Origin of the sequence: Nocardia mangyaensis (genome assembly GCF_001886715.1) — a bacterium.
Taxonomy (GTDB): Bacteria; Actinomycetota; Actinomycetes; order Mycobacteriales; family Mycobacteriaceae; genus Nocardia; species Nocardia mangyaensis.
This window is the reverse complement of sequence record NZ_CP018082.1, coordinates 57,672-173,014: the sequence shown is the minus strand read 5'-3', so window position 1 is coordinate 173,014 and position 115,343 is coordinate 57,672. Positions and strand designations below refer to the sequence as shown.

Genomic DNA, 115,343 nt, shown 5'->3' with positions numbered 1-115,343 from the left:
CCTGCGGCAGCAGCGAACTCAGGTTCACGGCGTGGCCGTGCACGTAGAGCTGGGCGAGCGCGCCGATGACACCGGCGGACTCGTCTTCCTTGCGCTTGAGCGTCGGAATCAGCTGCGCGTCGTGCACGCCCGCCGCGAAGGTGGTGCCGAGAACCTGCATCAGCGCGACGGAATTGGGTGCCAGCTCGAGGAAGGTGGTGTGCCCGGAATCGACGGCGGCCTTCACCGCGTTGGTGAAGTACACGCTGTGGCGCATGTTCTTCACCCAGTAGGGCTCGTCGTGGATCGGGTCGGAGCCGGGCTTGAAGAACAGGCCCTCGTGCACGGTCGAGTACAGGCCCACCTTCAGCGAGGTCGGCTCGATGCCGGCCAGTTCGGCGGCGAGTTCGCCCAGCAGCGGGTCCATCTGCGAGGTGTGGCCCGCGCCGCGGGTGGGCAGGATGCGGGCGAACTTGCCCATGCCCTCGACCTCGGCGACGATCTGCTCGACCTGCTCGCGCGGGCCGCCGATCACGGTGTTGGTCGGCGCGGCGTACACCGCGACCTCCACATCCGGGAACTTCGGCAGCAGCTGCGCCACATCGTGGGCGCTGAGCTCGACGAGCGCCATGTTGCGCACATCGTCGTCGGTGATCATCTGCTCGCCCTCGCCCATCAGGCGCGAGCGGGCGCAGATCACGCGCACCGCGTCTTCGAGGCTCAGGCCACCGGCGATGTAGGCGCCCGCGACCTCGCCCATCGAATGACCCACCACCGCAGCGGGTTCGGCGCCGTGCGCGCGCAGCAGCGCGGCCAGGCCCAGCTGGGTGGTGAAGATGCCGACCTGGCAGGTGCCGACGTCGTAGTCCTGCTCGTCGTCGAGGAACATCTCGCGGATCGAGTAGCCCGCCTCGTCCTGCACCAGCTCGTCGACCTGGTCGACGGTCTTGCGGAAGATCGAGTTCTCGTTGTACAGCTGCTTGGACATCTTGCGGTGCTGCGCGCCGAAGCCACACATCACCCACACCGGCGCGGCGGCGGCCGGGGAATCGGCGGTGAACACGCCGGCGCCGGGCTTACCCTCGGCAATGGCGCGCAGACCGGCGACGGCCTCGGAGTGTGTCTTGGCCAGCACCACACCGCGCGAACGCTGGTGGCTGCGCTTGGCCAGCGCGCGGGCGACGTCGGTGAGCGGCACGTCCTTGCCGGGGCCCTCGAGCCAGTCGGCCAGCTCGGTGGCGGCGCGCTTGCGGCGCGAGGGCAGGTAGGCCGAGACCGGCAGGATCACCGGCAGCGGCTCGGCGCGCTCGCCGTCCCACTCGAGCACGGGCGCCGCGGCCACCTCGGTGATGGCGGTGGCCTCGGCGACCACGTCGGTGGTCTCCTCGCCGTCGAAGAGCTCGGCCTCGGCCACCTGCTCGGCGGTGACCTCGGGAACCTGGTCGGGCACGACACTGGGCACGTATTCCTGCAGGACCACGTGCGCGTTGGTGCCGCCGAAACCGAAGCCGGAGATGCCGACGGTGGCGACGCCGCTGTAGCGGGGGTACTCGGTGGGCTCGGCGACGACCTCGAGGTTGGCCTGCTCGAACGGGATGTAGGGGCTCGGGCCCGCGTAGTTGATGTTCGGCGGAATCACGTTGTGCTGGAACGACATCAGCACCTTGGCGAGGCTGGCGACACCCGCACCGGATTCGAGGTGGCCGAAGTTGGTCTTGGCGGAGCCGAGCAGGGCGGGCTTGTCGGCCTCGCGGCCGCGACCGACGACGCGGGCCAGCGCCTCGGCTTCGATCGGATCGCCGATCGGGGTGCCGGTGCCGTGGGCCTCGATGTAGTCGACCGTGGAGGGCCGGATGCCCGCGTCACGGTAGGCGGCACGCAGGACATCGGCCTGGGCCTCCGGGTTCGGCGCGAACAGGCCGTTGGAGCGGCCGTCGGAGTTCACCGCGGAACCCTTGATCACGCCGAGGATGTTGTCACCGTCGCGCTCGGCGTCGGTCAGGCGCTTGAGCACGACCAGTCCGGCGCCCTCCGAACGGACCATGCCGTCGGCATCGGCGGAGAACGCCTTGATGTGCCCGTCCTTGGCGACCGCGCCGTTCTGGTCGAAACCGAGAGTGATGACGGGCGCCAGGATCATGTTCACGCCACCGGCGAGCGCCACATCGGCCTCGCCCTGACGCAGCGCGCGCACCGCCTGGTGCACGGCGACGATGGTCGACGAGCAGGCGGTATCGACGGTGATCGACGGGCCACGGAAGTCGAAGAAGTAGGAGACGCGGTTGGCGATGACGCCGGTCGACGCGCCGAGCAGGGCGTATCCCTCCGCCGACACCGGCAGGCTCGGATCGCGATCGCCCAGCCCCAGGGAGGCGATCAGCTGGAAATCACTGGTGGACGAGCCGACGAACACGCCGACCTGCTCGCCCTTGAGCTCACTGGCCGGAATGCGCGCGTGCTCGAGCGCCTCCCAGGTGAGCTCCATCATCAGCCGCTGCTGCGGGTCGACCCGCTCGACCTCGATCGGGGACATGGCGAAGAACTCGGCGTCGAAGCCCTTGACGACGTCCTGGTCCAGGTAGCCGCCCAGGGTGTTGCCCGCCTCGATGGCCTGCGCCACCGACGGGTCGCCGCGGAACTCGTCCCAGCGGCCCTCGGGCAGCTCACGGATCGCGTCACCGCGACCGATGAGGAACTCCCAGGTCGACTCGGGCGTGGTGCCCGCACCCGGCAGCCGGGTCGACAGGCCGACCACGGCGATGTCGTGCGCCTCGCTCGGCGTGTACGCGGCGGTGTAGTCCTCGGACTCCTCCGACGGCAGCTCCGGCTCACCATGGACGATGATCTCCGCCAGCGACCCGATCGTCGGATGCTGATAGATCACCGTCGGCGCCAGCGTGACCCCCGCGTAGTCCTCGATGTCCCCACCGAGCGCGAGCGCATCGCGCGAGGCCAGCCCGAACTCCTCCATCGGCCGGTCGACGGTGATCGCCTCGATCGACTGCCCGGTCGCCTCGGCGACCCACTTACGCAGCCAGTCGCGCACCTCGGCGACCGAGAGCTCACCGCTCGGCGCGGGCGTGCCCTCGTTGTCATTCTGGGAGCCGTCGTTATTTGCCATCAATTCCTCAAGCTACCTGTCTGCGTACGGGGCGCGCCGTGGAATGACGCCCGGCATGCGTGTCATGCCGGGCGTCATCACCTACCTGGTCTGCCGATTACTCTTCTGGTGCATCGGGGAAAGCCTGCTGGGTGTAACCACCGCGCAGCGTTCCCTCGAGGTAGGCGGCCTTGCAGGCCCGCCGGGCGATCTTGCCGCTGGAGGTCCGCGGAATGGAACCCGCGGGCACCAGCAGGATGTCACGAGCGGTGACGCCGTGGCGCTGCGAGACCGCCGCACGCACGGCGTCGGCGATCGGGCCCGGGTCGGCCTTACCGGCACCGGGACCACGTTCGGCCACGATGACCAGCTGTTCGGACGCGTCGTCGGCGTCGAACTTCAGGCCGGAATGGCTGTCGGCGGCGAAGACCTCGGCGGGCAGCTGGTTGGCGGGCACCGCGAAGGCGGCGACGAAACCGGGCCGCAGCGCCTTGGACGCCTCCTGCGCGGAGTACTCCAGATCCTGCGGGTAATGGTTGCGGCCGTCGACGATCACCAGGTCCTTGACGCGACCGGTGATGTACAGCTCACCTTCGAAGTAGACGCCGAAGTCGCCGGTGCGCATCCAGTCCGCGTCGGCGTCGGTGCCCTCGGTGTGTCCACCCGGCTGCCGCTCGGCGACCCGGTTGCGGAAGGTCCTGGTCGACTCGTCGGGGCGACCCCAGTAACCGATGCCCATGTTGTTGCCGTGCAGCCAGATCTCGCCGACCTGACCGTCGGGCAGCTCGCGGCCGCCATCGGGGCCGTCCACCGACTCGGGGTCGATGATCGCGGCCCACTGCGACAGCCCCACGTAGCCACAGGAGACCTGGGCAATGGCGTTGTCGGCCGATTGCTCCACCCGGACCATCCGGCCCTTGTTGAGCTCGTCCCGGTCGACGTAGAGGTACTTGGCCTCGTCCTCGGACCGGGTCGCGGAGACGAACAGCGTGGCCTCGGCCATGCCGTAGCACGGCTTGATCGCCGTCTTGGGCAGGCCGTAGGGGGCGAACGCCTCGTTGAACTTCTTCATCGACGAGACCGTCACCGGCTCGGAACCGTTGATCAGACCGATCACGTTCGACAGATCCAGCGATTCGCCCGCCTTCGGCACACCGCGCGCGGCGGCATGCTCGAACGCGAAGTTCGGGGCGGCCGCGAAGGTGCCCGCGCCGTCGGAGACAGCGGCCAGCTCGTTGATCCAGCGCGAGGGGCGGCGTACGAACGCGCTCGGCGACATGATGGTGATGAACTTGCCGCCGACCGCGGGCAGGATCACCGTCAACAGGCCCATGTCGTGGAACAGCGGGAGCCAGGTGACACCGCGCGAGTTCTCGTTCATGTTCAGCGAGTTGATCATCTGCAGCAGGTTGGTGCCGACCGCGCGGTGGGTGATCTCCACACCGGCGGGCACCCGGGTCGAGCCCGAGGTGTACTGCAGGTAGGCGATGTCGTCGATCGCGGTGTCGGGGCGGATCCAGGACTCGCCGAGGGTGTCGGGGATCGCGTCGACGGCGATGATCCGGGGACGCTGCGCGGCGGGCAGCGAGCGGAAGAACTGGCGGACACCGGCGGCCGAGGAGGTCGCGGTGAGGATCGCCGAGGGCTCGCAGTCGCCGAGCACGGCGTGCAGGCGGTCGGTGTGGCCCGGCTCGTCCGGATCGAACAGCGGCACCGAGATGGTGCCCGCGTAGATCGCGGCGAAGAAGGAGATCACGTAGTCCAGGCCCTGCGGCGCGAGGATCGCGACCCGGTCGCCCGGGTTGGTCACCTGTTGCAGGCGAGCGGCCACCGCGCGCAGCCGAACTCCGAACTCCTGCCAGGTCAGCTCGTGTACCTCGCCATCGCGTTCCCGCGAGTAGTCGATGTAGCGGTACGCGAGCGTGTTCGCGTCGTTACGGGTGTGCTTCTCGACGTGATCGACCAGGGTCCGACCCTCGGGAATGATGATGTTCCCGGTCTCGTCCAGGTAGTCGTCGAAAGTCTCTTCCATTCCTTCTTCTCCTCCGAGGCCCGGACACCGGTGAATTTTCGCAACGCACTACGGCGCTGACACCTGTGAGGCCCCGACTCGCTATCGCCACCGGCCCGCAGGACCACACCGAGCGTGCGTCCTGACTACCTGGCGGATTTTCGAGCGGTCTGCGCGGTAGACCGCTATCGGCTAGATGTTCTCAAACCAGAGTCATGTTACAGAGAACCCCCGCTCAGTCCTCCCGCAGCAGCGGAATGACAGGCGCGAAAGCGTCCATCTGGGTGGGGAAGATGCCCACATACGACATCGACGTGAGTTCGCGCACACGCTTGATCTGTTCGGCGATCTCCTCGAACGTACCGATCGCGACGTAGGGCGAACTCAGAATCTGTTCGACGGTGAGCTCGACGTCGACCTCGAGATCCGGGTGCAGGCCGCGGGCGATCGCGTTCAACGCCATCTCCGCGGTCTTCTCCCGGTCGTCGGTGATGACGATGGCGGTGATGGCCCAGTTCAGCTCGATGTCGGCGAACCGGTCACCGGCAGCCTCCTTGACGATGTTGACCTTCTCGATCGTCTTCTCGAGCGTAATGCCCGAGAGCAGGCCCTTACCGTTCTGGGTGGTCTGCGGGACGATCGAGACGATGTCGGCGTGCTTGGCCGCCAGCGCCAGCATCTTCGGGCCGCCGCCACCGGAGCACAGTGGCGGACGCGGACCCTGGCGCGGCCGGGGGGTGCCCTTGATGCCGCGCACCTGGTAGTGCTTGCCCTCGAAATTGCACTCCTGGCCGCGCAGCAGCGTGTCCAGGATGGTCAGGGACTCGTCGAGCTTCTCCAGCCGGATACCGGGGCGTTCGAACGGGATTCCCGCGTTGTCGAACTCCTCCTTGATCCAGCCCGCGCCGACACCGACCTCGAGCCTGCCCTTGGACAGCACGTCGATGGTGGCCAGGTCCTTGGCCAGCACGACGGGGTGGCGCAGGCCGTTCGCCAGCACCGAGGTGCCGAGGCGAATCTTGTCGGTGGCCTGGGTGAGCGCGCCCAGCGCGGCGATCGGGCCGATCTGGTCGCCCAGGTGATCGGGGACGAAGAACGTGTCGTACCCGTATTCCTCGGCCTGCTGCGCGGTCTGCACGAACTTGCGAGCGCCGCCCTCCTGCTTGTTGCCCTCTCCGGCCGCTCCGAAGCGGAACGGACGCAGCGGCGTACCCAGCGCGGTCAATTCACCGACGGGTGCGGCAGCTTCGGTCATGAACTCTTCGCTCCTGGCTGTGCGGTGTATGCGGGCTCGAACACCAGCGCACTTTACAGCGTGCGAGCGGATCGGAGTGCGGATGTCACAGCGAGGCATGATCGGTGGCAATCACGCACCCGCTGTGACTGTGACAACTCCGCCAGGCTGTTCCGATCGGCGGTGTCCCCCGAGGGCGCTCCGCAACCGCCTCCGGGCCCGCCGGGAACACCGCGGCCTCAGGAATGCGGCGGGTGTGGCGCGCCCTCGATGAGCCCGGCCGCCCAGTTCACCGTCCACTGGGTGGCGGTAGTGCCGTTGCCGTCGATCGTGTTGGTCGCGTACAGCGCGTGTACCGGGTTCCCCGCCGAGCGGATCAGCGCGGCCAGACTGCCCAGCGCATTGGCCGGATTGAGTGCCTCGCGCGGCGCGTCGCAGATCATGTCGCCGGGCGCGCAAATCGAGTACACCCGCGGGGCCAGCGTGCCGAACCCGCCGGGGCGCGGGCCGGTCATACTGATGCCAGGGACATTGACGCCCTTGAGCGCCACCTCGGCGCCCTGACCGGTGGGCGGCGGATCACCGATCTCGGTGGGCTGGCCAGGACCGGTGTCGGCGGTGCGGCGGCCGTCGGCCAGGACCGCGACCCCGAGCACCTTGTCCTCGGGCACCGGGCCGTTGCCGGCACCGATCTGGGCGGCCACGTCACCGGCGATCACCGCGCCCTGGGAGAACCCGGCGATCACGTAGGTGGTCAGCGGGCATTGCTGGTGCCGCTGGGCCAGGATGTCGGTCGCCCGTGCAGTGCCCTCGGTGCGACTGTTGTTGTAGGAGGCCTGCCCGTCCGGCGGGATGGCGATCGGGTTCGAGAACTGGGCCACGTACGGGACCGTGTACACCTCGAGCCGGTCTTCGGGGAACTGCGCGCGCAGCGGCCCGCTCACGCTGAGCATCAGCGAGATCGGGTTCGCGGTCGGGTTGTAGGGATCGTCGTTGCTGGCCGACTCCCAGGTACCCGGGATCGAGAGCAGCATCACATCGGGACAGTCCGCCGACTGCGATGTCGGCGGCGGCGGGCCGGGCGGCGTTGGCCCCGGCTCGCGCAACCGGCCTGCCAGCAGGTACCACAGCAGCACGATGACGATCACGACCAGCACGAGCAGTGCCAGCACGGTCAGACAACCCGCAGGCCAGAACCTGCGGGCGCGTCGCGTCGGACGGGCGTTCACTAGCAGTAGGTCGCGGTCGCGGCGGCGATGTAGATCTCAGCTGCCTTGTTGACATCCATCTTCGACTCGTCGAAGGCGGGATCGGTGCCGGCCATCGCGGCGACGAAGGTGGCGATGTCGGCGTCGCTGGCGCCGGTGGCGCGGGTCTGGCAGATGTAGTTCGCCGCGGTCAGCGCGACCGACGGATCGGCCGGGTTGATCCCGTTCTTGCTCAGCTCGTCGAGGAATGCCTGATCGTTGCCCGTGACCGGCCCGGCGGGGGTCGGCTGGCCCTCCGGCGCGGTCTGCGGCTGCTCGGGAACCGAGGAGTCCGGCGACTCCGACGGCGTGGGGTCGGCCTCGGACGGCGGGGTGATGACCTCCGCCGAGGTCGTCGACGCGGCCGCGCTCGAGGAGAGAGTGGGCGTCTGCGACGCGGTCGAGTCGTTGCCACCACAGGCCGACAACAGGGCGACGGCAGCCAGGGCCGCGACCGATCCGGCTACCTTGCCAGGGATCCGATGCATGAAGATGTCTTTCCTCGATCATTCGTCAGGGAAGCGGTCGCTGACCAGGCTAGCCGGACTACCAACCACTTCGCGTTCCACGCGAGGATGCTCAGAGAGTTCTCAGTCCGAGCTCACACCCCGTGAACTTCGGATTTGCCGTCCCGCACCACGATGAACCCGGTTTGAAAATTCTGCTGGGTCCCGCCGGGGACGGTGAATTCGTCGCTCACCGGATAGCCGAGCCTGCCGTTCTCGAAGCCCTGCGCGCCCCAGGCGTCGGCGAGCGCGCCGTTGCGCACCGACCAGGCACCCGAGAGCGGGCTCCAGTAGATGTTGCCGCCCTCGAACCTCGCGTACCGGCCGAAGTCCTTCAACGGCTCCTCCTCGGCCACCGGGAAGCCCAGCGGACTGTTCTCGAAGCCGAGCTCGGCGTACTTGTCCAGGATGAAGCCCTCGAGCCGGTGCGCGCCGGTGGCGGCACTGTAGAAGATCGGACCGTGCTCGAAGGACTGCACCGAACCCTCGCGGCTCGGTGTCGGTGCCTCGGCGGCCACCGGGTAGCCGGCGGGTCCGCCCTCGAAGCCCTGCTCGCCCCAGGCGTCGAGGATCGCGCCGCGCACCACGTGCGCGCCGGTGGCGGGCGTCCAGTAGATCGAGCCGTGCTCGAAGGTCTGCATCCGGCCGCGGTTGTCGGGCAGGCCGTGCTCGCCGCCGGTCGGCAGGCCGAGCGGGGAGTCGGGACCGCCGACGCCGGCGTAGGTGCCGCCGATCCGCCCGGCCACCGCGTGCGCGCCGGTCGCGGCGGAATGGAACACCCGGCCGTTGCGGAAGTCCTGCACCACGCCACCGGCCGCGGGGTACTCCGCGGTCAGACAGCCGCCGAGCCAGTCGGCCGCGGTCGCCACCGCCTCGATCGCGCCGCCGAGCGTGCAGTCCGTCCCACCGGGATCGGTGCCTAGCGCCGCGGCCGCCTGGGGCCAGGACTGGCGCATCTCGAAATCCCAGTACGGCCAGGTGTGGGTACCTGCCGGACGGTAGTTCGCCTGCACCGGAATCGACAGCTTCTCCAGCTTGGTGACGAAGTTCTGGGTCGACATCCTGGCCAGGATCTCCAAGCCGGTGCCCGCCCAGTTCTCGCTGATCAGCGGCATCGTGCTGAGTTGGTCATGGGTACCGGCCAAGCCGCTGCCGCTGGAGACGTACATGCTCACGCCCGCCAGCTTCTCGGCCAGCAGGTACGGATCGTGCGCGGCCCACTCCGGGCCACCGGGCGGACCCCACATGGCGCCTGCGTCGAACCCGCCAGCGTCCTTGTTGGCGAACTGGATCGCCTGCGGCATACCGAGCGTCGTAGTGGTGAGCAGGCCCGAATAGGAGGCCGCGTACTTCATCAGGCCCGGATTGCGGCCGGCCAGATTCATCGCGGCCGTGCCGCCCATCGAAAGCCCCTGCACCCCACGCACCTGGGAGGTGCGCCAGTCGCGTTCGAGCACCGGAATCAGTTCCTTGGTGAGGAACGTCTCCCATTTGTAGGTGAAACCGTTGTCGGGTGAGATCCAGTCGGAGTACCAGCTCGCCTGGCCGCCGACCGGCAGCACCACGTTGACGTTCTTGTCGGCGTAGAAGACCTCGGCATCGGCGTCCTTGGTCCAGCCGTTCTCATCGTCCTGCGCGCGCAGACCGTCCAGCATCAGCAGCAGGGGGAATGTCGCGTCGGGATGAGAGTTCCAGTCCCTGGCCAACAGCATCTGCACCTGGATCGGGGTGTTCATGGCGGGCGAGAACACCCACATCGCCACCCGGCGATCGGAGAGCCATTCCACCCGCTGGACCGCCGCGGTGGCCGCGGACGCCTGGGCGGGAACGACGAGCGCCGGTGCGAGCAGGGCCGCGGTCATGGCCGCGATTCCGAGGATTCGCCGCATCGGCGCTCGGACACGATGTTTCAACACACGCGACCTCCTCATCCCCGCCCTGGGACCAGCCTCACCGTTGGTTGTACCGCAGCGCAGGACGATAACCGGGGAAGACACGCGAGGGCCACGCACAGCAAAAAGACCGGCCCACCCTGCGGGTGGACCGGTCTTCTCAGTGTTGCTGGGCGAAAACTGTCAGGCGCCCAGTGCGTTCAGGATGTGCGGACGCGCCTTCCACAGCTGGTCTTCCCAGTACTTCCACGAGTGGGTGCCGTTGGACGGGAAGTCGTAGACCGCGTTGATGCCGAGGGTGTTCAGCCGGGACTGGAAGGCCCTGGTGCTCACCATCGAGATGACCTCGATGCCCATCGCGTTGGCGGTGTTGTAGGCCCCGCCCAGACCGGCCGGACGGTCGTGCTGGCCGGGCAGGCCGCTGGCCGCGGAGATGTACATCGGCAGACCACGCAGCTCGGGCGCGAAGACCATCGGGTCCATCCGCAGCCACGCCGGGCTCCACGGCGCGGCCATGGAGTCGACGTTGAAACGACCGGCGTCGAGCATCATCACGCGGATGGCCTCGCGCATACCGGGGGCGTTCCAGTTCAGCGGGCCCGAGAGCGAGGACGCGTGCTTGAACTGATCGCGGTGCAGGGCGGCCAGCCGCAGCGCGGCCGGACCCGACATCGACAGGCCGAGCGCCGCGTTGTTGGTGCGGGAGACGCCGTAGCCCTCGAGGAAGGCCGGCAGCTCCTCGGTCAGGAAGGTCTCCCACTTGTAGGTGGTCTTCTGGCCGTTGGTGTTGCTCGCCGAGGTCCAGTCGGCGTACCAGCTGGACTGGCCACCGACCGGCATCACCAGGGTGACGTTGTCGTTGGCGAACTGCTCGAGCGCGTTGGTCTCGAACGACCAGGCGTTGCGGTCGTCGCGGGCCCGCAGGCCATCGAGCAGGTAGAGCGCGGCGGTGCCACCGTGGCGCGCCCACTGCACCTGGACCTTCACCGGGCCCATCTTCGACGGCACCATGAGCTCTTCGTACCCGCCCGCGGGCGCCCGCAGCACCGGTGCGGACACCGGGGCGGCGAACGCGGTCGGGGCCGCCCCCGCGGCGAGCGGCAGCACGAGGGCCGCTGCGCCGACAGCTAGAATTCGATTACGCCAACCACGAGGTGCTACTGCTCGGGACGTGCCCGAGTGGTCACCCTTCGGCGCGGTGGCCCTGCCGAAACGCATGTGAATTCCGCTCTCTTTCTGCTGTTGTGGCATGCCAGTCTCGTCTCGACGCGACGGGCGGACCCCGACAATCCGGCCGATCAGACAGGTGAAACAACGATCTGGTCACACTTACGCTCGCCGCAGAATATTCGAGACCTGAATCAACTGCAAGGCCAACAGAACTCGGCTCTCGAAATCGGTGCGCCGCTCGCGTCGATCGGCCGAGCTCAGCGGCCGTGAACCTCCGGTTCAGCCCGGCGAGCGCCGGAAAACAATCGCCCGGCGCGGGAATGCGCCGGGCGATTCCTGATCGGGACGGACTAGCCGATGTTGTTCGACATATCCGGAATCATCCGCAGCGCCTCGTCATTCCAGTTGCGCCAGGAGTGGATGCCGAACGGCGGGAACGAGTAGTGGACGTTGCGGGCGCCGAGGGTGGCCATGCGGACCTCGAAGGCGCGGGTGTTGGCCAGCGCGAGCGCCTCGAGCGCCATGCCGTTGACGGTGCCGATGTTCGGGCCGTCGGTATCGGTCGGCAGGCCTGAGGCGGCCGCTATCCACAACCGGGTGTTGTTGCCTACCAGGTTGGGGGCGAAGACGAACGGATCCATCCGCAGCCACTGTGGGCCCCACGGCGGTGCCATCGAGTCCACGTTGTAGCCGCCCGCGTCGAGCATGGCGATGCGGATGGCCTCGCGCATGCCGGGCGCGGAGATGTTGAGGTAACCGGAGAACGCACCGGCGAAGGAGAACTGGTCCGGGTGATAGGCCGCCAGGGTCAGCGCGGCCGAGCCGCCCATCGACAGGCCGAAGACGCCGTTGCGGTTCGGATTGAAGCCCAGCCGCTGGGCCAGCGCGTTGCGCAGATGGTTGGTGAGGAACGATTCCCAGGTGTAGCGGTAGCTCTTGCCGGGGCCGCCGGAGAACGCGTCGGCCGCGCCCGAACCGGAACCGCCGGGGCCGCCGGCCGGAATGCCGAAGAACTGGCTCGGCGCGTTCCAGTCGGCGTAGAAGCTGGACATGCCGCCGACCGGCATCACCACGTTGATGTTGGCCGCGGCGAGCGCGTTGGGGATGTCGGTCTCGATCTCCCAGCCGTTGAGCGTCTCCGGCGCGCGCTGGCCGTCGAGGACGTAGACGACGCGGTGGGTATTGCCGTCGGCCGCGCGCAGGACGCGGGACTTGATCGGGCCCATCTCGGGCGAGTCGACCCAGAAGTCGAACGCGGCGGGATTGAACGCCGCCGACGCGGGGGCGACGCCGCCACCGACCGCCGTGCCGATCGGCACCAGCAGTGCCATGGAGACGCCTACGGCCCAGCGCCGCACCCAGGAACCCGGTGCCGCGGTCTTCACGGGCCCACGCTTGCGGCGCAGTGTACGCATTCGATCAGACCTTTCTCGCAGACCGAATGCGCAAACCCCGAGCTACGCAGTCGGATCCCTCATCGGGCGCCGAGATGGATCAATCCAGGGCAAAACGGACGATTCAACCTCGACGCATGCTCACTGTGTATCAATCGGTGACGAACGCACTACATGTTGCTGGAAAGTGACCGTGAGCACAACTCACAGTCACTTCTCCGTCATGATTCGTCACCAGCTCTCGGTCGGATCGTGACGAAAACGAAGAAAACCCGCTCCGTGCGGTGGCACGGAGCGGGTTCTCGTTCGAACGGGTTTTCGGCCGCCTCGCCCCCGAAGGGCGAGACGGAACGCCGAAGGCGCAGTATCGCCCTTCGGGGGTGAGGCCCACAGGGCCGAAAACCCCGCGGCGCCAGCCGCCGAGAACTCAGCCGATGTTCGCCGAGAGGTCGGGGATCATGCGGTGGACCTCGGCCTCCCAGTTGCGCCAGTTGTGCACGCCGGTGATCGGGAAGTCGAAGTGCGCGTTGCCGCCACCGAGGGTGGCCATCCGGACCTGGAAGGCGCGGCTGTTGACCATCGCGAGCAGCTCCAGCGGCACGCCCTGGACGATCTCCATCGGGTTGGACACATCACCCGCGCCCGGGATACCGCTGGCGGCCGAGACCCACACGCGAGTGCCGTTGCCGACCAGCCGCGGCGCGAAGACGAACGGGTCCATCCGCAGCCACTGCGGGCCCCACGGCGGCGCCATCGCGTCGATGTTGAAGCCACCGGCCGAGACCATCGCGACACGCATGGCCTCGCGCATACCCGGCGCCGAGATGTTCAGGTAGCCGGAGAACGAACCGGCGAAGCTGAACTGGTCCGGGTGGTAGGCGGCCAGCGTCAGCGCCGCCGAACCGCCCATCGACAGACCGAACACGCCGTTGCGGTTGGGGCTGAAGCCCAGCCGCTGCGCCAGCGCGTTGCGCAGGTTGTTGGTCAGGAAGCTTTCCCACTTGTAGGTGTTCTTCTTGCCCGCCACCTGAGCGGGGGCGATCGACGAACCGGTCATCGCCGAACCGGTGGCCGCCGAACCGGTCGAGCTGCCACCCGAACCGGCATCGATGCCGAAGAAGTTGCTCGGCGCGTTCCAGTCCGCGTAGAAGCTGGACTGGCCGCCGACCGGCATCACGACATTGATGTTGTTCGCGGTCAGCGCACGGGCGACCTCGGTGTCGATCTCCCAGCCGCTGAGATCGTCACGGGCGCGCATACCGTCGAGCGCGTACACCACGCGACCGGTGTTGCCGTCCGCGGCGCGGAAGATCCGCGACTTGATCGGGCCCATCTCGGAGTCGACCCAGAAATCGAAACCATCCGGGTTGAAAGCCGCCGACGCGGTTCCGGCAGGACCGGCCACCGATGCTCCCAGCGGCAGCACAACCGCCAACGAAACCAATGCTGCCCGCTTGAGCCAGCTGGCTCCCCTGGTTCTCAGACGTCCGCCACGCATTCTGTTTTGGGCCTTTCCTCATGCGGTTCGCGCGGAACCGCGGTTGCAAATGCCGCCGACTGACATCCGGCACACCAGTGCGCCGACGGGCGAGGTTCTCGTTGACCATATCGCTACATCGATAGCCAGGCGTTACCGAAAAGTGATTTAGCGGCGTACGCCACTCGGAAACGCCTGGCCAAGGGGTGTAACCACTGGGTCCCCGGGTACTCGGTGGGTCCAGTGTGACGCAAGAAAACAGATTCAGCGCGGTGGCTCGGGGAACGGATCGACCAACCCACACCGCTGGATCTCATACTTCGGAACACGGTCGATCCGGTAGTTCGCGAAACTGAACGCATTGCGCAGGTTGTGCTTGAACCGATCGAAGGTCAGCGGGTCGCGGGTGGACAGCAGCAGCGCCTGCGTTTCCGGGCAACTCATCGCCGTGCGCGCCTGGGTGACCCATTCCTCGTCCATATACCAGGGCATCCACGGATGCAGGTCGACCATGCCCGAATCGACGACCACCCAGTCCGGGTACAAGCTCTTGTCGTGGCCGATGCGGCCGTCCTCGAGCCGGTCCGAGTGCGCGGCCAGCGGGTAGGCCAGGCCCATCGGGTCGATCACGCGAACATCCAGCGGCACGTTCATGCTCGTCATGCCCAGGTTGAGGAAGTAGACCGTGTGCCCTGCCCCACCCTCGGGGATGGGCTCCGGGGGCGGGTCGACGTACCAGAACGTGTAGGAGGGCGAGTTCAGCAGCAATCCACCGTCGGGATTGGCGGCGATGTCGGCGACCATCGCCCGCATGCGCGGGTAGTCGAGGTAGTCCTCGGCGCGGATCGGGTGGTCTACGCCGGTGTTGAGCACGTAGAACACGCGCTCGTCGACGATGCCCGACGAACGGATCTTGGTTCCGGTCGTGATCGCGGTGGTGCTCGCCGCGAACATCGACCAGCCCGCGGTCCCCAGCAGCGCGACCAGCAGCACGGCGAACGACCAGTTCGCCCTGGTGAACGCGCGCAACCCGCTGGGCCGATCGGCCTCGCCCGGGCGCCCCGCGTGGTTGCGCGTGCTGCCGCCTTCGGGCGCTGACCGGACGAGGCCGCGCGGCAGCCGGATCGGCACCACGGCCACCGGAAGCAGCAACAGGAACAGCTGGGTCAGCAGCATGCGACCGTGCATGAAGTCGCCACCCACGCGGATCGCGTACAGCGTGAGCAGGACCCCGCTGCCGAGCACCATCACCACGACCGCGCTCGGCGAGCGCAGCCAGCCCCGCAGCGCCGCCACCGACCACTGCGGTCGGACCAGGAACCCCCGGTTCACCGCGACGACGAGCCCGGCGACCAGCAGCACCAACAGCGGAATCCACAGGTGGTACGGCCCGACGAGGTCCCACAGGTAGGTGAAGCCCTGCCCCCACTTGGCCCCGCCCGCGTCCTTGGCGACCGCGGTGTTCGGGTAGGGCAGGCCGTAGTAGCCCATCCGCCAGATCTGGTAGGCGATCGGCACGATGCCGGCGACGGCCACGATCAGCGCGCGCAGCACGATCGGGCCGAACCGGAACTGTGGCATCGGGGCGAGGAACATCATCGCCAGAGCCGCGACACCGATCAGCGCGGCCTCCGGCCGGACCAGCGGGGCGAGACCGGCCAGGAAGGCGAGCCCGAGCAGGCTCGGCACCCGCACCACCGCGGCCTGGCTCCACCGGATCATCAGCCACCACAGCAGCCCGACCCAGCAGATCACCAGCCCGCTCTCCAGTCCGGAGGTGGCGTAATCGCGGGCGGGCGGCAGCGCGATGTAGACGAGCACGCCGGCCGGGATCAACAGCTGACCGGCGCTACCGCCCCACAGCCGCGCGGTGCCGAGCATCGCGAACACGACCGCCAGCACCGAGGCCGTCAGCGCGACGCCGAGCACCACGTACTCGAGCCGGACCTGGGTGAGCCAGCTGAAGAACCAGACCACATAGGTCCACGCCGTGCTGGTGTTGGCCTCGACCCGCTCCCCCATGTTGAACACCGGGCCGTTGCCCGCGAGCAGGTTGCGCACCGTGCGCAGCACGATCAGACCGTCGTCGGCGATCCAGCGCCGCTGCCACGCGCCGATCGTGAACAGCACGACGGTGAGCACGATCCCACCGACGAGGGTGGCGCGGGAGACAACGGTGAAACGCGCGGCCGGACCCGCCGACTCGTCGTCGCCGGGTAGCCGCTCGTATTCGGTTGACTTCTGCTCCGCTACCACGATCTCGTCAGGTGAGATAGACAGCGACACCTACCGCTCCGATCCAGGCAATAGCGAGGAACTGCAGGATGCGGTCCCCCAGCGCGATCTCTTCGGGTTCACCGGCCTCGCCACCGTCGACGTCGACCGCGTAACGCAGGACTGCGATGGTAAACGGGATCATCGAGATGGAGTACCACTGGGTGTCACGCAGCTCGGCCTGCTCGAAAGCCCAGAGGCCGTAGAAGATCACGACGGCGGTGGCCGCGAGCGTCCAGATGAAGCGCAAGTAGGTCGGTGTGTAGTACTCGAGGGACTTGCGGATCTTCGCGCCGGTCTCCAGCGCGATCTGCAGTTCGGCGTAGCGCTTGCCCGCCGCCATGAACAGCGAACCGAACGCCATGACCAGCAGGAACCACTGCGACAGGGCGATACCGGCGGCCGCGCCACCGGCGATGGCGCGGAGCAGGAACCCCGAGGAGACGATGCAGATGTCGAGCACCGCCTGGTGCTTGAGACCCAGGCAGTAGGCGAGCTGGATGGCGATGTAGATCGCCATCACCACGGCCAGCTGCCAGGAGGCGAGCAGCGACGCGGCGATCGAGCCGATCAGCAGGATCGAGGCGAGTCCGTAAGCCAGGTTGACCGGGACGACACCCGCCGCGATCGGCCGGAACCGCTTGGTCGGATGCGCCCGGTCGGCATCGACGTCGAGCGAGTCGTTGACCAGGTAGATGCCCGAGGCCGCCATGCAGAACACGACGAAGGCGATCGCGACGTGCACGAGCACGCCCACATCGCTGACCGCTTCCGGGCCCACGGCCAGCGGCGCCGCGAGCACGAGGACATTCTTGACCCACTGACGTGGGCGGATCGCCTTGACGACACCGCCGAGCAGCGTCTTCGGCGGGCCCTTCACAACAGCCTCGTCCAGGACGGCGGCGGACGGTTCTTCGCTCATCTCAGCCAAGGTTCTTTCGGTCGCGGTCAAGGTCGGAGTCTCTTTTCGGCGGCGAGCACGGCCGCTGCCGACGCAGCCCCCAGCGCGGAACCGGCGAGCACGTCGGAAGGGTAGTGCACCCCGAGCACGACCCGGGACAGCAGCATCGGCGGGACGAGCACCGCAGGCAAGGGTAGCCCGGTCAACCTACCGAGCAACACCGCCGCCGCCGTGGTGGACGTGGCGTGCGAGGACGGAAAACTCAGCTTGCTCGGCGTCGACACGTTGACCTGCACCGACGGGTCGTTCGGGCGCGGGCGCCGGACGATCCGCTTGATCACGATCGAGGCGGCGTGCGCGCCGACCGCGCCGACCGCGACCCCGGCCCACTGCCGCCTGCGCGGCTTGTCGACCAGCCAGCCCGCCGCCGCGATGCCGACCCAGCCCAGCGCGTGCTCGCCGAAATGCGACATGCCGCGCGCGGCCGAGACCACCGCCGGGTTGGTGCCGATGGTGCCCTGCACCGCGTTGAGGATCGCGACCTCGACCGGCACCTCTTCGTACTCGCCGCTGCAGGCGCAGGCGCCGCCGCAGCCCTCGTCGAGCACGTCCAGCTCGGGCAGTTCCGGATTGATCGCGTTCACTTCGCGGTTCCTGTCTTGCTGAAGACCTTCTCCCACGCCGCCGTGCTGGTCAGCTCGGCGTGCGCGGCCCGGTAGCGCTGTTGCATCTCCGGGAAGCGGGTCGTGAGTTCCTTGCGCAGGCGCAAGGCTTCTTTGAGCAGCTCGGCGGCCTTGCGCGGGTCACGCTTGCGGTAGACCACGCCGCGGCCGTCGGCGGTCGTCACGGTGACGCCGTCGACCTGCGAGAGCAGGAACCAGCGCGCGTCCAGCGTCGGCACGTTCAGCTGCGGGGTCTCGTGGGCGACCGGGTCGGCCTTGCGGAAGTTGTGCACCATGCCCTTGGCCAGGCGGGCGATCTTGGCGATCGGATTACCCGGCTCGCCCACCGCGCCCACGCCGTGGTGGCTGGCCAGCGGCAGTTCCGTCGAGGACGGCACGACCACCGCGTCCGGGTACTGCTTGCGCATCGCGTGAATCTTGCCCAGCGCGGTCGGCAGCAGGTCGAACAGTCCTTCCGGCCCGGCCAGGAAGTCGCGGATCGCCTCGTTCTGGATGGCCACGGTCGAGTACTCGAGGCACAGCAGGTGCTTGAGGGTGGCCTTGACCGTGTTCACGACCATCGGCTTACCGTCACCGGGCAGGTGCAGCGAGGCGACCACCAGGCGGTTGCGCAGGTGGAAGTAGGCCTGCCAGTCGATGGCGTCGTCCTTGTCGGACCAGGCCATGTGCCAGACGGCCGCACCGGGCAGGGTGACCGTGGGGTAGCCGGCGGCGCGGGCGCGCAGGCCGTATTCGACGTCGTCCCACTTGAGGAACAGCGGCAGCGGCTGGCCGATCTCCTCGGCCACCTGCCTCGGGATCACACACGTCCACCAGCCGTTGAAGTCGACGTCGATGCGCCGGTGCAGCAGCTTGGAGTTGTCGCGGTCGGAGAGCGGGTACCTGGCGAAGTCGTGGTCGTACTCGACGTTGGGCGCGGCACTCCACATGAAGATACTGCGGTCGACGACCTCGCCCATCACGTGCAGGTGCGAGCGTTCCTGCAGGTTGAGCATCTGCCCGCCGACCAGCAGCGGCGATTTCGCGAAGCGCGAGAAGGCCAGCGCGCGCAGGATCGAGTCGGGCTCGATCTCGATGTCGTCGTCCATGTAGGCGATGAACTCGGCACTCGTCGATTCGAGTGCCTCGTACATGACCCGGCTGTAGCCGCCGGAACCGCCGAGGTTGGGCTGGTCGTGGATGGCCAGCCGGTCACCGAGAACCGCCGCGGCCTCGGCGAATCCGGGCTCGTCGACGACCTTGCGGGTGCCCTGGTCAGGGATGATCACCGCGGCGATCTTCTCCAGCACCAGCGGGTCGGCGCCAAGGGCGCCAAGGGTCTTCACCGCGTCGGCGGGACGGTTGAACGTCGGCATCCCGACCGCGATGGTGCCGCTGCCCGGCGCTTCCCGCGGTGCGTAATAGCCGCCGGCCAGCAGCGTCACCGCCGTGTCGGTGGTGATGTCGAACCAGATCCAGCCGCCGTCCTCGAACGGGCCGAGATCGGTCTCGAACTCCACGACCACCGAGTCCTCGACCGTATCGAATTGGCCGAACTCGCTGTCCCCTCCGTGGTTACGCTCCGCTGCCTCCTCCGGGGCCTGAGCTCGTCCGGCGAGGGCGACGGCGAACTCCTTGCCCTGCACATGGATTCGCGATCCGTCGGCCTTGGAGCGGTAGACGTCGACCCGGCCATGACCGGCCAGTTCCAGCCGCAGCACCACCGAGTTCAGCACGCTCCAGCGTCGCCAGTAGCTGGCGGGCAGCGCGTTGAAGTAGGTGCAGAACGACACCTCGGACTCCGCGCCGATCGAGAGCGCGGTCCGGCTGGTGGCGTGCGCGCGGCGGGCGTTGGTGGTGGATTCCTCCAGGTAGAGGGTCCGCACGTCCAGCGGCTCGCCGGGGCGCGGCAGGATGACGCGCTGCAGCAGCGACTTGGCCCGGGTTTGCGTGGTCACCTCGGCGAGCATCGGCGCGCTCACGCTGTCTCCTGTCTGGCGTGCTCGGGCGCCCTGCGTGGCTACGCGGGCCGCCTCCTCCGGGCGCTGACCGCTCACGCCGGATCCACCAGAGCCGCGCCGGATTCCAGATGCGGACGCAGCACGTTCTCGAACATGGTCAGCGCCGAACCGATCGCCATGTGCATGTCCAGGTACTGGTAGGTGCCGAGGCGGCCGCCGAAGAGCACCTTCTGCTCGGCGGTCTCCCGCTTGGCGCGTTCGCGGTAGGCGAGCAGCTTGGCACGGTCCTCGGGGGTGTTGATCGGGTAGTACGGCTCGTCGCCGGTCTGCGCGAAGCGGGAGAACTCGCGCATGATGACGGTCTTGTCGGTCGGGTAGTCGCGCTCGGGGTGGAAGTGGCGCGGCTCGATGATGCGGGTGTACGGGGCGTCGGCGTCGTTGTAGTTCATCACCGAGGTGCCCTGGAAGTCACCGGTGTCGAGGACTTCGGTCTCGAAGTCGATGGTGCGCCAGCCCAGCTCGCCCTCGGCGTAGTCGAAGTAGTGGTCCAGCGGGCCGGTGTAGACGACGGGCGCGTCCGGGCTGGCGGCGCGGACCTCCGCACGCACGTCGAACCAGTCGGTGTTCAGGCGCACCTCGATGAGCTCGGAGGCGGCCATGTTCTCCAGCCACTTCGTGTACCCCTCCTTGGGCAGGCCCTCGTAGGTGTCGTTGAAGTAGCGGTTGTCGAAGGTGTAGCGCACCGGCAGGCGGGTGATGTTGCCCGCGGGCAGTTCACGCGGGTCGGTCTGCCACTGCTTGGCGGTGTAGTCGCGCACGAACGCCTCGTAGAGGGGACGGCCGATCAGCGAGATCGCCTTCTCCTCGAGGTTCTGCGCGTCACCGGTCTCGACCTCGGCGGCCTGCTCGGCGATGAGCGCCCTTGCCTCGTCGGGGGTGAAGTACCGGCCGAAGAACTGCGAGATCAGGCCGAGGCCCATCGGGAACTGGTACGCCTGGCCCTTGTGCAGGGCGAACACCCGGTGCTGGTAGCCGGTGAACTCGGTGAACTGGGTGACGTAGTCCCAGACCTTCTTGTTCGAGGTGTGGAACAGGTGCGCGCCGTACTTGTGGATCTCGATACCGGTTTCCGGTTCGGGCTCGGAGTAGGCGTTGCCACCCAGGTGGTAGCGGCGGTCGATCACCAGTACCCGCTTGCCAAGCAGGTTCGCGGCACGCTCGGCGACGGTCAGGCCGAAGAAACCGGAGCCGACCACGATCAGGTCGTACTGGTTGGCCGGGGCGGAAGAAGCTGCGTTGACGGAGTTACCCGAGGACGATGCGGCGGTCACGGGAGCCCAGCGTATCGGAAGACCGCGGATTGTCCCGGTGGAGTCACCTTCCGAGCGCTGACCTGGTCGGATCGGAGGGGCTCGAGGTAGCGAACCCCCAGCCCCCGGACGCTCCTGCGTGATTGCTGGCCTCAGCGATACGGGTAGGGGCGCCGGCGACCCGCTTCGATCCAGCGATCGGTGGACTTGGCCGCGGCCAGGCACAGCACCAGCAGGGAGATGCCGCCGCCGATGAGACCGGTGACGATGACCGGAGCCAGGTTCAGTTCGAGGTCGGACTCGGAGTTGTTCTCCATCGCAATGATGATGCCGATCACGGCGGAACACAGTCCGGACACCGACGCGACGATCACGAGCACGCGGCCCGCGGGCTTACGACAGAACAGCAGGATCGACCCGAGGAACAGTGCCGCACTGACCCCGCCGGACGCGAGCAGCTGCAGCTCGGTGTCGTTGGCCATCCGCCCGTCGAGGTGCTCCATGACGGAGGCGGTCCTCGCCGTGGACAGCGCGCCGAGCAGGGACAACACCAAGGCGATCACGGCCGCGGAGATCGCGGTACCGCCACTGACCTGCGGCTGCCCGTAACCGGGCACGCCGTAGCCGTGGGGTGGCGCCCCGTGGAAGGGCGCGCCGGGAGCCGGAGCGCTGTAGCCGGGCACGGCGTGAGCCGGTGCCCCGTAGCCGGGCGCGGCGTTGGTCTGCGCACCGTAGGCGGGCACCTCGCCGTAGGGAATGGGGCCGTAGCCCGGCTGCGCGTACCCCTGTCCCGCGTACGGGTCGTGGCCCTGTTGTGGGCCATACGGGTACCCCATCGGTCTCCCCCTCTATCGATCGTTGTGTCAGTAGTACGGGTAGGCGGGCTGGCGGCCTGCCTTGATCCAGCGGCCGGTCGACGGCGCGGCGGCGAGGAGCAGCAGGAGCAGGGGGATCGAGCCGGTGACGATGCCACCGATCAGCAGGAATCCCAGTCCATCGGAACCCTCGGTGCTCACAGTCGCCACGATCGAGATCGCGGTGAAGATCAGCGAGGCCGAGGACAGCAGGATGAGGATCACCCGGCCTGCGGTTTTGCGACGAAAGAGCAGGACCGAACCGAGGAACAGCAGCAGGGCGGGCACCGCGCCGAGGGCGATGGCCACCGTGACCTCCTCGCGGCCGGCGGCATCGGTCGCGCTCGTGGACTCGGTGCCGAGCAGGATGGCCGCCGCGATGCCGATCCCGGCCAAGCCGAGCAGCGACAGCAGCAGGGCGATCACCGCGGCGGTGATCGCCGTTCCGCCACCGGCTCGCGGCTGGCCGTAGCCCGGATGCGGCACTGCGCCATAGGCCGGGACGCCGTAAGCCGGAGCGCCATAGGGCTGGGCCCCATAAGGGTCGGCGTAGCCCGGTTGCGCGCCATAGGGGTCGACGTAGCCCGGTTGCGCGTAGCCCTGCCCCGCGTACGGGTCGTGGCCCTGCTGCGGGCCGTACGGATACCCCATCGGTGTCCCCCTCCTCGAGCCGTTGCGCCACCGGTCTTCCCGATGTCGCGGCGCCCGATTCAGGGCACCGACCTGCCAAAACTATACGGCCGTACCGACATCCGGGCGCGGGCGCGCGGCGGTGTACGAGGCCGTCCACGGCAGGGCAGCCGGCAGTAGAACCAGCGCGCCGAGCGCCACCGCCGAGAGTCCGGCCGCCCAGCTGTGGTTCACGATCGCCGTCACGGCACCGGGTACCCCGCCGAAGCCGACCACGATCGATCGAAGGACCGGCTCGGCGGCGAACCAGTGGATGCCGTACTCGGAGTCGAAGTTCACCAGCGTCGCGAGCAGGCCGAACAGCCCGAGCACGAGCTGGGTTCCCGCGGCGACGATCAACATCCAGCGACCGGTCTCGTCGCGACGGGCGAGCAGCACGGCGCCGTAGCCGAACGCGATCGCCGCCAGCAGCGCGGCAAGGGTGGTGAACAGCATCAGCGAGTCGTCGAGCAGGCCGGGATCGCGCAGGTGGGTACGCACGAGGACCAACGCCCCGATCAGATTGGCCACCGCGGCCACTCCCGCCAGGCACACGGCGGTGATCGCCGTCACCTCACCGACTGTCGACTTCGTCTCCCGCACGACCATGATCGCCAACGGTATCCCGAGTCCCGCTACCGCGTGGTGGTCCAACGGCGCGTCGGTTCGATCACACCGAGCGCCAGGATCACCACGTTCAGCGCCAGCCACCAGTCCAGCGGCCCGAACCGCACCCCGTGACTGGTGGCGTTGAGCGCCACGACCAGCAGCGTCGCCGCGCTCATCAACCCCGTCATCACCACGAGCACCCGCCGCCCCGCGATCCGCCTGCGCACCAACAGCACGCCGCCGGTGAGGTACACCGTCCCGAGCCCACCGACGATCCCCGCCGTCGTGTAGTCGAGTTCGATATTCCGCCCGCCCCACCGCATCGCGACCGTCGCCCCGGCCACGATCAGCCCCGCCAGCCCGACCAGCGCACCCAGCCAACCCGCGGTCAACGCACCGACCGCACCGAACCGTCCCTGCTCCACCACTGCCCCCGCCACTCGTCGCCCTCAGTTGTGCGGCGGACGGGCCGACCGAGGGTGGTCCGGCCCGATAACCGCGCGCGTCGGCCCGGTTTCGATCCATCGACGACCCCAGCATGGCCATGATCAGGATTCCCCACGCCACCACCCCGAAAACCACCCTGCTGTGGCCGCCCCGGACGCGGCCACAGTCGAGCAGACATGGTGAGCCGGAATACCCGACCGCGCCCCACCCGACCGCGATGTCGGCGAACACCTCGGGACGCCGCGAGGAAGCTTACCGATTCGCCCCTCTACCGCACCTCGACCATCAATGTCACTGGTCAGGCGGACTTTCCGGCCACATATGCCCGGAAGGCCTCGAGGATGTACTCGGCGGTGCCGTCGCCGTGCACGTCGTAGTTCCCACGGAATCGCGGGTCGGCGACGTACATCTCGCCGAGCCCGAGCAGGTATTCATCGGTCACCGGACGGCCCTGGGTGCCGTCGCCGAGCCAGGCGCGGTGGCGGGCGACGATCGCTTGGACGGTGTCGCCGTCGACGGGAAGTCCGGCGGCGTGGGCCTTCCCGAAGTCGGCGGCGATGTCGAGCTGGGTCTGCTGGAACGCCTTCTTGCTGTCCTCGGACAGCGAACGCCACCAGCGGTCGGCGCTGTCGTAAGCGTCCTTGCCCCAGCGATCGATCACCTCGTCCTTGTACTGGGTGTGGTCGAAGCCGTCGAAAACCTCTGCGGCCATGAGGGGTTCACCTCTTTCTGTCTTGTGCAACGTGGTCGACACCGATTCGATCTGCCGCGCGATCCGGTCCTGGTGTTGCCGAAGCAGTTCCAGGTGGGTGCGCAGCGCGTCGGCGGTGTCCTGTTCACCGGCGAGGACCTCGGCGATGACCGGCAGGCCGAGGCCGAGTTCGCGCAGCAGCAGGATGCGCTGCAGGCGGACGAGGGAGGTCTGGTCGTAGTAGCGATAGCCGTTGGCGCCGATCCGGCTCGGTGCCAGCAGACCGAGCTGGCCGTAGTGGCGCAGCGTGCGGCTGGTGGTACCCGCGGCTCTCGCGAGATCCTGGATGGACCATTCACTCGCCATGACCTCCCCCTTCTCGTCGGTGAGACCAGTCTGCAAGTTGACGCTACGTCAAGGTCAAGGCGCGCGACCGACTTCGACCTCCGCTGTGTCGCGTCAGCAACGCATCCCCGGCGGCCGGCGGCGACTTCGGCGGAATCTGACCGAGGACGGTGCCAGCGAGGGCGATGACCAGACCGAGGATCTGCAGCACGGTCAGTGCTTGGCCCAGGGCGATCCAGCCGATGACCGCCGCCGACACCGGGCTGAGCAGGCCGAGGAACGCGACCGAAGTAGCCGGCACACGGGAGATTCCACGGAACCACAGCCAGTAGGCGAGCGCGGTGCCGACGATGCCGAGGTAGAGGTAGCCGCCGATGGCGCGACCGTCCATGGCGGGTGGCGCGCCTTCGATGAGCACGGCGAGCGGGGCGATGAACAGGCCGCCCGCGGTGAGCTGCCAACCGGTCAACGCCAGTGGTCCGACCCCATCGGGACGTCCCCACTTCTTGGTGAGCACGGTGCCCGCCGCCATCGAGGCCGCACCGGTCAGCCCGGCCAGTACGCCGATCGCGTCCAGTTCGGCATTGCCGCGCAGGACGACCAGCGCCACCCCGACCACACCGATGACCCCGGCGAGCACCGTGCGCCGGGTCGGCGCCTCGGCCAGCAGCACTGCCGCGAACGCGAGCGCGAACATCGGCACGACGGCGCCGAGCACACCGGCGACACCACCGGGCAGCCGGTACGCGGCCAGGAACAGCAGCGGGAAGAACGCGCCGATGTTGAGCACGCCGAGCACGGCGGTGCGGCCGATCCAGTGACCGTGCGGTAGCGCTCTGGTCAGCGCCAACAGCACGAGGCCGGCGGGCAGGGCGCGCAGGAGGGCGGTGAACAGCGGACGATCCGGGGGCAGGAATTCGGTGGTGACGGCGTAGGTGGAGCCCCACACGATCGGGGTGATGGCGGTGAGCGCGAGGGTGCCCGCGTAGCCGGTGGAGCGGGTTGCGGTCGTCATGTTCACTCCTCATTGATAATCTCAACATTGAAATATCTACTCGCGGAGATGCCTCAGCGTCAAGTAGATGAATGTTGAGATACTCAACCGAGAGGAAATGGGATGCGGGACGCCGTCGACCTGATCACCGAGCACTGGACCATCGAGCGCCCCGATGTCGACGTGTCACCGATGGCGGTCATCGGCCGGATCACCCGGCTCTCGCGCGTCCTCGAACAGGACCTCAAACGCTTCTTCGCCGGTCACGGCCTGGAATTCTGGGAGTTCGATGTGCTGGCCACCCTGCGCCGCTCCGGCGGCAGCACCGGCCTCACCGCGGGCGCGCTCAACCGCGCCGCCATGGTCACCTCGGGCGCGATCACCAACCGGATCGATCGCCTGGAGACCAAGCAGCTCGTCCGCCGCTGCCCGTCACCCGGCGACCGCCGCTCGATCCTGGTCCAGCTCACCGACGAAGGCCGCGAGCTGGTCGATCGCCTGCTGCCCCTGCACATGGACAACGAACAGCGCCTGCTCGCCACCCTCGGCGCCACCGAGCGCACCCAGCTCGCCGACCTGCTGCGCACCCTCGCCGTCGCCTTGGACGACACCGCCCTCGACTGAGCCACGCCACCCGCCGCCGCGGTCAGCGCGGCGCATGCCTCCTGGGCGGCGGGCGCCATCATGCGCGCCGTCTGCGACCTCGACGGCCGCGCCCTCCCGCGAGCGGACAAGGGGCCGAAGTCGACGTGCCGGTGCGGGCCGTGCGACAGCCGAATACGCAGGCCGCCGCCATGGCCCACCGGAGGTGCCGCGATCCGGTGCGGTGCGAGCGCTCACCTACTCCACAGCGGATACACCTTGCACAGCTGGATTCGCTGGTCCGTACACCTCGTCAAGGGTGGGGAACGCAGCCCCGACGGGAGCTGGAGCGGCGAGGCCGGGATCGATTCCCTCCGGAGCGATGCCCTCCGGCGAGGTGACATCGGGCAGTGAACCTTCCGGCGTCGTCAACTGCGGACTCCCCGAGGCGGACGGTGGCAGTTGGTCGCCGAGGTCGGGGACGAGTTCGAGCAGGGTGGTGAAGTCGACCACCTGCGCGCCGAGCGCTTCCGTCGCCACGATGACGCCGTTCGTGTAAAGCCGGTAGGTGCCCACGCGCTGCGGGAGCAGCATTTCCGGGCCGATCGGTGCCCCGATCGCGCTCTCCGGGCCGCCGATCCGGCGGTACTCGGTGTCGATCACCGTCTCGCCCGCCAGCGCCTCGATGGTCAGGTCGGGATGGGTCGGGTCGATCGGCGCGGGCGGGATCGGCGCGGGGGGGACGAATTCGTGGGGTGCGGGGCCGACGGCGAAGGTCTCGATATCGGCCGGCCGCCCGCCGTCGGGTGCGGCGGAGTATTCCGAGCGCAGGATGAGTCCGTCGCGCAGGAGGACGGTGCCTGTGGTGGCGGCCACGGCCTCGGTGGTGCGCCCGTCTTCCTTCACGGTGCCGGGGTACACCTGGCAGTCGGTGGTGTCACAGGTCCGCGCGTAGCCGTAGCGATTCTCGGCGAGCGCGTAGGAGCGGGCGGCGATCGCCTGCGCGCGCAGCGCTTCGAAAGCGCCCTGATCGGCCCAGTTGGCCTGCATTTCCGATGGTAGGACGCCCGCCAGATAGTCGTCGAGGTCGACCTCGTTGACGGTCCGGTACGCACCGCCCTCCAGCGCGACACCGAGCGCGCCGCGATAGCCGGTGCCGCCGCAGAGGGTGAGATGCTCCTCGACCGGCCTTCCGGCACCGGGGTGCACCGGATACACGAACGGGTCGTCGGTGGCGGCCTGCCAGAGCACTTCGCCGTCGCAGCCCGAGGTCACCACGACATTCGCGCCGCCGTCGGGCAGCGGGGTGAGGTGGGCGGCTTCGCCGGGACCGATCATCCGGCCCGCGACCTGCGCGCCCGCGGCGGCGTAGGTGTCGAGGGTGGCGTCGTCCTGTGCTTGCAGGCGGACTCCGATCGTGGTTGGCCCGACCTGGCCGAGCGTCGCGCCGGGGTAGTAGTGCCCGAGGATGTCCTCGGCACTCCACCCCGCCCGCGCGTTGTCGAAAGCGCCGACCTGGCTCATCCCGCGACCATGCCCCGCGCCGACTGTCGGTGTGACCTGACCTGGCAGTATCTGCCACAGTCCGATCGCACCGGTCACCGCGAGCGCGGTACCGCCGACCAGTACCTGCAACGGTACGGTCGCGATGATCGGCATGGTGCGGCGATGGGTGCCGCGCCGGGTGGTGCGGTTGATCTTGGTGTCCGCTCTCATACTGCGCTCCCACGGTTTCGGGGTTCGACCGGCGAAGCTCGCGTCGGCATGTCGTCGTCGCCGAGCGGGATCCGAAGGCTACATTCGAGCAATCACATAAACCTCGAGTTGAGGTTTAGATGTGTGACGTATGTTAACTAGTGTGATGTGTGAGGCTAGAGGAAGCAAGCATCACTTGCCGGTAATTGCCCGTCGACACTGCGCGGCCCGCCGAAGACCATCGGCGCCACCCGCAGCAACACCGTTCTCGGCCCGCCTCGCTTCCGGACCGACCAGAGGGTGCGACGAAGGGGTGCCCGGTGGGAGAGGGAAGAAGCGAGGCCCGTCAGGGCCGAGAACGCGCGGCGCCAGCCGCAGAAGACACCGCTCGACCTGATTGGAGAGGCACGTGCGATACCGAAAGCCGAAGCGTTCCTACGTGCTCCCGGTGGTCACCACCCTCGTAGTCGCGGCACCGATCGGCGCGTTCGCCCTGAGCGATTCGACCGACTACCGCAGCGCCAACGATTCCCAGCTCGCGGCCGTGCCGACCCAGCTGGCCGAGGTGGCGCTGACCTCGGTTCCCGACATCACGGTCCCGCTGCGTGAGCTGACCGGTCTCGACCTGCCCGACCTGCATCTGTCGGACCTGCGCATGCTGCCGATACCGGCCTCGATCCCGGTCCCGCCGGGATTGCCGGTGCCGCCGGGCGTGGAGCTGCCGACCGAGATCCCCCTGCCGCGGATCCCGGGTGAGCCGGCCGCGGCACCGACGACGGAACCAGCGCCCGCCCAGGGTGCGGCGGTGCCGGGTCGAGCTCCGGCCCCGAGCACCGCGGTCCCGACCGGACCACCCATTCCCCCAGCACCCGCCGCGCCGGCTCCCCCCGCGGCCGCGCCCGCCGCGCCACCGGCGCCCGCCGCACCACCGGCCGACCCCGCCGACCCCGCCGCACCCGCGGCCCCCGACACACCCGCGACCGAGCCCGCACCGGGCGCGCCGCAGGCCGCCGATCCCGCACCGGCAGAACCGGGCGCCCAGGCACCCGGCGCACCGGACTCCACCGAACCCCCGGCCCAGACGCCCGACCCTGCTGCACCCGCGCCGGCCGAACCCGCCCCCGCGGCACCGGCACCCGGGGCACCCGCGCCGACGGCGACCGCCCCCGAAGGCGCACCGGTCGCCCAGAACCGCCCCGCGGGTATGCGTTTCATCGCCGACCCGGCGAACCTGGAACCCGGCACCACCCCGGAAACCCCCGCACTCGCCCCGGGCGCGGTCGGTGCCGATGTGATCGACCAGGTCGGCGCGCAGGTCAAGGAACTCACCCAGGAGACCCCGTTCAGCATGGTCGCCATCACCGCGCGCGATCTGGTGAACACCACGACCAAGCTGCGTGCTCGTCAGCAGGACGGCACCTGGGGTCCCTGGTACGACGCCGATCCGCTGGAGACCAGGGCCAACGATCAGGCCCCAGCCGACGCGCCGACCGGCACCGAGCCGATCTACGTCGGCGAGACCACCGCCGTGCAGATGCTGGTGACCCGCAAGCCGACCGCCGGACCCGAACACGATCCGGCCCATCTCACCGAGGCCGCGCTCACAGCCATCCTGATCAATCCGGGCCGGGCCGCGATCGATGCCGCGCTCAACGATGTCGCGGCGGCATTGCCCGGCGGTGGACCGAAGGTCATCACCCGCGCCCAGTGGGGTGCCGACGAGTCGATCCGCTGCCAGGAACCCACCTACGACGACGGCCTCGGCGGTATCACCGTGCACCACACGGCGGGCCGCAACGACTACAGCCGCGCGGAGTCGGCGGGCATCGTCCGGGCGATCTACGCCTATCACGCGCAGACCCTCGGCTGGTGCGACATGGGCTACAACGCCCTGGTCGACCAGTACGGCCAGATCTTCGAGGGCCGCTACGGCGGGCTCGACCGCGCGGTGCAGGGCGCGCACGCCGGTGGTTTCAACGAGAACACCGCCGGGGTGGCGCTGATGGGCAATTACCAGACCCAGCAGCCGAGTACCGAGGCGATCAACGCGATGGGCAAGTTCGTCGGCTGGCGGACCAAGGTCGGCGGGTTGAATCCCAAGGGCTACACGACCATGTACTCCGAGGGCACCGAGTTCACTCCCTACGCGCTGAACGAGGCGGTCGACCTGCCGGTGGTGTTCGCCCACCGCGATGTCGGCAACACCGACTGCCCCGGCGATGCCCTCTACTCGCTGATGGACCGCATTCGCGGGATCGCGGCGGGCAATTCCACCACCTACACCTCACCTGCCACACCCAACAATCGACCGCCCAGTCAGCAAGCCCGTGCACCCCAGGGCAACATGGCCGAGCTGGGCGCACTGGTCGACAAGCTGCTGGGCCTGTCCGGTTCCAACGCCATCGCCAAGCACTGGGTGAGCCGCGGTGGAGTCGACGGCCCGCTCGGCGCGCCGCAGTCGGATCTGCTGTCGGGCGCGCAGGGCCGTGAGTACGCGAAGTTCGCCAACGGGTTCGTGTTCTCGGGTGAGAACGGCCAGGTCTTCGAGGTGGTCGGGGCAATTCTCGACCGGTATCTGAGCCTGGGCGCCGACTCGGGCGTGCTCGGCCTGCCGACCGGCAGTTCCTACCTCGTCCCCGACGGTCTTCGCACCGATTTCCAGAACGGTTCGCTGGTGCTCAACGAGCTCACCGGCATCGTCACCACCTTCTGGAAGACCTACGACGAGACCTACAAGGCCGAGATGAACGGCGAGCCCGTGCCGTCGACCGGCCCGACCGCCCCGGGCGAGGGAGAAACCCCGCTCGACCCAGCGACACCGGCGGAGGAGGGCGCACCCGCCGGCCCCGCTCCGGACGAGCTCGCCGGCCCACAGGAGCCCGCCGAACCGGCCCCGGCAGACCCGCCGGTCGCCACGGAGCCCGCCCCGACTGGCTAACCCCCGGTCATGGCGAAGGAGCAGCCGGTGCCGCCGAGAGCGGCACCGGCTGCTTGTCATTTTCCCACCGCCACCGGAGCGTGGTGATCACCGGTCCAGGGCTATCGCCACCAGCGTTCCAGGACCACGGCGACACCGTGGTCGACGTTGCTCGCGGTCACCTCATCGGCGGCGTCGCGGGCCTCCTGGTGCGCATTGCCCATGGCGACGCCGTGCCCCGCCATCGTCAGCATCGGCACATCGTTGGGCATGTCACCGAACGCGACGATCGAGTTCTCCTCGACGCCGATCCGCCGCGCGACTTCGGCCAGCCCGGACGCCTTGGTCACCCCGGGCACCGCCACCTCGATCAGCCCGTTCTCGGTGGAGTAGGTGATCTCGGCGCGGTCGCCGACCAGCGGGGCGAGGGCCGCGCGCATGGCCGAGGAGCGGGCCGAGCGCAGTCGGATCAGCATCTTGATCGCGGGCGAGGCGATGACCTCGGCGTGCGAGACCACGGTGTCGTCGGGGTTGAGCCAGGCGTGCTCGTAGGTCGGCGAGCTGACGAACTGCGGCGTCGCCGCGTCGTGCGCGCTGGCGCCGACCCGCTCGGTGGCCAGCCCGCACCCGGGTAGCGCGTGTTCGGCGATCTCGGCCAGCCAGGCCAGCGTCTCCACGTCGAGGGCGTGGCTCGACAGCACCCGGTCGGTGGCGCTGTCGTAGATGACCGCACCGTTGCCGCAGACCGCCAGCGGGGCGTAGCCGAGTTCGCTGACGACCGGATCGATCCAGCGTGGCGGCCTGCCGGTGGCGAGCACGAAGGTGGCGCCGTCGGCGACGAGCGCGCCGACGGCGGCCTTGGTGCGGGGCGAGACCTTCTCCGAGGCGTCGATCAGCGTGCCGTCGACATCGGTGGCCACCAGGCGCGGTTTCGGGTGCAGGGGCGTCATCCGTTCCATCCTGCCGCAAGTCGCCACGCGGGGACCGCGGACTGTCCCTATGATCAGGGCCTCATTACCCGATTCCCGAGGGGACTGATGACCGGCTTCCTGTTGCGGCGCGCGCTGAACTACGTCGTGCTCCTGCTGCTGGCTTCGTTCCTGACCTTCAGTCTGGCCTCGCTCACCTTCCGCCCGCTCGACAGTCTCGAGCAGCGCAACCCGCGCCCACCGCAGTCGGTGATCGATGCCAAGGCCGAGCAACTGCATCTCGACGAGCCGATCCCGCAGCGCTATCTCACCTGGTTGGGCGGGGTCGTGCAGGGGGATTTCGGGACCACGCTGGCCGGTCAGCCGGTGAGCGAGGAACTGGGCAGGCGGGTCGCGGTGAGTCTGCGGTTGCTGATCCTCGGGTCGATCATCGGCACCGTGCTCGGTGTGCTGATCGGCGCGGCGGGGGCGATCCGGCAGTACAAGTTCAGTGACTATTTCTCGACGGTGATCTCGCTGCTGATCCTGTCGACCCCGGTCTTCCTGTTGGCCACACTGTTGAAATACGGTGCGCTACAGGTCAATACGACCACCGGCGTACAGATTTTCCTCTATACCGGCGAGACATCGGCCACCCAGGTGCACGGGCTGTGGAACCAGCTCCTCGACCGGGTCCAGCATCTCGTGCTGCCGACGCTCACGCTGGCGCTGGGCGCCATGGCCGGATACAGCCGCTACCAGCGCAATGCCATGCTCGACGTGCTGCAGAGCGATTTCATCCGCACCGCCCGCGCCAAGGGCCTCACCCGCAATCGCGCCCTCTACAAACACGGCCTGCGCACCGCGCTGATCCCGATGGCCACCCTCTTCGCCTACAGCCTGGGCGCGTTGATCACCGGCGCCACCTTCACCGAGAAGATCTTCGGCTGGCACGGTGTCGGCGAGTGGCTGGTGGATTCGATCAATGCCCAGGACCTCTATGTCGTGGTGACGGTGACGGCGTTCGCCGGGCTGGTGGTGTTGATCTCGGGCCTGCTCGCCGACATCGCGCTCGCGCTGCTCGACCCCAGGGTGCGGGTGGCATGAGCGGTCAGCGCCCGGAGGCGGTAGCTTGCGTGACCACGCAGGGCGCCCGCTCACGCCGAGAGGACGCAGCTTGACCGAGACCGAACTGATCGTCGTCGGCGCGCCGGAAGTCGCCGCGGCCGGACGCCGCAAGCTGGTGTGGCGGCGGTTTCTGCGCAACAAGCCCGCCGTGGTGGGCGCGGTGATCCTGGGGCTGCTCGTGGTGGTCAGTTTCGCGCTGCCACCGCTGCTGCCGTGGGACTACCAGCAGATGGACTACACCGCGCTGCTGAAGCCACCGAGTCTCGAGCACCCGTTCGGCACCACTCAGATCGGCCAGGACGTGCTGGCCCAAACCCTGCGCGGCCTGCAGAAATCGCTGGTGATCGGCTTCTGCGTGGCGCTGTTCTCCAGCGTGATCGCCGCAACCGCGGGCGCGCTGGCCGGACTGCTCGGCGGCTGGACCGACCGGGCCGTGATGTGGCTGGTCGACCTGCTGCTCGTGGTGCCCAGCTTCATCATCATCGCGCTGTTCGCCCCGCGCACCAAGGGTTCGGGGTCGATCCTGATCCTGATCGTGCTGCTCAGCGTGTTCGGCTGGATGATCGCCGCGCGCATCGTGCGCGGCCTGACCCTGAGCCTGCGTGATCGTGAATTCGTGCGGGCCGCACGGTATATGGGCGCGTCGAACCGCAGGATCATCCTCAGCCACATCGTGCCGAACATCGCCTCCATCCTGATCATCGACACCACGCTGGCCGTCGGCGCGGCGATCAGCGCCGAAACCGGTTTGAGCTTCCTCGGTTTCGGTGTGCAGCCGCCGGATGTGTCGTTGGGCTCGCTGATCGCGGCGGGGACCAAATCAGCGCTCACCTATCCCTGGTTGTTCCTGTTCGCCGGTGGTCTGCTGGTCACGATCGTGTTGTGCGCCAACCTCGTCGGCGACGGACTGCGCGACGCCTTCGATCCCGGTGCGCGGGGTGCGCGCAAGGCGCGCAAAGAGGTGGGCGAGAAAACCGACCAGGCGCGGGTGGAGTTGAAGAAGGCCGAGAAGCGATGACGACATCGACCGCACCGCTGCTCGAGGTCACCGACCTTCGAGTCTCGTTCCCCGGCGAGGAGGGCCGCGTCGACGCCGTGCGCGGGGTGAACTACACCGTCGCCGACGGCGAAGTGCTCGCCATCGTCGGCGAGTCCGGCTCGGGCAAGTCGGTGTCGTCACTGGCGGTGATCGGGCTGCTGCCCGAGCAGGCGCGCGTGCACGGCTCGATCCGGTTGCGCGGCCGCGAACTGCTCGGCCTCGGCGACAAGCAGATGTCGAAGCTGCGCGGTTCCTCGATCAGCATGGTCTTCCAGGACCCGCTCTCGGCGCTGACGCCGGTCTACCGGGTGGGCGATCAGATCGCCGAGGCGCTGCTCGCGCACGGCAAGATGAGCCGCACGGAGGCCGGTGAGCGCGCGATCGAACTACTCGAGCTGGTCGGCATCACCGACGCGCGGGCGCGTGCCAGAGCCTTTCCGCACGAGTTCTCCGGCGGTATGCGCCAGCGCGTGGTGATCGCGATGGCCATCGCCAACGATCCGGCCCTGATCATCTGCGACGAACCGACCACCGCGCTCGACGTGACGGTGCAGGCCCAGATCCTGGACCTGCTGCGCAAGGCCCGCGACATCACCGGGGCCGGGGTCATCATGATCACCCACGACATGGGTATCGCGGCCACCGTCGCCGACCGGGTGGCGGTGATGTACGCGGGCCGCATCGTCGAAACCGCGCCCGTCACCGAGCTTTTCACCGCGCCGCGGATGCCCTACACCGTTGGCCTGCTGGGTTCCATCCCGCGCATGAACGGCCCGGCGCGCGCCCCGCTGATCCCGATCGCCGGCGCCCCACCGGCCATGCACGCGCTACCCGGCGGCTGCTCGTTCGCGCCGCGCTGCCCGATCTCGATCGACGACTGCGCGGTGGCCGAACCGCCGCTGGAGAAGCTCGGCCCCGGTCACTCGGCGGCCTGTGTCCGCACCGCCGAGGTGGGCACGGCACAACTGTTCGACGCCTATCGCCAGGAGATCACCGCCCCGCCGCACGCCGACCGCACCGACGACGAGGTGGTGCTGCGGGTGACCGACCTGGTGAAGGTCTTCCCGCTCACCTCCGGCGTGCTGCTGCGCAGGCGCACCGGCGAGGTACGCGCGGTCGACGGCATCAGTTTCAGCGTGCGCGCGGGCCGCACCCTGGCGCTGGTCGGCGAGTCGGGCTCGGGCAAGTCGACGACGCTGTCGCAGATCATGGATCTGGCGCGGCCGCAGTCGGGCAGCATCGAGGTGCTCGGCAACGATGTCGCCACCCTGACCAAGGCTCGGATCCGCGAGATCCGCCGCAAGATGCAGATCGTCTTCCAGGACCCCAGCGCCTCGCTCGACCCGCGCCTGCCGATCTTCGACGTGCTGGCCGAACCGCTGCGCATCGACGGCCGCCCGCGCGAGGAGATCAACCGGCGCGTGCCCGAGCTGCTGCGGCAGGTGGGTTTGCGGCCCGAGCACGCCGACCGCTATCCGTCGGACTTCTCCGGCGGTCAGAAGCAGCGCGTCAGCATCGCGCGGGCGCTGGCGCTGGACCCGCAGCTGCTCGTGCTCGACGAACCGGTGTCCTCGCTGGATGTCTCGATCCAGGCCGGCGTGCTGAATCTGCTGCGTGACCTGCAGGCCGAGCGTGGGCTGTCGTATCTGTTCGTCTCGCACGACCTGTCGGTGGTGCGCAATCTGGCCCATGACATCGCGGTGATGCTGCGGGGCAAGATCGTCGAATCCGGCCCGGCGGAGCAGATCTTCGCCGATCCTCGGCACGAGTACACCCGCTCGCTGATCGCGGCCGTTCCCGAGCCCGTGGTCAGCGGCTGAGACTTCCAGGAGATGCCATGCGATCACGACGCCTACGCGCCCACGGTACGAGGCTGCGGTGTGCCGCCGTGGTGGTCGCCGCCGGGATGATCATGGCGGCCTGCGGGTCCGGTGCGGAGTCGGCCGAGGGGCTCAGCGACGCGATCGGCACCACCAGCGACATCAATCCCCAGGATCGCGATGCGCTGCGCGAGGGCGGCAATCTGCGCCTGGCCATCACCAGCTACCCGGCGAACTGGAACACGCTGTCCAATGACGGCAACGAGGGTGACATCGGTGAGATCGCCTGGGCGATGATGCCGCGCGCGTTCATGGTCGACGCCGCGGGCGAGCTCACCGTCAACACCGACTACTTCAGCTCGGTGGAGCTCACCGGCACCGACCCGATGCGGGTGACGTACACGGTCAATCCGGATGCGGTGTGGTCGGATGGCTCGCCCATCACCTGGGAGGACATCGCCGCGCAGGCGAATGCGCTCAGCGGCCGCGACAAGGCGTATCTGATCGCGATCAGCAATGGTTTCGAGTTCGTGGAGAGTGTGGAACGCGGGGTCGACGACCGCCAGGCCGTCCTCACCTTCAGCACGCCCTACGCCGATTGGCGCGGCCAGTTCGCGGGCAACAGCATGCTGTACCCGAAATCGGTGACCAGCACACCCGAGTCGTTCAACACCGGGCTGCTCGACGCCCCCGGCCTCACCGCCGGGCCCTTCCTGATCACCGCCACCGACCGCGCACAGGGCCGAATCACCCTGGGCCGCAACCCGAACTGGTGGGGCGAGACTCCCGTCCTCGACACCATCACCTACAGCGCCCTCGACAGCTCGTCCTGGGTGCAGGCCCTGCAGAACAACGAAATCGACCTCGTGCGACTGAACACCATCGACGAGGTGAAGACCGTGCGCGGCACCGAGGGCCTGGTGGTTCGGCGCGCGCCGGGTAATCGCTGGCGCCACATCACCTTCAACGGCGCCCCCGGCTCGATCCTGGCCGATGAAGGTGTGCGCGTGGCGATTTCGAAGGCGATCGACCGCCAAGGCATCGTCACCGCGATGCAGAACGGACTGGTCGAGAACCCGAGGCCGCTCAACAACCACATCTTCCTGCAGGGCCAGCAGGGCTACCAGGACAACAGCCTCGGTTTCGATCCCGAGGCCGCCGCCCGCGAACTCGACGCGCTCGGCTGGGTCCGCAACGGTGACATCCGTGAGAAGGACGGCCGCGAGCTCGTCATCCGCGACGTGATGTACAACGACCCCACCTGGGTCCAGATCGCCCAGATCATCCAGCAGAACCTGGCCGCGATCGGCGTCGGCCTCACCATCGACACCAAGCCCGCCGCCGGCTTCTTCACCGACGTCATCCAGCCCGGCGACTTCGACGCCGCCCAATTCATCTTCCAGGGCGACCCGTTCCCCCTCAGCAGCATCCGCCAGATCTACTACTACGACCCCGACGACCTGCAGGCCAACTTCGGCCGCATCGGCTCCCCCGAACTCAACGCCCTCATCGAACGCACCCTCACCGAACTCGACCCGGCCGAGGTCCTCGAACTGGCCAACGAGGTCGACCGCAAGGTCTTCGAAGAAGGCCACTCCCTGCCTCTCATGCAGTCCGACGGCAGCGTCGGCGCCCGCACCACCCTCGCCAACATCGGTTCGCCGGGGTTGGCGAGCTATGACTACACGAAGATCGGATTCCTGAAATGAGCGCTCCTGTTCGGCCGCGTCGGGCCAGTTTTCGTTTCGCGGCACCAGCTCTTGCCGTGGCCCTGGTGCTCGGGGCGTGTGGCTCCGAGACGCAGGTGCAGTCGGGCACCAATGCGATCGGGGCCACCAACGACATCAACCCCCGTGACCGCGACGACGTGCGCGACGGCGGCAACCTGCGGCTGGCGCTGACCTCGTTCCCCGCGACCTTCAACAGCAGTCATGTCGATTCCGACGGCGAGGTCAGCGACATCGTCAGCTGGACGCTGCCCGGCACGATCAACGCCGACGCCGCCGGTGAGCTCACCGTGGACACCGACTACTTCACCGAGGTCGAGCTCACCGGCACCGATCCCCAGCAGATCACCTACACGATCAATCCGCAGGCGGTCTGGTCGGACGGATCGCCGATCACCTGGGAAGACCTGGCCTCCCAGGCCAACGCGCTGAGCGGTCGCGACAACGCCTTCAAGATCGCGGCGAGCCAGGGCTACAGCCGGCTGGAGAAGGTCGAACGTGGAGTCGACGACCGGCAGGCGATCGTGACCTTCGCCCAGCACTACGCGGAGTGGAAGGGCCTGTTCAATCCGCTCTACCCGCGGCTGAGCACCGCGACTCCCGAGTCGTTCGATACGGCGTTCCGCAACGAGATGCCGTTGTCGTCGGGTCCGTTCATGATCACCTCGATCGATCGTGCCCAGCAGCGGGTGGTGCTCAGCCGCAATCCGAAGTGGTGGGGCGAGACCGCGAAACTCGACACCGTCACCTTCAGCGTCCTCGACAACGCGGCACGGTTGAGCGCGCTGCAGAACAACGAACTCGACGCCACCGCCCTCAGCGGCATCGAAGAGGTGACGACGGCGACCAACACCCCCGGCGTCGCCGTCCGGCGCGCACCCGCGAACCGGTTCTCGCACTTCACCTTCAACGGCGCGCCCGGCTCGATCCTGGCCGATCCGAAGCTGCGGATCGCGATCTCCAAGGGCATCGACCGGCAGGCGATCGCCACCGCGACCCAGCAGGGCGTGGTCGCCGACCCGAAGCCGTTGAACAATCACCTCTACCTCGTGGGCCAGAAGGGTTACCAGGACAACGCCGAATCGGTGTCGTACGACCCCGAAGCGGCAGCCCGCATGCTCGACGAGCTGGGCTGGAAGCTCAACGGCGACGTCCGGGAGAAGGACGGCCGCAAGCTCGAGATCCGCGATGTCATGTACCAGGCCGATGTGTGGACGCAGATGGCGCAGATCGCCCAGCAGAACCTGGCCCAGATCGGCGTGAAACTGATCATCGAGACCTACCCCGGCAACGGCCTGTTCACCGATGTCATCGACCCGGGCAACTTCGACATCGCCCAATTCGTCTGGGCCAAGAGCATCTTCCCGCTCGGCGCGCTGCCTCAGATCTACGCCTACGACCCGGCCAACCCGCTGAGCAACAAGGGCCGCATCGGATCTCCTGAGCTCAACGCGCTGATCGAGGAGACCATTTCCGAACTCGACCCGGACCGCGCGATCGAACTGGCCAACGAGGCCGACCGGATCATCTTCGAGTCGGGCTTCTCCCTGCCCATCGTGCAGTCCGCGGGTACGGTCGCGACCAGGGCGAACCTCGCGAACTACGGGGCGTCCGGGCTGGCTTCCTACGACTACACCAAGATCGGTTTCGTCGAGTGAGATCCACCGTGCGCGAACAGGAAGGACCAACCATGCGAATTCGCTCGCTCGGCACACGGTTCGCCATTCCGTGTGTGGCGGTCGGCCTGATTCTGACGGGCTGTTCCTCCGATGGCGGGGATTTCACCCCGGGGTCGGCGACCATCGGCAGCACCAACGACATCAACCCCCGCGATGTGGCCGACCTGCGCGAGGGCGGCAACCTGCGGCTGGTGCTCAGCTCGTTCCCGGAGACGTTCAACTACCTGCATGTCGACGGTGCGTCCGACAGCACCTCGGAGGTGATCTCGCCGGTGCTGCCGTCGCCGTTCAGCAGCGACGCCGCCGGTGAGTTGTCGATCGATCACGACTACTTCACCGACATCCAGCTCACCGGCACCGATCCACAGCAGGTGACCTACACCATCAACCCGAAGGCCGTCTGGTCCGACGGCACACCGATCACATGGGAGGATTTCGCCGCTCAAGCGGCGGCGCTGAGTGGGCGTGACCCGGCCTATCTGGTGGCCTTCACCAGTGGTTTCGAGCGAGTGGAGAAGGTCGAACGCGGTGTCGACGACCGGCAGGTCGTGGTCACCTTCAACCAGCCGTACGCCGAGTGGCAGGGCCAGTTCAGCCCGCTGTACCCGAAGGCGACCACCGAGACGCCCGAGGCGTTCAACGACCGCGATCGCAACGGTCTCGCGGTCAGCGCGGGCCCGTTCCAGGTCAGCGGGATCGACCGCGGACAGAACCGGATCACGTTGAACCGCAACCCGAGTTGGTGGGGCGACACCCCGAAGCTCGACACCATCACGTTGAGCGTGCTCGACAGTACGGCGTGGCTGCCCGCCATCCAGAACAACGAACTCGACATCGCGTACATGTCCGGCATCGAGAACGTCACCGGCGCCAAGCAGGCGGCCGGGGTGGTGCTGCGCCGGACGCCGGAGCCGAGTTGGTCGCACATCACTTTCAACGGTGCGCCGGGCTCCCTGCTGGAGGACCCGAAGGTACGTATCGCCATCTCCAAGGCGATCGATCGGCAAGGCATCGTCAACGCCTCCCAGAACGGTGTCGTCGATGATCCGAAGCCGCTGAACAATCACATCTTCATGCAGGGCCAGAAGGGCTACCAGGACAATTCGGCACCGATCGCGTTCGACCCCGATGGCGCCGCCGCGATGCTCGACGACCTGGGCTGGAAACTCAACGGCGACGTTCGGGAGAAGGACGGTCGCAGGCTCGAGCTGCGCAACGTGATGTACCAGCAGGACGGCTGGGTCCAGACCGCGCAGATCGTGCAGCAGAACCTGGCACAGATCGGGGTGAAGATGAGCATCGAGACCGTGCCAGGGAGCGGTCTGTTCAAGAATGTGATCGATCCGGGCAACTTCGAACTCGCGCAGTTCACCTGGGGCGGTAGCGTTCTCCCGCTGAGCGCGTTGCCGCAGATCTACGCCTACGATCCGAACAATCTGCAGTCCAACAAGGCCCGTATCGGCTCGCCCGAACTGAACGCTCTGATCGACCGGACCGTTTCCGAACTCGACCCCGACAAGGCGCGCGAACTCGCCAACGAGTGCGATCAGGTGATCTTCGCCGAGGGCTATTCGATTCCACTGCAACAGGCTTCGGGAACCTACGCGGTGCGCGAGAACCTCGCCAACTACGGCGCGTTCGGTCTCGCCTCGCCCGACTACACCAAGGTCGGCTTCCTGCGGTGAGTTCCGGGCCGGTGCGGGCGCTCACCTATCCGCTGCTGGTCACGAGCGGCACCCTCGTCGTGATCGCGGCGTGGGCGCCGTTCGCGGATCTGGATCAGGTGAGTGGGCTGGCGGTGGTGGCGCTCGCCGTGCTCGGTTATACCGCTTGGCAGCTGGGGATCGCGTTCGGGATTCTGCCGGTGGGGCTGGGCGCTGTCGGGGTGGTGCGGGGGCGGCGGGTTCGGCAGCAGCATCGGCTGGTCAGCCGGTCGTGGTTGGAGGTCGGGACTGGGGAGTGGGTGCCGGTCTTCTACGCACCGGAGCTGTCCACATTCGTCCCCAGCGAAGTGTCGGTGAGTGGTGGGGCGATCGTGAGTGATGGGCTGCGGTTGTTTCCCTCGGGGCGGGTGCGCACCACCGAGCCGCCGGGCAAGCTCATCGACAATCCGACTCGCGCCACCGAGCCGCCCGTGTTCGGCCTCGGCCGCCGGCTGATCCTCGACCTCCAGTCCGCCATCGGCGCCCCCTTCGTCGGCCTGCTGTGGGTGTACGTCATGGACGGCGGGCTCGGTGCCTTCGTCGCGGCCACCACCGTCGGCGCGGCCACCTTCACCTGGCTGTCCGCCATCCGGGGGTCCGACCCCAGCTGAGCTGGTTCCGAACTACTGGTCTGACCACTTGACCACTTACCTGTTGGGTGTCAGAGTGGAGTCATGGCTTGGACTCCTGTGGTGAAGCGGTCGGTATCCGGTGATGTCTTCGAGCAGATCGCCGCCGAGGTGCTGGGCGGGGAATTGGCGGCGGGGAGCACGTTGCCGAGTGAGCGACAGCTGGCGGAGGCGCTGGGGGTTTCTCGACCCGCGGTGCGGGAGGCGTTGCAGCGGCTCGCGGCGGCGGGGCTGGTGTCGGTGCGGCAGGGCGAGGCGACCACCGTGCTCGACTATCGGCGCAGCGCCGGTCTCGAGGTCCTGCCGCGCCTGCTCCTGCGCGGTGACACCATCGACCCCGCCGTCGCTCGAAGCATTCTCGAAGCGCGGCTGCACAACGGTCCGAAGATCGCCGAACTCGCCGCGGCGCGAGTGCGTCGGACCAGGTCGCACGTCGGCCGGACTACCACCACCAGCCCAGATTCCGCCGCCGGTCCAGCCACTACCGGGGCGGTCGGCGGCGCGAACGTCACCAGTCCGGCAGCTATCGGCGCCGCGCTCGACGGGGCGGGAGTTCGTCCGCCGCAGGCAGACGTCGACCGCGGGTTGGTTCTGCTGCACGAGTCCGTCGATTCGCTTGTCGCGGAGTCGGATCCACTCATCCAACAACGGCTCGCGCTCGAGTTCTGGGAGCACGTCCTCGATCTCGCCGATTCGATCGCGTTCCGGCTGATGTATTCCATGCTGCGCGCCGCCTACGAACCAGCGTTGGCGGCGCTGGCGCCGATCATGTCCGCCGAGGTGGGCAATGGGGACGCCTATCGAGACCTGGCCGCCGCGATCGACGCGGGCGAGCCGGACCGGGCCGCCGAATCCGCGCGAGCACTGCTCGGACCGGCGACCATCGCTCTCATCCACGCCCTCGACGGGGCGTGAATTTCACCTGAGGAACCATCATGAGCACTGACCGTCGGCCGACAACGACGTCGCGCGACACCACCACCGCGAGCCCGCCGCCCGCCGCCCGACCAGGCGACGCCGCCGAGACGGCGACTCCCCCCGTGCGGAGCGCTCGCCCGAACACGCCGTCGCGCGGCGGCGACACCCCGCGGCCCGTGCGCCGCGGGCTCGGGCTGACCGAGGCGGCGCGCGAGTTCGTCCGCCATCCCTCCCCGTGGATGATCGCCGCCACCTTCGGCATCGCGCTGGTCGCGCGGATCGCCGTCGGCGACTGGCAGCGCACCGACGCCCTGGTGCCGGTGCTCATCCTCGCCGCGTTTCCGCTGGTGGAGTGGATCATTCACGTTACCGTGCTGCATTGGCGGCCGCGCCACCTCGGTCCGCTCACGCTTGACAGCGAACTCGCGCGCAAGCACCGCGCACATCATGTCGACCCGCGCGACACCCCGCTCATCTTCATCCCGCCCAAGTCACTCGCGATCACCATCGCCGCCCTGCTCGCCATCGCGCTGCTCGCCTTCCCTCGACTCGGTCTCGGCCTGACCTTCCTGCTCACCGTCGGCACCCTCGGGCTGCTCTACGAGTGGACCCACTACCTGATCCACACCGACTACAAGCCCAAACATGCCCTCTACCGGGCGGTCTGGCGCAACCACCGTCACCACCACTACAAGAACGAGCACTACTGGTTCACGGTGACCACCTCCGGCACGGCCGACCGACTCCTCGGCACCGCCCCCGACCCGACCACGACACCCACCTCACCCACGGCCCGCAACCTGCACGCGAGCGAGTAGCCGAACAGCACCGCCACATCACCGAGACCGGCCCGCCACCCAGCGGGCCGGTCTCGCTCATTGCGGAAGTCCCTTCAGCCAACGTCTTGACACCTAGATACCCTAGGGGGGTATGGTACCGCCACGAGACGCTCTCCACTCGAAAGGACGAAAGTCGTGACTACACAATCGGTATCCACCAGGAAGTGGTGGGCGCTGGCGGTGATCGCCGCCGCGCAGTTCATGGTCATCATGGACACCTCGATCATCGGGATCGCCTTGCCGAAGATGCAGGCTGACCTCGGCTTCACGCCGGGCAATCTGACCTGGGTGTTCAATGCCTACGTGGTCGCCTTCGGCGGCCTGCTGCTGCTCGGCGGCAGGCTCTCCGACTTGCTCGGTGCGCGGCGAGTGTTCAGCGCGGGCTGGGTGGTGCTGGCCGTCGGGTCGGTGCTCGCCGGCGCGGCGGGCAGTGTCGGCGTAGAGCTGGCGGGCCGGGCGATCCAGGGCGCGGGCGCGGCATTGATCGCCCCCTCGGCGCTGACCCTGCTGATGGTGCTGTTCGGCGGATCTCCGCGGGAACTCACCAAAGCGCTCGCCGTGTATGGCGCCGCCGCGCCCGCCGGTGGCACCGCCGGCGTGTTTCTCGGCGGTGTGATCACCGAATACATCAGCTGGCCCTGGGTTTTCTACATCAATATCCCGATCGCGATCCTGGCATTGATCGCGGTGCCGCTGCTGATGCCCGCCGCGCCGGCACGCAAGGGGTCGATCGATCTCGCCGGATCTGTCACTGTGACAGCCGGCTTGGCGGCCGCGGTGTACGCGATCGTGCAGGCGCCGGAGGTCGGCTGGGCTTCGGGACAGACACTGGGAGCACTGGCGCTGGCCGCGGCACTGCTGGCTGGTTTCGTCGCCATCCAGTCGCGGCGCGGTGAACCGCTGATGCGGCTGAGCATCTTCCGCGCGCCGAACCTGGCCGCGGCCAACTTCGCCCAGTTCGCGCTGGCGGCGGCATGGGTGCCGATGTGGTTCTTCCTGAATCTCTACCTGCAGCAGGTGCTCGGCTACAGCGCGTTCCCGTCAGGTGCGGCGCTGCTACCGATGACCACGCTGATCATGCTCGGCATGGTGGTGCTCGCGCCGCGGGCCATGCAGCGGTTCGGCGCCAAGCCGATGATCGTCACCGGGCTGATCGTGCTCGGCCTCGGACTCGGACTCATGTCACTGGTGCGGGCGACCGGCAATTTCTGGGTCGACGTGCTGCCCGCTTCGCTGGTGGCCGCGGGCGGGATGTCGCTGGCCTTCATCCCCTCGCTCGGTACCGCCATCTCGGCGGCAGGACCCGAGGAGGGCGGTCTGGCCTCGGGGATCGTCAATGTCAGCTACCAGGTGGGTTCGGCGCTCGGCCTGGCCGCGATGACAGCGGTGGCCGCCGCGTTCGGCGCGGGGAAACTCGGCGACGCCACGGCACTTACCGAGGGGTACTCCGCAGCTTTCCTCGGCGCGGGCGTCTTGGCGCTGACGGGCGCGGGAATCGCCGCGGCGACCTTGCGAACCCCCACCGCGGACAAGATCGAGGCCGCCGCTTGACACAGTACCCTAGGGGGGTATGGTAAGTACCAACACGGACACGAGGAGATCGCCCATGAGCACCACCACTGTCACCGTCACCGGCATGACCTGCGGCTGCTGCACCAGCAAAGTGCGCGACAAGGTCGGCGCGCTGCCCGGTGTCACCGGCGTCGATGTCGATCTGGCCGAAGGCACGGTGACCATCGCGGGTAGCGCACCCGAGCGCACCGCCCTCGCCGAGGCCGTCACCGCGGCCGGTTTCTCACTCGCCGACTGACACCAGGAACGGAGCATCCCGATGAACGCACCAAGCAAGTTCGCCGGATTCGCCCTTGGCCTCGCGGCGGTCTTCGGGATCGCTCTCGGCGTCGGTGCCCTGATCGGGCCCGAGCCCGCCGAACCGGCCGGGCACGACGAGCACGAGGCCGTGGCACCCCCAACCGAGCTGCCCGGTGGCCTCATGGCCACCGACCAGGGCTACACGCTGGAGCTGGACCAGCCGAACACACAAGCCGCGGCGCAGTCGACTACCAGCTTCCGCATTCTCGACCGGACCGGCGCACCGGTGACTCAGTACGTCACCAGCCACGACAAGGACCTGCACCTGATCGTGGTCCGGCGCGACATGGCCGCTTTCCAGCACGTACACCCGGTGCTGGACACGACCGGGACCTGGACGGTTCCGCTGAACCTGAGCCGGGCCGGTGACTACCGGGTCTACGCCGACTTCACGCCGGCGAGTGGGTCGAACCTGACCCTGGGCGCCGATCTGCGGGTCGCGGGCAACTACGACGCGCGGGCGCTGCCTGGCCCGAAGACCACCGCCCAGGTCGACGGGTACACGGTCACCCTCGACGGCACGGTCACGCCGGGCACCGCGTCGCAGGTCAAGCTCTCGGTGAGCCGTGACGGCCGGCCGGTCACCGACTTGCAGCCCTATCTCGGCGCCTACGGTCACCTGGTCGCCCTGCGGGCCGCCGACCTCGCCTACCTGCATGTGCACCCCGAGGGCACGCCAGGCGACGGGGTCACCGTGGCCGGTCCCGGCATCGACTTCGTGGTGAACGCACCGAGCTCGGGCGACTATCGCCTGTTCCTCGACTTCCAGCACGAAGGCGTGGTGCGCACGGCCGAGTTCACCGTGCGGGTCGCCCAGCCGGACGCGACCGTCGTCACCGACGACCCGGCGACCGCGCCCGCCGACCACGGCACCCCGGGCCACGGTCACTGACCGCACTCCCCCACTCGAGCAACACTTCGGCAAGAATCGACATCAGGAACGAAACGGAGCACGCCATGACCACCACGACACACACACCCGGCACCGGCCAGGTCGAACTGGTGATCGGTGGCATGACCTGCGCTTCCTGCGCGAACCGGATCGAGAAGAAGCTCAACAAGCTCGACGGGGTCACCGCCACGGTCAACTACGCGACCGAGAAGGCCCGGGTCGACGTCACCGGTGAGGTCTCCCCCGAGGAGCTCATCGCCACCGTCGAGCAGGCCGGTTACCGCGCCGCGCTCCCCGCGCCGAAGGTCGAGGCGGCCCCCGCCGACGAACCTGACCCGACCGCCGCCCTGCGCACCCGACTGCTGGTCTCGCTGGTACTCACCGTCCCGGTGATCGCGATGGCGATGATCCCGGCGCTGCAGTTCACCTACTGGCAGTGGCTCTCGCTGACGCTGGCCGCGCCGGTCGTGGTCTGGGGCGCGCTGCCCTTCCACCAGGCGGCGTGGACGAACCTGAAGCACGGCACCGCCACCATGGACACGCTGGTGTCGATGGGCACGCTGGCCGCGCTCAGCTGGTCGGTGTACGCGCTGTTCTGGGGCACCGCGGGCACGCCGGGGATGACGCACCCGTTCGAATTCACCATCGCGCGGATGGACGGCACCGGCAACATCTACCTGGAAGCCGCGGCGGGTGTCACCACCTTCATCCTGGCCGGGCGCTACTTCGAGGCGCGGTCGAAGCGGCAGGCGGGCGCGGCGCTGCGGGCGCTGATGGAGCTGGGCGCCAAGGACGTCGCGGTGGTCCGCGACGGTGTCGAGACGCGAATTCCGGTGGAGCAGTTGGCCGTCGGTGACGAGTTCATCGTGCGACCGGGCGAGAAGATCGCCACCGACGGCGTGGTCAGTGAGGGCAGCTCGGCGGTCGACGCGTCCATGCTGACCGGTGAATCGGTACCGGTCGAGGTCGGCGCGGGCGACAGTGTGACCGGCGCGACGGTGAATGTCGGCGGGCGTCTCCTGGTGCGCGCCACCAGAATCGGTTCCGACACCCAGCTCGCCCAGATGGCACGGCTGGTCGAGGACGCGCAGACCGGCAAGGCGCAGGCCCAGCGGCTGGCCGACCGGATCTCCGGCATCTTCGTGCCGATCGTGATCGCGCTGGCCGTGGCCACCCTCGGCTTCTGGCTCGGCACCGGCGGTGCGGTCGCGGCGGCGTTCACCGCGGCCGTCGCGGTCCTGATCATCGCCTGCCCGTGCGCCCTCGGCCTGGCCACCCCGACCGCGCTGATGGTCGGTACCGGTCGCGGCGCCCAGCTCGGCATCCTGATCAAGGGCCCCGAGGTGCTGGAATCGACCCGCGAGGTCGACACCATCGTGCTGGACAAGACCGGCACCGTCACCACCGGCAAGATGACCCTGCTCGACGTACTGCCCGCCGAGGGCGAGCTGCGCAGCCAGGTACTGGAACTGGCCGCAGCACTGGAGAATTCGTCGGAGCACCCGATCGCGCAGGCGATCGCCAAGGGCGCGCAGGACGAGCACGGAACGCTGCTGCCGGTGGAGGGCTTCGCCAATCTCGAGGGTCTCGGTGTGCAGGGCGTGGTGGATGGTCACGCGGTGATCGTGGGCCGGGCGCGCCTGCTGGCCGACTGGTCGCAGCCGCTGCCCGAGAGCCTGGAAACCGCCATGGCGGAAGCGGAGTCGGCGGGAAAGACCGCGGTCGCCGTGGGCTGGGACGGCAAGGCACGCGGCGTGCTCGTGGTCGCCGACGCGGTGAAACCGACTTCGGCCCAGGCCATCTCGCAGTTCCGCGAGCTCGGCCTCACTCCGATCCTGCTCACCGGTGACAATGCCCGCGCGGCCCGCGCCATCGGCGACGAGGTCGGCATCACCGAGGTGATCGCCGAGGTGCTGCCGCAGGACAAGGTCGACACGGTCAAGCGGCTGCAGGCCGAGGGCAAGGTCGTCGCCATGGTCGGTGACGGCGTGAACGACGCGGCCGCCCTCGCCCAGGCCGACCTCGGCCTGTCCATGGGCACCGGCACCGATGTCGCCATCGAGGCCAGCGACCTCACCCTGGTCCGCGGCGACCTACGGGCCGCCGCCGACGCGATCCGCCTGTCCCGACGCACCCTGGCCACGATCAAGGGCAACCTGTTCTGGGCCTTCGCCTACAACGTGGCAGCCATCCCGCTGGCCATGGCGGGGCTGCTCAACCCGATGCTGGCCGGTGCCGCCATGGCGTTCAGCTCGGTGTTCGTCGTGAGCAACAGCCTGCGGCTGCGCCGGTTCAAGTCGACGGCACAGTAGCCGCCCGGAGCGCGGGCGAGGTGGTGAACCCACCCCGCCCGCGCTTCGGCGTGTGGTCATGTCCGACCGACCCTCGCGAGGTGAGCCCGTGCCCGCTGTTCAGCACCTCTGGTATGCCGTTCGCCGATCTGCAGGCCCAGGAGATGTACCGCGAACCTGGCGGCGACTTCGATCCGACGCGGGTGCTCGCCGACGGCACGGTGGAACTCGGTGCGGGCCGCTACGAGACCGTGGTGCACGCGGGCACCGAGGACGGCGTACCCATCCTGACCTTCACCGCGCCGTGGCTACCGGAAACGGTGGCGCCGCAACGACCTTCGGCGCGCTACCTCGCCATGGTCGGCGCGGGGCTGCGCGAATCCCACGGGTGGGGCACCGATCGCATCGTCGAGTATCTGCGCGGGTGCCCTGGCATCGTCGACCGGTGGCGCGTGCCCGACCTGCGGGCGCTGCTGGCCGCACCATGAGAAAAGCCCGGCGCGACAGAGTGTCGACCGGGCCTTCGTGGAGCGGATGACGAGATTCGAACTCGCGACCCTCACCTTGGCAAGGTGATGCGCTACCACTGCGCTACATCCGCGTGCACATCGAGGCCGTTCCGGGGTCGCCGGGACTTCCTCGTGCGAGAAGAAACTCTAGCGCCTGACCCCCCGAAAGACGAAATCCGGGTCGGGCCCATGCCACGCTCGGTGCGCGCGCTCAGGTGGTCACCAGCGCACGGTTCACGCGGATCGTGGGCGGGTGGCGGCGGTTATCGGCAGGCCGAGGGCGGTGGCGACGCTGCGGCAGGTCACCCCGGCGCAGGCCACTATCGCCTCGAGTAGCATGTCGCCCGAGCAGGCGTCGGTGCCGTCGCCGCCCGTCGCGCGGTGCAACCCGGCCCGCACGGGGCCGGCGAAAGTGCGCACCGTGCAGGTGATGCCGAGGTCGGCGAAGGAGCCGTCGGCGCGCAGCGCGGTGATGGCGGCGGCCGGGTCGTCCCGATACCGCTGCTTCACCGGCGCTTGCAGGGCTTTCAGCTCCGCCGTGGTGGTCATTGCCTCAGCGTAGGCCCGCCGCGGGCGCGGAGGTCAGACGTCCGGTTCCTCGTTTTTCGCGGTTTTGCGGGCGAGGCGTTCGGCGGCTTCGGCGTCGTCGAGGGCGGTGGCCTCCTCCAGGGAGGGCGCGCTGCCGCCGAGGCGCTTGGGGACCCAGTAGGCGCCGGGCTCGTGGTCGTAGGTTTCCTGCAGTTCGGCGAGTAATCGCTGCATGGTGGTGCGGAGCTCGGCGGTGAGGTCGGCGGCGGGTTCGTAGGGCTTGATGGGAGCGCCGACGGCGATCGAGATGGGGGTATTGGTGCGGCCGAGGCGCTTGGGGAAACCCTTGGTCCACACCCGCTGGGCACCCCAGATGACGATCGGGATGATCGGGACCTCGGCTTCCAGCGCCATCCGGGCCGCGCCCGACTTGAATTCCTTGATCTCGAAGCTGCGGCTGATGGTGGCCTCGGGGTAGACGCCGACGAGCTCGCCGTCGCGCAGGTATTTCACCGCTGATTTGTAGGAGTCGGCGCCCGCCGTGCGGTCGACCGGAATGTGTTTGAGGGTGCGCATGATCGGGCCGGAGATGGCGTTGTCGAACACCTCCTGTTTGGCCATGAACCTGATGTAGCGACCAGGGGTGCGCGCGGGCAGTCCCGCGTAGGTGAAGTCCATGTAGCCGGTGTGGTTGATCGCCACCACGGCACCACCGGAGGCGGGAATGTTCTCCGCGCCCTTGACGGTGAACTTCAGACCTTCGAGGAAGAAGACGGTTCGGGCCAGGCCGATGATCGACCGGTAGACGGGTTCCACAAGTTCGCAAGCGTAGTCGCAGATCGTCGCGTCCGGCAGGGGCGCCACCGCCGGCTCCTGCGCTGTCGGCCGTGTTCCGGCGGAGGTACGCGGACCGATGTCGAGCCCGGTTACGACGAAGCCACCCTCCGACTCACCGCGCTCCGTTACCTCGGACAGTCCATCAGCAACCGTCTTCACTCAAACGAGACCGAGTATGCCATCGCCCTGACCTGCGATGTGAACCCGGAAACCTGGGATATCCGGAGTACCGGCAACCTCTCAGCACCCCCTTTGACCGGCGACTCGGGCAAAGTAGGCAATGTCACCTCCTACGTGGGCGAAGAGATACGATTCGACCAGATTCGTGGCGACTACCTGGCAGTTCACCTGCGGTGACCACTGCTCCGGGCGACACCGTAAATCGGACAAATACCGTCGTTGCGACGACTGAGGGCTTTTGCATCGGTGACGTAACGATTTAGCCACTACCCTGGTTGGCTGGTCCGCCGGAGCAGTCAGGGCCCGGAGACGGTAGCTTGCGTAACCACGTAGGGCCCCTGATCCGGCGAATCAGATACTGGTAGGAGGAAACAGCTCGTGCAGATCACCAGCGTCGGACACGCAGGCTTCCACATCCGAACCACGGCCGGGACGATCCTGTGCGACCCATGGGTCAATCCCGCCTATTTCGCCTCGTGGTTCCCGTTCCCGGACAACACCCAGCTCGACTGGGAGTCGCTCGGCGATGTCGACTACCTGTACGTCTCCCATCTGCATCGCGACCACTTCGACGCCGCGCACCTGCGCAAGTACGTCAACAAGGACGCGACCATCCTGCTGCCCGACTACCCGGTGCCGGATCTGCGCCGTGAGCTCGAGGCACTGGGCTTCACCACGTTCTTCGAGACCCAGGACTCGGTCAAGCACACGGTGACCGGGCCCAAGGGTTCGCTCGACATCATGATCGTGGCGCTGCGCGCGCCCGCCGACGGGCCCATCGGCGACTCGGGCATCCTCGTCTCCGACGGCGAGACCACCTGTTTCAACATGAACGATGCCCGACCGGTGGACATGGACGTCATCCACGACGCGTTCGGCGACATCGACATCCACCTGCTGCAGTACTCGGGCGCCATCTGGTATCCGGCCGTCTACGACATCCCGGCCCGCACCAAGGCCAACTTCGGCAAGCAGAAGCGCCAGCGCGGCATGGACCGCGCTCGCTCCTACATCGAGCAGGTCGGCGCCACCTGGGTCGTCCCGTCGGCCGGTCCGCCGGTGTTCCTCGACGAAGAGCTGCGCTACCTCAACGACGACCGCGGCGACGAGGGCAACATCTTCCCCGACCAGATGGTGTTCCTCGAGCAGATGGAGATCCACGGCAACGCCGGTGGCATCCTGATGATTCCCGGCTCGGTCGCCGATGTGCGCGGCAAGGACCTCGACCTGGCCCACCCCTTCGATCCCGACCGGATCTACGGCGACAAGGCCGCCTACATCGCCGAGATGGCCGAGCGTTTCGCGCCGGTGCTGGCCGCCGAGAAGGCGACCTGGGAGACCGGCGAGGGTTCACTGCTCGAGCCGCTGCGGGAACTGTTCGAGCCGATCATGAAGCAGAGCGCGCTGATCAGCGACGGCATCGGCTACCCGGTGGGCCTGGTGATCGGCGAGGAGACGGTGGTGCTGGACTTCCCGCACCGCACCGTGCGCGCGCCGATCGAAGGCGAGGGCCGCTACCGCTACGGCTTCCGGATCGCCCCCGAGCTGGTGCGCACCGTACTGCGCGACAACGAGCCGGACTGGGTGAACACCATCTTCCTGTCCACCCGCTTCCAGGCGTGGCGCATCGGTGGCTACAACGAGTTCCTCTACACCTTCTTCAAGTGCCTCACCGACGAGCGCATCGCCTACGCCGACGGCTGGTTCTCCGAGGCGCACGACGATTCCGCCGTCATCGACCTCGACGGCTGGGAAGTTCAGCGACGCTGTCCGCACCTGAAGGCCGATCTGTCGAAATTCGGTGTGGTGGAAGGCAACAACCTCACCTGCAACCTGCACGGCTGGCAGTGGGATCTGGAATCGGGTCGCTGCAAGACGTCGAAGGGTCACGAGCTGCGGGCCCGCAAGCTCTGAGATGTGGACGGGCGGGGCGATGTTCGGCATCGCCCCGCTTTTTGTGCTCAGGATTCGGCAGAACCCGCGACATGGCGCGCGTATTCGAGAATGCGCAGGGTTTCCACCGCGTCACGGGGGTCCACGGGGACCGGGGCACCGTCGAGAAGAGTGGCCGCCATGCCCGCGTAGAAGGCCGGGTAGTCGCCCGGGACCGTCGGAATGGTGCGCAGGTCCTCACCCGCGCCGAAAGTGCCCCAGCTGTCGGCGGAGACTGTGCCCCAGGGCTTTCCGTCGTCGGGGCGGCGGCCCGCGCGCAGGTCGGCTTCCTGGGGATCGAGGCCGTACACGGAGTACCCGTTCTCGGAGCCGAGCACGCGCAGGCGCGGACCCAGTTGTGGCGCAACGGCACTCATCCACAGCTGTGACCGGGTGCCGGAGGCGTGGGTGAGGGCGATGAAGGCGTCGTCGTCGGCCTGGACGTCCGGGCGGCGGCGATCGAGCTCGGCGTAGACCTCGGTGACGGGACCGAACAGCGCCACTGCCTGGTCGACCAGGTGGCTGCCCAGGTCGAACAGAATCCCCGCCCCGTCCGCGGCGGCGCCCACCTCGCGCCAGCCGCCCTTGGACACCGGCCGCCAGCGCTCGAACCGGGACTCGAACCTGCGGACCTCACCGAATTCACCCGCGTCCATCAGCCCACGCACGGTCAGGAAATCGTTGTCCCAGCGGCGATTCTGGAACACGCTCAGCGGCAGATCCGCCCGCTCGGCGGCCTCGACCACCGCTTCGGCTTCGGCGGCCGTCACCGCGAACGGCTTGTCGACGACCACCGGCAGCCCGGCCGCCAACGCCTTCGTGGCCAGCTCCGCGTGCATGCGGTTGGGCGCGGCGATCACCGCGAGATCGACATCCTCGTCCTCGGCGAACATCTCCTCGGCCGTCGCCCACACCCGTACCCCGGGATGCTCGGCTTGCGCCTGCAAGGCCCGCTCCCGCGACGAGGTGACCACCGACGCGACCCGCAACCGCGGATCCGCCGCGATCAACGGCGCGTGGAACACCGACCCGGCCAGCCCGTACCCGACGATCGCAACCCCGAGCTCATCCATCCCGCACCCCTTCGTGGTGGTCTCCGGGTCCGAGTATGCCCCGCGGCGGGGGAGGTCAGCGGTCGGGGAGCTTGTCGATCGCCTGGCGCAGGAAAGTCGCGGCGAGCCAGGCCGCTACCGACTCCCGTCGGCGGATCACACGCGGAACGCAAGGGGTTCAGCTCGCGGGCAGCTTTGTCACCACATCGCGCAGCACCGCGACCGCGACGGCGCAGTACTCGTCGCGTCGGTCATCGGGGATGCCCGATATCTGGATCTCGATCGTCTCCTCGTCGGAGCCAGGTGCGAGGGCGGCTCTGGTGCAGATGGCATTCGATCTGCCCTGGTCGAGGAAGACGCGGAAGCCGTCAACGGTGGTGGTGATCACTTCGTCGCCGCTGGTGAGCGTGCTGGTACGGAGCAGATCGAGAGTGAGATCCACCTCGCCGGTCCACTCGCAGGTGTGAGCATCTGCGATGGTCGGTGCCTTCGGCACGGCGCCGATTCGCTGCGCCACATTGTCGCGATCGAGAAGTGCGCAGGGATCGAGGGCGGCCAAGGAGTCGCCTCGGTCGGCCGCGCGCGGTGCGCTCGTCAGCGTTCGGGCGAACTCGGCGATCAGGTGATCGGCGGTGCCGCAGTTCGTCTCGTCGCCGTACTGGGTGTAGTCGAGGACCAGGCCGGCCTCGTGTTCCCCGCCCGGGCTCGCGATCACCCGGACACAGCCGTGCGGAGTGCCATGAATGATCGGGATGTCGTCGACGATGCTCTGGTGTGCGGTCAGGTACTCCATCTCCTTACCGAGTGTCAGCTCGATGGTGTTCTTGCCCGCCACGGCCCGGCAACCCCAGCTGGGGGTCGGCGTCAGCTCCCAGGCGTCCCTGGGCAATGGGGTCGGTACGACCGGGACCGTGTCGCCCATGACCGTGTCGAGCCAGGGACAGGCGTCGATGCGGCGCAGCTCGGCGAGGGCGAGACCGGTCACGGGGGTGGGTTCGCCGGAGGCACGGGCGAGCAGGACGACGCCCGTGGTGACGAGCAGCAGCAGCGCGGCGAGACCCGCGCCCAGTCCGCGCCGGGCCCGCGGGCCGCTTCGCTGCCAGTGGTCCATCGTCCACGCGCGAACTCTCGCCATCGCCGCGGCGGCAACTTCGGGAAGTGGGCGCGCGGGCACCGGGTCCGCTGCGACCACCGGTGGCAGTGCGGCCAGCAGTGCTGACACGTGCTGTCGGCGGCTGTCGATGTCGGCGACGAGGTCGGCGGGCCAGGGCGCCGGGCCGCTCGGCGGGCCGCCGAGGTAGTCCAAGATCTGTGCCGGGGTCGGGCGCGCGCCCGGCTCCTTGCGCAGGCATGCGGCGATCAACTCGCGCAGCGGCTCTGGCACGCGGCTCAGGTCGGGATCGCGCTGGGCGATGTTGAACAGGATGTAGGGCACCGACGGGGCGGTGAACGGGGCGAAGCCGCCCGCGGCGAAGGCCAGTACCGAGCCGAGGGCGAACACGTCGGCCGCCGGGGTGAGTTGCAGGCCGAGTGCCTGTTCCGGCGAAAGGAACTCCGGGGTGCCGAGAACTGTCGCGGTTCCGGTCGGCGCGGGGCCGGCCGCCGGGGTGATGCCGATCTCACCGAGACATCCACTGTCCCTTGTCAACAGGACGGAATCGGCGCGCACTCGCTGGTGCACCAGACCCGCGGCGTGCACCGCTCGCAGGGCCGTCGCCAGGGCGGCGGCGAGCGCCCGGACAGCGGGCACGGGCAGTGGTCCGCAGGTCTGGATCGCTCGATCGAGTCGGATGCCGGGCACGAACGCCGATGCCAGCCAGGGCCTTTCCTCGTCGGCATCGACATCGAGCACGGTGGTGTTCGACGCGCCCGATACCCGCATGCCAGCGATAGCACTGTGCCGCAGCCGGATTCGAAAGTCCGGTTCATCGAGCATCTCCGGCTGAGCCTGATGTACGACCACCAGGGAATCGTCCGGGGCGGCGGCGAGGATCGGCCGGAATCCCACGGTCGGCTCCAGCGCACCGAGCAGCCGATAGCGGCCGATACGTTCGGGATCACCGGGGCCCAGCGGTTGGATCGTCATGAGGTGGGCAACTCCGCGAGGATGGGGGCGAACAGCGCGGCGGCCGTGGCGCAGGCGTCCGGCGACGGATCATCCGGGTAGTAGCCCAGTTTGACGATTTCGGCCTGGTCGTCGCGGCTCGGCCGCTGCATGGCGATGAGCACGCAGTGCCGCGGCGACTGCAGATCGATGTGGATGGTCCGGTCCGCGACGGTCATCGTCTCGTCCCTGGTGCGACTGCCGACATCGGGGCGCAGCCGGTCGTCGAAATCGAGGATGACCAACCCGTCGCTGCCCACAATCATGCAGCCGTGCGGGCCCTGTACCCGTCGCAGCGCGGGGTCACCGACAACGGGCATGGTCGCCGCGCGGTCGAGCAGGGCGCAAGGATCGAGCAGCAGGACCGAGTCGGGTTCGTAGTCGATCAGCGGCGGATTCACCGACAGCCGATGCACCACCGCGCCGAGCGCGCGCTCAGCGGCCGGGCACCCATCGCGCTTCGACGGCTCCACCTGGGCCTGCATCGTGATGGCCAGGGGCAGACCACTCTGGGTCAGGACCGTGCGGTCGCAGGCGGCCGCCTCCTTGTGCTGCCCTACCACCGGCATCCAGCCGATCGTGCTGCCGAACTTCGTCTTTCCGCCGATGACCTCGGCCTGCGGGACGGCGACATTGAAGGAGAAGTACGTCTTGTCCTCGTCCCAGCCGTAGATCGTGCTGCACCCGTCGACACCGACGCGGGTGAGTTCGGCAGTGTGCTTGCCGAAATCGCGCAGGACATCGGGCTTCAACAGCTCGCAGACGTCGAGACGGCGAGCCTCGGCGACGGTCAGTGCCAGCGGCGGATCCGCCATCGCCTGCGCGTGCCCGTCACGCCCGATCCCCGTGAAAGCGATGGCGGCCAGCACGAGCGCCGAGACCGCCGCGGCGACGAAGACCACGCTGGTGCGCCGTGGGGCGCGGTGAAACGCGCGCCGACTCGGTGGCGGCTCGGCCACCGCACCGATGCCCGCCGCCCACCGGCTCGCCTCGGCCTGGTGATCGGCGATGCGCCGGCGAATACGGACCGGCCAGACCGGCTCGGCGCGCAGGTCCCGCGCCGCGTCGAGCAGTTGCTCCGGGGTCGGACGTTGTGCTGGGTCCTTGACCAGGCACGCGTCGACCAGGGCACGCAGATCCTCGGGCACCGCACTGGTATCGGGGGTGGTGTAGAGCACGTTGTAGAGCACCTGCGGGGTCGACGCCGCCGCGAACGGGCTGGCGCCGGTTGCCGCCATCGCCAGGATCGCACCCACCGCGAACACATCGGACGCCGTGGTGAGCGGGCGGCATTCGGCCTGCTCCGGTGACATGTACGCCGGTGAACCGAGAATCGCACCGGTCGCGGTGAGGGTGACATCGTCCTCGAGCGCCCTGGCGATACCGAAATCGATCACCCGCGGGCCTTCGTTGGTGAGCAGCACATTGCTCGGCTTGAGATCGCGATGGATCAGTCCGGTGCGGTGGATTTCGAGCAGCGCCATCGCCAGACCGGCGGCGAGCAGCCTGAGCCCGCTCGCGTTCAGCTTGCCGAACTCGCCAACCGCCTCCTGTAGCGACGGTCCGGCGATGTATTCCGAGGCCAGCCACGGGCTCTCGGCATCAGCGTCGTGATCGACTACCCCCGCCGTGTAGGCCCCGGTGACCTGCTGTGAGGCCAGCACCTCCCGGCGGAAACGAGCACGGAACTCGGGACTGCCGGTGAACTGAGGATGAATCTGCTTCACCGCGACCAGCCGACCGTCGTGGCCCTGGCCGAGCAGCACCTGGCCCATCCCGCCCTGGCCGATCGCGGCCAGTATGCGGTAGCGGCCCAGGGTTTCGGGATCGTGCGGTCCACGAGGTTTCATCGACTACGCCCCCGCACCGTCGGCCAGCAACGCGTATTGCGCCGCCGCCAGCTGCCGGACATCGGTGTCCTGATTGCTCAGCAGGCGAACCACGAACTCGCCGTGGGTCACCACGCAGGAGAACCGGACGGCCTCGAACTCGGACGGGTTGGGCCGCAGCGCTCGCTGGCACCGCACCGCGGGCAGCCCGGGCACCCCTGGCATCGCGGTGTAGTCCGCGTCACGGACGGCCACGAGCTCGTCGGCATAGGCGCGGGCCGCGTCCGGCGAACCCGCGCGATACAGAAACTTGTTGTGCGACACCGCGACCGCCGAGATTCGATGGCGCTCCAACAGGTCCAACCGCACCGACGGCCGGTCCACCAACAGGGCGAACGCACGCGGACCATACACCGCGAATTCCTCGTGCTGCGGTGTGGTTTCACCGGTCGAGACCACCCGGGTGAGCAGGCCGTCGGGGTCCATCCTGACCGTGGTGAACTGTTCGGGCGGCATCGGCGTGAAACCCGCCAGTTCGGCGAGTTGCGCGCGATAAGTCCGGGTCAGCAGGTCGCTCAGCACCTCGGGACTCGGCTCGATCACCTTGGCGTACACCCGGATCACCATGTTCTGCCACACCAGCCAACTACCCACGGTCGGGACACCGGGCCGCCAATGGTTCAGAGCCGCAGGGAATTCCGGCACCGGTAGCGGCGCGTTGTCGATATTGGCCTCGAAATCGGCTCTCGCCATGGCGGCCGCCGCCTGACCGGCGATCTCCTCGCTGGGCAGGGCCAGGATCGCGATCGACAGGAATTTGAGCCTGGCCTCGTCGTGCACCTGGTCGTTGCCCGCGATCGCGCCGAAGCCCGCCAGCACGTCGAAGGGTGCCAGCGCCTCGCGCTGCGAGCTCGACAGCATGTCGTCGACGCCGCGGTGGTCGACGATCACCCCGCCACCACGAGTACGCGACAGGTCGGGGTCGATCTGCTCGGCGATCGCCAACCGCTCACCGATCCGCAGCGACTCGGTCAGGACACCGCGGTGGTAGCTGGGCTCGATGTCGTAGTCGGCGGCGATCGGCTGGGCGGAGTAGCCGCCGTAATCGAGACCGGGTTGATCTGCACACGCGGTGACTACACCGAGGACCAGAACCGTGAGCGTCGCGAGCCGACGCGACCTGTGCCGCACGAAGATTCCCCTCCGACCAGGGCGCCACGGGCGGCCGGGTCCTCCCTATCTGCGGTGAAACTATCATCTGGCGATCCATGGCCGCTACTGCGGTAGCCGGCCGACAATCGCCTTCAGAATCGCTTCGGTATCAGTGCACAACGTCGCGTCCGGCTGTCCGGTCGAGCGGGTGACCTGAACCGTCACAGCCTCCACGGAAGTCTCGCCGACCTCGCGGAATCGGTAGAAGCGGGGGCAATCGACCAACATGCCGGTCGGTTCTTCGAGCAGCACGCCGTCACCGACGTCGATGGTCTTGCGCAGGAACGTCGGGAGGTCCTCGCGCCGGGGAACCCCCAGGGTGAGCCGCACCGTGGAGTCACCGTGCCACTCGCAGGTGTGTGCGAAGCCGCTGCCGGGGCCCGCCGCGCCTACGGCGGTGAGCTCGGACTCCGATGCCAATCCGCACGGGTCCAGGGTCGCCAGCGTCGATGGCGTCCCGGGCAGGCTGGGTGCGTCGGCGATGGTGGCGGTGAGCCGGTCGAGGGCGTACTCGGCCAGTGCGCACGTGGTGCGTTCGGCCGTGCTGACCGAGATGCCCCAGCGTCGATCGCCTGCGCCGTTGTCGATGCCGAGCAGGCATTCGGTGCCGCGGCGCAGCTCGGCGAAGCCGTGACGGGTGGTGCCCGTCGGGGTGAATCCATCGATGGCGGTGCCGATTTCGATGGTGACTCGGGCCGCGCCCGAGGTGCCCTCACAGCCCCAGCCCGAGGTCTGCTGCCAGCGCCACTGCTCGACCCTGGTCTGGCCGGTGGCGGCGAGGGCCGCGGGCAGGGTGTCACCGAGTGCGGCGGGCAGCCAGGCGCAGGCATCGATCGCGCGCAGTTGCGCCAGGCTCGGCAGGGCCGCCGCGGGGCTCGCCCGCACCGTGGGTTTCTCACCGCGCACGAGGATGGCGCCGACCGTCCCCACGATCACCACCGCCGTCACCGCCACGAGCGCGAGCGCGCGTCGACGACGCTTCGGGGCGGGAGCGGGGGACGGTGCGATCGGGACGACCGAGCTCGACGAAAGAACCTGTGTCGCTTCTGGATCCGCTGTCAGCGAGACCAGATATCGCGACTGCTGGGCGATCTCGGCGTGGATCGGTGCCGACCACGGCAACGCCTGGACCGGCAGTACGCCGAGGTAGTCGAGGATCTGTACCGCGGTCGGCCGCGCGGCAGGGTCTTTGCGCAGGCACGCGCCGATCAGTTCGCGCAGCTCCAGCGGCACCGCGTCGAGCTGTGGTTCGCTGTGCACGATATTGAACAGGGCATAGGGCGCTGAGGAAGCGGCGAACGGACTCTGTCCGGTGGCCGCCATGACCAGCAGCGAACCGAGCGAGAAGATGTCCGCGGCCGCTGTCACCGGTTCGCTCATCGCCTGCTCCGGCGACATGTAGGCGGGCGAGCCCACCACCGCACCGGTCTCGGTGAGCGGCGTACCGCCCTCGGTGGCCTGCGCGATGCCGAAGTCGATCACCCGCGGTCCATCCGCGGCCAGGATCACATTGGCGGGCTTGAGATCTCGATGCACGAGTCCGGCGCCGTGGATGGCGTGCAATGCCGAGGCGAGACCGGAGGCCAAGGTGCGCAAGGCGGGGACCGGCAGTGGCCCGTATTCGCGCACAGCCCGGTCCAACGGGACACCTGCGATGAACACCGAAGCCAGCCAGGGGTTCGCACCGGTGTCGAAGTCGACCACGGCGGCGGTGAACGCGCCGGAAACCCGGGTGGAGATACTGACCTCACGCGCGAAGCGAGCCCGGAAATCGCTGTCGTCGAGCAGGTGTGGATGAATCTGCTTGACCGCGACGTACCTGCCGTCGGGACCGGTGGCCAGCAGCACTCGCCCCATTCCACCCGCACCGAGTACACCGCGAATCCGATAGCGACCGATCATCGTCGACTCGCCCGGCGATAGCTGCTCGAGCACTGTGTGACACCCCCACTTCGTGCCCGCGCTCCGCACGGGCCGACCGACTACTCGGCCGTATTCTCGCCAGCAACCTAGCATTCGGGCGCTGTTGCGCGCCGTCGACGGATCGCGCCGGCCCCGGGCTGGCGGTTCGGTGCCGGGGCAGCGTCGCCCACTACCTCACGCGCAGCGTGACCCTGGTTGGCGGGCGGGTGGTGCTCAGGCGGATGCGGTGGCCCGGCTGGCGACGACCACCGCGCACAGCACGATCGCGCAGCTGAGAACAGCGGTGCGGGAGAGTGTGCCCGCGGCGGCGTCGAGCAGGACCGCCGCGACGAGTTGGCCCGCGACCGAGGTGAGGCCGAGCAGGAGGACACCGATCATGCCGACGGTGACCGCGGCCAGGGCGATGAAGCCGACGCCGATGACACCGCCGACGTAAAGCCATGGTTCGGTGGGGAATTGGGCCGGTAGCCCGGTGGTGGTCAGGGTATGGAGGTCGAACAGGAACAGGGCGATCAGGCCGACGACGAAGTTGACCAGGGTGGCGGTGAAGGGGCCGCCGACCGCGCCGACCCGGCCGTTCACCGCCTGCTGCCAGGCCAGGCCGACGCCTGCGAGGGCGGGCAGGACGATGAGCAGAAGGGGGATGTCGGGGACGCCGGTGACCACGGTGACCGGGACGGATCGGCCGCTGGCCGAGAGGACGACGCCGCCGATGCCGAGGACCGCGGCGGCCACGCGCAGCGGGGTGATCGCGGTCCGGCCGTTCGGGGCGAGGCCGAGCCGGTCGACCACCAGGCTGCTGAGCAGCTGACCCGCGACCACGGCAACGGTGAACGCGGTGACCCCGATGGCGGCGATCGTGAGCCCTTGACTCGCCACGAAGAAGGCACCACACAGCCCACCGAGCAGGTGCCATGGTCGCAAACTGCCCTGTGACACTGCGTTTCGCACCGTGCCGAACCCGGTCCGCAAGGTGGGGCTGCACGCGAACGCGATCAGCAGGACCATCAGCCCGGTGCCGAAGCTGATCGTCGCCGCGGCGACCCCGTCACCCAGTTCCGCCCCGAGCGCACCGTTGACCCGCCCCTGCACCGCCACCCCGGCCCCGATACAGAAACCGAACACCAGCCCGATCCCGCTGCGCCCGCTCACCCCCACTCCTCTCTCGCTCATCACCCTGTCGTTCGACACGAGCATGCCAGCCATCGCCCGCCGCTCCGCCCGACCACAACTGATCGTCGCGCGTGCCTACCGACTGCGCCGCGGCGGACCGGAGCACCGACGCCGACGACGCCGCACGTCGGCGGCCCGACAGCGATCGGAGCGGCCAGACCGACCATGAAACGGCAAAACCGCAGGTCGAGCAGCTTCGTCACCCGACCCGGGGACCGCGAATCAGGCCGCTTCGTCGCGGCGTGGTGGAAGCCAGGTGGGAATCACAGCGGCGGTGGCGAGCAGGACGAGGCCGAGAGCGGCGATGGTGACCGACATCGACAGCCAGACGGTGGCGGCCGCGACGAAGCCGAAGACCGCGAGGGCGACGACCTCCGACAGCAGGCCCGAGACCGAGGTGACCGTCGCACGGGCCGGACCCTCGATCGCGTCCTGCAGGCGGGCGCCCGCGACCACCTCGACAGTGAAGTCGATGCCGTAGGCGATGCCGATCCCCAGGAACCCGATCCACAGCAGCGCGGGACCCGCGCCCACACCAACTGCCAACGCGCCCGCGATGAACAGGATTCCGGCCACGAACAGCGCGATCGACAGCGTGCGCGCGGAGAGGGCTTCAGCGCGACCGGCCAGCAGCGAACCGACCAGCGAGCCGACCACCGTCACCCCGACCAGCAGGGCCGAGGTGCTCGTCGACGCGCCTCCGGAAACGGCGAGCAGACCGAAGTACTCGTCGAACGCGGTGATGCCGTACAGCAGCGCGCCCAGCAGCACACCGCGCCGGACGCGGCGCACCCGCAATGCCTCGCCGAGCCCGGTCCGCAGCATGGTCAGATACCGCGACGACGGCGCGGCACTCGCCGGCTCGGCCGCGCCGGATTCATGAACCTCCGATGCGCCACCGGACCGGCGTGGGTCGCCACTCGTGCCCCGGTCGACCGGCCCGGATGTGGCACCGGCCGAAGCCGATTCGTCCGGGCGCGGCTGTTCGTCGGCCGAGCGCGCGGACCGCTGCTCGATGCCGGTCGAACCGTGCGGGTCTGTCGAGCCGGCCGGTGGGCCGGGAACGATGTGGGGGCCCAACGTGCCGAGGTTCGGCTCATCGTCGAGATCGTCGACCGCGGTGGCGGAGATGGATTTCGGCGCGGTGGGGAGCGCGAAGGCGGTGAGGGTGTGCAGGACGCCGATACCGACACTGACCCACCCGACCAGCGGATATCCGCCCCATACGAACAAGGGTGCGGCGGCGAGGATCGCGACGAGGACCGTGCCCTCCTGCGCACCACGCGCCCAACCCATGATCGAGGCATAGGCCGACGGTTCACCGCGCGCGACCAGGTCGTCGTAGATCAGCGCCTCGAAGGTGCCCGATTCCAGCGCACTGGCCATTCCCCACAGCAGGAAACCGAGGGCGAACCCGGCGAAGGTCGGCGCCACCATCCAGGACGCGAAGCAGGCAGCCTGCAACACGCAGCACAGGATGAGCAGGCCGCGCCGGGAGACGGTGTCGGCCCAGGCACCCGAGGGCACCTCGAGCACGAACGAGGTCACCGACCAGATGGCGAGCAGCAGCGAGATCTGCGCGGTGTTCAGCCCATGATCGGCGAACAGCACGCCGTACAGCGCGTAGATCGGGAGCAGATCCCCGGTGCCCCTGAACAGCACCGCACGCACCGCGACACCACGCACACCCACCGGCTCACGGGTCACCCGTGCCACCGCGGCCGCGCAGCGCCCCCGGAGCGAGGAAGGTCAACAGCCGTAGAAGAGCATCCGCATGGGATCAGTATTTCGCCGCACGCCGACCACCGTCAAGCGAATATCGCGCCGGTCAGGGATAGGGGATCCACCCCTTGGCGGCAAGCGAGGCGTCCTCCGTGGTGTCCGCAAGCGCCCGAGCGCCACCTTCGTTGAGATCGTTGATCAGTTCCGAGACCGGATGCGAGTCGCTGTAGTGGTAGCCCTGGGCCAGCGCGAAGCCGAGTTCGGTGAGCACGGCCGCCTGGTACTCGGTCTCCACACCCTCGGCGATGACCTGCAGATCCAGCGACTTGCTGAGCGCGGCGATCACGCCGAGCAACGGCGGGGCCGGGGAATCGGAGCGGATCGCGGCGACGAAGGACTGGTCGACCTTGAGGATGTCGCTGGGAATGGTGGCCAAGCGGCTGAGTGAGGAGTAACCGGTGCCGAAGTCGTCGATGGCGATGCGCACACCACGGTCGCGCAGGGTGTGCAGGTTGGCGATCGCGGTCTGGGATTCGGCGGCCAGCTCGCTCTCGGTGACCTCGAGGACGAGCTGGTCGGCGGGCCAGCCGGTCTCGGACAGGATGGTCGCGACCCGCTCGGCGTAGTCGGTCTCGGCCAGTTCCAGGCCCGAGACGTTGACATTGAGGGTCAGGTCCAGCGAGGCGAAGCTCTCCTGCAGGCGGGCGGCATCGGCGCAGGCGCGGCGCAACACCAGTTCGTCCAGGTCGGAGATGAGGTCGTATTCCTCGGCGACCCGGATCAGTCCCTCGGTGGAGACCTCGGGCTGGGCATTGGACGACCAGCGCAGCAGCGCCTCGACACCGACCGCGCGGCCGCCGTCCTCGGTCAGGCTGACGATCGGCTGGTAGTGCACGTCGAGCGCGCCGCGGTCGATCGCCTCGCGCAGCTCCACCGCCAGCGGTAGCTGCCGCGAGGATTCGAGCACCGTGCGATTGCGGCCTGCCTGCTTGGCCCGGTACAGGCCCACGTCGGCGCGGCTGATCAGCAGCGATCCCGATTCACCCGGCTGCCAGGAGGTGACACCGGCCGAACAGCCCATGGTCACCGCGGCGCGCAGCTGCTCGGTGAGCAGGATCGCGGCCTGCTCGGTGGTGCCGGGCAGCAGCAGGGCGAAGACGTCGCCGCCGAAACGGGCCAGCACCTGATCGGGGGCGAGCAGGTCGAGCCAGGTGTCGGCGACACGCTGCAGGACCGCGTCACCGGCGCGGTGGCCGAGGTGGTCGTTGATCTTCTGGAAGCGGTCGAGGTCGACCAGGACCAGCGACAGCCCCTGACCGCCGCGACCGGCGGCGTCGATCGCCGGATTGAGCTGCTTCTCGAAACCACGCCGGTTCAGCAGGCCGGTGAGCACGTCGATATCGGCGTCGGAGGCCATTCTGGTCAGGATGCCGACGACCACCCCGGCGCCGAAGGTGACACCGGCGGGAATGAGCCCGGACCACCACGGCAGCCCGCGATCGGGCAGCACCCACAGGCACAGCGCCATCGCGAAGCCGATGTGCGCGGCCGCCTGCGACCAGGCGAAGAACAGCGCGGCGTCACAGGCGATGAAGACATAGAACGAAGCCAGCGTGATACCGCCGACCAGGTTCGGGAAGGAGTGCACCGCGATCGTCACCAGCACGGTCGCGGTGGCGAGGTAGAGGTGATGCAGGGAGTGCGGCATCCGCGGACCCCAGGCCAGCAGGGTCAGCCCGAGGAACAGCGCGACCGCGGCCGCGGTCCCGACCAGCAACCGGTTGCCGTCGTCGCCCGGCGCCACGGCAGTGATCGTCAGGCCGAGGACACCTCCGAGGACGTAGAACGCCCCCGTTGTCCTGGCCATGACTTTTGCCGTCGCCAACGCCGATGCCGCCCGCACCCGGGTTCGGGTATCGCCGCGCGCCCCGATTCCTCGCACGAGCACCAGCCTAGATGTTGTCGGGTCAGGTCGTTTGCCACATGCTACAAATGCCCGCCCGGCAAACAGTGGAGAGGTCTACGGTTTCAATACCTCGGTGCCGACGAAGGGCACCAACGCCGCGGGCACGCGCACCGAACCGTCGGCCTGCTGGTGGTTCTCGAGGATCGCCACGATCCAGCGCGTGGTCGCCAGCGTGCCGTTCAGTGTGGCCGCGATCTGCGCCTTTCCGTTCTCGTCCCGGTAGCGGACCGCCAGCCTGCGCGCCTGGAAGGTGGTGCAGTTCGAGGTGGAGGTGAGCTCGCGGTAGGTCCGCTGGGTGGGCACCCAGGCCTCGCAGTCGAACTTGCGGGCCGCCGAGCTGCCCAGATCGCCCGCCGCCACATCGATCACCCGGTAGGGCACGTCGATGGCGGCCAGCATCTCGCGCTCCCAGGCCAGCAACCGCTGATGCTCGGCATCGGCCTGGTCGGGGGTGGTGTAGACGAACATCTCCACCTTGTCGAACTGGTGCACGCGGATGATGCCGCGGGTGTCCTTGCCGTAGCTCCCGGCCTCGCGGCGGAAGCACGACGACCAGCCCGCGTAGCGCTTGGCGCCCGCGCTCAGGTCGAGGATCTCCTCGGCGTGGTAGCCGGCCAGCGGCACCTCCGAGGTGCCGACGAGGTAGAGGTCGTCGTCGGCCAAGTGGTAGACCTCGGCCGAGTGCTGACCGAGGAAGCCGGTACCGGCCATGATCTCCGGGCGCACCAGCACCGGCGGGATCATCATGGTGAAGCCGTTGGCCACCGCCTTCTGCGCGGCCAGCTGCAACAGACCCAGCTGCAACAGCGCGCCGTGGCCGGTGAGGAAGTAGAACCGCGAGCCCGACACCTTGGCGCCGCGCTCCATGTCGATCAGGCCCAGCGACTCACCGAGTTCCAGGTGGTCCTTGGGCTCGAAGTCGAATTCCGGTGGGGTGCCGACCGTTTCGAGCACGATGTAATCGTCCTCGCCGCCCGCGGGGGCGCCGTCCTGCACGACATTGGAGAGCGCACGGTGCGCGGCGTCGAGATCGGCGTCGGCCGCGTTCTGGGCGACCTCGGCCTCCTTGACCTTGGCCGACATGTCCGTGGCCGCGGCCAGCAGCGCGGGGCGCTCCTCCTTGCTCGCCTTCCCGATCACCTTGCCCATCGCCTTGTGCTCGGCGCGCAGGGAGTCGGCGGTGGCGACGGCGGCGCGACGAGCGGCATCGGCTTCGAGCAGAGCGTCGACGAGCGCGGGGTCCTCACCGCGGGCCCGCTGCGAGGCTCGGACGCTTTCCGGGTTCTCGCGCAGGAATCGGAGGTCGATCATGAACAAACAGCCTAGTAGTTTGCGCAACGGATAATCTTTCGCCCCTATGCCAGGCAGGGCGGACTGGAGCATAGTTGCGGTGTGAGTACTCCTTTCGACACTGCCGTCATCGACAACGCGCTCGCCGACCTCACACAGGGAGAGAAGACCTGGGCGGCGACCGACCTGCGTCGCCGCCGCGAACTGCTCGACGAACTCCACGCGCTGACCGCCCGCGACGCCGAGGCCTGGGTCGCCGCCGCCCGCACCATCAAGCAGCTCGATCCCGACAGCCCGCTGGTGGGCGAGGAGTGGATGTCGGGCCCGATGACGATGCTCGCCGGCGCGAAGGCGCTCAGCGAGTCGCTCGCGGCGCTGGAGCAGGGCGCAAGCCCGCTTGACGGTGTCGAGCTCGGTACCGCGCCCGGTGGCCGGGTCACGGTACCGGCACTGCCGCACGGCATCTACGACAAGCTGCTGCTGAGCGGATTCAGCGCGGATGTGTGGCTGCGTCCCGGTGTCGACGGCGCCACCGCGCGGCGCAAAGCCGGGCTCGCCCAGCTCGACCCCGCCGCGACCAAGGGCGTCGGCGCGGTGCTCGGCGCGGGCAACATCATGTCGATCGCGCCGCTGGACACCCTCTACGAGCTCTACGCCAACAACCGGGTGGTCGCGCTCAAGCTCAACCCGATCACCGATCCACTGCTGCCGGTGTTCCGGGCGATCTTCGCGCCGTACATCGAGCTCGGTGTGGTGCGCATCCTCACCGGTGGCGCGCCCGAGGGCGGCTATCTGGTGAACCATTCCCTGGTCGCGCACGTGCACATGACCGGCGGCGCGCCCACTCACGACGCGATCGTCTGGGGCAGGGGCGAGGAAGGCGCGCGGCGCCGCGCCGAGGGCACGCCCGCGCTGGACAAGCCGATCACCTCCGAGCTGGGCGGGGTCGCGCCGGTCATCGTCGTGCCCGGCGAGTGGAGCCCGGCCGACCTGAAGTTCCAGGCCGAGCACGTGGCCACCCAGCGCCTGCACAACGGCGGCTACAACTGTGTCGCCGCGCAGACCGTGGTGCTCAGCGCCGACTGGCCGCTCAAGGACCAGTTCCTGACCGAGCTGCGCGCGGCGATCGATCAGGCGCCGGCGCGGACCGCCTACTACCCCGGCAGCGCCGACCGGGTCGCCGGCGCGCTGGAGACCTACCCCGACGCCGGTCGCGTGAACGGCCGCGTGCTGGTGGAGAACCTGCCGACCAGCGACACCCCGCTGCTGCGGACCGAGTACTTCTCGCCGGTACTCGGCGTGGTCGAACTGCCCGGCTCGGGCGCCGAGTTCCTCGGCAACGCGGTCGATTTCGCCAACGACGAACTGATGGGCACCCTGGGCGCCAACATCATCGCCCACCCCGGCACCATCAAGGCGCTCGGCGGCGCGCTCGACACCGCCATCGAGAAGCTGCGCTACGGCACCGTCGCGCTCAACGCCTGGACCGGCTTGGCCTTCCTCACCCCGCGCGCGAGCTGGGGCGCCTTCCCCGGCCACACCCTCGACGACATCCAGAGCGGCGTCGGCGTCGTCCACAACGCCTTCCTGCTCGACGACGTCGAACGCACCGTGGTCCGCGGCCCGTTCCGGCCCGCCCCACGCGCGATCCTCGCCGGCGAGTTCACCCTGAGCCCGAAGCCGCCGTGGTTCGTCTCCAACAAGACCGGCACCTCGACCGGCCGCAAGCTGACCGATTTCTACGGTGACGGCAAAATCCGACGCCTCCCCGGCATCTTCGCCTCCGCCCTGCGCGGCTGAGCAAGTGTGGCGTGGTCGTGGCACAGCCGCGACCACGCTGCCATGATGGACGCGATGTCCGAAGAGCAGAGTGACCAAGAGCAGGGATCCGAGACCGCGTCGCGTGGCCGCGTCGCCAGTTCGCTGCACCTGTCGGCGACGAAGTTGCGGTGGGGGCTGCTGATCGGCGCCCTCGGCGCGGTGATCGCCGCGATGGTCACCATGACGGTCAGCGGGTTCGACACCGACAAGGTCGAGGCGCACTCCCCCGGCGCCGAGCCCGTGATCAGGGACAAGGAGTTCAGCAGCGCCAACACCGGCGACTGCCTGAGCTGGACCAAACCCGACCGCAGCGACCTGGTGAAGGTGAACTGCGCGGACAAGCACCTGTTCGAGGTGACCGGGGTGATCGACCTCAGCGCCTACCCCGGCCGCGAGTTCGGCGAGGGCACCCGCCACCCCGATTCGCTGCGGATGACCGAGCTCAGGGACGAGCACTGTGTGTCGGCCGTGCAGAAGTACGTGGGCGGGCGCTTCGACCCGCGCGGCCGGTACCTGGTGAATGTGATGTCGCCGAGCCCGGCGGGCTGGCGGCACGGTGACCGGACCCTGCGCTGCGGCGTGCAGATCGCGGCCACCACGTCCAGCCCGGCCTCGACGGGCAGCATCCTCGAGCAGGACCAGTCCAAGGTGCACGCCAGCGGAACCTGCCTCGGCATCAACCAGAACCTGCCGACCGACCCGGTGGACTGCGCCCAGCCGCACGCGGTGGAGATCGTCGGCACGGTCGACCTGTCGGCCAATTTCACCGGCGGACCGCCCTCGGAGGCCGATCAGGACAAGTACGTCGAGTCCGAGTGCAACCGGCTGTCCACCGAATACCTCGGCAGTCCGGAGGCCATCCGCAACAAGACGCTGACCCTGTTCTTCGACTACCTGGAACCGGCCAGTTGGCTCGCGGGCAGCCAGCGACTGGACTGCTGGCTCGGAAAGGGCGCCGACCGTGAGGGTTTCGCGCCGATCGTCGGTTCGGCTCGAGGGGAGATCCTGATCGACGGCCAGGCGCCCGTGCCACCGCCGAACACCGGTCGTTCCACCCCGGCCCCGCTGCCGGGCGCAGCCCCGCTGCCGCCGCAGCCCCAGCCCAGGTGAGCGCGCCGGAGCGGATGTCGGCCGAGCGGTTCGAAGAGCTGGTCGGTGACGCGCTCGACCTGATCCCGCCCGAGCTCGCCGGGGCCATCGACAATGTCGTCGTGCTGGTCGAGGCGCGCAACGACGAGGAACCCTCGCTACTCGGTCTCTACCACGGAATCGCGCTCACCGAGCGAGACAGCTACTACGCGGGCTCGCTGCCGGATACCATCACCGTGTATCGAGAGGCTATTCTCGATATCTGCAACACCGACGACGACGTGGTCGAAGAGGTCGCGATCACCGTGATCCACGAAATAGCACACTATTTCGGGATTGACGACGACCGGTTGCATGAGCTGGGATGGGGCTAGCGAGATTGGGTGGGGGATCGATGGAACCGAACGACCCGCTCTCGCGTCCTATCACTCGTAGGGGGAATTCTCGTGGTTCCCGATAGTCGCCACCAGAAGGAGTCGGGTCATGGTTGGACACATTTCCGTCACGCCTGAAATCGTCCTCGCCGCAGCCGCCGAGCTGGATCTGCTCGCCGACCGCCTCGCCGCCGTCGCCGCCCTCGCCGGGCCGACCACTCACGTGCTGCCCTCGGGCGCCGAAGAGGTGTCGCTGCTGGCGGCCTCGCACTTCAACAAGGCGGCGGGCACGCACGACGCGGCGATCGCGCAGGGCATCCTCGAACTGCATCACGCGGCGGCCACGCTGCGCTCGCAGCTGAGCACCCACATCGGGCAGGACGTGGTCCGCGGGGCGACGATCAACGCCATCCAGGTGTAAGCGCACCCGATCCGTCGACGAGAATCCATTCAGGGGAGAAACAAGCATGACCGCAGGGATCACCGGGGTGTTCTGGCTGCCTCGCATGGCAGAAGTCAACTCCACCACCCTCAACGCGGGCGCTCACGCGATTCCGATCTCGGCCGCCGCCACCTCGTGGGGCACGCTGGCCGCGGCCTGGGGTGACGCCACCTTCACCATCACGCGCGTCATCGCCGAGGTCGGCGTCGGCCTGCAGGGCGTCAACGGCGTCGCCGTGCTCGCCAAGCTCGCGCCGTTCCTCGGCTGGACGAGTCAGCAGGGCGTGCTGGCCGCGGCCATGGGCGCCAAGTGCACGGCCAACGCGACCGCCTACACCGTCGCCTCGATCGCGATGCCGAGCCTGCCCGAGATCATCGCGACCAACGGCGCGGTCGTCGCCTCGGCCAACCCGGCCGGTGCCGCCTCCGGCGCGTTCGCCGCCGCCGAGGTCGCCAAGACCGCCATGGACATTCGCGCCGCGCTGGTGATGGAGACCTACGAGGCCGCCACCACCGCCACCGTGACCACGCCGGGCGAGTTCCAGCAGCCGCCTGCCATCGCGCACGGCGCCGGTACCGCCCAGGGCGATTTCGGTGGCGACCCGATCCAGACCGCGGTCGCGGCGGCCCAGGCCTTCGTCACCAACCCCGGCGTCGTCAGCGCGGCCACCCAGGCCGCGAATGTCGCGGGCGGTGTGGTCTCCAGTGGTGTCGGCACGGTCGGCAACATCGGCGCCACCGCGCTGACGGCCGCTACCAGCGGGGCCACCATGCCCGCCGCCGCGGCGGCTCCGGCCGCGATGGGTGTCGGCGCGGTCGGTGCCGCCGCCGGTGGTCTGGCGACCACCTCCGCGGGCGCGTCGCTCGCCGGTGGCGGACTCAAGCTGCCCGACGGGTGGGGCGCCCCGGCGTCCAGCGCACCCGCGGCCGCGCCGGTCGCCGATTCGTCGGCCGCCCGCGTGGACAGCGCCGCACGTCCGGCCGCTCAGGGCGCCAACCCGCTGCTCGGTAACCGCGCCGCGACCAAGGGCGAGGACGACGACGAGCACGACGCCGTCGACTACGGCAGCTCGAACGAAGCCTTCACCGATGGCCGCTACGCCGCCGAGGGCGTGATCGGCGCCGATCTCGCCGGAACGGCCAAGTGACGGTTCTGGGCGCGGGCAGCGGAGGTTCGCTGCTCGAGGCCGTGGTGCTCTCGCTCGACGACATGCAGTTCCTCCTGGAACACCTGCAGTTCGACGAGATGCCCGTGGTGCTCGACGCCATCGGCCGGTACGACAACGTCACCGAGCACGACGCCGCGATGAAGGTCGCCGAGGCCGCGCTCGTCGAACGCGAACTGCTCTCGCGCGACGCGGTGGCGCCCGAGCTCGCCGAGCGCCTTCGGGTGCTCTACCGACCGCAGTGGGTCATCGAGATGCGGTGGGTGGTCGCGGGCCAGGTCAACCGATTCTGTCTGGCGCAGGGCGAGGACCGTGCGGTCGTCGCCCTGCGCGGGCCGACGTCCTACGTCATCGACGATGCCGGGCTGGATCTGCCCGGCGCGGTGCTGCAGGCGCTCGGGCCCAGCGAGGCCCTCGAGCTGTACGGAATGAACGCGCCGACCGACGATCTCGCGCCGCTGTTCAACGACACCGGTGACGCGGCCGCCACCGCGCAGCGCCTGAGCAAGGTCGGCAATCCGGCGACCGATGCCCAGGTGCTCGCCTCGGCGCTGGTGGAGATCCACTCCTACGCCGAGATCGTCGGCATCGCCTACGGTGACGGCACCCGCGAGATCCAGGACAACCACATCGCCGTGTTCAACACGCGTGGTGGCAGATTCATCATCACGGCCAGCGTCGCCGACGACGGCGTCAAGTGGTCGTCGATGGCCACCGGCAGCCCCGCGCGCCTGCGCACCGCGGTGGCGGATCTCATCGAGTCGCTGCCGGTGCGCGCGGACTTCCCCATCGTGCCCGCCGACAATTGAGCTGACGGCGAGCCGCCGCCTCACCCCATCGGGTCGTCGGCGGACGGCTCGGCCTTGACCGTGAACGGTGGGGTGAACCGACCCCACCGAACGCACTCCCAGCCGCCGTCCTCGGTGGGGAGCAGCTCGATCGTCTCGGTGTTGTCGAGGTGATTGTTCGTCGTGAACGGCGGCGCGACGCCCGAGAGCGCTTTGCCGACCAAACGCATGGCGGCGCCATGGTTCACGACCAGCACATCACCGTCGGCCTCGCCGGTCAGGAACTCCTCGCGCAGCCCGGCCAGCACCGGCAGGATCCGGTCGAGCACGTCGTGGCCGGACTCACCGCCGGGTGTCCTGATATCGAGCTCGCCGAGGTGCCAGCCGCGATACACCTGCTGGAACAGTTCGTGCGCGGCGCGGTCGGACCGGCCGTGCAGCTGACCGACCTGCACTTCGAACAGGCCGTCGAGCACCTGCGCGCCGATCCCCGTCGCCTCCTCGATATGACCGGCGGTCTGGCGTGCCCGCAGCGCCTCCGAGGTGACCAGCACCTGGGGCGGGCGGATCAAGCTGGCGCCGAACGCCTTCGCCTGTGCCACACCGCGTTCGGTCAGCGGCAGGCCGGGCACCCGCGTGTCGAGGATGCGCGCGACGTTGCCCTCGGTCTCGCCATGGCGAACCAGCACCAGCTTCGGACGGGTGATCATAGGTCCGCGACCCCCTTTCGCAATTGCGTCAACCATTCTGCCGCCGGCTCGTCGGAGGGCGGTGGGGTGCCGACCGCCGCCGAGGCGGGCCACGAGCCGAGGTACCGGATGCGCGCCGTGCGATGCAACGCCTTCAGCGTCTCGGCCACCGCCGGGTCGTCGATGTGGCCGACACAGTCGAGATAGAACCGGTAGGTGCCCATGCCCGTCCGGGTCGGCCGCGACTCAATGCGCGTGAGATCGACACCGCGGGTGGCGAATTCGGCGAAGGCACGCATCAGCGAGCCGGGCTCGTTCGGCAGTTCCAGCACGATCGAGGTGCGATCGGCGCCGGTGGCCTGCGGGGCGACCCCGGGACGGGTCACCAGGACGAACCGGGTGATCGCCTGCTCGTGATCGGCCACCTTGTCGGCGAGCACTGTCAGGCCAAGGCGCTCACCCGCCAGCGCCGTCGACACCGCGGCGTCCGCGGTCCCGGCGGCCACGTCCTCGGCGGCGGCCGCGTTCGACGCCGAGACGAACGGGTGCGCCTCGGGAAGGTGCCGCGCGACCCACTCCCTGACCTGCGCCGCCGCCACCGGATAGGCCGCCAGCGAGCGCACCTCGGCCAAGGTCGTGCCGGAGCGCGCCAGGATCGTGAAACTCACCTCGAGCTCGGTCTCGGCGACGATCTGCAAGCGCGGCCCGACAGCCAGCGAATCCAGCGTCGCCGGAATCGAACCCTCCACCGAACTCTCGATCGGCACCACGGCGCCGTCGACCGTGCCGGCGCGGATCAGATCCAGTGCCGCCCCCTGACTGGGCGCGGCGACGCGCTCGACCGGGCCGTGGAAGGCCCCCGAGTTCTCGAACTTCGCCAGAGCCATCTCCGTGAACGTTCCGGACGGCCCGAAATAAGCAATAGACGGCACTGTGTGATTTTAGCTGTGTTTGTTTGGCGGCTGGCGCCGCTGGGTTTTCGGCCCTGGGGGCCTCGCACCCGAAGGGCGATACTGCGCCTTCGGCGTTACGTCTCGCCCTTCGGGTGCGAGGCGGCCGAAAACCCGTTGTGGGCGCGTGGGGTAGCGACGAGTTGGGGAGGTGGAGGCTCGCTGCTGGTTTCCGGGGACTCGGGAGTCAGGCGTCGACGACCCGCAAGGCATCGACCACCTCATGCGCTGCCGGCGATTCGATGGCGAGCAGGACGGTGCGGGTGGCTTCGATGGCGGCTGGTTTGAGGGATCTCAAGAAGGTGAGGTCTGGGGCGGTGAGAGCGGTCGGGATGTCGTCTCCGCAGAGGGCGGCGACGGTGGCGGCGAGGACGGCGAGGCCGCGGGGACCGTTGGTGGTGACGGCGACGAAGCCGTGGTCGGCGTGGGCGATTGTGGCGAGGTAGGCGGCGAGGGCGGGGTCGGGGATGTCGACGTCGACGCGCTCGACCGGGTCGGGCGTGCCCCCCGGGGGGCGGACAAGTCCGGCCACCAGGCTGCGGCGGGCGGGGGCCGACAGGCTGACCAGGACCGGTTCGGCGGTGGGGGTCTGGTGGGGGTCGCCGTGGTCGTCGTGCGTCATCGGACCACCGTAGATCCACATCGTCGCGTGATTCGCCGCGGTGCCCTCTTGCGCCGAACGGATTTGTAACTTAGCTTAGGTTTACCTAATCGACAGTTCGCGGAGGTTGCCATGTCGAGCCCCACCACGATTCTCGCGCCGACCACCGCCGAGCGTGTTCGCAGTGCGTGTTCGCACGCGGAAACGGCGGTGCTCGCGCTCCCCGGCATCGACCCGGTGCCGACCACGCTGCACCACCTGCGCCGGTGCGGTGACGCGGTCGTCGCGGTCCCGGCCACCTCGATCGCGGCGGCGCTGGCGGCCACGGCGAACGAGACCTCGGCGGTGCTCGAACTGACCGATCACGCGCCGCTACCGCTGCGCGAGCCGGTCCGGGCGCTGGTGTGGCTGCGCGGCTGGGTGCGGCAGGTGCCGATGCAGGCCCAGCGCGCGCTCGCGATCGAGATCGCCAAGGAGTTTCCCCATCCGGGCCTGCTCGACGTGGGGCACGGGGTCACGCTGCTGCGGGTGGTGGTGAACTCGGCGGTGCTGGCCGACACCTCCGGCGCCGAATCGGTCGACCACGCCGACCTGCGCGCGGCCAGCGCCGACCCCTTCTGCGAGATGGAGGGCGCCTGGTTGCAGCACATGGCCGAGGACCACGCCGATGTGGTGGCGCAGCTGTCGCGTCATCTGCCGACCCGCCTGCGCGGCGGGATGGTGCATCCGCTGGCCATCGACCGCTACGGCCTCACGCTGCGAGTCGAGAGCCCCGAGGGCGACCACGATGTGCGGCTGCCCTTCGCCACGCCCGCCGACGACATCGAATCGCTGAGCAAGGCCGTGCGCATCCTGGCGGGCTGCCCCTTCCTGAACGGCCTGCGCCGCATCTGATCTTCGGCCACCCAGGCCCACGAACCTGTCCTCGTCGAGATCGCTGCCTACACTGCGCGGCATGCGCGTCGATCCTCCGGACACCCAGTTGAGCGAGCGGGACAGGTTCGGCCTTCGAGTCGAGATCGCGGTTGTGCTGTTCGTGACCTTCGGGTTGAGCGGGATCAGTGCTGGTCTGTCCCTGCTGGATTCGGCGGTCTCGCCGGGTGGGCTCGGCGGGCGGACGGTGGCGCTGAACGCCTCGCGCTCGAACAATTCGTTCATCGATCTGCTGTTCCAGCTCGTCGGGATCACCCGCCTGCTGGCCTGGGCGGCACTGGGGTTGTATCTGCTGTGGCGCAGCGGGATCGGGCCGCGGCTGATCGGGCTGGCGCGGATCAGGCGCCCGGATATCGTGCCCGGACTCGTCTTGGCCGCGGTGATCGGACTGCCGGGGCTCGCGCTGTATCTGATCGCGCACGCGATGGGGGTGAGCGTCACCATCGTGCCCAGTTCGCTGTCGGAGCACTGGTGGCGGTTGCCGGTGCTGATCCTGTCGGCGTGCGCCAACTCGGTGGCCGAGGAAGTGGTGGTGGTCGCCTATCTGATCACCCGATTGCGCCAACTCGGTTGGTCGGAGAACCGTTCGCTGCTCGCCTCGGCCCTGCTGCGCGGCAGCTACCACCTCTATCAGGGGCTCGGCGGTGGACTCGGCAACATCGTGATGGGGCTGATCTTCGGCCGGTACTGGCAGCGCACCAACCGCCTGTGGCCGCTGATCCTCGCGCACGCGCTCATCGACGCGGTCGCCTACCTCGGCTACAACGTGCTGCGCGGACGGGTCGGCTGGCTGCCATAGACACGGCGTGTCGCGGCGAGTTTCGCCACACCACCGCGTTTCACGCTAACGCGAGTGCCCGCTCGGGGTATCCAGTAGTGACCCAGCGCGCATCCACGGACCGCGCACCCCACGATCAGTAGAGTCTTCTGGTGATGAACGGCGACGACCCCCGCGGGGGAGCTTCCAGACGCCGGGTGCCGCCGGCCTCGGGCCGCCCCGGTGACCTTCCCCTGCCGCCGCCGGGTCGTGCCACCGCACCTCGCCCTGGTCGCCCGCTGCCACCTGGCAACGATCCGACCGCCCGCCACGGCAGTCCCCCGCCGCGTCGGCCACCCCCGCCCGATGGCGCATTCCCCCGTCGTGGGGATCCGCCGCCGCGTCGCCCCTTGCCCCCGGACGGCCCGACCGTGCGGCACGGTCAGCCGCCCGCGCGTCCGGCCTCGCACATCGAGCCCACCCAGGTCCTGCGCCGCGACGGGTCGGGCGATCAGCCGCTGGCCTACTCGCAGATGCCGCGCGAACACGTCAAACCTCGTCAGCCGCACGCGCCGCCGCAACGACCGGTGCCCCGTCGCGAACCGGTCCGGCACGCGCCGACTCAGCGACCGGTCCCCCATCACGACAGCCTGCCGCCCCGGCGCACCCCGCCACCCGGCGATGCCGGCCGTCAGCCGATGCCGCGGCGACGGCGCAGACGTCATCCGTTCCGGTGGTTCATGCTGGTCGTGGTGCTGGTGATCGTCGGTTTGGTGGCCGGGATCGTGCACCTGGACAACGCGCTCACCCGGATCGACGCGCTCACCTCCTACTCCGACCGGGTCGGCAACACCCCGGGCACCAACTGGCTGCTCGTCGGCTCCGATGGGCGCGGTGATCTGTCCTCGGAGCAGGAACAGGAACTGGCGACCGGTGGTGACACCGGGCCCGAACGCACCGACACGATCATGCTGGTGCACATCCCCAAGTCCGGGCCGACCACGATGGTGAGCCTGCCGCGCGACTCCTATGTGAGCATTCCCGGCTACGGCAGGGACAAGCTCAACGCGTCCTTCGCCTTCGGCGGGCCACCGCTGCTGGTCCAGACGGTCGAGCAGGCGACCGGTGTGCGCATCGACCACTACGCGCAGATCGGTTTCGGCGGGTTCTCCGGTGTCGTCGACGCGCTGGGCGGGATCGAGATGTGTCTCGACGAGCCGATCGTCGACCCGCTGGCCGGGCTGGATCTGCCCGCCGGCTGCCAGGAGCTGTCCGGCCCGCAGGCACTCGGCTTCGTGCGCACCCGTGCGACGCCGCGCGCCGATGTGGACCGGATGAACAACCAGCGCATGTTCATGTCGGCGCTCCTGCAGAAGGCGACGAGCACGAGCACTCTGCTCAATCCGTTCGCGCTGTGGCCGATGGCCACCGGGGTGGCGGGTTCGCTGAAGGTCGACGAGGGCGACCACATCTGGAACCTGGCCGCGCTCGGCTGGGCGATGCGCGCCGAGACCGTCACCACGACGGTGCCGATCGCCGGTTTCGACGAGACCGACGTGGGCAATGTGGTGCTGTGGGACAAGGCGCGCGCCTCGGACTTCTTCGACGCGATCGCCAAGGATCAACCCATCCCCGAGGATCTGCTGACCCGGTAACGTCGATGGCATGTCCGAGGACCGTTCGTTCAACGCGTTGCTGCGCGACCAGATCCGGCACGGACTGACCACCGCGCAGCAATATCTGTCGGCCGCCGTCTATTTCGACGGCAAACGCCTACCGGAGCTGGCCGCGCAGACCTATGCCCGCTCGGCGCAGAACCGCGGGCACGCGATGCGGATGGTGCAGTATCTGCTCGACCGTGATGCGCCGGTCGCCATCGGCGGCCTCGACGAGGTGCGCTCGGAATTCGATTCGCCGCGTGCCGCGATCGCCTTTCTGCTCGACCGCGAACAGGCCACCACCGCGCGGATCAGCGCGCTGGCCGCGACCGCGCGCACCGCGAATGATTTCCTCGGAGAACAATTCATGCAGTGGTTCCTGGGCGAGCAGGTCACCGACGTCGCCGAGATGACCACGCTGCTCGCCGTGCTCGATCGGGAGGGGAACCTGTTCGATGTCGAGGAATTCATTCGCCGGGAACTGGCGAGCGCCGTGGCACCGGACAGCTCCGCGCCCCGAATGGCCGGTGCCACTTAGGAAATACTTGGTTAGGGAATACTGTCCTCAATAAGGCTGTACTTGGATGACAACCCCTTGTGACCAGGGCTAATGTTGCCAACATGTCGATTCATCCGGAAGCCCCGCGCAGCAAATTCCACACGTTGCTCCAAGATCAGATCCGGCATGAGTTCAATGCCGAGCATCAGTACATCGCCATTGCGGTGTGGTTCGACAACGCCGATCTGCCGCAGCTGGCCAAGCGCTTCTACGCGCAGTCGGTGGAAGAGCGAAATCACGCGATGATGATCGTTCAATACTTCGTCGACCGCGATATCACTGTCGACATCTCCGGCATCGACGCGGCCAAATCGCAGTTCGAGAACGCCAGGGAGCCGATCGCGCTGGCCCTGGCCCAGGAGAAGACGGTCACCGACCAGATCATCCAGCTGGCCAGCACCGCCCGCGAGGAAGGCGACTACCTCGGCGAGCAGTTCATGCAGTGGTTCCTCAAGGAGCAGGTCGAGGAAGTCGCCAGCATGACCACGCTGCTCAACATCGCCGACCGGGCCGGGTCGAACCTGTTCGACCTCGAGGCCTTCATGTGGCGCGAGCTGAGCACCCCGAAGGACACCTCGGGCGCCCCGCCGGTCGCCGGCGGCAGCGTCTGATTGTCACACCGCACCTGGATGCGGCTCGCGGGCAGCGAGCCGCATCCGGCGTGTGTCAGCGCAGGGTGACCTGACGCGAGCGCAGACCGTCGCGCGAGCGGCGTTCCCCGCTGGTCATCGGGGCGTCCGAGGCCAGCGCCTCGGCCAGGCGCGCGCCGAATTCACGGGCGGGCGTTTCCCATTCGGTGGGGTGCAGTTCGGGATCGAGGTCGAACACCGGCACCAGCAGTCCGTGCGTCCGGAACGATCCGGCGAAGCGCGAACCCTCGCCCATGTGCAGGCCACCGGCCGCGTGCAGGCGAGCCAGCGCCAGCATCAACGCGTCCTCGTCCTCGGGACGCACCCAGCGCACATGCGCCTTCTCGCCCGCGTCGACCCACCAGGCCGCGCCGACCGCGTCCGCGCCCAGATCCAGTCGCGCCGAGGGCATGATGGCTTGCTTGGCCTGCTCGATCGTGGCCGCTACCTGCGCGTCCGGAGTGACGCCCTCGGGCACCCACCAGTCGAAGTCCTGGTGCACGGTCAGTTCCAGGTCGGCGCCGGGATCGATGACATCGGCCAGGCGCGGCCCGCCATCGGCGGAATCGGCGGACTCCAGCGACTCGCCCGGCTCGGCCGACTGGGTCCACAGGATCGCCGCGGCGATATCGGCCGAGGCGTCGGTGCCCTGGAACTGCAGCTGCGTGCCGACGAAACCGACCGGCTCGTCCCCGGCGCGCACCAGCGCGGCCACCGCACCGGGCAGCACCGTCGCCAGGGTGACCTCGCGCTGCGCGGCCACACCGGGCGCGAGCTTCAAGGTCGCGGTCGCCGAGGGCACGAACTCCCGCAGCGCCACCAGATCACATTCGGCAGCAAGCCCCTCGAACGGCCGCGTCACGGCCGCAGATGCCTGCTCCTGCGCCGCACGCCGCTCGGCGAGACGCTGAGCCCGATTACTGTCGGGCTTCGGACTGTTCCGCTTGCTTTTACCCACGGCACGGAGTCTAGGGCGACCCCCCACAGCACCGCCCACTCCCCCACCCACCGCCCCCGCACCCCATCACCACACCGCCAGGCATGACCGAACTCCTGGTACACACCCCGAATCCACCATGACCGCCCGATCGGCAGGACCGCCCAGGATGCGCACCCCGAACGCGCCGGCTCTCCAACAAACCCAACCCCGCACATCCCGACCCCGAGGAGGGATCGCCGCGCAGCGGCGGTTCGCGCCCGTCCCGCCGGGGGCACGAACTCGAGCGCGCCAGCGCTCACGCCAACAGAGCCTTCGTGCGGGCCGGGTGGTTGGTGGCGATCCAGCTGACGCCGAGGTCGGCACACAGTTTCACGTCGTCGGGATCGTCGACGGTCCAGCAGTAGGTCGCCCGGCCCGCCGCGGCGGCCTTGTCGACGAGTTCGGGATGTTCGCGCAGCGTTTTCACCGACGGGCCGACCGCGGTCGCGCCGACCGTCGTCGCGGCGGATCCGCCGAGGAAGCGGGAGGACTCGCCGAGCAGCACGGTCGGCAGCAGCGGCGCGGCGCGGCGGATCCGCCAGACCGCGGTGGCCGCGAACGACATCACCACCGCGCGGGAGTGGTCGGCCGAGGCGGGGGTGGCGATGCCGAAGCGCTGGAGTTCGGCCAGCACCTTGTTCTCCACCAGCGCGCCGTAGCGCACCGGGTGCTTGGTCTCGATGAACAGCTTCGTCGGCCTGCTGCGCCAGTCCAGGACCAGGCCGATCAGGTCGCTGAGGGCGAGGACACCGGAGGGTGCGTCGGCGGTGCCGAAGTTCATCTCGCGCAACTCGTCGAGGGTCAATTCGCTGACCAGGCCGGTGGCGTCGGAGGTGCGGTCGACGGTGCGGTCGTGCACGCAGACCAGGTGCCCGTCGCGGGTCAGCCGAACATCGCATTCGACCCCGTCGGCACCCTCGGTGAGCGCCAGCTCGTAGGCGGCGAGCGTGTGCTCGGGGCGCGCCGCCGACGAGCCACGGTGCGCGACCACGAACGGCGCGCGATTGCCCTGGGTCACTTGGCCACAACCTCCTGGTGCGTATTCTCGTCCGACGCATCGGAATCCGCGTGTTCCGGCTCATCCTGCCCGGCTATCGACGCTCCCGGCTCGACCGGAGCGATCACCACCTCGGCGGGATCGGCGGCCATCACCCAGCGCTGTGCCGACCGCGGCGCGCCCCGCAGATCACGGCCTTCGAGCAGCCGGACCGTCCACAGCGTGAGCACCGCGAACGCCGCGGCGCACAGGTCGGTGAAGGCGGTGAAGGAGACGCCGTCGGCCTCGGCCTGCAGGGTGCCCGCGTCGCGCCACACGGTCGCGGCGACCAGCAGCACTCCACTGAATACCCAGGCCGCCCACCAGAGACGCACCGCGCGCAGGGCACGCGGGTCCGGGTCGGGGCCGAGCAGTTCGGTGAGGAACACCCCGGGCCAGATCAGATTGACCCCCGGCACCAGAGAGCCCAGGATCAGGCTCCAGCGTCGGCGTGGGTCGCGGCGGCCGCGCGCGGCGAACGCGCTCGTGCGCGCCTCGATCAGCCAGGCGACCAGAGACAGCGCCGTGGCCAGTGCGAGGAGCGGGGCGAGGATGCCGAAGACGAGCACCGTGGCATCGGAGATCCACAGCAGCCAGCCGGGGATGAGCCGGGTGCGGTTCTGCAACAGGATCAGGTATCGGCCGTATTCGGCGATGCCGGCGAGCACGAAGGCCAGCGCGGTCGAGGCGAGCCACAGGTCGCGCGCGGCCGCGATGCCGCGCAACGGACGTGGCGTTGTCTCGGCCGGTGCGGGCGGCGGATCCAGCAGGCCCCAGTGCGGGGTCTGGGTGTAGCGCGGGGTCGGGCCGAGCGGCGCCGGTGTGGTGGTCGTTTCGCCACGGCGGGAGCGGTGGTCGGGCCTGCGGGCTACCCAGCGGTAGTTGCGCTGGGCGGCGGGCGCGTCGACTTTGCCCGGCGACAGCAGCACGCCGCGGCAGCGCGGGCACCAGTGCATCGGCGCGCCCTGCACGGCCCACCGCGCGCCACAGCGTGCACATGGTTGCACCACCGAACTCACCCGCGCACCCCGTTCCGACTAGTAGATCTTGGCTTCGTGCTCGCCGTCGGCGACCACGGGACGACCGGTCTGCTGCCAGGCGACCATGCCACCGGCCACGTTCACGGTCTCGTACCCGATGTGGGCCAGGTACCGGACCACCTCGATCGAGCGGCCGCCCTGTCGGCAGATGACGTAGAGCTCGGCGTCGATGTCGATCTCGTCGAGGCGGGCGGGGACGTCGACCATCGGGATGTGGATCGCGCCGGGCGCGTGCCCGAGCTCCCATTCGTCGGGTTCGCGCACGTCGAGCAGCTGGGCGCCGGGGGCCGGTTCCGCGTGGTCGAACGCGGCGGGTACCTCACCCACCGGCACCGTGGGGACATCGGAGCTCGTCACGCCTCGATCCTGCCATGGGTGCCCACGAGGCGGGGCGGGGCTGGGCGAGGTCGGCGGACGGATCCCGGTTATCCACAGAATCCACAACTTGATCCACAGGTCTCAGCTATCAGTCAGCACACAATCGTGAGGCAGGGGCTATCGCGGGAGGTGGCACCGGGAAAGCCAGCCGGGAAACGACCGATCCGGGACTCCCCTCCATGTCATCCCGGAGCGGTCGTTCGCCGCTGACGTCGGGATTCCGCGGTTGCATCGGTCCCGACATCTACTTGGACGCGAGCCAGCCCGTTTCGGTTCCATAAAAACGAGATCACTAGTGAAAATCCTAAATCCTGGGATATGGGCGGTCGGATCGGTAGCCTGGGCGCATGAACACGAGCAGGGGGCTACTCGACAGTTTCGACATCAACGGCCTGAACACCGCTTTGTCCGAATCCACCTGTCTCGGGGTAGAAGTGGACACTGCGGCCGGACGGCTGCAACTCGCGCTGGAGGTGCTGACGCTACCCACCGACGGACCCGCACCCACCGACACCAAAGTCCTGCTCACCTTCACCGGAGTCACCCGGGTCGCCGCGTCCCTGCGCATCCAGCGCTGGGACGACATCGACCCCCGCGTACTCCCCCTCACCCTCGACCAGCTCGACGATGCCATCGAGAGCTTCGGCGGCGGCGGGCTGCACGGCTGGGAGTTCATCGACCTCGACGACAGCGGCTGGACCCTGTGGAGCGAGCTGCTCAGCTTCGACACGGTGCTCGACCAGCGCATCGCCGCCCACGTCATCGAGTTCTCCCAGGAGGAGGGCATCGACCCGCGCGAGCTCGACGTGCGCGTGTGGTTCGACAAGATCACCGTCACCGACCTGGCCGGGCAGGAGATCCCGATGGCCGAGTTCATCGAGGGTGGCCGGCGCTGGTGGGCCGCTCACGATTCCGGTGACGCCCGCGCGACGAAAGCCGATGTGGCGCCCCCGCTGTAACGCGCACACGTCCGCGGCGCGAGCCCCCATGTCCCGGGAATGCGGAGCCACGTGTAGTCAGTTGCAGCAAGCGGGTGTACGAATGATGGTTGGTGTGCTCGATCGGATGGGCGCACACAGCCCGACACAGGAAAGGGACAACGTGGCCGAGTACACGCTGCCGGATCTGGATTACGACTACAGCGCATTGGAGCCCCACATCTCGGGGCAGATCAACGAGATCCACCACTCCAAGCACCACGCCGCCTACGTCGCGGGCGCCAACGCCGCACTGGAGAAGCTGGAAGCCGCCCGTGAGACCGGCGACCATGCCGCCATCTTCCTCAACGAGAAGAACCTGGCCTTCCACCTGGGTGGCCACACCAACCACTCGATCTGGTGGAAGAACCTCTCCCCCAACGGTGGCGACAAGCCCGAAGGCGACCTCGCCGCCGCGATCGACGACCAGTTCGGTTCGTTCGACAAGTTCCGCGCGCAGTTCACCGCGGCCGCCAACGGCCTGCAGGGCTCCGGCTGGGCCGTCCTGGGTTACGACACCCTGGGCCAGAACCTGCTGACCTTCCAGCTGTACGACCAGCAGGCCAACGTGCCGATCGGCATCATCCCGCTGCTGCAGGTCGACATGTGGGAGCACGCCTTCTACCTGCAGTACAAGAACGTCAAGGCCGACTACGTGACCGCGTTCTGGAACGTCGTCAACTGGGCCGACGTGCAGGACCGCTTCGCCCGCGCAGTCTCGCAGGGCAAGGGCCTGATCTTCTGATCCGCCTCCCCCCGACTTCTGCCGGTCGTGGGTGGCCCGACGGTGCGCTGTCGGGCCGACGGTCGGGTACGCCCTGAGATCTGGGCGTACCCGGTGAGTTACCCATGTTCGAACGAAATCAGGCATCCCGCGAAAGACCTCCCGGCTACGGCAGGGGGGTCTTTTGCATGCCATCTCCGTTCTCCTAGCACTCAGTGGTACTTGTGTGCCAGGGGGGGTTGGGGTTATTCCTGATCTACACGGGCAGCGCCGCCCCCGGGCATCGGGAGGCCATCATGACGACTCAGGGTCCGATCGGGATCACGCCATTTCAGGCGCGCGGTCAATTGCGGGGGTTCGTGGTGTCGGGGCGCTGGCCCGACACCACCAAAGAATGGGCGCAGGTGTTGGTGCTCGCCGTGCGGGTGGCGTCGATGCCGGGGCTGCTGCTGACCTCGACGGTGTTCGGGGTGCGGGAGGAACTGCCCGATGATCCCGAGCCGGGCACGGTGGGGCTGGTGCTGGCCGAGGGGCCGATCCTGGGCGAGGAGGCGATCGAACCGGGTCGCTTCGCCGAGCATGTGCCGCCCGCGTTGCTGATGCTGCATCCGCCCTCGGAAACGCGGCCGTCGTTGCCCGAGTGCGTGGGCGCGGCGTCGGGGTGTGTGTTGTTGCCCGGCGTGCCGCATCTGGGGCTGGAGCATCGGGCAGCGTGGGCGGAGGCGGAGCTGGACGGAACGGTCACCTCGCTGGTGAGCCGGGTCGGGATGGATCTGATCAGCGATCCCGACACCGCGGTGCTCGCGATGTTGCTGGCGGCCTGAGGCTTTCCCGAGAGCGGGTTGGCGAACGCCCGGCAACGGGACGCCGGACCGCCCGAATGCGGGAACCCGAACTATTCCCGCCGCTCAGCCAAACTTATTGCGCCCATTGCTATTTCGACAACCACGGACTGGCATATCCAGAGCAACCGGGCTAGGGTGGACAGCAGCGAAGGGGAGTAGCCCGCAATCGCGCAGTCGACATACTGATCGCCGCCGGATTCGGCGCGGTCCGGCTGCGCGAACCGGAGACCACCGGTGGGCGAGACCTTCGGCCACGAACCGATCCGTCGACCGGTGTGGCTGAGGGCGCACCCGTCTGTCAGCCACAGGCCGGAGTTGTCTCCTGGGAGCTGAATCATGATCGCCACGATCCTGCTGAGCTTCGGTGTGCTTTTCCTCGCCGAGCTCGGTGACAAATCGCAGCTGATGGCGCTGACCTTCTCGCTGCGTTATCGCTGGTGGGTGGTACTGGCCGGCATCAGCGTCGCCAGCGTCGCGGTGAATCTGATCGCCGCCGGGGTGGGCCATTTCCTCGGCGCCGCGCTGCCGGCGAGTGCCATCGCGGTGGTCACCGCGCTCACCCTGCTCACCGTCGGCCTGTGGACCCTGCGCGACGCGCTGAGCAACGCCGACGAGTCCGGCGACACCCCACCGCCGAGCACCCGCAACGCCTTTCTCGTCGTCATCTCCGCGTTCATGCTCGCCGAACTGGGCGACCGCACCATGTTCGCCGCCGCCGCGCTCGCCGTCGACAACAGCTGGCTCGCGGTCTGGATCGGCGCGGTGGCCGGCATGGTGGCCGCGGGCGCCCTCGCCATCGCGGTCGGCAAGTTCGCGGGCAAGCACCTGCCCGAACGGGGCATCGCCATCGCCTCCGGCCTGCTGTTCCTGTTCTTCGCCACCAAGACTCTGCTCGATGCGTTCGCCACCGGTCTCGACGGCTGGACCTCGGCCGGTCTCGCGCTCGTGGTCCCCGTACTGGTCGGCGCCGGTATCGGTGCGTGGAAGCTCGCGCCTCGGCCTCGGGCCGAGATGACCGAGGCCGATCAGTCGGCGAAGGCGTTGCCGTAGACCGTGCCGGATCGCCGGGCCAGGGCGATCAGGTGGTCCTTGAGTTCCCAGAGGCTGGCCAGGTCGTCGGCGGCGATCTTGCCGGTGACCATCGCGCCGATCGCGGCGGCCAGGGTGGCGCAGGCGAATTGCTGTTCGGGGGTCTGGGCGCCGAGCATCGTGGCGACCACGGCGACGAAACGGTGTTGCAGTTCCATCCGCGCCTTGATCGCCGTGGGACCGGCCGCGTAGACCTCCACCAGGAACAGCCGCGCCGAGGCGGGGTCGTCGATCATGTGGCCGAAGTAGGCGGTGAGGATGTTGTCCATCCTGGTCAGCGCGTCGACGTCGTCGGTGATCGAGTCCTGCAGGCGCTCGGCCAGCAACTGGGAGGCCCGGTCGAAGGCGGCGGCGAAGCAGTCCTCCTTGGAGCGGAACAGTTCGTAGAAGGTCTCGCGGGAGACTCCGGCGCGTTTGAGCACAGATGCGACCGGGGTGTTGACATAGCCGCCCTCGGTCATCGCCTCGCCCATCGCGACCAGAATGCGCTCCCGCTGGGAGGCGACGACTTGTTCGCGCGTGAGATGGTGACGTCCGCGCGGAAGTTGACGCCGGATGGCTGCCGAATCACTCATCGTCGTTCCATTCTGTGCGGTCGGGCAGGCTGCGGGGTGGTGAATGGTGCGTCCTCGGTGCGGGCGATCTCGACCGCGCGGGCGACCCTGGCCCCGAGCAACCGTTGTACCAGCAGTTGTGCCAGCGGGCGCAGGGGCAGGACCAACGCCACCCACCAGGGCGAGACGACCGTCTTGCGGCGGCGCGCGATCGCGCGGTGCAGCGCGGCGACCGCGGGCCCGATCGGTGAGACACCGGTGAGGCTGGTGCCGTCGAGCCCGCTGCGCACGGCGGCCGTCCCGAAACCACGACTGGTCATCTCGGTGTCGATCTCGGCGAAGAAGCTGACTCCCACCCTGGCGCCGGTGTGGCGCAGTTCGCAACGCAGCGTGCCGGCGAGCGCCTCCACCGCCGCGGCCGACGCGCTGTAGGCGCCCGCGAGCGGCAGTTGAACGGCCGTGGAGATCGACGACATCATGAGCACGTACCCCTTCGCGTGCGCTACATGCGGGCCCGCCGCGTGCACGGCATAGGCGACGCCGAGCACATTGACCGCGAGCGTCTCCTCCAGCACCGACGGATCACCGCCGACCATCGCCATCTGCTTGGCGATCCCCGCATTGGCCACCAGCACGTCGAGTCCGCCCAGTTCGGCGACCAGCGCCGCGACCACTCGTTCGACCTGGGCGCGATCGGCCACATCGCAATAGCGCCATGGCGCGTCGCCACATTCGGCGGCCACCTCGGCCATCAGTTCCGGTTCGAGCCCGAGCAGGGCGACCTCGGCCCCGTGCGCGGCCAATCGGCGCGCCAGCGCCGCCCCGATTCCGCGTGCCGCCCCGGTGATCAAGATCTTGCGTCCGGCCACCGAAGGACCGGAGATCGAACTCATGACGGCACGCTACCACCGCCGAACAGTCCCGTTCGCGGGCTTCTACTCGCCGGTCGGGAGGGGTGTTCCAGCCCACACCGAAACGCGCTAGTGTGCGTTGTTGACGGCGGGCCAGCTGCTGACAACGAAGTCCCGGCGGGCCGAGAACCGCGGCGCCAGCCGCCAAAGACAAGGAGTACTCGTGGAGATTTCAGGTTCCGCTGCCATCGTCACCGGAGGCGCGTCCGGCCTCGGTGCCGCCACCGCCAAGCGTCTCGCCGACGCGGGCGCCACTGTCTTCGGTCTGGATGTCCCCCAGTCCATCGAGCGCGCGGGCGACAGCGTCCCCGCCGGCGTCACCCTGATCGCGGCCGACGTGACCAGCGGCGACGAGGTCGCGGCCGCGATCGCCACGATCACCGGTGGCCCCGCCCCGCTGCGCATCGTGGTCAACTGCGCCGGTGTCGGCTGGGCCGGTCGCATCCTGTCCAAGAACGGCCCGCACGATCTGGAGCTGTTCCGCACGGTCATCACCGTGAACCTGCTCGGCACCTTCAACGTGATGCGCCTGGCCGCCGACGCGATCGCCAAGACCGAGCCGGTCGACGAGTACGGTCAGCGCGGCGTGGTCGTCAACACCGCCTCGGTCGCGGCGTTCGAGGGTCAGGTCGGCCAGATCGCCTACTCGGCGTCCAAGGGTGGCGTGCACGGCATGACCGTGCCCGCCGCGCGTGACCTGGCGCAGTTCGGCATCCGGGTGAACACCATCGCCCCCGGCATCATCGACACCCCGATGCTGGCCGGTGTCACCGAGGAGTACCGCAAGGGCCTAGAGGCGGGCGTCCCGTTCCCGTCGCGCCTGGGTCGTCCGGATGAGTACGCGCAGCTGGTCGAGTACATCGCGGCGCACGACTACCTCAACGGCGAGACCATCCGGATGGATGGCGCGCTGCGGATGGCGCCGCGGTAGCCGCTGGGCCACAACGCCTTTCGAGGGCCACCGCGCGATATCGACTTCGCGTGGTGGCCTTCGTCGTGCCTCTTCTCGAGCACTACTGAACGATACGGACAAAAAGGGTGCTAGGTTAGCGTCGCCTGTCCTTACTGAGCCGAGGTTGTCCTAATGAATCGTGTACTGATCCGTCTCGCCGCCCTCGGCGCGGTGGTCGCCCTCGGTGGCGCCGCCTGCTCCAGCGATTCCGACGACACCGCCACCGGCGATCCCTCGGCGACCGTCGCCGCCGACTGCGACAACATCGGTGATCCGAACGTCGTCACCGTGTACTCCGGCCGCGCCGAGAAGCTGGTGAAGCCGCTGCTGGACCAGGTCGACGAGAGCATCCTCGGCCCCGGTGTCACGATCGAGGCCTTCTACGACCAGAAGCCGGTGAAGATCCTCGAGGAGGGCACGCGTAGCCCCGCCGATGTCTGGTTCGGGCAGGACGCGGGTGAACTGGGCGCCCTGGCCGAGCACGGCTACCTCGGTACCCTGCCCGACAGCGTGACCAGCCTCGTCCCGGCCGCCTACGTCGACTCCGACAGGCGCTGGACCGCGACCACGCTGCGTTCGCGCGTGCTCGCCTATGACCCGAAGCAGGTTTCCGAGGCCGACCTGCCGTCGGGCATCGACGCGCTCGTCGAGGACGCCGAGCCCGGCACGATCGGCTATGCCCCGACGAACGCCTCCTGGAAGAGCTTCGTCACCGCCCTGCGTGTCCTGCGCGGCGAGGACGGCGCCCGCGAATGGCTGACCAAGTTCAAGGACGCGCAGCCGGTGGAGTTCGCCAAGAACGGCGCGGTGCTCGACGCCGTCAACCAGGGCGAGGTGAAGTTCGGCCTGATCAACCACTACTACTGGTTCATGCAGACCGACTCGATGGGCGCGGACAATGTCAACGCGAAGATCCATTACTTCAAGGGTGACACCGAGCCTGGCGCGCTGGTGAACATCGCCGCCGCCGGAATCCTGACCTGCTCCAACAGCACCGAGGCCGCGGGCAAGCTGGTGCAGTTCCTGCTCTCGGAGCAGTCCCAGCAGTACTTCGCCGATGAGACCGGCGAGTACCCGGTGCTCGAGGGCGTGCAGTCCAAGCACGCGCTGCCCGCGCTGACCGACCTCGACCCGCCGACCATCGACCTGAACCAGCTCGAATCCGTGGAAGCCACCGAGGCGTTGCTGCGCGAGGTCGGACTGCTCAAGTGACCCGATGATCCAGGCCTTTCCGCCAGTGCGACGAGCGGTACTGCCGCTCGTCGCGCTGCCCGCGGTGGTGATCGCCGCGCTCCCCCTGGTGTACACAGTGCTGCGCGGCACCGACCGGGGGTGGGAGTCGTTGTGGCGCTATGTCGGTTCGGCGCGTACCGCCGAACTCGCGGGCAACACGTTCACCCTGCTCGCCGCGGTGACGGCGGCCTCGGTCGTGCTCGGCACCGGCGCGGCATTCCTACTGGCGCGCACCGATATTGCGCTGCCGCGGGTGTTCCTGCCGCTGCTCGCGATGCCGCTGGCGATCCCGTCCTATGTGGCCGCGTTCTCCTGGCTCACCCATGTCCCTGGACTGGCCGGGTTCGCCGGGTCCTGGCTGGTGTTGACCGCGAGCAACACGCCGCTGGTGTTGCTGCCGGTGTACGCCGCCCTGCGCGCCGCGGATCACGCGCCGGAGGAGGTGGCCCGCTCGCTCGGCGCCGGACCGCTGCGCGCCTTCGCCACGGTGACCGTTGCGCAGATCCGGCTTCCGCTGCTGGCCGGCGCGCTACTCGGCGCGCTCTACGTGCTCAACGACTACGGCGCGGTCGCCATGATGCGCTACGAAACCTTCACCAAGGGCATCGATTACGCCTACAACGCCAGTTTCGACCGCACTGCGGCCAATGTGATCAGCCTCGTGCTCGTCGCGGTCGCGCTGGTCTTCGCCGCCGGGGAATCGCTGGCGCGCGGAAAGACCGCGAACAGGGTCGGCTCCGGCAGCGCCCGGACCGCGAGCGTTCTGCGGCTCGGCACCGCTCGGGTGCCCGCGCTGCTGGCACTGTCGGCGCTGGTCGCGGTGTCGGTGCTGATGCCGCTGGGCGGACTGCTGCCCTGGCTGTTCGGACACACCACCGGGGCGCTCGACATCCCCGAAATACTGTCCGCCCTTGGCAATACCGTCACCTTCGCCGGCGCGGCCGCGCTGCTGACGGTACTCATCGCCCTCCCGGTCGGGATCATGGCCGCCCGCTCCCGCGGCCCGTTCGCGCGATCGATCGAACTGGCCGCCTACGCCGGGTACGCGCTGCCTGGCATCTCAGTGGGCCTGGCGCTGGTGTACTTCGGCATCAACACCATGCCCGCTTGGTACGGACACGGGCAGCTGGTGGTGCTGGCCTATATCGCACTGTTCCTGCCGATCTCGATCGGCGCGACCCGGGCCGCGATCGCCGCGTCGGGACCGCAGTTCGAGCAGGTCGCCCGATCACTGGGCAGCAACGGTCTCAGCACGACGGCCAGGGTGACCGTGCCGCTGGCCGCGCCGGGCATTCTGGCCGGCGCCGCACTGGTTTTCGTGAGCTGCGCCAAGGAACTCCCGGCCACGCTCCTCCTGCAACCCGCCGGACAGAACACCCTCGCACTGGAGCTGTGGAAACACACCGAGGTCGTGCAGTACACCCAGGCGGCCTGGTACGGCTTGATCCTGGTCGTCGTCGCGGTGCTGCCGACCATCGCGTTGCAGCGCATCGTGGGCGGGACTCCGGTCGCGGCGGTGCGCGTCGACAGCGAGGCGTCGCGGTGAACACGATGCCTCGCGCGGCGCGTGCGGGCCAACCTGCGATCCCGGCTGAACTCGTGATCGACACCGCGAGGCACGGGCGCGCGACCGAGCCGAGAGCGACCGCAGCCCTGGTGCCGGTGATCGCCGCGCCGCCGACGGTCGCGGTGTGCGCGCCGCTGCTGCGGTGGGTGCGGTGTGCGGATGTCGATGACCCGAGTGGTGCGCAGCGGAGAAGGGTGGCGTGGTGAGTGAACTGGCGATCTCGGGGCTCGGAGCGGGCTATCCGGGGCGAGAGGTGTTGCGCGGGGTGAATCTTCGGGTTCCGGCGGGAAGTCTGACCGCGGTGCTCGGGGCGTCCGGCGGCGGGAAGACGACGCTGTTGCGGGCCGTCGCGGGGTTCTTGCAGCCGACGGCCGGGGAGATCCGGGTCGGGTCCGAGGTCGTCGCCAGCGCGCAGCAGAGCGTGGCGCCCGAGCGCAGGCGGGTGACGATCGTGCCGCAGGAGGCGGCGCTGTTCCCGCACCTGACGGTGGCCGCGAACATCGGGTACGGGCTGCCGGGCTGGCGGGCGAAGACTCGGCGGGCGCGCCGCGCGCGGGTGGCCGAACTGCTCGAGGTGGTCGGGCTCGAGGGGTACGACCGGCACCGGCCACAGCAGCTTTCCGGTGGGCAGCAGCAGCGGGTGGCGCTGGCCAGGGCGCTCGCGCCCGCCCCGGCGGCCGTCCTGCTCGACGAACCGTTCTCCGCGCTCGACGCCGGGCTGCGTGCCTCGGTGCGCGACCAGGTCCGCGAGATCCTCACCGGCCTCGGCACCACAACCATCCTGGTCACCCACGATCAGGACGAGGCGCTGTCGATGGCCGATCAGGTGGCGGTGCTGCGCGAGGGAACGGTGGCCCAGGCCGGCACACCCGAACAGCTCTATCGCGCGCCGGTCGACCTGGCCCTCGCCCAGTTCCTCGGCGAGGCGGTGCTGTTGCCCGCCGAAGCCGACGGTTCGACCGCCGGGACCGTGCTCGGCCCGGTGGCACTGACCGAGTCCGCGCGCGGTACCGGCGTGATACTGCTGCGTCCCGAGCAGTTGAGCATCGCGCCGGGCGGTGACACGGCCATGGTGACGCGGACGAGTTTTCACGGTCACGATGCCGTGCTCACGCTCCGGGCCGGTGAGGTGGAGCTCTCCGCGCGGGTGCTGTCCCCCGTCGAGGCTCGGGCCGGGGACACGGTGGCGGTAACGGTGCGCGGGGCGGGAGTGTTCTACCCGGCGAAGTCGTCAGCGAAGTGACCTCGGGCCTCCGGTGGATTCGCTATCCGGCCTGCCCGTAGTCCACCTCTGGCGAGCGGTTCCCGACTCGGCGCCCAGCAGAAAGGCCGGCACGGCCCAGCTCTCGCCGGAAGGTCACCAGCGACCGCCCGGGTCCGTTGTAGTCCAGGACCGGACCCGTCACGGTGAACCCGAGGCTGCGATGGAAATCGATCGAGGTGAAGTTGGCCGGAGAAGTGATGGCGGTGACCACTTTTCGGCCGTCGGCGCGGGCGATGGCGAAGAACCGATCGTAGAGCGTGCGGCCCAGCCCGACCTTGCGGGCGTCGGGACGTACCGCGACGAAGTGAATGTAGGCGGTGTCGGGGTCGGACGGGGAACCGAAACCCACCAGGAACCCCGAGATTCCGTCCGCGTCGCAGGCGATCAGGCTGGTGCGGTGGAAATGGTCGAGGAACATGCGCGGCAGATCCTGCACCACCGTTGCGCCCCACCAGTTGTCGACCACGGCGATCAGACTGTCGTAGTCGTCGGGGCGCGCACGGCGGATCCCGTGCCCGGTCGGGAGATCACCGTCGTCGGACCCGGGTCGACGGACCTCGTACCCCGCGCTCATCACTCCATGGTGCCGCGTGTTCGCCCGGTCAGCACGGGTATTCCGCATCGTGAATCCAGTTCCGCGGTCCGGCCGGCCTCGTCGAGGCCGGCCGGACGGTCGCACACTCAGACCGTTCGGGTCAGGCGCTCGGTCAGCAGCTGGGCGAAGTGCGCCGGGTCCTTGAGCTCGCCGCCCTCGGCGAGAACCGCGGTGCCGTAAAGCAATTCGGCGGTCTCGGCGAGTTCGGGCACCTTGCCCTCGTCGGCATCGGACTTGCGCGCGTCGTAGGCATCGCGCAGGCCGGTGACCAGCGGGTGGGTCGGGTTGAGCTCGAGGATGCGCTTGGACTCCGGCAGCGCCTGGCCCGAGGCGCGGTACATGCGCTCGAGCATGGGGGTGAAGTCGTAGACGTCACCGACCAGGCAGGCCGGGGAGGTGGTGAGCCGGTTGGTGAGGCGCACTTCCTTGGCGACCTCGTCGAGGGTCTTGCCGAGCCAGGTGAGCAGGTCGGCGAAGTCCTTGTCCTGCTGCTCGCGCAGCGCCTCGGTCTCCTTCTTCTCGTCCTCGGTCTCCAGGTCGACCTCGCCCTTGGCGATGGACTGGAACTTCTTGCCGTCGAACTCCGGCACCGAACCGACCCACATCTCGTCGACCGGATCGGTCAGCACGAGTACCTCGAGCCCCTTGGCCTTGAAGGCTTCCAGGTGCGGCGAGTTCTCCACCTGCGCACGGCTTTCGCCGGTCATGTAGTAGATCGCGTCCTGGCCGTCCTTCATCCGGTCGACGTACTGCGCGAGCGTGGTGAGCTCGGAGTCCGAGGCGGTGGAGGCGAACGAGGAGACGGTGAGCAGGGTTTCGCGGTTGTCGGTGTCGGAGAGCAGGCCCTCCTTGAGGACTCGACCGAACTGCGACCAGAACGTCTGGTACTTGGTCTGATCCTCAGCGCCCTGCAGGTCCTTGACTGTGGACAGCACCTTCTTCACCAGGCGCTTGCGGATCATCTGGATCTGGCGGTCCTGCTGCAGGATCTCGCGGGAGACGTTGAGCGAGAGGTCCTGCGCGTCGACCACACCCTTGACGAAGCGCAGGTACTCCGGCATCAGCTCTTCGCAGTTGTCCATGATGAACACCCGGCGCACGTACAGCTGCACACCGCGCTTGTGCTCACGGGTGAACAGGTCGAACGGCGCGGTGGACGGGATGAACAGCAGGGCCTGGTACTCGAAGGTGCCCTCGGCCTTCAGCGGAATGATCTCGAGCGGGGAGTCCCAGGCGTGCGAGACGTGGTGGTAGAACTCCTTGTACTCCTCGTCGGTCACCTCCGCGCGCGGCCGGGTCCACAGGGCCTTCTGCGAGTTGAGGACCTGGTCCTCGACGATGGTCTTCTCGACCTTCTCCTCGCCCTCGCCCTCGGTCACCGTGCGCTCGACCTGCATGCGGATCGGCCAGGCGATGAAGTCGGAGTACTTGCGGACGATCTCGCGCAGCTTCCATTCCTGCGTGTAGTCGAAGAGGTGATCGTCCTCGTCGGGGGCCTTCAGCTCGAGCGTCACCGAGGTGCCCTGCGGCGCGTCGGCGACGGTGTCGATGGAGTAGGTGGAGCTGCCCGCGGCGGCCTCCCACCGGGTGCCCTCACCCTCGCCCGCCTTGCGGGTGGTCAGCACGACCTTGTCGGCGACCATGAAGGTGGAGTAGAAGCCGATGCCGAACTGGCCGATCAGCTCCTCGGCCGCCGCATCGGACTTGGCCTCGGTGAGCTTGCGGCGCAGGTCGGCGGTGCCGGACTTGGCGAGGGTCCCGATCAGATCGATCACCTCGGCGCGGGACATGCCGATGCCGTTGTCGCGCACGGTCAGGACGCGCTTGTCGCTGTCGACAGCCAACTCGATGTGCAAGTCGGCGGTGTCGGCGACGAGATCCTTGTCCTGGAACGCGGCCAGCTTGAGCTTGTCCAGTGCGTCGGAAGCGTTCGAGATCAGCTCCCGCAGGAACGTGTCTTTGTTGGAGTAGACCGAGTGGATCATCAGCTCGAGGAGCTGGTGGGTCTCGGCCTGGAACTCGAGAGTTTCGACGTGCTCATTGACGGTTGATTCCTGTTTCACAGGGGCTCGCTTCCCGCTAGGCGGAGAGACTGACAGCCCCTCCGCAGGCGTTTAACCACTCCGCACGGCCTGCGGCGTGGATATTGACAGCGGCGTTCAGGTCGCGGTCGTGGACCGCGCCGCACGCCTGGCATGTCCACTCCCGAATCGAGAGTGGCTTCGGGCCGTCGCGAACTCCGCAGCTCGAGCAGAGTTGGCTCGAGGGATGGAACCGGTCGACTCTGCCGAAGACGCGCCCGTATCGCGCAGCCTTCTGCTCGAGCATGCGGATGAACTTCCCCCACCCCGCATCGTGCACCGACTTCGCCAACCGCGTCCGCGCCAGACCCCGAACGCACAAGTCCTCGACGAATACCGCTTGATTCTCGCGGATGATCGTCGTCGACTGCTTGTGCGCCCAGTCTCGCCGGGCATCGGCCACCGAAGCGTGCGCCCGCGCGACCCGCACGCGTTGCTTCGCCCGGTTCCTGCTTCCTTCCTCCTTGCGCGACAAACACTGTTGCGCTTTGCGGAGTCTGTGTTCGGCCCGGCGGAGAAATTTCGGGGACGAGATGGTTTTGCCGTTCGACAACACCGCGAAGGTGGTCAAGCCCAGGTCGATACCGACCTCGGAGTCGGCCTCGGGGAGTGAGGTCGCGTCCACTTCGACTACGAAGCTCGCGAAGTACCGCCCCGCCGAATCTTTGATAATCGTCACCGACGTCGGCTCTGTCGGCAGCTCCCGCGACCACCGGACATCCAGTTCCCCGACCTTGGCGACGTCCAGGGTCCGGTTCGCGCGGAGGCGGAATCCGTTGCGGGTGAACCGTATCGACTGCCTGGAGTCTTTGCGTGACCGGAACCGTGGCGCTCCCGACCTCGGGCCCCTGCGTTTGCCCGACATCGAGTCGAACCAGTTGCGGTACGCGCGCCGCGCATCTTGACATGCCTGAACCAGGACAACCGAGGCCACGTCCGCTAGCCAAGCGCGCTCCGGTGTCCTTTTCGCGACGGTGACAACCCGCTTTTGTATCTCGGTATCGGAGAGACGTTCTCCCGCAGCGTAGGTGGTTTGCCGCACGCGCAGACAGTCGTTGAACACCACCCGCGCACACCCGAACGCCTGAGCCAGGCTGAGTTGCTGGCTTGGTGTCGGGTAGAGACGGTACTGGTACCGGAGCTGCACCATTGCAAGATAGCCCGGACCACCGACACACCTGTCGATCCATCAGCCGGGCCCTGCAGGACCGGGCGTTCGCGCTACGCACCCTGGTCACGACGACGATCTTATTACCGACCGAAATCGGCGATGGAGGGAACCTCGGCCACGGCCTCGAGCGTCATCCAATCGCGCAGGACCTGGGTGGCCCGAACATCGTCTTCGTTGTACTCGAGCAGGCGCGTGCGCTGGGACATGTCGCTGTCGGCGTCGTAGCCGACCGCGCGGCGATACCAGCCCATCGACGCCTCACCGCTGGCCTCGGGATCGCGCCAGCTGAAGCCCGCGACCGGGGCGATCTTCTTCAAACCCTTGCCGTTCGGGCAGATGAACTGGTCGGTGACCGCCTGGAACATGTCCACCCACTCGGTGGAGTCGACGAAGGCGCGCACCTGCTCGCGCGTCGGCACCCCGGGCATCCCGGCGAACCGCTGGGCCGACTCGTAGAGCCATTTGTCCTCAGCGGTCCGCGAATAGCAGTAGGCGGCAAAGGTTTTGCCCGCCGCGTGGGCCGAGGCGCGCACCTGCATGAGCCAGGTCCAGAACTCGCCGAACGAGCGGCCCTCGTCCTCGGTGGGCAGCGGTACCCAGGTGAAGAACGGGCGGTAGACGCCGTCGAGCAGCGTGCCCCACAGGTAGGCGCCGTCCTCCTGGTAGCTCTCCAGGTCGACGTCGACCTCCACGTCGGCGCGCCGCACGCTGACCTGGTCGAACCGACGTACCAGCGGCGCTCCGGCGATCCAGGCGCGTGCGGTGACCACGGTCTCGTCGAACGGGCCGTGCTGCCAGTCCTCGGGCGCCTCGCCCGTCCAAGCGGCCAGCTCGTCGACGGTCTGCACGCCGTGCACCCGCAGCACGTCGGCCCGTGAACCCGGTGCGACCAGGCTCACATCACGCATCCGCACCAGTTGCCCCTCACAACTGGGTTCGTCACCGGCACCGCGCACCCACCAGGGGCACTGCCTGCACTCGGGCACCTTCGAGGGCTGGGTCGGCAGCTCGCCGCGCACCACCGCGATGCGGTCGGCGTAGCGCTGGTCGTAGTCGGCCAGCACGCCGGTCAGGTCGTGGACGAGGATGCGGTCGAAGGCCAGGCCGATCGCGCCGCCGACCAGGGCGGGGCTGGCCATGCCGTGGCGCTGCAACATCCGGTACAGGTGCGCGAGGCGCTGCTGGTCGCGCGGTTGCGGGCGCAGTTTCACGTGCTTGTCGCGGCGGGGCTGCCAGCGGAACAGATCAGAGGTCAGCGGGTGGAAATCGGCCGGATCGGGGCGGCGCGGGTCGGTGACCTTGTGGTTGACCACGATGATCGGGATGTAGCCGCCGCGGTCGTCGTCGCGCAGCAGGAACTCGGCGCCGCCGCGACGGCCGGTATCGGCCTCCTGGGGCAGCAGCCCACCCCAGATCCGGGGCGCGCGCGCCTCGATGGCGGCCATGGTGGCGGCGGCCTTGTCGCCGGCGCGCAGCCGCGGGTCGATCACCACCCAGTCGGCGGGGGCGGCCGCGACCAGCTCGTCGCGGACTCTCGTGCGGTGCGCGCTCGCCGCCTCGCGCCGCTGCTGCACACCCGGGTCCTCGCGGACCTCGGTGAGGACGGCCGGGAAGGTGGCGTCCAGGCGCAGCCGATGGCGGCAACCGATCAGCGAGCGCGCGTCCAGATAGGCGGCACGGGGGCTGAGCCCGATCTCGGCCCCTCGATCGAGGGCAGCGGAAACGCGGGCCGGGCGATGCGCCGACCCGCCGTCGAAGTCGTCCTCGGCCGCGTGCACGCAAGCAGTATGGTCCTTCCCCCCGACACAATGCCCAATCGCTACCCTCATCCCACTACGCTACGAAGTACGGCAGGCCGCTATCCCCGGCTCTGCCTCATGACTTGGCGAGCATGACGGAGGGCCTGATCTCATGGGGTTGTTCAGCAAGCGCAAGCGGCGACCGAGCCGACGCGCTGAGGCGAAGGCACTCAAGCACAAGGCGGCCGTCGAGGCGAAGCTGAGCGCGAAGAACGAGCGCAAGGCCGCCAAGGCGGGCGAACGCACCAACCGGCGCGCGGCGAAGTCGGCGGCCCGCACCGAGGCCAAGGTGGCCAAGGCCCAGATCGCGACACTGCAGGCCGAGGAGAAGGCCGCCCAGAAGCTCGCGGCCAAGGCCGACCGCGAACTGTTCAGCGCCGCCCAGATCCGCAAGTACATCGGCGTGGCCAGGGTACTCATCCCGGTCCTCGCTCCCCTGGCCTACCGCGGCGCGACCTTCGTGCGTGGCCAACTCGACGCGCGCAAGGCGCAGCAACTCGGCATCGGGCTCGACCAGCTCGGCGAGTTCAGCGGCCACGGCGCGCGGCTGCAGGCCCGCATCGTCAACGCCGAGTCCGCGCTGGACAAGATCACCGCCGACGCGCCCGGCGACGCCGACACCAAGAAGTACGTCGACGCGGCCCGCTCGCGGCTGACCGATCTCACCGTCGCGGTGAATACCGCGGAGCAGATGCCCGCCGCGCGCCGCAAGGCCGTGCACACCTCCATCTCGGCCGAGCTGTCCGTGCTGGAGAACGACGCACTGGCCCGCCTGGGCGTGCGCTGATCCCGTCGTGACCATGCCGCAGCTCACCTCCCGCCTGCGCGGTGGTGGCTGCGGCGTACTCGTGGGCGGGTTGGCGATCGCCGCGCACGGAATCGCGGGCGGCGGGGTGCCGCGGTCGGCGGAAATCACGCTGCTGCTGCTGGTTTCGGTGGGTGCGGGGATTCTCGCCACGCGCGGCGACGCTGGAGCCGCCGGCCTGGGGCGAACGCTCACCACATCCGCACACGCTGCGGCACAGCGTCGATCCGGTTCCGCCCCGCTGGTGAAGAGGGCACGCGAGCTGCCCGGTCGGGCGGCCCGCGCCTGCGCTGCCGCCCCAGCGGTGCGCACCACGACAGCCCTGCTGGGCGGTCAGTGGGCTGGGCACCATGCCCTGACCGGCACGCTCGAGCACCACGGCGGTGTTGTCGATGTGTTGCATCTGCCGAGCGCGTCGATGGCGGTGGCACATGTCCTCGCGGCAATCATCTGTGCCGCACTGATTCTCGTTGCCGAGCGGCTGTATCTCGTGGCGTCGAGCGTGGTTCGGGCGGCGCTCAGCGCGCCCTCCGCCACCCTCTTCCGGCCGACTGCCCGCTGGTCGATCGCCCTCGCCGCGCACGGCGCACGTCCGAAGGGTGCGCGATGTCCGCGCGCACCGCCGCTGTTCGCCTGATCCAGACGACCCCAGATTTCTCTTCGGACAGAAGGCATTCCATGCACAACTTCATCACCCGTGGCACCGGGACCGTCGCCCTCGCGGCGGGGCTGGTGCTCGTCGCCGGTGGTTCGGCGGCCGCGCACGTGACCGTCGACGCCCCCGGCGCGGCCAAGGGCGGTTACACCGTCGCCACCTTCAAGGTGCCCACCGAATCCGACACCGCGGCCACCACGGCGCTGCGCGTCGCCGTGCCGAACCTGAAGAGCGTGCGCACCGAACCGCTGCCGGGCTGGACTTCGACCGTCGAGCGCAACGACAAGGGCGAGACCGTCGCCGTCGCCTGGACCGCCAACCCGGGCAACCCGGGCGTCGGCCCCGGCCAGTTCCAGCGCTTCGTGCTCTCGCTCGGTCCGCTGCCCGACCAGGACACGGTGATCTTCCCCACCGAGCAGACCTACAGCGACGGCAAGGTCGTCGCCTGGGACCAGCCGAGCACCGACGGCGCCGAACCCGAACGCCCGGCGCCGAGTGCCACCCTGACCGCGAACAGCGGCGGGCACGGCGGCGATCACCAGGTCGCCTCCTCTGAGACCAGCGAATCCGGCCACGACACCGTGGCCCGCTGGCTCGGCGGCCTCGGCCTGGCCCTCGGCCTGTTCGGCGCCGCACTCGGCCTCGGCCTGGTCTTCCGCGCGCGGCAGGCGTCATGATGCGCGCCGACGCACTGTCGCGGCCCGGCAAGCACGCCCCGGCACCCCGTCGTCCCGCCGGGCTCGCGGTCCTCGTGACGCTGCTGGCGGCGCTGTTCGCCGCGGCCTTCGCGGCGGGCACCGCGGGCGCGCATTCGGGCGCGGTGAGCAGCGTGCCCGAGGACGGCTCGACCGTCGAGGTCGGGCCCGCGCGGGCCAGCGTCACCTTCAACGAGGAACTGCAGAAGACCTTTCCGTCGCTGACCGTGGTCGGTCCGGACGGGCGGCTGTGGTCGAAGGGCGAGGTGCTCGTCGAAGGGCCGACGGTGAGTGTGGAAGTGGGCGAACTGGGACCGGTCGGTGAGTACACGCTCGCGTTCCGGGTGACCTCCGCCGACGGCCATCCGGTCAGCGGGACCCGGCACTTCACCCTCAGCAAGGAGGGCACCGGTACGGCGGGCGCCAAGCCGGGTGCGGACAGCGCCGACGGCGACGGCGATTCCGGTGGGGTGCCCGTGTGGGTGTTCGTCGCCGGTGGTGTGGTGCTGTTCGGCGCGGGCCTGGCGGTCGCGCTGCTCGGTGGCCGGTCCGGTCGCAAGAAGTAGCCGGCGATGACGACCGGTCGCCGGGCACCCGGCGCCACGCGGCAGCCATGGCGGCTGCTGGGGCCGGTCGTCGCCGCGGCCATGGCCGGCGTGGCGCTGGCCTGGGCGCTGCGCGGCTTCGACGGTTTTCCCGTGGTGGCCTGTGCCCGCGTCGTCGCCGACGGCGCGGGCGCGACCGTGCTCGGGCTGGCGGCGCTGCCCCGGCTCAACGACCGGCTGCGGGTCACCTGGCGACCGGTCGCGGTGCTGGCCGGTGTCTGGTTCAGCGCTGAGTTCGCCGTGCTGGTCGGCGAGGCGGCCGAGATCGTCGGCGTGCCGGTGCGTGCCCTCGGGGCGAGCGATTTCGGTACGTTCCTCGGTCGGCTCAGCGCCGGACAGATCGGGATCGCGATCCTGTTCTGCACCGGCGCCATCGCCTGCTACGCGGCGGTGGCCTACCGCCGACCCGACGCGGCATCGCCGGATCTGGTGCTGGTGTTCGCCGCCGTCGCGCTGGCGCTGCGCCCGATCACCGGGCACATGTCCCAGCAGATGTTCGGCTCGGTGCTGGCGGCGGTGCACGCGCTGGCCGCCGCGGGCTGGCTCGGGCTGCTGCTCGCGATGGCATTGGTCCTGCGCACCCGCGGCGAATGGGCGGCCACGCTGCCCCGCTACTCCGCGCTGGCCGCGCCGCTGGTACTCGCGGTCGCCGCGACCGGGTTGATCGATGGGCTGGTGCGGCTCGGCGGGATCGAGCCGCTGTGGTCGAGCGGGTACGGGCGGATCCTGCTGGCCAAGTTCGTGCTGCTGTGCGTGCTGGCGGGACTTGGCTGGTGGTGGCGGCGCACCTGGGTGACGCGGGCCGCCGATCACCGGGTCACCGCGCAGGTTTCGCTGCGCAATGCCGCCGTGGAGGTGGTGGTGATGGCGTTGGCGTTCGGGCTGGCCGCCGTCTTGGCAGTCACCGCGTAGTCACCTCCGTCACGTTCGCGTCCGATGCCGTTGGACGATGTACGAACCGATTACAGTGACCGGCATGACCGAAGTGAGGATTGTCGAAGACTGCGCTGCGTCGGCCGAAACCGCGTTCGCCTTCGTCAACGACTACCGCAACCTGCCGAAATTCTGGTACGGCATCGAGTCCTTCACCCCTGTCACCGAGCAGACCGACGGCGTCGGCGCGAAGTTCGACGGGAAGATGAAGCTCGGCCCCGCCTCGCTGACCTCCCGCATCGAGGTGATCGGCTGGGAAGCGGGCCGGTTGATCGCCACCAGGTCGATCAAGGGCTTCGAGATCGTCTCGACCTTCCGGTTCCTGCCCAAGAGCCCCGACCTGTCCACGGTCGACGCGACCATCGACTACTCGGTCCCCGGCGGCATCGCGGGCAAGATGCTCGGCAAGACCATCGAGCCCTTCGTCAAGATCGCGGTCAAGCACACCACCGACAGCCTGATCCGCGAGATCGCCAAGGCACACAGCGAGAACAGCTGACAACACCGACTCGCCCACCTGACACAATCAGCCCATGACCGAATCAGCGAATGTTGTGGCCACCGCCGATCTGGCCGATGAGATCGGCCCCGAGATCCGCAGCTGCGACACCCAGTTCATCCAGTTCGGTGGCCGGGCCGCGTTCGCCGGACGGATCACCACGATCCGCTGCTTCCAGGACAATCTGCTGGTCAAGCAGACCCTCGGCGAGCCGGGCGAGGGCAAGGTGCTCGTCGTCGACGGTGGTGCGAGCGTGCACACCGCGCTGGTCGGCGACATCATCGCCGGGCGTGGCGTGGACAACGGCTGGGCCGGGGTGATCGTCAACGGCGCGGTGCGTGACTCCGCGATCCTGCGCACCCTCGACATCGGGGTGAAGGCGCTGGGCACCAACCCGCGCAAGAGCACCCAGACCGGCAGCGGCGAGCGCGATGTACCGGTGGAGTTCGGCGGAATCACCTTCGTCCCGGGCGAGATGCTGTACAGCGACCCGGACGGCGTGGTGGTCCGCGCTGTGTGATTGGAGCGCTGGCGCGCTCGAGGTCGCGGCCCCGGGGGTCCCGCCGGTCAGTCACCGTTGCTTGCTCCTTCGTCGCCTACGCAACGGCGCCTGACCGGCGGGACGGCCGCGACGGCCGACTGCGTCGGCCTGCCCCTCCTCGAGGTCGGGGCGTGCGGGTTGCTAGTTCCCGGAGACTCGCACTGTGTGTCCGGCGAGGACGACGATGTCGCCGAGCTGCAGTTGCCTGCCGCGGCGCAACTCCACCTCGTCGTTGACCCGGACCAGGCCCTGGGCGATCACCATCTTGGCCTCGGAGCCCGAATCGATCAGGTTGGCCAGTTTCAAGAACTGCCCGAGCTTGATGACATCGTCATCGATGGGCACATCGACTGGTTCCGACATGCGCTAATACTTACTCCTTCGCGAAAAAGGCTCTGCGACCGGCCCTGGTGACGAACACGCCGCGCCAGCCGCGACCCGCATCCGGCCCGCGAGCGCTCACACTGGATCAGTGACCCCCACGCAGGCCGAGCAGCACCCCATCGTCGAGGCAGCACCGGACAGATCGCCGGTCCCGCATCGCGCGCACGGCAGGTTGTCCGAGGTACCGCACGTCACCGGGATGATCCTCGGCGTCTTCGCGGTGCTGTGCCTGCTGTGGAGCCTCTCGCCGACCCTGCGGCATCTGACGCAGACGCCGCGCCACTTCGTGGACATCTACTACTTCGACGCCCCCGACAGTCTGGTGTGGGCGCTGGTCGTCGGGTTGCTCGCCGGGGCGATCGCCAGCCGAAAACGCGTCGCCTGGTGGCTGCTGTTCGGCTACCTGGTGCTGTACACGGTGTCCAACATCGTGTCCTTCGTCGCCGACGACGACAGGGCCGCGCTGGTGGCCTTCTTCGTCCACCTGGTGGTGCTCGGCGTGCTGCTCGCGGCGCGCAAGGAGTTCTACACCCGGGTCAGGCCCGGTGCGCTCTGGAAGGCGCTCGGGGTGCTGGTCGCCGGGTTGGCGGCGGGGTGTCTGCTCGGCTGGGGCCTGGTCGAGCTGTTCCCCGGCTCGCTGCCCGCCGGTGCGCAGCGACCGCTGTGGGCGGTGTACCGGGTCACCGCGGCGGTGCTGGTGAACAACGAGCACTTCGACGGCCATCCGCGCGCGTGGGTGAACTTCGCGCTCGGCGTGTTCGGCGCGATCGCGCTGCTGGCGGCGGTGATCGTGCTGCTGCGCTCCCAGCGCGCCGACAACGCGATGACCGGGCTGGACGAGTCGGCGATCCGAAGTCTGCTGGCGAGCAGTGATGTCGAGGATTCGCTCGGCTACTTCGCGACCCGCAGGGACAAGGCGGTGGTGTTCGCGCCGAATGGCACAGCGGCGATCACCTATCGTGTCGAGCTGGGTGTCTGCCTGGCCAGCGGCGATCCGATCGGGCCGAAACAGAGCTGGCCGCAGGCCATCACGGCCTGGTTGGAGCTGGCGGACCGGTTCGGCTGGGCACCCGCGGTGATGGGCGCGAGCGAGATCGGCGCGACCGCCTACCGGCGGGCCGGACTCACGGCGCTGCGCCTGGGCGACGAGGCGATCCTCGACACCCGCGCGTTCTCGCTGGCCGGGCCGGAGATGAAGCAGGTGCGCCAGGCCGCCAACCGGCTGCGCAAGCACGGCATCGGCGTCCGGGTGCGCAGGCATCGTGAGATCCCGGCCCCGGAGGTCGCCGAGATCATCGCCCGCGCCGACGCCTGGCGCGACACCGAGACCGAACGTGGCTTCTCGATGGCGCTGGGCCGCCTCGGCGATCCGCTCGACGGTGACTGCCTGCTGGTGGAGGCCGTCGATCACGACGACCGGGTGCACGCCATGCTCTCGCTGGTCCCGTGGGGCCGCACCGGCGCCTCGCTGGAGTTGATGCGCCGCGACCCGAACAGCCCCAACGGCGTGATGGAACTGATGATCTCGCAGCTCGCGCTGAACTCCGACCAGTACGGCGTCACCAAGGTCTCGCTGAACTTCGCGGTGTTCCGCTCGGTGTTCGAGGAAGGTGGCCGGATCGGCGCGGGCCCGGTGCTGCGGGCCTGGCGCGGGGTGCTGCTGTTCTTCTCGCGCTGGTGGCAGCTCGAGGCGCTGTACCGGTCCAATGTGAAGTACCACCCGCGCTGGGTGCCGCGGTTCTTTCTGTATGAGGAGCGCAGGCAGCTGCCCCGGGTGGCGACGGCGAGCGGGCTGGCCGAGGGGTTCCTGCCCCGGCTGGGCAGGGCGCCCGACGCCGCGGTGCACACCGGCACGAATCCGGCTGTCCCCGCGACGATCACCGGACTGCACGCCGACGGCAGCCCGCCCGACGCGCCCGAAGGCGCGGACACCGAGCAGGGTCCGCGCAGACCGGAGCAGGTGCGGGTGCGGATGGACAAGCTGCACCGGCTCACCGCCGCCGGCGTCGACGCCTACCCGATCTCCTACCCGCCCACGCACACCATCGCCGCGGCCCGGCGCGCGCCCAAGGGCACCACGGTGCGGGTGGCGGGCAGGCTGCTGCGCATCCGTGACCACGGCGGAGTGATCTTCGCGGTGGTGCGCGACTGGACCGAGGAGATCCAGTTGGTGATCGACCGCGAGCGGGTCGGCGCCGATCGCGGCGCGGAGTTCACCGAGTTCTTCGACCTGGGTGACCTGATCGAGGTGAGCGGCCAGATCGGCACCAGCAGGCGCGGGGAGCTCTCGCTGCTCGCGCAGGACTGGCGGATGAACGGCAAGTGCCTGCATCCGCTGCCCGACAAGTGGCGCGGGCTGGCCGATTCCGAGGCCAAGGTGCGGCAGCGCTATGTCGACATGGTGATCAACCCCGAGACCCGCGAGGTGATGGCCAAGCGCAGCGCGGTGCTGCACTCGCTGCGCGACTCACTGTTCACCTGGGGCTTCCTCGAGGTCGAGACGCCGATCCTGCAGCAGGTACACGGCGGCGCCAACGCGACCCCCTTCCGCACCCACATCAACGCCTACGACCTGGACCTGTATCTGCGCATCGCGCCCGAACTGTATCTCAAGCGGCTGTGCGTCGGCGGGATGGAGAGAGTGTTCGAGATCGGGCGGACCTTCCGCAACGAGGGCGTGGACTTCAGCCACAATCCCGAGTTCACGATCCTGGAAGCCTACGAGGCGCACAGCGATTACCTGCGGATGATGCACCTGTGCCGCCAGCTGATCCAGGACGCGGCGATGGCGGCCAACGGTGCCGAAGTGGCCCTGCGGCCCAATGATTCCGGCGGATTCGACACCGTCGACATCTCCGGTGAGTGGCGGGTCAAGACGGTGCACGGCGCGGTCTCGGAGGCCATCGGCACCGAGATCACCGCGCGCACCGACCTCACCCGGTTGCGCGAACTGTGCGACGGCGCCGGGGTGGCGTATCAGCACGGCTGGGACGCCGGACAGGTGGTGCTGGAGATGTACGAGCACCTGGTGGAATCCCAAACCACCGAACCCACCTTCTACCTGGACTTCCCCACCTCGGTCTCCCCCCTGACCCGCTCGCACCGCAGCATCCCCGGCGTCACCGAACGCTGGGACCTGGTCGCCTGGGGCGTCGAACTGGGCACCGCCTACAGCGAACTCACCGACCCGGTGGAACAGCGCCGCCGCCTCACCGAACAGTCGATGCTGGCCGCGGGCGGCGACCCCGAGGCGATGGAACTCGACGAGGACTTCCTCCAGGCGCTCGAACACGCCATGCCCCCCACCGGCGGCCTCGGGATGGGCGTCGACCGCGTGGTCATGCTGATCACCGGCCGCAGCATCCGCGAGACCCTGCCGTTCCCGCTGGTGAAACCCCGCTGACGAGTCCGGCCACGGTCCGCGGCCACTGTCCGGGCCCTCGGCAAGTCCTGACCTGATTCGCGGACTCGCGGCGCTACCCTCGCCCGATGGCAGGTCATGCTGCGGAGTCCGCCGATCGGCACCTGGTCGCCAAGGGACTGTCCGCGACCGGGATGGCCGGGCTGTTCCTGCTGCTTCGCCTGTTCGCGATCACCGACTACGACTGGAACGCCGCGTTCTCGGTGGCGGGCACGATCGGCATCGACGATGTGGCCGCCATGGTGCTCGGCACGCTGATGGCCAGTCCGGTGCTCGGTGGCGTCGCGCTCGGCATCCTGTTGCCGGTGGCGGTGATCCGCCAAGTCAGGGCGGGTCGGCCGAGCTGGACCAATGCCGGCAATCTGGCTTGGCTGATCGTGGTCGCCCTGTTCACCGCGTCGCTGCTGTGGACATTTCGGATGTGGTGGGTGCTCGGGCTCGCGGCCGCGGTCGGGCTCGCGCTGTACCTGCTGTCGCGTACCGGGAAACGCGATCCCGAGGGTGCCCGGTTCGCGCGCTGGTTCATGTCCAGTTCCGCGCTGATCGTCACCGTCGCCGCGCTGATCCTGGCCGCGAGCGTGCAGGTGCCGTGGGTCTCGCTCGAACACATCCACACCACCGCCGGGATGGTCGAGGGGTATGTGCTGGAGAATCCGCCCGGGTATCTGAAGGTGCTGCTCGAAGCGGGTCGCGAGATCGTCATCATCGACACCGCCGATGTCACCGGCCGCCAGGAGATCGAGCCAGAGCCGTGAGGTTCACCCTGATGCGGCAGAGTGTGGAGTCGTGCAGCTGATTCTCGTCCGTCATGCCCAGCCCGACCGCGTCGTGAGCACCACCGCCGCCGCCGACCCCGGGCTGACCGAGGTCGGCCGACGCCAGGCCGCGCGGGTCCCCGACGCGCTGGCAGCGCACCAGATCGCGCGCATCGTCAGCAGCCCGCAACGCCGTGCCCGCGACACCGCCACGCCCACCGCGACCGCCCGCGCACTCCCCGTCGACATCATCGACGACCTCGCCGAATACGACCGCGACCTTTCCGCCTACATTCCGATCGAGGACGCGAAGACCGACTTCGCCGACGCCTACGCCCGCATCAAGGCCGGCCTGCTCCCCGAACAGATCGACGGCCCCGCCTTCACCGCCCGCGTCCTTGCCTCGGTAGAAGCCCTGGTGGCCGACACCGCGCCCACCGACACCGTCGTAGCCTTCGCCCACGGCGGCGTCATCAACGTCCTCCTGGCCGACGTCCTGGCCCTGCCCCGCCCCCTGACCTTCCCCATCGACTACTGCTCCATCACCCGAATTCTCTACTCCCGCACAGGAACCCGCACGGCCGCGACGATCAACGAAAACGGCCACGTCTGGAACCTCCTCCCCCGCAACCTGTCCCGAACCGCCCAGTGACAGCGGAAAGGCCCGGTGCCGATGACACCGGGCCTTTCCACGAACGCACTCAGGCGTGCGAAGCGATCCAGTCACGCATCCACGTGATGGCGGTCTTCCCACCGCCCACCTGGTAACTCCCGTACAGCGTGTGCGCCTGGGACCGGTAGAACCGCTCCAGATCCTTGGCCCGCTGCTGATTGGCCGCCTCGGACAGCTGCGCCTGCAAGGTCGGTACCCCACCGTGCGCCATCAGATCGGTCATGATCTGACCCGCCTCGATCTGGTACCGCCACAGGTTGGCCGGGTTCGCGTCCGAACTCTGGGCCAGGAACCCGGCGAAGCGGGTGACGAAGTCGTCGGTGGCCGTGGCGCAGTAGAGATCGTCGACCGCGCAGATCGTGCGGGTGCGATCGCTGAGCCAGCCGAAGCCGCCCGGCCGCGCGCCACCGCCGCCCGCGCCCGGCGCGATCGGACCCACCTGCACGTCGGTGGGCGAGCGCCGCGGATCGGAGATCAGGCCGACGGCCGCGATGCGATCGGCGGGAATCTTGCTGATCCCGGTGCCGATCTCGGCCGCGAGATCACCGGCCGCGTCGGCGCCCTGGCTGTAGCCGACGAGCGCGGCCCTGGTGTTGGCGCAGGCGGCGAGCTTGTCGCTGATCAGCCCGCGGGCCGCGTTGACGGCCTGCTTCTTGGAGCTGCCGTAGACATCGCCTTCCCAGGGGAACGCGGTCGCGGCATAGGTGACGTAATCGACCTGGGTGTTGCGAGGCAGCCCTCTGGTGACCCCGGACAGCATGCCGGGGCCGGGGGGCTTGTCATGACCGGTTTCCCAGGTTCCGGGAATGGCCACTACGTAGAGACTTGGACAGCCGGGCGCCGCGTTGGCACTCGTGCTGCCGATCATGATGCCGGACATCATCGCCGCGGACGCTCCCACAGCCGCGACAACTCTCTTCAACTGCATACCGCTCCAGTTCAACCTTGCTCTCGTCGATGCAGAGCAAACCCCGATGACTTTGTGGCTACCCAGACCTCGCCGCGAATCACAATAGGCGTACCGGCGCCGTGGTGCCACATGTCCGGACGATCAGGGCTGATCTTCGATCGGAAATCGGCGCTGACGTGGGCCCAGCGCACCGAGGATTCGACGTGCGGAATCAGAGCATTGCGGGCCAGTTCATTTCGGGTGTAGCCTCGCGCACATAGATCGGCCCCCGGGAGCGCTACCAACGCTCACCGAGGGCCTGGGTACGCGCGGACCGCGAACTGCTGATTCCTCACCTCAGGCCCCGCCGTTCACGGTCGTCACCGACGAGCCCGGCACAGCGGGGAACTCACACCTCCAGGTCCTCCTCGATGCCCTTGAGGCGGTGGCGGGCCATCGCGAGGTTGGAGCGGCTGCGGTCGAGGGCGAGGTAGAGGAACAGGCCCTTGGACTTGCGGCCGGTCATCGGGCGGATGACGTGGTACTGGGTGCCGAGGGTGATGAGGATGTCCTCGATGTCCTCGTTGAGGCCGAGCTGTTCGATGGTGCGCATCTTGGCGCGCACCACCTCGGTGTTGCCCGCCGCGGCGACCTGCAGGTCGAGGGCCTTGGTGCTGCTGAGCATGCCAAGGGCCATCCCGCTGCTGTAGTCGACGACCGCGGCGCCGATCGCGCCGTCGATCACCATCATGTCCTTGAGCGCCAGATCCATATTCGACATATCGTGCCTTTCATTTGTTGTGCTTCCCCTGGTCGTTTCCAGAGGAGTGCGCTGCCGCCAGGTGTTCGGCGATGGCGCGAGCTACCGGGCGCGACTCCAGGTGGAGTCGGCCGACATTCACCTCGGGTCCGGCGAGCACGGTCAGCGAGGTGTAGCCGGCGGCGTAGATCACCACCTGCCCTTCGGTGCCGTGCACGACGACCTCGTTGAATCCGCCGCCGTGCGCGGTGCTGGCCAGCCGGTACGACAGCGACAGCTGTGCCGCGGCCAAGGCCGCCATCCCCGTCGGTTCGACCTGCGGCGGCAGGTCGTGTTCGATGAGCAGTCCGTCGCTCGAGGCGACCACGGTCCCGGTGAGCCGGGGTACGCGCTCGCGCAACGACTTCAGCTCGGCCAGCACGGCCGCGTTCCGTTCGGGCACGGTCATCGCCACTTTGGTCAACCTTCCCCTCCATTCACCGAGCAGCTTCTTGCGCACGGTCACTCGAGCTCCTCCAACGCCGCCCTGAGCCGGATGAGTACTTCGCGGTCGACCTGCTGCCAGCGCTCCGGTTCGTACGGTGTCGCGACAGCGGGGTTTCCGCATGACCGGACGGCCGCGGTCGCTTCCTCGTCGACCGCGTGCCGACCGTATCCCCCGACCCGCGGGGGACAGATCACTCCCGCGCCGCCGGCGGGAATCCGCTTCGGCAGCACTGGAACAGCTGGCGATTCCGGCGCCGAATGCCGTTGTCGTACCGGCATTTCGACAGGCTCCGGGGCGAGCGCGAGATGACGGCCGGTGCGCGGCACGGGCACCGTCTCGATGGCTCCCACCGTCTCGGTCGCGGCGACCGCCTCGATCGCCACCGCCGTCTCGATCGGCTCCGGCGCCTCGATCAGACCCGCGGCGGTGAGGTCGCGGACCGCGACGAGGCAGCCGTAGGTGGTGCGGCCGAGGTCGCGGGCGATCTCGGCGACACTGCGACGGGTGTCGGCGGCGGCGAGCACCTCGGCCTGATTACCGGTGAGCACCACCCGATTCCGGCGCACTCGGCGCGCGGGGACCACGGGAACGGCCGCGACCAGATCGGCGGGCCATGGGCCCCATTCCCGATCTCCGCGCCGGGCGCATTCGTGCACCACCGCGCGCGGTGCCACTCGGCATACCGGCGAGAGCCAATGTTCCGGCGCCGGCCGGAATTCCGGGTCGCCTGGTGAGGCGAGCAGAAAATAGGCGGCGTCGAAGACCGACAGCAACGCCAGAGTTTCCAGTCGGGGGCGGTGCAACAGCGGTCCGGGATCACCGGCACCGGCGCGCCGCCAATCCTCGGCGGTGGCAACTCCCGCCTCCACCACGAGCCGATCGAGACCGATGGTGCGCCGACAGCCGGCCGAGGCGATCGCGCCGCGCACGAGATGGAATTCGCCGTCGCCGGTCCGCAACACACCGGTCGACCCCTGGTCCTCCAGCCGGTGCAATTCCTCGGCCAACGCGACGCTCATCGATCGGCACCCGCCAGTTCGTCGAGTGCGTTCCTGAGCTGATAGCGCGCCATGCCGAGGTTGCCGGTGTCGCCGTCGAAGGCCACGTGCATGAACAGTCTGCCGTCGAAGTCCCCGTCGACCAGATGCAGCAGGTGGAACCCGCCGGTGCGGCAGACGACGAGCTCGGTGACGTCGTCGGTCCGGTCGTTGGTCAGCGCCGAACAGCCCAGCGCCGCCCGCACCACCTCGGTGGTGCTCGCCGCGTCTTCGTGTTCGTCGATGTCACCGTGCCCACCCGCTGCGGCGATCGCCAATCCACTTGCCCCGTCCACCAGTGTCACGCTGCGCGCACCGGGAATATCCATGATGCGTTTGAGGCAGCCGTCGAGAGAATTCACACGCCCCGGCCTTGTCATCGATCGGTTATCGAAACGAGACGCTATACCCACCCGCAAACATTCGCATCTTGAATGCGGGAAAATTGCTGCAGGGCAAAATGTTTGCTGAAGGTTGCTGGAAAACCGCTCGGTATCAATACTTTTGGGTAACTTCGGGCCCAATTCGCTGCTGCGACACGAAACCCGTGATCAACCGGGTATTCGGCGTCCAGCGATCTCCGCGCGAATATTCGATTCGACCCTCTTCACAGACTTCGCATACTGATTTCGACGCGAGAATCTCAGCCCGCAGCGCGCCGATACCAGGTTTGCGCTTCGCGGTGCGCGCCTTCGGATTCCAGCAGCGCGGCGAGATTGGCCATGGCGCGCGGGTGGCCGAGATCGGCGGCGCGACGGAAGCAACGGCGCGCCTCGGTGACGCTGCCGCGGCGGCGCAGGAGCATGCCGAGGTTGTTGATCGCGTCGATGTCGCCACTGTCGGCGGCCTCGCGGTACCAGGCCTCGGCATCGTCGACGCGGCGCTGATCCTCCAGCAGGCGCGCGAGATTGAACATGGCGTCGACGTGGCCCGCCATGGCGGCGTGGTGGTACCAGGTCTCGGCGTCGACGCGGTCGCCGCACTGGTAGAGCATGGTGGCCAGGTTGTACATGGCATTGCTGTTGCCACCGGCCGCGGCGCGCCGGTACCAGGATTCGGCCTCGTCGAGCTCGCCGAACTGGTCGAGCAGGACGGCGAGGTTGTTCATCGAGCGAGTGTGCCCCGCCGCCGCGGCACGCCGGAACCAGTGCTCGGCGGCTTCGAAATCGCTGTGGTTGTGGTAGAAGTGGGCGAGATTGTGCATGGCGGTACCGTCACCGCGCTCGGCGGCGCGACGCAGGGTCGCCAATGTTTCCGGCGGCAACGGCACAGCTCCCCCTCGGATCACCGATTCTGCTCTACGTGTTGAAGTCTATGTGGCGCAAGGGACATCAGCCACCAGCTTCTCGGCGCTCGAGAGGGGTTGAGCAGCTTGATGATTCATCTTGATAGCTATTGTTCCGCGATGTGTCGTAGGCGACACCACCAGGTTAATTCTCTTCGATGACTCTCGAATACATCGACAACCTTCGCTAACATCTCTTCGAGAGCTCTCGAAGAGAAGGAGGCCCCGTGCCCCTCGGACGCTGGAAATCGGTCGACCACCCCGACATCGCGGACGTGGCGATCGATGACGTGTTGCACGCGCTCGCCGATCCGACGCGACGGCGGATCGTGCGCATGCTCATCACCGACGGTGACCGTCCATGCGGCACCTTCGGACTCGGCGTCGCCCCGTCCACCCTCAGCCACCACTTCAAAGCCCTGCGCAACGCCGGACTGATCCGCCAGTTCGACAGCGGCAGACAGCGCATGAACACCACCCGGCTCACCGAACTCGACACCCGATTCCCCGGCCTGGTCTCCTCGATCCTCGACCTCGCCGACCCGAACCCCTGAGGAGCGGCCATGCCGTTGATCACCATCGCGAGAATCACCGCCGTCCCGGTCAGCGTCTGGCTGATCACCGCACTGACCTTCGACGCCGACTACCGCGCCGACAACATCTTCGCCGTCCCCGACTTCGCCTTCTCCCTGCTCCTGCTGGTCGCGGCCGTGCTCCCCCGCCGGATCGCCGTCCCCACCCTGATCACCGGCTTCTATTTCGGCTCCGGCGTGATCACCATCGCCGCGCTCGAACGATTCGACCTGGGTCAGCCGGCGCAGGGCGCGCTGAACCTGGTCATCGTCGCGGCGTACCTGACCGTCGCGGTACTGCTCACCCTCGACCACGGCCGGACGCGGATGCCCTCCCCCGCCGGATCGCCAGGCTAGGCGCAGACACGACAGCGCCCGTGGACCGGTGAGTCCACGGGCGCTGTCGAGAACAGATCTACCGCTGGGCGACGGCGGACGGCGGGATCGGCGCGGGGAGCGCGGTCTCGCCTTCCAGGTACTGGTCGACCGCGGCGGCGGCGGCGCGGCCCTCGGCGATGGCCCAGACGATCAGCGACTGGCCGCGGCCCATGTCACCGGCGACGTAGACGCCGGGGATGTTGGTGGCCCAGTTCTTGTCGCGCTGGACATTGCCACGACCGTCGTAGCCGACGCCGAGGTCGGTCAGCAGGCCGGGCTTCTGCGGGCCGACGAAGCCCATGGCCAGCAGGACCAGGTCGGCCTCGAGGGTGAAGTCGGTGCCTTCGACCTTCTCGAAGCGGCCGTTGGCCATCTTGACCTCGTGCGCCTCCAGCCCCGCTACCACATCACGGCCTTGCTCATCTTTGCGGCCGACGAAACGCTCGGTGTTCACGGAGAACACCCGCTCGCCGCCCTCCTCGTGCGCCGAGGAGACCCGGTACATGAGGGGGTAGGTCGGCCACGGGGTGGAGCCCGCGCGCTCCTCCGGCGGACGGGGCATGATCTCGAACTGGTGGACCGACTCGGCACCGTGGCGGTGCGAGGTGCCCAGGCAGTCGGCGCCGGTGTCGCCGCCACCGATGATGACGACCTTCTTGCCCTTGGCGTGGATCGGCGGCAGGCCGTTCTCGTCGAGGACGTCGTCACCGAGCTGGGCGCGGTTGGCCCAGGGCAGGAACTCCATCGCCTGATGGATGCCGTCGAGCTCGCGGCCCGGGATCGGCAGGTCGCGGGCGATGGTCGCGCCACCGGCGAGGACCACCGCGTCGTACTGCTCGCGCAGCTGCTCGGCGGTGATGTCGACGCCGACGTTCACGCTGGTCTTGAAGATGGTGCCCTCGGCCTCCATCTGGGCCAGGCGTCGGTCGATGACCGACTTCTCCATCTTGAATTCCGGGATGCCGTAGCGCATCAGGCCGCCGATGCGGTCCTCGCGCTCGAACACGGTCACGGTGTGACCGGCCCGGGTGAGCTGCTGGGCGGCGGCCAGACCGGCCGGGCCCGAACCGACGACGGCGATCTTCTTGCCGGTCAGGCGAGTCGGGTACACCGGGGTGACCCAGCCCTCGTCGAACGCGTTCTCGACGAGCTCGACCTCGACCTGCTTGATGGTGACCGGCTGCTGGTTGATACCGAGCACGCAGGACGCCTCACACGGCGCCGGGCACAGCCGACCGGTGAACTCCGGGAAGTTGTTGGTGGCGTGCAGGCGGTCGATGCCCTCGCGCCACGCGCCCTTGTACACCAGGTCGTTCCACTCGGGGATCAGGTTCCCGAGCGGACAACCCTGATGGCAGAAGGGGATACCGCAGTCCATGCAGCGGCTGGCCTGCTTCTGCAGCGTGTCGTGGGAGAACTTGTCCTCGTAGACCTCTTTCCAGTCGAGCAGTCGCAGCTCGACCGGGCGACGGGTGGGGAGTTCCCGCGAGGTGTGCTTCAAAAATCCCTGTGGGTCAGCCACGAGCCGCCTCCATAATCGCCTCGTCCACGTCCTTGCCGCTCTTCTCGGCTTCGGAGATGGCGAGCAGAACCTTCTTGTATTCGCGGGGCATGACCTTCACGAAGTGGATCACCTGCTGGGACCAGTCGCTCAGGATGCGCTCGGCCACCGCCGAACCCGTCTCGTCGCGATGGG

The 115,343-nt window shown here is 68.8% G+C and carries 103 protein-coding genes and 1 tRNA gene (2 of these 104 cut by a window edge); 48 read left to right on the top strand and 56 right to left on the bottom strand.

All coding sequences use genetic code 11. The features are described 5' to 3' along the window. The 20 genes from pks13 to BOX37_RS00680 form a co-directional block, all read right to left on the bottom strand. Positions 1-3,100 carry the 5' portion of a polyketide synthase Pks13 gene (pks13, locus tag BOX37_RS00775; RefSeq protein WP_071925767.1) on the bottom strand. 2,180 nt of this gene lie to the left of the window's left edge, so the window shows 3,100 of its 5,280 coding nt (coding positions 1-3,100); the start codon lies at positions 3,098-3,100; its stop codon lies off the left edge, out of view. 97 nt (positions 3,101-3,197) lie between these two features. Further along, entirely contained in the window at positions 3,198-5,111 is a 1,914-nt protein-coding gene (gene fadD32 / locus BOX37_RS00770; RefSeq protein ID WP_071925766.1) for a long-chain-fatty-acid--AMP ligase FadD32, read from the bottom strand. 214 nt (positions 5,112-5,325) lie between these two features. After that, the gene (locus tag BOX37_RS00765; protein WP_071925765.1) at positions 5,326-6,345 is read right to left on the bottom strand and encodes an LLM class F420-dependent oxidoreductase; all 1,020 of its coding nucleotides are present in this window, start codon (positions 6,343-6,345) and stop codon (positions 5,326-5,328) included. A 218-nt stretch (positions 6,346-6,563) separates the two neighbouring features. Next, positions 6,564-7,559 (bottom strand): cutinase family protein, encoded by a 996-nt coding sequence (locus BOX37_RS00760; RefSeq protein ID WP_420811648.1) that lies wholly within the window; start codon positions 7,557-7,559, stop codon positions 6,564-6,566. Next, positions 7,553-8,059: a DUF732 domain-containing protein gene (locus BOX37_RS00755; protein WP_071925764.1), complete on the bottom strand. Its 507-nt coding sequence runs from the start codon at positions 8,057-8,059 to the stop codon at positions 7,553-7,555. The genes BOX37_RS00760 and BOX37_RS00755 overlap by 7 nt, the downstream gene beginning before the upstream one ends. A gap of 113 nt (positions 8,060-8,172) precedes the next feature. Further along, positions 8,173-9,966, bottom strand: a complete 1,794-nt coding sequence (locus tag BOX37_RS00750; RefSeq protein ID WP_071925763.1) for an alpha/beta hydrolase-fold protein — start codon at positions 9,964-9,966, stop codon at positions 8,173-8,175. Between the two features lie 186 nt (positions 9,967-10,152). After that, on the bottom strand, positions 10,153-11,187 hold the full coding sequence (locus BOX37_RS00745; protein WP_240505160.1) for an alpha/beta hydrolase: 1,035 nt from the start codon (positions 11,185-11,187) through the stop codon (positions 10,153-10,155). 302 nt (positions 11,188-11,489) lie between these two features. Further along, positions 11,490-12,554: an alpha/beta hydrolase gene (locus BOX37_RS00740; protein WP_071925762.1), complete on the bottom strand. Its 1,065-nt coding sequence runs from the start codon at positions 12,552-12,554 to the stop codon at positions 11,490-11,492. A gap of 406 nt (positions 12,555-12,960) precedes the next feature. Continuing rightward, positions 12,961-14,031 (bottom strand): alpha/beta hydrolase, encoded by a 1,071-nt coding sequence (locus BOX37_RS00735; protein ID WP_071925761.1) that lies wholly within the window; start codon positions 14,029-14,031, stop codon positions 12,961-12,963. A 243-nt stretch (positions 14,032-14,274) separates the two neighbouring features. Next, positions 14,275-16,296, bottom strand: a complete 2,022-nt coding sequence (locus BOX37_RS00730) for an arabinofuranosyltransferase AftB family protein (RefSeq protein WP_071925760.1) — start codon at positions 16,294-16,296, stop codon at positions 14,275-14,277. Continuing rightward, entirely contained in the window at positions 16,274-17,206 is a 933-nt protein-coding gene (locus tag BOX37_RS00725) for a decaprenyl-phosphate phosphoribosyltransferase (protein WP_071925759.1), read from the bottom strand. Before BOX37_RS00725 ends, BOX37_RS00730 begins: the two co-directional genes overlap by 23 nt. A 26-nt stretch (positions 17,207-17,232) precedes the next feature. Beyond that, a complete protein-coding gene (locus tag BOX37_RS00720) occupies positions 17,233-17,739 on the bottom strand; it encodes a phosphatase PAP2 family protein (protein ID WP_071931072.1) in 507 nt (168 codons plus the stop codon). Between the two features lie 86 nt (positions 17,740-17,825). Then, positions 17,826-19,817, bottom strand: coding sequence for a glycosyltransferase (locus BOX37_RS00715; RefSeq protein WP_071925758.1), 1,992 nt, complete (start codon positions 19,815-19,817; stop codon positions 17,826-17,828). Between the two features lie 83 nt (positions 19,818-19,900). After that, entirely contained in the window at positions 19,901-21,139 is a 1,239-nt protein-coding gene (gene glf / locus BOX37_RS00710) for a UDP-galactopyranose mutase (RefSeq protein ID WP_071925757.1), read from the bottom strand. A gap of 131 nt (positions 21,140-21,270) precedes the next feature. Beyond that, positions 21,271-21,954 (bottom strand): hypothetical protein, encoded by a 684-nt coding sequence (locus BOX37_RS00705; RefSeq protein WP_071925756.1) that lies wholly within the window; start codon positions 21,952-21,954, stop codon positions 21,271-21,273. 27 nt (positions 21,955-21,981) lie between these two features. Continuing rightward, positions 21,982-22,623, bottom strand: coding sequence for a hypothetical protein (locus BOX37_RS00700; RefSeq protein ID WP_071925755.1), 642 nt, complete (start codon positions 22,621-22,623; stop codon positions 21,982-21,984). A gap of 81 nt (positions 22,624-22,704) precedes the next feature. Continuing rightward, positions 22,705-23,250 carry a hypothetical protein gene (locus tag BOX37_RS00695; RefSeq protein WP_156910221.1) on the bottom strand — a complete coding sequence of 182 codons (546 nt, stop codon included), beginning with the start codon at positions 23,248-23,250 and terminating at the stop codon, positions 22,705-22,707. Positions 23,251-23,276: 26 nt separating this feature from the next. Next, positions 23,277-23,690, bottom strand: a complete 414-nt coding sequence (locus BOX37_RS00690) for a diguanylate cyclase (RefSeq protein ID WP_156910220.1) — start codon at positions 23,688-23,690, stop codon at positions 23,277-23,279. Positions 23,691-23,995: 305 nt separating this feature from the next. Next, entirely contained in the window at positions 23,996-24,754 is a 759-nt protein-coding gene (locus tag BOX37_RS00685) for a MerR family transcriptional regulator (protein WP_071925752.1), read from the bottom strand. Between the two features lie 43 nt (positions 24,755-24,797). Further along, complete coding sequence (locus BOX37_RS00680; protein WP_071925751.1) at positions 24,798-25,748, bottom strand: EamA family transporter; 951 nt, start codon at positions 25,746-25,748, stop codon at positions 24,798-24,800. A gap of 102 nt (positions 25,749-25,850) precedes the next feature. Between BOX37_RS00680 and BOX37_RS00675 the strand changes: the two genes are divergently transcribed. After that, complete coding sequence (locus tag BOX37_RS00675; protein WP_071925750.1) at positions 25,851-26,351, top strand: MarR family winged helix-turn-helix transcriptional regulator; 501 nt, start codon at positions 25,851-25,853, stop codon at positions 26,349-26,351. 216 nt (positions 26,352-26,567) lie between these two features. On the opposite strand, the gene BOX37_RS00670 is transcribed toward BOX37_RS00675, so the two are convergent. Next, positions 26,568-28,025 carry a SpoIID/LytB domain-containing protein gene (locus tag BOX37_RS00670; protein ID WP_071925749.1) on the bottom strand — a complete coding sequence of 486 codons (1,458 nt, stop codon included), beginning with the start codon at positions 28,023-28,025 and terminating at the stop codon, positions 26,568-26,570. 388 nt (positions 28,026-28,413) lie between these two features. Between BOX37_RS00670 and BOX37_RS00665 the strand changes: the two genes are divergently transcribed. Beyond that, entirely contained in the window at positions 28,414-30,942 is a 2,529-nt protein-coding gene (locus tag BOX37_RS00665) for an N-acetylmuramoyl-L-alanine amidase (protein WP_240505159.1), read from the top strand. Between the two features lie 101 nt (positions 30,943-31,043). Here the strand turns inward: BOX37_RS00665 and BOX37_RS00660 are convergent, their stop codons facing one another. Continuing rightward, the gene (locus BOX37_RS00660) at positions 31,044-31,871 is read right to left on the bottom strand and encodes a Cof-type HAD-IIB family hydrolase (RefSeq protein ID WP_071931071.1); all 828 of its coding nucleotides are present in this window, start codon (positions 31,869-31,871) and stop codon (positions 31,044-31,046) included. A gap of 87 nt (positions 31,872-31,958) precedes the next feature. Here BOX37_RS00660 and BOX37_RS00655 point away from each other — a divergent pair, with 87 nt between their 5' ends. The 14 genes from BOX37_RS00655 (at position 31,959) to BOX37_RS00590 (ending at position 48,854) form a co-directional block, all read left to right on the top strand. After that, positions 31,959-32,936, top strand: a complete 978-nt coding sequence (locus BOX37_RS00655; protein WP_071925747.1) for an ABC transporter permease — start codon at positions 31,959-31,961, stop codon at positions 32,934-32,936. Positions 32,937-33,006: 70 nt separating this feature from the next. Further along, entirely contained in the window at positions 33,007-33,975 is a 969-nt protein-coding gene (locus tag BOX37_RS00650) for an ABC transporter permease (RefSeq protein WP_071925746.1), read from the top strand. Further along, positions 33,972-35,816 carry an ABC transporter ATP-binding protein gene (locus BOX37_RS00645; RefSeq protein ID WP_071925745.1) on the top strand — a complete coding sequence of 615 codons (1,845 nt, stop codon included), beginning with the start codon at positions 33,972-33,974 and terminating at the stop codon, positions 35,814-35,816. Before BOX37_RS00650 ends, BOX37_RS00645 begins: the two co-directional genes overlap by 4 nt. A gap of 17 nt (positions 35,817-35,833) precedes the next feature. Further along, positions 35,834-37,525, top strand: a complete 1,692-nt coding sequence (locus BOX37_RS00640) for an ABC transporter family substrate-binding protein (protein ID WP_071925744.1) — start codon at positions 35,834-35,836, stop codon at positions 37,523-37,525. After that, a complete protein-coding gene (locus BOX37_RS00635) occupies positions 37,522-39,201 on the top strand; it encodes an ABC transporter family substrate-binding protein (protein WP_071925743.1) in 1,680 nt (559 codons plus the stop codon). The genes BOX37_RS00640 and BOX37_RS00635 overlap by 4 nt, the downstream gene beginning before the upstream one ends. Positions 39,202-39,233: 32 nt before the next feature. Next, positions 39,234-40,907, top strand: a complete 1,674-nt coding sequence (locus tag BOX37_RS00630; protein ID WP_071931069.1) for an ABC transporter family substrate-binding protein — start codon at positions 39,234-39,236, stop codon at positions 40,905-40,907. After that, the gene (locus tag BOX37_RS00625; protein ID WP_084759355.1) at positions 40,904-41,536 is read left to right on the top strand and encodes a hypothetical protein; all 633 of its coding nucleotides are present in this window, start codon (positions 40,904-40,906) and stop codon (positions 41,534-41,536) included. The genes BOX37_RS00630 and BOX37_RS00625 overlap by 4 nt, the downstream gene beginning before the upstream one ends. A 63-nt stretch (positions 41,537-41,599) precedes the next feature. Beyond that, complete coding sequence (locus tag BOX37_RS35015) at positions 41,600-42,469, top strand: FadR/GntR family transcriptional regulator (RefSeq protein ID WP_240505158.1); 870 nt, start codon at positions 41,600-41,602, stop codon at positions 42,467-42,469. A gap of 20 nt (positions 42,470-42,489) precedes the next feature. Then, positions 42,490-43,290 (top strand): sterol desaturase family protein, encoded by an 801-nt coding sequence (locus BOX37_RS00615; RefSeq protein WP_084759354.1) that lies wholly within the window; start codon positions 42,490-42,492, stop codon positions 43,288-43,290. A 156-nt stretch (positions 43,291-43,446) separates the two neighbouring features. Next, positions 43,447-44,862 carry an MFS transporter gene (locus BOX37_RS00610; RefSeq protein WP_071925742.1) on the top strand — a complete coding sequence of 472 codons (1,416 nt, stop codon included), beginning with the start codon at positions 43,447-43,449 and terminating at the stop codon, positions 44,860-44,862. Between the two features lie 55 nt (positions 44,863-44,917). Further along, complete coding sequence (locus BOX37_RS00605) at positions 44,918-45,121, top strand: heavy-metal-associated domain-containing protein (RefSeq protein ID WP_071925741.1); 204 nt, start codon at positions 44,918-44,920, stop codon at positions 45,119-45,121. Between the two features lie 21 nt (positions 45,122-45,142). Then, positions 45,143-46,075, top strand: a complete 933-nt coding sequence (locus BOX37_RS00600; RefSeq protein ID WP_071925740.1) for a hypothetical protein — start codon at positions 45,143-45,145, stop codon at positions 46,073-46,075. 65 nt (positions 46,076-46,140) lie between these two features. Then, positions 46,141-48,387: a heavy metal translocating P-type ATPase gene (locus BOX37_RS00595; RefSeq protein WP_071925739.1), complete on the top strand. Its 2,247-nt coding sequence runs from the start codon at positions 46,141-46,143 to the stop codon at positions 48,385-48,387. 80 nt (positions 48,388-48,467) lie between these two features. Beyond that, on the top strand, positions 48,468-48,854 hold the full coding sequence (locus BOX37_RS00590; protein WP_206045748.1) for a hypothetical protein: 387 nt from the start codon (positions 48,468-48,470) through the stop codon (positions 48,852-48,854). 38 nt (positions 48,855-48,892) lie between these two features. On the opposite strand, the gene BOX37_RS00585 is transcribed toward BOX37_RS00590, so the two are convergent. From BOX37_RS00585 to BOX37_RS00575, 3 genes are all read right to left on the bottom strand, one after another. Then, a tRNA-Gly gene (locus BOX37_RS00585) sits at positions 48,893-48,967 on the bottom strand. Positions 48,968-49,109: 142 nt separating this feature from the next. Further along, a complete protein-coding gene (locus BOX37_RS00580; RefSeq protein ID WP_071925738.1) occupies positions 49,110-49,424 on the bottom strand; it encodes an OsmC family protein in 315 nt (104 codons plus the stop codon). 33 nt (positions 49,425-49,457) lie between these two features. Then, a complete protein-coding gene (locus BOX37_RS00575) occupies positions 49,458-50,219 on the bottom strand; it encodes a lysophospholipid acyltransferase family protein (RefSeq protein WP_071931067.1) in 762 nt (253 codons plus the stop codon). A 579-nt stretch (positions 50,220-50,798) separates the two neighbouring features. On the opposite strand from BOX37_RS00575, the gene BOX37_RS00570 reads away from it, so the two are divergent. Continuing rightward, positions 50,799-52,334, top strand: a complete 1,536-nt coding sequence (locus tag BOX37_RS00570; protein WP_071925737.1) for a Rieske 2Fe-2S domain-containing protein — start codon at positions 50,799-50,801, stop codon at positions 52,332-52,334. A gap of 47 nt (positions 52,335-52,381) precedes the next feature. Here the strand turns inward: BOX37_RS00570 and BOX37_RS00565 are convergent, their stop codons facing one another. From BOX37_RS00565 to serS, 9 genes are all read right to left on the bottom strand, one after another. Then, positions 52,382-53,425 carry a Gfo/Idh/MocA family protein gene (locus BOX37_RS00565; protein WP_071925736.1) on the bottom strand — a complete coding sequence of 348 codons (1,044 nt, stop codon included), beginning with the start codon at positions 53,423-53,425 and terminating at the stop codon, positions 52,382-52,384. A gap of 157 nt (positions 53,426-53,582) precedes the next feature. Next, positions 53,583-55,490, bottom strand: a complete 1,908-nt coding sequence (locus tag BOX37_RS00560; RefSeq protein ID WP_071925735.1) for a protein kinase domain-containing protein — start codon at positions 55,488-55,490, stop codon at positions 53,583-53,585. Further along, complete coding sequence (locus tag BOX37_RS00555; protein WP_071925734.1) at positions 55,487-57,358, bottom strand: serine/threonine-protein kinase; 1,872 nt, start codon at positions 57,356-57,358, stop codon at positions 55,487-55,489. Before BOX37_RS00555 ends, BOX37_RS00560 begins: the two co-directional genes overlap by 4 nt. A 3-nt stretch (positions 57,359-57,361) precedes the next feature. Then, on the bottom strand, positions 57,362-58,528 hold the full coding sequence (locus BOX37_RS00550; RefSeq protein ID WP_071925733.1) for a DUF7373 family lipoprotein: 1,167 nt from the start codon (positions 58,526-58,528) through the stop codon (positions 57,362-57,364). 84 nt (positions 58,529-58,612) lie between these two features. Further along, complete coding sequence (locus BOX37_RS00545; RefSeq protein WP_167659880.1) at positions 58,613-60,484, bottom strand: serine/threonine-protein kinase; 1,872 nt, start codon at positions 60,482-60,484, stop codon at positions 58,613-58,615. A gap of 201 nt (positions 60,485-60,685) precedes the next feature. Beyond that, positions 60,686-61,624, bottom strand: coding sequence for a DMT family transporter (locus BOX37_RS00540; RefSeq protein ID WP_156910219.1), 939 nt, complete (start codon positions 61,622-61,624; stop codon positions 60,686-60,688). A gap of 243 nt (positions 61,625-61,867) precedes the next feature. Next, complete coding sequence (locus tag BOX37_RS00535; protein WP_240505157.1) at positions 61,868-63,352, bottom strand: MFS transporter; 1,485 nt, start codon at positions 63,350-63,352, stop codon at positions 61,868-61,870. Positions 63,353-63,473: 121 nt separating this feature from the next. Beyond that, positions 63,474-65,309 carry a putative bifunctional diguanylate cyclase/phosphodiesterase gene (locus BOX37_RS00530; protein ID WP_240505156.1) on the bottom strand — a complete coding sequence of 612 codons (1,836 nt, stop codon included), beginning with the start codon at positions 65,307-65,309 and terminating at the stop codon, positions 63,474-63,476. A gap of 78 nt (positions 65,310-65,387) precedes the next feature. Further along, positions 65,388-66,644, bottom strand: a complete 1,257-nt coding sequence (gene serS / locus BOX37_RS00525) for a serine--tRNA ligase (RefSeq protein WP_071925730.1) — start codon at positions 66,642-66,644, stop codon at positions 65,388-65,390. Positions 66,645-66,725: 81 nt separating this feature from the next. On the opposite strand from serS, the gene BOX37_RS00520 reads away from it, so the two are divergent. The 6 genes from BOX37_RS00520 (at position 66,726) to BOX37_RS00495 (ending at position 72,323) form a co-directional block, all read left to right on the top strand. Continuing rightward, positions 66,726-68,423 (top strand): aldehyde dehydrogenase family protein, encoded by a 1,698-nt coding sequence (locus BOX37_RS00520; protein WP_071925729.1) that lies wholly within the window; start codon positions 66,726-66,728, stop codon positions 68,421-68,423. Positions 68,424-68,477: 54 nt separating this feature from the next. Then, positions 68,478-69,554, top strand: coding sequence for a septum formation family protein (locus tag BOX37_RS00515; RefSeq protein ID WP_071931064.1), 1,077 nt, complete (start codon positions 68,478-68,480; stop codon positions 69,552-69,554). Positions 69,555-69,568: 14 nt separating this feature from the next. Then, positions 69,569-69,907 (top strand): metallopeptidase family protein, encoded by a 339-nt coding sequence (locus tag BOX37_RS00510; RefSeq protein WP_071925728.1) that lies wholly within the window; start codon positions 69,569-69,571, stop codon positions 69,905-69,907. Between the two features lie 109 nt (positions 69,908-70,016). Beyond that, entirely contained in the window at positions 70,017-70,328 is a 312-nt protein-coding gene (locus BOX37_RS00505) for a PE family protein (RefSeq protein WP_071925727.1), read from the top strand. A gap of 46 nt (positions 70,329-70,374) precedes the next feature. Continuing rightward, positions 70,375-71,496, top strand: coding sequence for a PPE domain-containing protein (locus tag BOX37_RS00500; protein WP_071925726.1), 1,122 nt, complete (start codon positions 70,375-70,377; stop codon positions 71,494-71,496). Next, on the top strand, positions 71,493-72,323 hold the full coding sequence (locus BOX37_RS00495; protein WP_071925725.1) for an ESX secretion-associated protein EspG: 831 nt from the start codon (positions 71,493-71,495) through the stop codon (positions 72,321-72,323). The genes BOX37_RS00500 and BOX37_RS00495 overlap by 4 nt, the downstream gene beginning before the upstream one ends. Before the next feature lie 20 nt (positions 72,324-72,343). On the opposite strand, the gene BOX37_RS00490 is transcribed toward BOX37_RS00495, so the two are convergent. The 3 genes from BOX37_RS00490 to BOX37_RS00480 form a co-directional block, all read right to left on the bottom strand. Then, on the bottom strand, positions 72,344-73,012 hold the full coding sequence (locus BOX37_RS00490; protein WP_071925724.1) for a histidine phosphatase family protein: 669 nt from the start codon (positions 73,010-73,012) through the stop codon (positions 72,344-72,346). After that, entirely contained in the window at positions 73,009-73,923 is a 915-nt protein-coding gene (gene pheA / locus BOX37_RS00485; protein WP_071925723.1) for a prephenate dehydratase, read from the bottom strand. The genes BOX37_RS00490 and pheA overlap by 4 nt, the downstream gene beginning before the upstream one ends. 205 nt (positions 73,924-74,128) lie before the next feature. Continuing rightward, a complete protein-coding gene (locus BOX37_RS00480) occupies positions 74,129-74,563 on the bottom strand; it encodes a hypothetical protein (RefSeq protein WP_071931063.1) in 435 nt (144 codons plus the stop codon). A 111-nt stretch (positions 74,564-74,674) separates the two neighbouring features. Between BOX37_RS00480 and BOX37_RS00475 the strand changes: the two genes are divergently transcribed. The 5 genes from BOX37_RS00475 (at position 74,675) to BOX37_RS00455 (ending at position 79,060) form a co-directional block, all read left to right on the top strand. Further along, positions 74,675-75,436, top strand: a complete 762-nt coding sequence (locus tag BOX37_RS00475; RefSeq protein ID WP_071925722.1) for a DUF2470 domain-containing protein — start codon at positions 74,675-74,677, stop codon at positions 75,434-75,436. A gap of 61 nt (positions 75,437-75,497) precedes the next feature. Further along, on the top strand, positions 75,498-76,274 hold the full coding sequence (locus BOX37_RS00470; protein ID WP_071925721.1) for a CPBP family intramembrane glutamic endopeptidase: 777 nt from the start codon (positions 75,498-75,500) through the stop codon (positions 76,272-76,274). Between the two features lie 491 nt (positions 76,275-76,765). Next, the gene (locus BOX37_RS00465) at positions 76,766-77,887 is read left to right on the top strand and encodes an LCP family protein (protein ID WP_206045842.1); all 1,122 of its coding nucleotides are present in this window, start codon (positions 76,766-76,768) and stop codon (positions 77,885-77,887) included. Positions 77,888-77,897: 10 nt separating this feature from the next. Continuing rightward, a complete protein-coding gene (locus BOX37_RS00460) occupies positions 77,898-78,428 on the top strand; it encodes a ferritin (protein WP_071925720.1) in 531 nt (176 codons plus the stop codon). Between the two features lie 83 nt (positions 78,429-78,511). Further along, positions 78,512-79,060, top strand: a complete 549-nt coding sequence (locus BOX37_RS00455; protein WP_071925719.1) for a ferritin — start codon at positions 78,512-78,514, stop codon at positions 79,058-79,060. 55 nt (positions 79,061-79,115) lie between these two features. On the opposite strand, the gene BOX37_RS00450 is transcribed toward BOX37_RS00455, so the two are convergent. From BOX37_RS00450 to BOX37_RS00435, 4 genes are all read right to left on the bottom strand, one after another. Then, the gene (locus tag BOX37_RS00450) at positions 79,116-80,036 is read right to left on the bottom strand and encodes a DUF5926 family protein (RefSeq protein WP_071925718.1); all 921 of its coding nucleotides are present in this window, start codon (positions 80,034-80,036) and stop codon (positions 79,116-79,118) included. A gap of 277 nt (positions 80,037-80,313) precedes the next feature. Then, positions 80,314-81,075 (bottom strand): glycerophosphodiester phosphodiesterase, encoded by a 762-nt coding sequence (locus tag BOX37_RS00445; RefSeq protein WP_071925717.1) that lies wholly within the window; start codon positions 81,073-81,075, stop codon positions 80,314-80,316. Next, positions 81,072-82,103: a DUF4328 domain-containing protein gene (locus tag BOX37_RS00440; protein WP_240505154.1), complete on the bottom strand. Its 1,032-nt coding sequence runs from the start codon at positions 82,101-82,103 to the stop codon at positions 81,072-81,074. The genes BOX37_RS00445 and BOX37_RS00440 overlap by 4 nt, the downstream gene beginning before the upstream one ends. 27 nt (positions 82,104-82,130) lie before the next feature. Then, positions 82,131-82,490 (bottom strand): rhodanese-like domain-containing protein, encoded by a 360-nt coding sequence (locus BOX37_RS00435; protein WP_084759350.1) that lies wholly within the window; start codon positions 82,488-82,490, stop codon positions 82,131-82,133. 368 nt (positions 82,491-82,858) lie between these two features. Between BOX37_RS00435 and BOX37_RS00430 the strand changes: the two genes are divergently transcribed. The 4 genes from BOX37_RS00430 (at position 82,859) to BOX37_RS00410 (ending at position 86,107) form a co-directional block, all read left to right on the top strand. Continuing rightward, entirely contained in the window at positions 82,859-83,470 is a 612-nt protein-coding gene (locus BOX37_RS00430; protein ID WP_071925715.1) for a hypothetical protein, read from the top strand. Between the two features lie 142 nt (positions 83,471-83,612). Next, positions 83,613-84,233: a superoxide dismutase gene (locus tag BOX37_RS00425; RefSeq protein WP_071931060.1), complete on the top strand. Its 621-nt coding sequence runs from the start codon at positions 83,613-83,615 to the stop codon at positions 84,231-84,233. A 275-nt stretch (positions 84,234-84,508) separates the two neighbouring features. Continuing rightward, complete coding sequence (locus tag BOX37_RS00420; protein ID WP_071925714.1) at positions 84,509-85,036, top strand: peptidase; 528 nt, start codon at positions 84,509-84,511, stop codon at positions 85,034-85,036. A 357-nt stretch (positions 85,037-85,393) separates the two neighbouring features. Continuing rightward, the gene (locus tag BOX37_RS00410) at positions 85,394-86,107 is read left to right on the top strand and encodes a TMEM165/GDT1 family protein (protein ID WP_071925712.1); all 714 of its coding nucleotides are present in this window, start codon (positions 85,394-85,396) and stop codon (positions 86,105-86,107) included. Here the strand turns inward: BOX37_RS00410 and BOX37_RS00405 are convergent. Then, on the bottom strand, positions 86,083-86,721 hold the full coding sequence (locus BOX37_RS00405; RefSeq protein ID WP_071925711.1) for a TetR/AcrR family transcriptional regulator: 639 nt from the start codon (positions 86,719-86,721) through the stop codon (positions 86,083-86,085). The genes BOX37_RS00410 and BOX37_RS00405 overlap by 25 nt on opposite strands. Beyond that, positions 86,718-87,593: an SDR family NAD(P)-dependent oxidoreductase gene (locus BOX37_RS00400; protein ID WP_071925710.1), complete on the bottom strand. Its 876-nt coding sequence runs from the start codon at positions 87,591-87,593 to the stop codon at positions 86,718-86,720. The genes BOX37_RS00405 and BOX37_RS00400 overlap by 4 nt, the downstream gene beginning before the upstream one ends. 181 nt (positions 87,594-87,774) lie before the next feature. Here BOX37_RS00400 and BOX37_RS00395 point away from each other — a divergent pair, with 181 nt between their 5' ends. The 4 genes from BOX37_RS00395 (at position 87,775) to BOX37_RS00375 (ending at position 92,606) form a co-directional block, all read left to right on the top strand. Next, positions 87,775-88,542, top strand: a complete 768-nt coding sequence (locus BOX37_RS00395; protein WP_071925709.1) for an SDR family NAD(P)-dependent oxidoreductase — start codon at positions 87,775-87,777, stop codon at positions 88,540-88,542. 153 nt (positions 88,543-88,695) lie between these two features. Then, positions 88,696-89,775 carry an extracellular solute-binding protein gene (locus BOX37_RS00390; RefSeq protein WP_071925708.1) on the top strand — a complete coding sequence of 360 codons (1,080 nt, stop codon included), beginning with the start codon at positions 88,696-88,698 and terminating at the stop codon, positions 89,773-89,775. A 4-nt stretch (positions 89,776-89,779) separates the two neighbouring features. Next, complete coding sequence (locus BOX37_RS00385) at positions 89,780-91,342, top strand: ABC transporter permease (protein ID WP_084759349.1); 1,563 nt, start codon at positions 89,780-89,782, stop codon at positions 91,340-91,342. 223 nt (positions 91,343-91,565) lie between these two features. Beyond that, entirely contained in the window at positions 91,566-92,606 is a 1,041-nt protein-coding gene (locus tag BOX37_RS00375) for an ABC transporter ATP-binding protein (RefSeq protein WP_071931058.1), read from the top strand. Between the two features lie 22 nt (positions 92,607-92,628). On the opposite strand, the gene BOX37_RS00370 is transcribed toward BOX37_RS00375, so the two are convergent. From BOX37_RS00370 to BOX37_RS00355, 4 genes are all read right to left on the bottom strand, one after another. After that, positions 92,629-93,201, bottom strand: a complete 573-nt coding sequence (locus BOX37_RS00370; protein WP_084759348.1) for a GNAT family N-acetyltransferase — start codon at positions 93,199-93,201, stop codon at positions 92,629-92,631. Positions 93,202-93,308: 107 nt separating this feature from the next. Next, on the bottom strand, positions 93,309-95,285 hold the full coding sequence (gene htpG, locus BOX37_RS00365; protein WP_071925706.1) for a molecular chaperone HtpG: 1,977 nt from the start codon (positions 95,283-95,285) through the stop codon (positions 93,309-93,311). Between the two features lie 16 nt (positions 95,286-95,301). Next, positions 95,302-96,453: an RNA-guided endonuclease InsQ/TnpB family protein gene (locus BOX37_RS00360; RefSeq protein WP_240505153.1), complete on the bottom strand. Its 1,152-nt coding sequence runs from the start codon at positions 96,451-96,453 to the stop codon at positions 95,302-95,304. Between the two features lie 101 nt (positions 96,454-96,554). Beyond that, positions 96,555-98,303 carry a TM0106 family RecB-like putative nuclease gene (locus BOX37_RS00355; RefSeq protein WP_084759347.1) on the bottom strand — a complete coding sequence of 583 codons (1,749 nt, stop codon included), beginning with the start codon at positions 98,301-98,303 and terminating at the stop codon, positions 96,555-96,557. Between the two features lie 82 nt (positions 98,304-98,385). On the opposite strand from BOX37_RS00355, the gene BOX37_RS00350 reads away from it, so the two are divergent. From BOX37_RS00350 to rraA, 7 genes are all read left to right on the top strand, one after another. Further along, positions 98,386-99,060: a DUF6474 family protein gene (locus tag BOX37_RS00350; protein WP_071925705.1), complete on the top strand. Its 675-nt coding sequence runs from the start codon at positions 98,386-98,388 to the stop codon at positions 99,058-99,060. Positions 99,061-99,067: 7 nt separating this feature from the next. After that, the gene (locus BOX37_RS00345; protein WP_071925704.1) at positions 99,068-99,715 is read left to right on the top strand and encodes a hypothetical protein; all 648 of its coding nucleotides are present in this window, start codon (positions 99,068-99,070) and stop codon (positions 99,713-99,715) included. Positions 99,716-99,756: 41 nt separating this feature from the next. Then, the gene (locus BOX37_RS00340; protein WP_071925703.1) at positions 99,757-100,410 is read left to right on the top strand and encodes a YcnI family copper-binding membrane protein; all 654 of its coding nucleotides are present in this window, start codon (positions 99,757-99,759) and stop codon (positions 100,408-100,410) included. After that, positions 100,410-100,994 carry a copper resistance CopC family protein gene (locus tag BOX37_RS00335; RefSeq protein ID WP_084760526.1) on the top strand — a complete coding sequence of 195 codons (585 nt, stop codon included), beginning with the start codon at positions 100,410-100,412 and terminating at the stop codon, positions 100,992-100,994. The genes BOX37_RS00340 and BOX37_RS00335 overlap by 1 nt, the downstream gene beginning before the upstream one ends. Before the next feature lie 6 nt (positions 100,995-101,000). Further along, positions 101,001-101,945: a CopD family protein gene (locus BOX37_RS00330; protein ID WP_084759346.1), complete on the top strand. Its 945-nt coding sequence runs from the start codon at positions 101,001-101,003 to the stop codon at positions 101,943-101,945. A 64-nt stretch (positions 101,946-102,009) separates the two neighbouring features. Further along, positions 102,010-102,465 (top strand): SRPBCC family protein, encoded by a 456-nt coding sequence (locus BOX37_RS00325; protein ID WP_071931053.1) that lies wholly within the window; start codon positions 102,010-102,012, stop codon positions 102,463-102,465. Between the two features lie 34 nt (positions 102,466-102,499). Continuing rightward, positions 102,500-102,985, top strand: coding sequence for a ribonuclease E activity regulator RraA (gene rraA, locus BOX37_RS00320; protein WP_071925702.1), 486 nt, complete (start codon positions 102,500-102,502; stop codon positions 102,983-102,985). A 162-nt stretch (positions 102,986-103,147) separates the two neighbouring features. Here the strand turns inward: rraA and BOX37_RS00315 are convergent, their stop codons facing one another. Continuing rightward, positions 103,148-103,369, bottom strand: coding sequence for an RNA-binding S4 domain-containing protein (locus tag BOX37_RS00315; protein ID WP_071925701.1), 222 nt, complete (start codon positions 103,367-103,369; stop codon positions 103,148-103,150). A gap of 109 nt (positions 103,370-103,478) precedes the next feature. Between BOX37_RS00315 and lysX the strand changes: the two genes are divergently transcribed. The 3 genes from lysX to BOX37_RS00300 all read left to right on the top strand — a co-directional run bounded on the left by lysX (position 103,479) and on the right by BOX37_RS00300 (position 108,218). Continuing rightward, positions 103,479-106,793 carry a bifunctional lysylphosphatidylglycerol synthetase/lysine--tRNA ligase LysX gene (gene lysX, locus BOX37_RS00310; RefSeq protein WP_071925700.1) on the top strand — a complete coding sequence of 1,105 codons (3,315 nt, stop codon included), beginning with the start codon at positions 103,479-103,481 and terminating at the stop codon, positions 106,791-106,793. An 86-nt stretch (positions 106,794-106,879) separates the two neighbouring features. Next, positions 106,880-107,566, top strand: a complete 687-nt coding sequence (locus tag BOX37_RS00305) for a hypothetical protein (RefSeq protein ID WP_071925699.1) — start codon at positions 106,880-106,882, stop codon at positions 107,564-107,566. A 31-nt stretch (positions 107,567-107,597) separates the two neighbouring features. After that, complete coding sequence (locus BOX37_RS00300; protein ID WP_071925698.1) at positions 107,598-108,218, top strand: histidine phosphatase family protein; 621 nt, start codon at positions 107,598-107,600, stop codon at positions 108,216-108,218. Between the two features lie 49 nt (positions 108,219-108,267). Here the strand turns inward: BOX37_RS00300 and BOX37_RS00295 are convergent, their stop codons facing one another. The 6 genes from BOX37_RS00295 to BOX37_RS00270 all read right to left on the bottom strand — a co-directional run bounded on the left by BOX37_RS00295 (position 108,268) and on the right by BOX37_RS00270 (position 112,682). Continuing rightward, positions 108,268-109,167, bottom strand: coding sequence for a cutinase family protein (locus BOX37_RS00295; RefSeq protein WP_084759345.1), 900 nt, complete (start codon positions 109,165-109,167; stop codon positions 108,268-108,270). A 370-nt stretch (positions 109,168-109,537) separates the two neighbouring features. Continuing rightward, on the bottom strand, positions 109,538-109,909 hold the full coding sequence (locus tag BOX37_RS00290) for a hypothetical protein (protein WP_071925697.1): 372 nt from the start codon (positions 109,907-109,909) through the stop codon (positions 109,538-109,540). 10 nt (positions 109,910-109,919) lie between these two features. Continuing rightward, positions 109,920-110,393: a roadblock/LC7 domain-containing protein gene (locus BOX37_RS00285; RefSeq protein ID WP_240505150.1), complete on the bottom strand. Its 474-nt coding sequence runs from the start codon at positions 110,391-110,393 to the stop codon at positions 109,920-109,922. Beyond that, entirely contained in the window at positions 110,390-111,394 is a 1,005-nt protein-coding gene (locus BOX37_RS00280) for a hypothetical protein (protein ID WP_071925696.1), read from the bottom strand. Before BOX37_RS00280 ends, BOX37_RS00285 begins: the two co-directional genes overlap by 4 nt. Next, positions 111,391-111,774 carry a roadblock/LC7 domain-containing protein gene (locus BOX37_RS00275; RefSeq protein WP_084759344.1) on the bottom strand — a complete coding sequence of 128 codons (384 nt, stop codon included), beginning with the start codon at positions 111,772-111,774 and terminating at the stop codon, positions 111,391-111,393. Before BOX37_RS00275 ends, BOX37_RS00280 begins: the two co-directional genes overlap by 4 nt. A gap of 281 nt (positions 111,775-112,055) precedes the next feature. Beyond that, a complete protein-coding gene (locus BOX37_RS00270; protein ID WP_071925695.1) occupies positions 112,056-112,682 on the bottom strand; it encodes a tetratricopeptide repeat protein in 627 nt (208 codons plus the stop codon). 242 nt (positions 112,683-112,924) lie between these two features. On the opposite strand from BOX37_RS00270, the gene BOX37_RS00265 reads away from it, so the two are divergent. Continuing rightward, the gene (locus BOX37_RS00265; RefSeq protein WP_071925694.1) at positions 112,925-113,251 is read left to right on the top strand and encodes an ArsR/SmtB family transcription factor; all 327 of its coding nucleotides are present in this window, start codon (positions 112,925-112,927) and stop codon (positions 113,249-113,251) included. A 9-nt stretch (positions 113,252-113,260) separates the two neighbouring features. Beyond that, a complete protein-coding gene (locus tag BOX37_RS00260; protein ID WP_071925693.1) occupies positions 113,261-113,626 on the top strand; it encodes a hypothetical protein in 366 nt (121 codons plus the stop codon). 58 nt (positions 113,627-113,684) lie between these two features. Here BOX37_RS00260 and BOX37_RS00255 read toward each other — a convergent pair whose 3' ends face one another. After that, a complete protein-coding gene (locus tag BOX37_RS00255) occupies positions 113,685-115,169 on the bottom strand; it encodes a glutamate synthase subunit beta (protein WP_071925692.1) in 1,485 nt (494 codons plus the stop codon). Beyond that, positions 115,162-115,343 carry the 3' end of a glutamate synthase large subunit gene (gltB, locus tag BOX37_RS00250; protein WP_071925691.1) on the bottom strand. The gene runs 4,486 nt beyond the window's last position, so the window shows 182 of its 4,668 coding nt (coding positions 4,487-4,668); the start codon falls outside the window, past its right edge; its stop codon occupies positions 115,162-115,164. The genes BOX37_RS00255 and gltB overlap by 8 nt, the downstream gene beginning before the upstream one ends.

Bases quoted from the DNA above. Each gene is read 5' to 3' on its own strand.
- BOX37_RS00715 (WP_071925758.1), bottom strand. From the start codon at position 19,817: ATGCTCGCCGAGGTGACCACGCAAACCCGGGCCAAGTCGCTGCTGCAG.
- BOX37_RS00700 (WP_071925755.1), bottom strand. From the start codon at position 22,623: ATGGGGTATCCGTACGGCCCGCAGCAGGGCCACGACCCGTACGCGGGG.
- BOX37_RS00295 (WP_084759345.1), bottom strand. From the start codon at position 109,167: ATGCAGTTGAAGAGAGTTGTCGCGGCTGTGGGAGCGTCCGCGGCGATG.
- BOX37_RS00680 (WP_071925751.1), bottom strand. From the start codon at position 25,748: ATGACGACCGCAACCCGCTCCACCGGCTACGCGGGCACCCTCGCGCTC.
- BOX37_RS00725 (WP_071925759.1), bottom strand. From the start codon at position 17,206: ATGAGCGAAGAACCGTCCGCCGCCGTCCTGGACGAGGCTGTTGTGAAG.
- BOX37_RS00470 (WP_071925721.1), top strand. From the start codon at position 75,498: ATGCGCGTCGATCCTCCGGACACCCAGTTGAGCGAGCGGGACAGGTTC.
- BOX37_RS00510 (WP_071925728.1), top strand. From the start codon at position 69,569: ATGTCGGCCGAGCGGTTCGAAGAGCTGGTCGGTGACGCGCTCGACCTG.
- serS (WP_071925730.1), bottom strand. From the start codon at position 66,644: ATGATCGACCTCCGATTCCTGCGCGAGAACCCGGAAAGCGTCCGAGCC.
- BOX37_RS00500 (WP_071925726.1), top strand. From the start codon at position 70,375: ATGACCGCAGGGATCACCGGGGTGTTCTGGCTGCCTCGCATGGCAGAA.
- BOX37_RS00350 (WP_071925705.1), top strand. From the start codon at position 98,386: ATGGGGTTGTTCAGCAAGCGCAAGCGGCGACCGAGCCGACGCGCTGAG.
- BOX37_RS00360 (WP_240505153.1), bottom strand. From the start codon at position 96,453: ATGGTGCAGCTCCGGTACCAGTACCGTCTCTACCCGACACCAAGCCAG.
- BOX37_RS00615 (WP_084759354.1), top strand. From the start codon at position 42,490: ATGAGCACTGACCGTCGGCCGACAACGACGTCGCGCGACACCACCACC.
- BOX37_RS00305 (WP_071925699.1), top strand. From the start codon at position 106,880: ATGGCAGGTCATGCTGCGGAGTCCGCCGATCGGCACCTGGTCGCCAAG.
- BOX37_RS00390 (WP_071925708.1), top strand. From the start codon at position 88,696: ATGAATCGTGTACTGATCCGTCTCGCCGCCCTCGGCGCGGTGGTCGCC.
- BOX37_RS00430 (WP_071925715.1), top strand. From the start codon at position 82,859: ATGAACACGAGCAGGGGGCTACTCGACAGTTTCGACATCAACGGCCTG.
- BOX37_RS00685 (WP_071925752.1), bottom strand. From the start codon at position 24,754: ATGGCGAGTGAATGGTCCATCCAGGATCTCGCGAGAGCCGCGGGTACC.
- BOX37_RS00290 (WP_071925697.1), bottom strand. From the start codon at position 109,909: ATGTCGAATATGGATCTGGCGCTCAAGGACATGATGGTGATCGACGGC.
- BOX37_RS00465 (WP_206045842.1), top strand. From the start codon at position 76,766: ATGCCGCGCGAACACGTCAAACCTCGTCAGCCGCACGCGCCGCCGCAA.
- BOX37_RS00325 (WP_071931053.1), top strand. From the start codon at position 102,010: ATGACCGAAGTGAGGATTGTCGAAGACTGCGCTGCGTCGGCCGAAACC.
- BOX37_RS00755 (WP_071925764.1), bottom strand. From the start codon at position 8,059: ATGCATCGGATCCCTGGCAAGGTAGCCGGATCGGTCGCGGCCCTGGCT.
- BOX37_RS00605 (WP_071925741.1), top strand. From the start codon at position 44,918: ATGAGCACCACCACTGTCACCGTCACCGGCATGACCTGCGGCTGCTGC.
- BOX37_RS00560 (WP_071925735.1), bottom strand. From the start codon at position 55,490: ATGACGATCCAACCGCTGGGCCCCGGTGATCCCGAACGTATCGGCCGC.
- BOX37_RS00340 (WP_071925703.1), top strand. From the start codon at position 99,757: ATGCACAACTTCATCACCCGTGGCACCGGGACCGTCGCCCTCGCGGCG.
- BOX37_RS00600 (WP_071925740.1), top strand. From the start codon at position 45,143: ATGAACGCACCAAGCAAGTTCGCCGGATTCGCCCTTGGCCTCGCGGCG.
- BOX37_RS00460 (WP_071925720.1), top strand. From the start codon at position 77,898: ATGTCCGAGGACCGTTCGTTCAACGCGTTGCTGCGCGACCAGATCCGG.
- BOX37_RS00675 (WP_071925750.1), top strand. From the start codon at position 25,851: ATGCGGGACGCCGTCGACCTGATCACCGAGCACTGGACCATCGAGCGC.
- BOX37_RS00400 (WP_071925710.1), bottom strand. From the start codon at position 87,593: ATGAGTTCGATCTCCGGTCCTTCGGTGGCCGGACGCAAGATCTTGATC.
- BOX37_RS00695 (WP_156910221.1), bottom strand. From the start codon at position 23,250: ATGGTCGTGCGGGAGACGAAGTCGACAGTCGGTGAGGTGACGGCGATC.
- BOX37_RS00640 (WP_071925744.1), top strand. From the start codon at position 35,834: ATGCGATCACGACGCCTACGCGCCCACGGTACGAGGCTGCGGTGTGCC.
- fadD32 (WP_071925766.1), bottom strand. From the start codon at position 5,111: ATGGAAGAGACTTTCGACGACTACCTGGACGAGACCGGGAACATCATC.
- BOX37_RS00410 (WP_071925712.1), top strand. From the start codon at position 85,394: ATGATCGCCACGATCCTGCTGAGCTTCGGTGTGCTTTTCCTCGCCGAG.
- BOX37_RS00670 (WP_071925749.1), bottom strand. From the start codon at position 28,025: ATGAGAGCGGACACCAAGATCAACCGCACCACCCGGCGCGGCACCCAT.
- BOX37_RS00580 (WP_071925738.1), bottom strand. From the start codon at position 49,424: ATGACCACCACGGCGGAGCTGAAAGCCCTGCAAGCGCCGGTGAAGCAG.
- BOX37_RS00355 (WP_084759347.1), bottom strand. From the start codon at position 98,303: ATGAGGGTAGCGATTGGGCATTGTGTCGGGGGGAAGGACCATACTGCT.
- BOX37_RS00505 (WP_071925727.1), top strand. From the start codon at position 70,017: ATGGTTGGACACATTTCCGTCACGCCTGAAATCGTCCTCGCCGCAGCC.
- BOX37_RS00705 (WP_071925756.1), bottom strand. From the start codon at position 21,954: ATGGGGTACCCGTATGGCCCACAACAGGGCCACGACCCGTACGCGGGA.
- BOX37_RS00280 (WP_071925696.1), bottom strand. From the start codon at position 111,394: ATGAGCGTCGCGTTGGCCGAGGAATTGCACCGGCTGGAGGACCAGGGG.
- BOX37_RS00635 (WP_071925743.1), top strand. From the start codon at position 37,522: ATGAGCGCTCCTGTTCGGCCGCGTCGGGCCAGTTTTCGTTTCGCGGCA.
- BOX37_RS00455 (WP_071925719.1), top strand. From the start codon at position 78,512: ATGTCGATTCATCCGGAAGCCCCGCGCAGCAAATTCCACACGTTGCTC.
- BOX37_RS00735 (WP_071925761.1), bottom strand. From the start codon at position 14,031: ATGCGTGGCGGACGTCTGAGAACCAGGGGAGCCAGCTGGCTCAAGCGG.
- BOX37_RS00420 (WP_071925714.1), top strand. From the start codon at position 84,509: ATGACGACTCAGGGTCCGATCGGGATCACGCCATTTCAGGCGCGCGGT.
- BOX37_RS00655 (WP_071925747.1), top strand. From the start codon at position 31,959: ATGACCGGCTTCCTGTTGCGGCGCGCGCTGAACTACGTCGTGCTCCTG.
- BOX37_RS00330 (WP_084759346.1), top strand. From the start codon at position 101,001: ATGACGACCGGTCGCCGGGCACCCGGCGCCACGCGGCAGCCATGGCGG.
- BOX37_RS00315 (WP_071925701.1), bottom strand. From the start codon at position 103,369: ATGTCGGAACCAGTCGATGTGCCCATCGATGACGATGTCATCAAGCTC.
- BOX37_RS00405 (WP_071925711.1), bottom strand. From the start codon at position 86,721: ATGAGTGATTCGGCAGCCATCCGGCGTCAACTTCCGCGCGGACGTCAC.
- BOX37_RS00765 (WP_071925765.1), bottom strand. From the start codon at position 6,345: ATGACCGAAGCTGCCGCACCCGTCGGTGAATTGACCGCGCTGGGTACG.
- rraA (WP_071925702.1), top strand. From the start codon at position 102,500: ATGACCGAATCAGCGAATGTTGTGGCCACCGCCGATCTGGCCGATGAG.
- BOX37_RS00750 (WP_071925763.1), bottom strand. From the start codon at position 9,966: ATGCGGCGAATCCTCGGAATCGCGGCCATGACCGCGGCCCTGCTCGCA.
- BOX37_RS00745 (WP_240505160.1), bottom strand. From the start codon at position 11,187: ATGCGTTTCGGCAGGGCCACCGCGCCGAAGGGTGACCACTCGGGCACG.
- BOX37_RS00565 (WP_071925736.1), bottom strand. From the start codon at position 53,425: ATGGATGAGCTCGGGGTTGCGATCGTCGGGTACGGGCTGGCCGGGTCG.
- BOX37_RS00385 (WP_084759349.1), top strand. From the start codon at position 89,780: ATGATCCAGGCCTTTCCGCCAGTGCGACGAGCGGTACTGCCGCTCGTC.
- BOX37_RS00645 (WP_071925745.1), top strand. From the start codon at position 33,972: ATGACGACATCGACCGCACCGCTGCTCGAGGTCACCGACCTTCGAGTC.
- BOX37_RS00335 (WP_084760526.1), top strand. From the start codon at position 100,410: ATGCGCGCCGACGCACTGTCGCGGCCCGGCAAGCACGCCCCGGCACCC.
- BOX37_RS00260 (WP_071925693.1), top strand. From the start codon at position 113,261: ATGCCGTTGATCACCATCGCGAGAATCACCGCCGTCCCGGTCAGCGTC.
- BOX37_RS00660 (WP_071931071.1), bottom strand. From the start codon at position 31,871: ATGACGCCCCTGCACCCGAAACCGCGCCTGGTGGCCACCGATGTCGAC.
- BOX37_RS00630 (WP_071931069.1), top strand. From the start codon at position 39,234: ATGCGAATTCGCTCGCTCGGCACACGGTTCGCCATTCCGTGTGTGGCG.
- BOX37_RS00515 (WP_071931064.1), top strand. From the start codon at position 68,478: ATGTCCGAAGAGCAGAGTGACCAAGAGCAGGGATCCGAGACCGCGTCG.
- BOX37_RS00555 (WP_071925734.1), bottom strand. From the start codon at position 57,358: ATGAAACCTCGTGGACCGCACGATCCCGAAACCCTGGGCCGCTACCGC.
- BOX37_RS00490 (WP_071925724.1), bottom strand. From the start codon at position 73,012: ATGATCACCCGTCCGAAGCTGGTGCTGGTTCGCCATGGCGAGACCGAG.
- BOX37_RS00480 (WP_071931063.1), bottom strand. From the start codon at position 74,563: ATGACGCACGACGACCACGGCGACCCCCACCAGACCCCCACCGCCGAA.
- BOX37_RS00740 (WP_071925762.1), bottom strand. From the start codon at position 12,554: ATGCGTACACTGCGCCGCAAGCGTGGGCCCGTGAAGACCGCGGCACCG.
- BOX37_RS00475 (WP_071925722.1), top strand. From the start codon at position 74,675: ATGTCGAGCCCCACCACGATTCTCGCGCCGACCACCGCCGAGCGTGTT.
- BOX37_RS00370 (WP_084759348.1), bottom strand. From the start codon at position 93,201: ATGAGCGCGGGGTACGAGGTCCGTCGACCCGGGTCCGACGACGGTGAT.
- BOX37_RS00595 (WP_071925739.1), top strand. From the start codon at position 46,141: ATGACCACCACGACACACACACCCGGCACCGGCCAGGTCGAACTGGTG.
- BOX37_RS35015 (WP_240505158.1), top strand. From the start codon at position 41,600: ATGGCTTGGACTCCTGTGGTGAAGCGGTCGGTATCCGGTGATGTCTTC.